Below are 82718 nucleotides of genomic sequence, written 5' to 3'. Positions count from 1 at the left end.
ACTTAGGTTTAAGGCGGTTGAATTTCATTTTTCAAGTATATGTATATCAAGGCTTCTGTTCTTTTATTGCGTATGTCGCAATAGTCATTTTGGGCTTTTTCTAAAAAACAATGTTTTACTTGCTGGAAAATGAGCTGGAAAGATTGATATGTAACTTTATTTTGGGAACTTAGGTTTAAGGCGGTTGAATTTCATTTTTCAAGTATATGTATATCAAGGCTTCTGTTCTTTTATTGCGTATGTCGCAATAGTCATTTTGGGCTTTTTTCTAAAAAATAATGTTTCACTTGCTCGAAAATGAGCTGGAAAGATTGATATGTAACTTTATTTTAGAAATTTAATGTTAAGGCAGTTTAATTTTATTTTTCAAGTCTAGATATATCATGGTTTATGTTCTTTTATTGCGTATGCCGCAATAGTTATTTTTGGCTTTTTTCTAAAAAATAATGTTTTACTTACTCGGAAATGAGCTGGAAAGATTGATATCTAAATATCAACCCTCATTAAAATAGGCACTTACACAACCGGAAAAAAGTTCTTCTCTCTCCAGAGACAATCTCTCAAATTTCCCCTAGCTCAGGTGTTCCCTGTTCCCTCATAAGCCAGATTTGTGGGTATTCAACTAGACATAACAAAACTTGATTTGTTGAATTTTAATATTAACTAGATTTGATTTGAAAAGGTAAATCTAGATATATCTAAAAACGTAAGCATTTCCTGCGGAATGCTGCGCAAACAGCCGTCAGCTATTAGCTATCAGCTATTAATTTTGAGGAAGATAAAAGCAACCTTTGAAATTGAGGAAAGAATAAAAATTACTGTTCAATAATTGATAATTGATAATGGATAATTGATAATTACCTCTCCCTAAAAGGAAGAGGATTGAATAAAAGGAAAAAATTTATTTTTTTTCCCTTGAAAGGGGAGGCTTTAAACCTGAATTATTTAATTATTTAATTATTTAATTATTAATTATTCGGTAAAGTCCCCTGACTAAACCTTAGAAGTAATTAGGGTTTGCGTATGGAAAGTCTTTTTGCTGGGGTAGGAGACAGAAGAAATGGTAATGAGCGAGGAGGTAGGAGTAAGAATTGTAACAGTGATTTTTCTGCCCAACTATGCGCCTAAAATACTAACTTTTTGAGCGTTTTAGACGTGATACCATACACTTTTTTCGAGCCCAAAAAGGCACTTGTCTTTATATGTCAATGCTTTTAGATTTAATTAGCCAGCCCTAATTACTTATTACTAATTGCTGATAGCTGACTGCTAATAGCTTAATGCTTACCTAAAAACTTTGTTCTTTTATTGCGAATAGGGCAATATAGCTCTTCCCAGAAAGCGTGAAGTATACTTTAAGTCTTGAGCTTATTTATTTATTCTTTTACTTAACTACTGTTGCTATATCTCAGTAGAGTCAGAAAAACTAATGAAAGTAAAAATACGGATACTAATTTCTCTATTCGTAAACATTTTCCTCCTATTCCTTCTTCTTTATTCTGGTTCTTTCTTCCCTCCTGACTCCTGACTCCTGACTCCTGACTCCTCCATTAAAAAACTGTAAATTTTTTGTGGTTCTAAATCCTGCATAACTGTCAATAATTCAGTCATTTTAAAACTCTGACGCTGGAGCTGTACTTGTAAAGTAGTCATAGGATCGGAACCAGAAGCGATGAGAAATTCCAACTTTGAAATATTCGGCCATTTACCTATTTCTGTTAATATTTTAGCGATCGCCTCCAAATAAGGATGATTTGATTGTTGATACCATTCAGATGTAATTAATGTTGCTTTTTCTAAACCAAAATTAACTATTAAAGGTGCTTGAGCAAAAACCGCCGTTGCCACTGCTCTAGTTTCTTCCCGCAACAGAAAATCATCTTCTTTGATTAAACTGCGTAATTTTTCCAAATATTCATAGCGCTGTTGAACCGGATTTTTCAGACTTGCAATATAAGAATTATCGGCAAATTTTCCTTCTGTGTTTTGATAATTCCAATTAATAGCAATTGTCACTAAATAACTGCGTAACAACATATGACCTAATTTTTGCGCCTTAGTCGCCAAATAAGCAGAATTATAATCTGTTGTTTCAATTAACAAAGGAACTCGATCTACTACTTCAATTCCATAACCATTTAAACCTGCTATTTTCCGGGGATTATTTGTAATTAAACAAATTTTCTTCACACCCAAATCATGTAATATTTGTGCTCCCACACCATAGTTGCGCAAATCTGCTGGAAACCCTAATCTTTCATTAGCTTCCACAGTATCTAATCCCATATCCTGTAATGAATAAGCTTTCATTTTATTAATTAAACCTATTCCCCTACCCTCTTGTCGCAAATAGACGACCACTCCCGCACCAGCATTTTCAATCATTTTCATCGCTGCTTGCAGTTGCATTCGACAGTCACAACGGAGAGAACCGAAAGCATCTCCAGTCAGACACTCAGAATGTACCCGCACCATGACATCTTTTTCCTGAAACTCTTCTGGGTTTCCTTTAACAATAGCTACATGTTCCGAGTTATTTTGAGTATTGCGGTAGGCATAAATTTGGAACTCACCAAATTGCGATGGTAACTTAGCAACAGCCTCTCGATAAACAAAGCGATCGTGTCTGATGCGATAACTGATAAGATCAGCAATACTGATCAATTTCAGATTATGAGTTTGAGCATATTCTATTAATTGAGGTAACCTTGCCATGGAACCGTCTGGGTTTTGAATTTCACAAATAACTCCCGCTGGATATAAACCTGCTAATCTAGCTAAGTCAACAGAAGCTTCTGTATGACCTGCTCGTTTTAATACTCCTCCTTCTTTAGCTCGAATGGGGAAGACATGACCGGGGCGACGTAAATCTTCCGGTTTGGTAGTAGGGTTAATGACAGCTTGAATAGTACGCGCTCGGTCTTCTGCTGAGATACCTGTAGAAACTCCCAACTGTGGGGAAGCATCAATACTAACAGTAAAAGCTGTTTGGTTACTGTCAGTATTTTTAGTAACCATAAGTGGAATATCTAATTCGTCAAGGCGATCGCCTGTCAATGACAGACAAATTAGACCTCTAGCTTCTACTGCCATAAAGTTAATCATGTCTGGAGTAGCAAATTGAGCTGCACAAATGACATCTCCTTCATTTTCTCGATGTTCGTCATCGACTACTACTACAGACTTACCTGCTTTAATATCTGCTAGTGCAGCATCAATGGAGTCAAATTGAAATTGTTGGTTTGGCTGTTTATTCACAGATAGCTTCCCTGATTTTGTCATTTTTTTCAAAATATGTTTAAAAGTATACAAAGATTATAACGATATACAAAGATTATAGGGTTTCCTAGGCTACGGAAGTATAGTAACAAGAATGAATAAATTAGATAGATAGTTGAGAATATACCTTACAGGAACTTGAAGACTCTATTAAGTAATAGAGTTTCAGATAGAAAATATCATACAATAATTGGAAGTAAATAATATGAAAGGTAGAATTTTTACAGAACAAGAACGTCAAATACTTGCAGATATTATCGTTCATCGTCGAACAGAATTTGGGGAAAACTTTATTAATGAAGAAATTCCCGATACAAAAATTGAGCAGTTACTTTTAGCTGCTTTACTTGGCCCTTCAGTTGGTTTTTCCCAACCTTGGGAATTTGTAATTATTCGTGACCCATTAATTAAAGCTAAAGTCAAGGCATCTTTTGAAAGAGAAAATGAAAAAGCCAAAGAAATCTTTAAAAATAGACCGTTATATAATCATTTTCAATTGGAAGGAATTACCACAACTCCTATTAACATTGCTGTTTTTTATAAACCTTCACTTACTCCTGTTATGGGTCAAACAAGTATGGAGAAAGTTGGACCGTACAGTGTTTGTCTGGCAATTCAAAATTTGTGGTTAATGGCTAGAGCGGAGAATATAGGTGTGGGTTGGGTAAGTATTTTAGATGAAAAAGAGGTGAAAATTATTCTCAATGCTCCTCCAGAAAATGAATTAATAGCGTATTTATGTTTAGGTTATGTCACAGAATTCACAGAACGTCCTTTGCTGGAAATTGTTAACTGGGAAAAGCGTAAATTAAAGGAGGCAGTGATTTATTATGACAGTTATTAAGTAAGCATTCAGCTGTCAGCTATCAGCTATTAATTTTGTCTTGGAATACGTTATTAAGGCTTATTAAGACTGGATATTTTTCACTTATAGAGGCGTTTTATATAACATCTCTATAAGTGGTTTATTTACCTTTAAATTACTGTAAATATAAATTTATTCTGTTATCTCTTCTGGAGAATCAAGAGTATTTTCAGATTCAATTTCTTCAGTAATTTATTGTAGAGAATTATCACTTTCAGGTGAAATAGACTCCACAACTACTTCAGGTTTTTGCTCCATAATTTGTTCTGATTCTGGAATAGTATCTTGTGGAAAATCTTCTACAACTTCAGGTATAGAAATAGTAGAATCATCACTTTCAGTGGGAATAGGTTCTACAACTTCTTCAGATTTTGACTCGGTAATTTGTGCTGATTCTGAAATAGTATCTTGTGGAAAATCTTCTACAACTTCAGGTATAGAAATAGTAGAATCATCACTTTCAGTGGGAATAGGTTCTACAACTTCTTCAGATTTTGACTCGGTAATTTGTGCTGATTCTGGAATAGTATCTTGTGGAAAATCTTCTACAACTTCAGGTATAGAAATAGTAGAATCATCACTTTCAGTGGGAATAGGTTCTACAACTTCTTCAGATTTTGACTCGGTAATTTGTGCTGATTCTGGAATAGTATCTTGTGGAAAATCTTCTACAACTTCAGGTATAGAAATAGTAGAATTATCACTTTCAGTGGGAATAGGTTCTACAACTTCTTCAGATTTTGACTCGGTAATTTGTGCTGATTCTGGAATAGTATCTTGTGGAAAATCTTCTACAACTTCAGGTATAGAAATAGTAGAATTATCACTTTCAGTGGGAATAGGTTCTACAACTTCTTCAGATTTTGACTCGGTAATTTGTGCTGATTCTGGAATAGTATCTTGTGGAAAATCTTCTACAACTTCAGGTATAGAAGTAGAAGGAGTTTCTACTGATTCATTACTTTCTTCTACATTTGGGGTAAAAGTAGGAGTTTCTTGCGGAGGCAGTTTTTCTACTGGTTCTGGTGTTGGTGTTTCTTCTACTATTTCTGGTAAACTGGGAGGCTCATTTTCCTGAAGTGAATCTTGAACTTCAGATTTTTCTGACGGATTGAAATTTTCTTCTACATTTGGTGTTTCTATTGTGTCTAGAGTTGCTGCTTTCTGTTTTTCGGTAGCTTTATTCAGAAAACTTTTAAATCTATCTCTAACACTATTCACAAATTCACCTATTTTTTCTTTTGTTGTTGGTGGTTCGTTTGCTTCGGTAGTTTCTATTTTTGAGGTTGCTTCTTCAGTAAAAGTTTCCTCAATTTCTGACTCAGTAGCAGTAATATCCTCAATTTCTGGTGCAATTAATGTTTCCTCTACTTCAATTTCTTCTGACTCAGTAGCAGTAATATCCTCAATTTCTGGTGCAATTAATGTTTCCTCTACTTCAATTTCTTCTGACTCAGTAGTAGGAATTTCCTCAATTTCTGGTGCAATTAATGTTTCCTCTACTTCAATTTCTTCTGACTCAGTAGCAGTAATATCCTCTATTTTCGGTGCAATTAATGTTTCCTCTACTTCAATTTCTTCTGACTCAGTAGTAGTAATATCCTCTATTTTCGGTGCAATTAATGTTTCCTCTACTTCAATTTCTTCTGACTCAGTAGTAGGAATTTCCTCTATTTCTAATTCTGGAGTTACTCCTGGTTGGGTTTCCTGATAAATGTATTCTGGGTCAACTATACTATATGCTTCCTTCAGTGAAATTTCTCCGGCGATGATTTTGCTGAGAGTATCTTGTCCACCTGGTTCGTAGGTAATTAAGGCAATAGTGCTATTATAAATCTCATTGAGAGCATTACCCTCATCATCAATATATTCTAACTTGATCCAATTTTTTCCTGGATGAAACCCTTGTAAATATATTGACTGCCATTGATCGGTAATAAAACTGGTTCCGTTAACCGTAACACGAATACGCCAATCAACTATTTCATCTTCAGGATCTTCTTGTGCTACTAAGTGCGACGGTGCATTGGTAAGATAATAGTCAAGCAAAATGGGTTCCGCACCATAGTCACCCAAGGGACTATTGTAAGTTAATAGTGGTAAACTTGGAGCAGGATTATTATTCGTGGTTTTAGTAAAAATATGAAAAGTTGTTTGAGCATAAGCACCTTCATTCTTAAAACTTTCATCCCACGGACGACAAGCAAAAACTCTGATAGTATGAGTACCAGCTTCTAAGTCTGATAAAATCAGGGATTGATTGAGGTCATAGATTTTTTTATAAGGTTTGTTGTCTAAAATTACTTCTACATAAGGTCCTAAATCTAATTCTGACTTGAATGTAGGTAGGTCTTTCACCTGGAATTGTACTGTAATAGTATTGTCTTCAAATATTTGGTCTGGTTGAGGACTTTGTATTGTAACTTGTGGTTTGTAAATGTCGATCGCTTGACGTAGTTGTTGAATTATTTCTGGTGGCGAAACTTCCAATATTTTAGAGCTAGAAGTCGTTACAGGTTTTTCCTCGCTAAGTTGAGGTCGCTCAGAGAAGCGATCGCTACAACTGACTAAACCGGAAGTTAAAACTACTACTATTAGAAGTGTTAATAATTTTCTTAGATATAGCAAGTCTAGATGATTTGTCAAAAATCCAAAAATAGACTCTTTGTCTAAAATTCTGATCTTTGTTTCCTGTTTCCTATCTTGATGTCCTAATAGGTGCATCTTTTGGCGATACCTCGTACCGATTTTAGTGCGCATTCCTTGGCGGGTGAAACATCCGCATAGTCCCACTCTTGTTGCCTTGTGCGAGGATATTTTCTGTAAAACCAAAATAAGACTGCCGTATATTCTGGGCAAGTTTATATTAAACACGGACTATACTCCTATACATTGAGAGTTGACATTGATATTTGTTTTCTCAGTTTTTCTGTTGTTTATGATGATTTTCTCACTAAAATCAATATTTTTGCTATTGATGGGAATTAACTATATTTTTTCGTTTTTCGATAATGAGACAAACATTTGTAGAGCTTATCAAAATGTAAAAAAGTCCTTATGGTCTAGTTGTCTAGTCAAATTTAAAGTTTTCAAAGAATAGTTAACTTTGAGAATTGTAAACTTTCTCATAATAAGTCTTGACTTTTTTTATATGCTGTGAAAGTAAGCAAAAATACTCAATTAAGTTATGTTAAAAATAAGTTATAGCGCTACGCATTAAGGTGTTTGAGATTTCTAAACCCTGTTAGCGGAGCTTTCCGGCAGGAAAAACCCTTTAATAGTTTACTATTCCCGATTCCCGATTCCCGATTCAAGTAGCGCTATAAATTTGAGAATTGTAAACTTTCTCATAATAAGTCTTGACTTTTTTTTCTTACTGTGAGAATGGCAACAATAGCTGATTAAGTTGTTCTAAAGAAATTTTAATAATTGTAAACAAACAACTTATACTCGTTAAGCAAGTCTATAATCTCCTAAAGAACTTTCATTTACATTCAGACCGATAAAATCGAATCTATTGTATTTGAAAGAATTTAGCCAAAGTCTTATATACTTTTGGCATAACCTAAAGAGTGTGGTGTTGCATTCCTGCAAAAGACAGCTAAAATCTGTAAATTTGCAAAAGATATTGATAATTCGTTACAAATGTTATCAATGTTGACAACATCAATAGTTCAGTTCAGTTTCTTTCAGAGGGGAGAGTCTTCATGACCATAAGTCCTCCAGAGCGCGAGGCAAAGGTAAAAGTAACCGTAGATAAGGACCCTGTACCCACCTCATTTGAAAAGTGGGGCAAACCAGGTCACTTTGATCGAACTTTAGCCAAAGGACCAAAAACAACTACTTGGATTTGGAACCTACACGCTGACGCTCATGACTTTGATAGTCATACCAGCGATTTAGAAGACGTATCGCGCAAAATCTTTAGCGCACACTTTGGCCATCTGGCCGTAATATTTATCTGGTTGAGTGGCGCATATTTTCATGGCGCTAAGTTTTCCAACTATGAGGCTTGGCTAACAGATCCCATCGGGATTAAGCCAAGTGCTCAAGTCGTATGGCCAATATTTGGCCAAGAAATTTTAAATGGTGACGTTGGTGGTGGTTTCCACGGAATTCAAATCACCTCTGGACTATTCCAGTTATGGCGTGCTTCCGGCATAACTAATGAGTTCCAACTATATTGCACAGCGATCGGTGCCTTGGTAATGGCTGCCTTGATGCTGTTTGCTGGTTGGTTCCATTATCACAAGAAAGCTCCTAAGTTGGAATGGTTCCAAAATGTGGAATCAATGATGAACCACCACTTAGCAGGCTTACTGGGTCTAGGTTGCTTGTCTTGGGCTGGCCACCAGATTCACGTTTCCCTGCCAATTAACAAGCTGTTAGATTCTGGGGTAGCACCACAGGATATTCCTCTACCTCACGAGTTCATCTTAGACAGAAGCTTGATGGCAGAGTTATACCCTAGTTTTGCTAAAGGTCTCACTCCATTCTTTACATTAAATTGGGGCGAATACGCTGACTTCTTGACCTTCAAAGGTGGTTTAAACCCTGTGACAGGTGGCTTGTGGTTATCTGACACAGCTCACCATCACTTGGCATTAGCAGTATTATTCATTGTTGCTGGCCATATGTACCGGACAAACTGGGGCATTGGTCACAGCATGAAGGAAATTCTTGAGACTCACAAAGGCCCCTTAACCGGAGAAGGTCACAAAGGTCTCTATGAAATTCTGACAACCTCTTGGCACGCTCAATTGGCAATTAATTTGGCAATGATGGGCTCCCTAAGCATCATCGTGGCGCATCATATGTATGCAATGCCACCATATCCCTATATTGCTACTGACTACCCAACTCAGTTATCTCTGTTCACACACCATATGTGGATTGGTGGATTCCTGATTGTGGGAGCAGGAGCTCATGCTGCTATCTTTATGGTTCGGGATTACGATCCAGCCAAGAACGTTAATAACCTCTTGGACCGCGTAATTCGTCACCGGGATGCGATTATCTCCCACTTAAACTGGGTATGTATATTCTTAGGCTTCCACAGTTTCGGCTTGTACGTTCACAACGATACTATGCGTGCCTTGGGTCGTCCCCAGGATATGTTCTCTGACACTGGGATTCAACTACAGCCAATCTTTGCTCAGTGGGTACAAAATCTCCATACTTTGGCTCCTGGCAATACCGCCCCTAATGCTTTAGCATCTGTTAGCCCAGCTTTCGGTGGTGATGTTGTAGCAGTAGGTGGCAAAGTAGCAATGATGCCAATAGCTTTGGGTACGGCAGACTTTATGGTTCACCATATCCATGCTTTCACCATCCACGTTACAGCTTTAATTCTTCTCAAAGGCGTACTTTATGCCCGTAACTCTCGTCTAATTCCGGATAAGAGTGAACTAGGTTTCCGGTTCCCTTGTGATGGTCCGGGTCGTGGTGGTACTTGCCAAGTTTCTGGTTGGGACCATGTGTTCTTAGGTCTGTTCTGGATGTACAACTCCCTATCAATTGTGATTTTCCACTTTAGCTGGAAGATGCAGTCAGATGTTTGGGGAACAGTATACCCAGACGGTACAGTAGACCATATTACTTATGGCAACTTTGCACAAAGTGCAATTACTATTAACGGTTGGTTGCGTGACTTCCTGTGGGCGCAAGCTTCTCAGGTACTCACATCCTACGGTTCAGCTCTGTCTGCCTACGGTTTGTTGTTCTTAGGGGCACACTTTGTTTGGGCATTTAGCTTAATGTTCTTGTTCAGTGGTCGTGGCTACTGGCAAGAGTTGATCGAGTCTATCGTTTGGGCTCATAATAAGTTAAAGGTTGCTCCAGCAATTCAGCCACGCGCTCTAAGCATCGTTCAAGGTCGGGCAGTGGGGGTAGCTCACTATCTCCTGGGCGGAATTGTCACAACCTGGGCATTCTTCCTGGCTCGAATAATTTCAGTAGGATAAGAATGCAATAGCGTTTTAAGATTCTTGCTTGGGGATTGAATTATCCTCAATCCCCAATATCAATCTAAAGATTCTTCAGATACACGCGAGACATTAAATAAAATATTTATGGCCACAAAATTCCCAAAATTTAGCCAAGACCTGGCACAAGATCCAACCACCCGTAGGATATGGTACGGGATAGCTACAGCTCATGACTTTGAGACCCATGATGGTATGACTGAGGAAAATCTTTACCAAAAGATTTTTGCCTCCCACTTCGGCCATCTAGCAATCATTTTCCTCTGGACATCCGGTAGCTTATTCCACGTTGCCTGGCAAGGAAACTTTGAACAGTGGATTAAAGATCCTCTAAATATACGTCCAATCGCCCATGCGATTTGGGACCCTCAATTTGGTCAACCTGCAGTAGATGCTTTCACTCAAGCAGGTGCTTCTAACCCAGTAAACATAGCATACTCTGGTGTTTACCACTGGTGGTACACCATCGGCATGAGAACAAATGGAGACCTATATCAGGGTTCTATCTTCCTCCTGATCTTGGCATCCATCATGCTGTTCGCTGGTTGGTTACACCTCCAGCCCAAGTTCCGTCCTAGTCTCGCTTGGTTCAAAAATGCTGAGTCCCGCTTAAATCACCATTTAGCTGGTCTGTTCGGTGTTAGTTCCTTGGCTTGGACTGGTCACTTGGTTCACGTTGCAATTCCAGAATCTCGCGGACAGCACGTTGGTTGGGATAACTTCCTGACAACTATGCCTCACCCAGCAGGTTTAGCTCCCTTCTTCACAGGAAACTGGGGCGTTTATGCTCAGAATCCTGATACTGCTAGCCATGTGTTTGGTACTTCAGAAGGTGCAGGAACTGCAATTTTGACTTTCTTGGGTGGTTTCCATCCTCAAACTGAGTCCCTGTGGTTGACTGACATGGCTCATCACCACTTAGCGATCGCAGTATTATTCATCGTTGCTGGTCATATGTACCGGACTAACTTTGGTATTGGTCACAGCATCAAAGAAATGCTTGACTCCAAAGCTGGTTTGGTAGGTGGTAAGAGTGAAGGTCAATTCAACCTGCCTCACCAAGGGTTGTATGAAACTCTCAACAACTCTCTACACTTCCAGTTAGCTTTAGCATTAGCTTCTCTGGGTGTAATTACTTCCTTGGTAGCACAGCATATGTATGCTTTGCCTCCTTATGCTTTTATTGCCAGGGATTATACCACAATGGCAGCACTTTACACCCACCACCAGTATATTGCTGGTTTCATTATGGTAGGTGCATTTGCTCACGGTGCAATTTTCCTAGTACGAGATTACGATGCCGAGCAGAACAAAGGCAACGTGCTGGATCGTGTATTGCAGCACAAAGAGGCAATCATCTCTCACTTGAGCTGGGTCTCTCTATTCTTGGGCTTCCACACTCTCGGTCTTTATGTCCACAATGATGTAGTGGTTGCTTTTGGTACTCCTGAAAAGCAAATCTTGATCGAGCCTGTATTCGCTCAGTTCGTTCAAGCTGCTTCAGGGAAAGCTTTATACGGCATGGATGTGCTGTTGTCTAATTCAGACAGCATCGCAGCTACAGCTTGGCCTAACTACGGTAACGTTTGGCTACCAGGCTGGTTAGATGCTATTAACAGTGGTACTAACTCTCTATTCTTAACCATCGGTCCTGGCGATTTCTTGGTACACCATGCGATCGCTCTAGGTTTGCATACCACCACTTTGATTTTAGTCAAAGGTGCTTTGGATGCTCGTGGTTCTAAATTAATGCCAGACAAGAAAGACTTTGGTTACGCATTCCCTTGCGATGGCCCTGGTCGTGGTGGTACTTGCGATATCTCTGCTTGGGACTCCTTCTACCTCTCTATGTTCTGGATGTTAAACACCATTGCGTGGCTAACGTTCTACTGGCACTGGAAACACCTAGCTGTTTGGCAAGGTAACGTTGCTCAATTCAACGAATCTTCTACATACTTAATGGGTTGGTTCCGTGATTATCTGTGGTTGAACTCTTCCCAGTTAATTAACGGTTATAATCCTTATGAAACTAATAACCTGTCTGTTTGGGCTTGGATGTTCCTCTTCGGACACCTAGTTTGGGCAACTGGTTTCATGTTCCTCATCTCTTGGCGTGGTTACTGGCAAGAGCTAATTGAAACTATTGTTTGGGCACATGAGCGTACTCCTCTAGCTAACCTAGTTCGCTGGAAAGATAAGCCTGTTGCTCTTTCTATCGTTCAAGCTCGTGTGGTAGGTTTAGCTCACTTCACAGTAGGCTTTGTCCTCACCTACGCTGCCTTTGTGATAGCCTCTACTGCTGGTAAGTTTGGTTAATTTCTTGAGATTAGCAGCAAACCTAGTTTAGTAGGTTAATTAAATTCAACCTCCTGCCTTTGGTAGGGGGTTTTTTTTGTGGAAAATATTAGGACTGGGAGAATAGGGCACACAGGGATTTGGCCACGGATGTAAAGATTAACTGATGGGATGAGTTGATAGTCTTAGGTTTTACAGTTTAAGCCAGGGACAGCTATCAATCTTGCGATCGCCTTGCCAATATTTTGAATCTGTTCAATTTGTCCGGGAGTAGGTCCGAAACTAAGGCGGTTAATTAAGTATAAAATTTTTATACTCGTTCCTTGCGATCGCTGTTGACTTAATTAAATTCAAAAAAAATAAATGGTTAACAAACGCAAATCACTTCCACCTTCTCTAACAATAAAACTAGGAAAATGGGTTTGGACAAATCTCTGGCAAATAATGATGTCAAAACTTGCCCCACGCAATAATTCAGGAGAATATATTCGCCCTGCTAGTCTATTTAGAGAAACAGTAGGGATACAAGCAGAAAACAAATATCAACCAGCTACTAAACGCTATCGTCTATTTGTAGGGTTGGGTTGTCCCTGGGCACATCGAACTCTGGTGGTTCGATCGCTCAAAGGTTTGGAAGATGCTATTCCAGTAACTATTGTTTCTCCAGCAGGCGATCGAGGTATTTGGGTATTGGAAGAGGAACAGGAAGGATGTTTTACTCTACCGGAATTATATAATTTAGCACAGCCTGGTTATAATGGACGTGCCACTGTACCTGTGCTATGGGATGAGCAGACAAAAACTATTGTGAATAATGAGAGTGCAGATATTATTGTGATGCTCAATGCTGAATTTGATCGGTTTGCCAAAAATCCTCATCTTGACCTTTATCCAGAACAATTAAAAACCAAAATAGACGAGTGGAATGACAAAATTTACCACACAGTTAATAATGGAGTGTATCGTTGTGGGTTTGCCCAAACTCAGGAAGCTTATGAAAAAGCTTGTAAGGAACTATTTACTACTTTAGATGAAATTGACAATACACTTTCTGGCAGTAAGTATCTTTGTGGTGAGACAGTAACATTAACAGATGTACGTTTGTTTACTACATTATTCCGGTTTGATGTTGTTTATTATGGTCTATTTAAGTGTAACTTGCGGCGAATTCAGGACTATCAATATTTAAGTGCTTATCTACGAAATTTATATCAACTTCCTGGCATAGCAAATACTTGTAATTTAGAAGCAGTTAAACGAGATTATTATGGTAATCTTTTTCCTCTTAATCCTGGTGGGATTATTCCTCTAGGTCCAGATTTTAACAATTAATAATTAATAATTAATAATTAACAATTACCTCTCCTTCAAATTTTCCCCTGTTTACTTATCTCTGTAGGGACGTTGCATACAACGTCCCTACCTACTTCCCCTTCTGGGAGCAGGGCTGTTTCAAAGTATTGTAGATTAACGATGAGCGAGAGAACGGGAGATGAGGGAGTCTTGGAAGCTGTGAAATTTACCAAAATTTGCTGATTTTTCAGCCAATAAGCGTCCCTTTTGCTCTGACTAAAATGGTGAAAAGTCAACTTAATATCATAAATTAAAAGCCTCCATCCCCGTGTCTCCGTGTCACCGCGTCCCCGTGTCTATCGAGTTAGTCCATAGGGTGACTGTGGCCTTTGCTCAGAGAAGATTATTTCCTTATGCTAAGGTCTAATCGTGTTTACTTTTAAGTTTTTTAGTAAAGTAAGAAACGACTTTGAAATTCACTAGCAGGAGTCGAACTTTGCACAACGAAAGTCTGTCAGAAAATTTATCATTAGTCCAAGAAACTGTTGCGGATGACATTCCTGAAGCAGTACGAGACCCTCAAAAGGATGAAGAAATTATTCCAGCTCAGTCTCAAAGCAAAAAATGGATGTGGGGTTGGATAGGAATAGTTGTAGTTGTGGGAGCAGTTAGTCTGGGATTACAACTTCAATCTAATCTCAATCAAGTTAATGCTTCATCAACTCAAACTGAAGTTGATAATGCAAATACTGTAGCTACATCTTCTGTGAATGAAACTCCGATAAATGAACTAAAAAAAGATACTTTATTAGATTTTCCTTACTCGCAAGTATCAGAAATGGAATTAGAGTATATAACTTCTGATAGTGAGATTAGATTGCAAATAAATGCAGTGAAAAAATTTAAAAAAATGCTTTATGCTGCTAGAAATGATGGTATTAATTTAGTGGCTTTGAGAGGGTTTCAGTCTAAGTATGAATTAAAAGATTGGGCGAGCAATACTAATAATATTGAAGATAATTATACAAATAATGCCAATCAAATTTCACCTTTAAGTTATGGGGAATATGTAACAGGTTATGCTGTTGATATTGGAGATGGTAATGCACCAGCAACTAACCAAAATGTTGAATTTGAAAAGACAGCAGCTTTTCAATGGCTACAAAATTATGCTGCTTATTTTAGCTTTGAAATGATACCTGCTGATGATGAAAAAGATATTGGTTATGAACCTTGGCATTGGCGTTATGTAGGCGATCGCCATAGTCTAGAGACTTTTTATAAAAATCAACCTAATATAGTTTCTGAAGAGTCAGAATTAATTTTAGAAGATACTGAATTGATTGAAGAAGGAAGAAGCAAGAAGGAAGAAGAAATAGATGGAGACTCAAATATGAATCAATTGTAAAAACCGTTTATACGGCGGGGTATTAAACCCAAAAGAAAAAGATAACGAATAATTATTATTGTTTTGGTTGTTAAATACTTGGTAAACTGCTTTGCTAAAGTTAATTGTGAATAGGAGTCAGGGTCGTAGTTGAATAGGGGATGTACAGGAGCTAAAATGATTGAGAAAAATTGAAAATATCAGTTGCTTATCAAATATTGATAATTTAATTGAGTAATCATCAATGGATTGTATTTTTGCAGGGGATTTATCGAAATGGAAAAAATTAATAAAGTGGCAATTGTGGGTGGAACTCACGGTAATGAGTTTACAGGTATATATCTTGTTAAAAAGTTTGAAAAATTTCCTGACTTGATTAGTAGAACTAATTTTGAAACTCAAATATTATTTGCTAATCCTCAAGCATTTGAACTGGTGAGAAGATACGTTGATACTGACTTAAATCGTTGCTTTAAACTCCAGGATTTAGAAAATCAAAACAAGACTAACTATGAAGAAACTAGAGCAAAATTTATTAATCAAATGCTAGGACCAAAAGGGAACCCTAAGTTTGATTTTATCTTGGATTTGCATACCACCACTGCTAATATGGGATTAACAATAGTTTTAGCGAATAATCATCCCTTTAACCTCAAAACTGCTGCTTATTTAAGTTCAGTTGAACCAGATGTTAGAGTTTATAGCTGGATTAATCCAGGAGAAGAAAATGCTTTTGTAAATTCTATTTGTGAATTAAGTTTTGGTATTGAAGTAGGTCCCATAGCTCAAGGTACTCTCAAAGCAGATTTATTTCAGAAAACAGAAAAATTAGTTCAGGCAAGTTTAGATTTTATAGAAAATTTCAATGAAGGTAAATTGAATCTAATTAATCAGGATATTATAGTCTATAAACATCTAAAAGTTGTAGATTATCCTAAGACTGAAGATGGAGAAATAACAGCAATGATTCATCCTGAGTTACAAGGGAGAGATTATGAACAATTAACTCCAGGTGAGCCAATTTTTTTAACCTTTGATGGCGAAACAATTTACTATGAAGAAGAAATTCCTACATGGCCAGTTTTTATTAATGAGGCGGCTTACTATGAAAAGGGAATTGCTATGTGTTTGACAAAAAAAGAGAGAATTACATTTTAATTTCATCATCAAACACGCATTTGAATCAGTTATCAGTTATAAGTAAGTGGCTCAGATATGAAAGTATTACTAATTAAATTAATTAAAGGCTACAAAATTTTCATTTCACCAATGTTACCTCCATCCTGTCGTTTTCAACCTACTTGCTCAGAATATGCGATGGAAGCGATAGAAAGATTTGGGATTTTTAAAGGCGGTAGAATGGCAATTATGCGAATTTTACGTTGTCATCCTTTTCATCCTGGTGGTTATGACCCAGTTCCTCCAAGGGAGTGTGAGGACTGTGGGGAGTAGGGGAGTGGGGGAGATTAGATACTGAAGTAATTATAGAATAAACAGCCTCTTATACCAATTTGAAAAAAGAATGTTACGAATAATAAGTGCGATAAAAAGATTTTACAGTAAATGTTCCTTTGACAAAAAAGATAATTTACACCCTAAAAATCGTATTAAAGCCATTCATTATGACTCCTGACTCCTGACTCCTGACTCCTGACTCCTGACTCCTAATAAATAGCCTAGCTATTTGTAGCAAACATTTATCAAATTGGTATTAGACATCTCCTGCAAAAGAGGGAGGAGTTGAAATCTCCTTTTAGTTCTGGAATGCTCTGCAAACGAGGGAGTCTCAAAAAAAATCTACCGATCGCTGACTGCAGACTGCTTCTTTAACCAACCACCCCAAGGACTAACTTCAAGTACCCCTGTCGGTGTCATCACCACCCGGAATATTGCAAAAGACTGTTTCTGACTCGTAACTTCAGAATTAGCACTATTTAACAACTTGGGTAAAGGTGTGTGTTTACTATAATATTGTGCAGGTTCATTCATCGGTTCTAAGCTAGCGATCGCTCCATCCCCATTAACTTTTACCTCAAACACTAAATCTTCATACCATACTGGAGTCTGTTGCCAACTTTGGTCAATTTGGTCATATAACTTTTGGTTTAACTCTTCTAACTCAGCTATATCAGTAATCTCTGAAACAGAAATTATATCTGCTTCCTCTTTCACAATAGATGGGGGAGTTGTATTCTGTAAATCGTTACTACTAAAGTCAGATACAGACCACAGTTTGATAGTTCTATCAGCACTCCCACTGGCAAGAGTTTGTCCATCAGGATTAAACTTTACCGACCAAACAGCTTTAGAATGATCTGTAAATGTTTCTAATAATTTTTCTGTATCTACCTCCCACAAATGAATATTTTTGTCATAACTGCTGCTAGCAAGAGTTTTGCTATCGGGACTAAAAGCAACAGACAAAACTGCTTTGTCGTGTCCTTCTAGAGTGCATTGTAGTTGACCAGTGTCCATCTGCCATAACTTAACTTTTCGGTCTTGACTACCGCTAGCAAGAATTTTACCATCGGGACTAAAAGCGATCGCCCAAATTGTGTTTGTATGTGCTGCCAAGGAGTGGAGTTGTTTACCTGTATTCAATTGCCAGGTTTTGATTTGACCATTTTTACCTCCACTAGCAAGCATCTCTCCATCCTTGCTCAAAACTAGAGATGTGACAGGAGCTGAATGTTGAAAACGACCCTCAACAGAACCAGTGTTAAGATTCCAAATTTTGATCGTGCCATCATAACTACCACTAGCAAGAGTTGTTCCATCAGAACTTATAGCTATAGCTTTCACATCATCGGTATGACCTTTGAGAGTCTGGATAAGAGTTCCATTTGCAATATTCCAAAGTTTAATGCGGTTATCCCAACTACCACTGGCAAGAATTTTACCATCTGGACTCATCGCAAGAGATTCGATCGCATCTGCGTGAGCATTGATAGTATGTAGCAATTTACCATTGCTTAAATTCCAAATTTTGATCGTGCCATCATAACTACTACTGGCAAGAGTTTTTCCATCAGAACTTATAGCAACTGCATACACCCATCCTTTATGTCCTGAAAGGGTTAGAGAGGGTAAAGTTCTTTGTTCAGATGGTCGGACAAAGTTTGTGGTTGATATGGATAGCGATCGCCAAGACCACAGTCCACCAATAGTTGCTAAAGTAGTTGCTGCTATCACTGTAGAATATTTTCGACACTTGGGTTGAGCTAGCATAAATTTTAATCCTACCATTGATGATTACTTGTTGAAAAAATTTCAAATTACTGTTTATTTTTGACTTAATTTACACCCTTATATCTGATTTGTAAACTGAGTTGAAACTCCTTTCTAGTATGGGTTTGCCGAAAATTATGTCCTGGGAGCTTAGATAGTTTCAAACCCTTACACTGTAAAGTATTTATCCTCTTAATATTTACTTGATAAATCAGCTCTTAGTTTTTGTCAGTTTTTTTCTACGCTCTATACATCTTCTAACAATAAATAAAACTGTTATAGTTGTTATGCCAATCATTCCTAATGGGGTGAGGTAGCTCCAATGACCCCACATTTTGTCTATGACGTGCCAGACTAAGAGGAACATTGCTAGATATGTTAGTTCATGTAATTTCTTCCAATTTTTTTTCATTCTTTTGATACTCCAATCATTGGAAGTAATTGTTAGTAGTGTGAAAATAATGAAAGTTACGACTCCTTGTATATATATCCAATAAGTTTGGATGTCAAAAAAATCAAAGTTTCTCTTGCTCACTAGCAACATTCCATGACCAAAAGCAAATAGAAAAGCAATTACACCTATTTGACGACGATACTTCAGCAATATTTTAGGAAATTCTGTTTTTTTTGTGCTCGGAAACACAATTCTCAAAATGCTTGGTAGTAAGGTAATTACATAACATACTAATGCTAATAAACCTAAGTAGTTAGCTACTGGTGCTGTATCCATAATAGTCTCTCCTTTAGTTACTAAATTTTATTTACAGTAAATTCCAAGTATATGAAGTACAGAGATTAACAATTAAATGAATGCAAGTGCGACCATCTTGCCCGCGATGAGTGTACCTCACGCTTAGTGGAATCTGCTGTAAGTGAGATTTTTTTGCTCAGTTATAGAAATATTTACAGCAGTTATTTTTCTCTAGTAAAGATAATTTTTATATCATTTTTTAGAAATGATCTTCGTAGAATTACCAGGCTAAATGATTACACCCAATCTAAGAGATATTCCTGAGAAAAATATTGAAAATTAGATTTTTTTTAATTCTAGTTATTAATTGCTCAATTCAAGCAGAAAAAGCAACTACTAACATTTTGAATATTTTGAAATTGATTACCCACGATAATATATTCAAAATATAAAACATCTATTCCGGATAATTAATTACGATCAAATTAGAGTTCTAAATCTCTTTAAAATATGAGTCATAATACTCAGGCGTTAAGTTTATTTTTTCACTGATTAATGTGATCAAGCCTCATTATTTTTATTGGTAATTATGAAATATAGGATCTGAAATTATAGTTATGTATTCAGAAGAATCTTTCATAAATTATTTACCTAAAATCATCGGTATTTTCATGATTTTTGTGAGTTAATCTTTGAATTGAAGAGTAATTATGTAGAAGTAGTAATATTTGTCTGTACATACTTTTCATAGTCTGGTGAGAAACTGCAAACATTGCTACTTGTATACTACTATCAGACCGCTTTGGGGTGTACTATTAATTTGTGCCATTTTCTAGCTCCTAATAATGTTCAGCTTAGAGTTTTTCTTGTTGTCTAAGACGATATATTTCTGAGTTTTCAAGGGTTATGCAAGTTGTGAAACTGGCAACAAATAATTTTAACGAAAGCTATATTTATACACCATTGCTGATTCATCCGGAAAAATAATCTGGGCTTTGTCATGGCCATCAATATCAAGCAACTATGTTGATTTACGTGGTAAAGGTCGAGTTTGGGATAATGGTCTTAGATATGAGTGGATTAACGGCCGTCATGGTGATTGGGGAGATAGTCATGGTGTTAGTGTTGTTAATGTAAATCCCCTAGTCGCATTATTTTATATATAAAATTTGAATACAAAAAAACTAATCCATGAAAAATATAATTATCAACTCTAAACCAGATAAAGTCAGACATATTCCTATCACTTCAATGCAAAAATATTTAGTGAAGGAATATTACTTAATACCCGGTTACGAAAAGTTTCGCGAAAATCACAAAAATGTAATTGCTCAGTTAGAAACTATCCTAGAAGAAAAAGTGGATAATTTTGACAGCAGCATTTCAACAATTAAAAATTACCTCTATTTAAAATAAGAAGATTGACTAAAATATTTTTTTTATCCTTGTATTATACTATTTTCAAAAAAGAATGTTACGCATAATTTGAGTAATTAGGGCTTGCTGATTAAATATAAAAGCATTGACATATAAAGACAAGTGCCTTTTTGGGAACGAAAAAAGTGCGCCTGTTTCAGTCTAAAACGCTCAAAAAGTTAGTATTTTAGGCGCATAGTTGGGCAGAAAAATCATTCTTACAAAACGCCCGCTCCTACTTCCTCGCTCCCGATCCATTTCTCCCCTCCTGGGAGGGGGAGGGGCGAGGGGTGGGTTGTCTCCTGTCTCCTGTCTCCTACCCCTACTAAAATACTTTTTCAGCAAACCCTAATTAAAATACTTTTTTGGAGATGTATTTGTGACTAAAAAGATAAGTTTTGACCTAAAAAATTATATCGAAGTCATTCATTCTGACTCCTGACTCCTGACTCCTAAAAAATAGCCTAGCTATTTGTAGCAAATATTTATCAAACTGGTATTACAACAGTCCTTAGCCTAGTGAAATAGAGGCTTTAAAATTTAATTATTGGTAATTTTTAGATCGTATATTCAGGAAAACCAATAAAAATTTTGTATATTATCTTTTTCTTTATCTTTTGATTTTGGGTTTAATACCCCGCCGTCTACAAGGTTTTGGCAATTGGTTAGGGTTATAAGACACGAAATGGCAGGTCGAAGACTATCCCCATCGACCTTTTCTTCCTTCCTTCTTCCTTCTTCAAGTGCTGAAAACTCACCGTCATTCGTACTGTCTACAATTGGTTAGTGTTTGTAGACACAGAGCTACTTCTTTTAGTAGGAAAGCCCACTTTTTCCAACTTCTTTTTTCTTCAATACAAGACCAATATTCTGATTCAACCATTACTATCAATTCAAAATTTACTACTAACTTCAGCAAACCTAGAACAATTAAAAGCATCTAATAATCGAGCGGATTTATTATTCCAAATCAAATCAGCTATTAATAGCGCTGTGACAGGTGTTAATAAAATTCCATTCCGATAATGCCCAGTAGCAATGGTCAAATTATCATAATTACTTGTTCCTAATATTGGCATTTCATCAGGAGTATTAGGACGAAAACCCCACCACAATTCTAATATTTTGTAATTTTTTAAACTCGGATATAACCGAATAGCATTTCCTAATAATTCTTGAATTCCTGCTGCTGTATTTCCCTCTGAAAATCCGACATTTTCATTTGTTGCACCTATAACTATTCTTCCATCTTGGCGCGGCACAATATAACTTTCTGTGCCAAATAAAACTTGCTGTAAAGGTAGATTTTCTCTAGCTATATCTGAGGGAATTTTTAACGACAACATTTGCCCCTTTCTAGGAAATACAGGAATTGGTAATAACTCCTGAGACCATGCACCTGTAGCTAATACATAATGTTCCGCTTGTAATTCACCTATTGATGTTTTGATGCTTTGAATTTTACCTTTTTGACGAATTATTTCTATAACAATTCCTTCAAGAATATCAATTTTTAACTCTTTAGCTGCTGCAATAGTTGACTCGTACAAATAACGATTATCTACTTGCCCATCTTCAGGGTAAGACCAACCCCCAATTACCTCTAGACCTAATCCTGGTTGATATTGATGGATTTCTGCTTGATTTAACCATTGATAATTTAGGTTTTGTAAAGCATAATTTTCCCTGTCTTTTTCTGCATAAACTGGGGCTAAAATTCCACAAGGCCAATAGCCAGTTTTTATACCACTAATTGATTCTATTTTTTTTACCCATTCTGGATATAATGCCCGACTTTTTAAACATAAATCTAACATTTTACCAGGGGGAATAGCTTCTGCTTGAGGAGCTAACATTCCAGCAGCAGCATTTGTCGCTGTTTGCTGAAAATCACGGCTAATAACTGTTACTTTTGCCCCTCGTAATGTTAGTTCTATTGCTATTGATAGACCAATAATACCGCCACCAATAATTAGGATATTGCTTGATTGATTCATTTTCTAGGTGTTGCTGAATTAGTGTATTTAATTACTTAGGAATCAGGAGTCAGGAGTCAGGAGTCAGGAGGGAAGAAAGAAGAAGAAAGAGGAATGGAAGGAGAAAGTTTTTTGTTTGCTGGCGTACAACTTTCCTATCTCCTGCGGAGAAGCTACACTAACGTAATGCTACGCCAAACGTTAACGCTAGGCGACATAAAACGCGTCAGCGGAACGTAGTTTTATCCCTAATTATCCGGACATGATATCATACTTCAAATAACCAATGCCATTTTCTCAATAAGGATAAATAAGGAGTAGTGAAGAAGGATGCGATAAGATTTTTTTACTGATAACTGAAATGACATGAATGTATGGATAATTATTGGCAACATTTTTTTAATTCTGTACTTTGATTATATTCAAAGATATAACAGTCGCCACTATAGTTAGAACATCGGATAATTATGATGATTTATTACGCGAGCAAGATGCTCGCACTAATTATCAAACATTAACCTAGCGGTTGCTATAAATAATATTTTTTCTATGTTTTTATTATCAGAGAATAATCCCAAATCATTTGTAAAAAACCAAAAAATAGCTCAAAAGTCTAAAACTTTTATTCCTAATATGTCCGTTTTTGGCAGATGTTTTCAGTAATTTTTTCAAGGTATATTCTATCCTTCAGGAGTCCAAACAATTTCTGAACCTTGCCCCCAAAAACCATTATATTTAGTTACTTTTATATCTCCTAAAACTTGTACTTGACAAGACAAACGTTTACAAGAATTAGGAGAATGAGGAGGCATAGAAAGTCTGGCTTTTTCTCGCCATTGAGATGGAGAAACTTCTCCTTCTATTACCACTGCACAAGTGCCACAAGTACCAATACTACGACAGTTAATAATTGAAGCATTGCCATTATAGACATCAATACCATTTTTTAGTAAAACCTGACGCAAATTTGCACCACGATCGCAAGTTATAGTTTTACCTTGAGCCTGAATCTTAACCATAACAAATTATTTCTTGAAGAAGGAGACAGGAGACAGGAGACAGGAGACAGGAGGAAAATTACATGGGGATTCTAACCCCAAGTAATTTTGAACACCGTGTAGACGGTGGGGTATTAAACCCACAAAGAAAATGATAATCTTGACCTATATTAGTTATCTATGTTAGCAGTTAAAAGTTAAAAGATAAAGTAAAAAATTAGTGAAAAAGTAGGATTAATTATAAAGTTTAAATTAAGTTGAAAAATTATCTGAATTTCTAAGACCCCTAGTAATAATGAAAAAACTCTGGATCTACGATACAACTCTACGCGACGGTGCCCAACGAGAAGGACTATCCTTATCCCTAGAAGACAAACTACGCATCGCGCACCAACTCGACAGCTTGGGGATTCCTTTTATTGAAGGAGGTTGGCCAGGTGCGAATCCTAAAGACGTACAATTTTTCTGGCAACTAAAAGAACAACCTCTCACTCAAGCAGAGGTAGTCGCATTTTGTTCAACTCGTCGTCCCGGAAAACAAGCAGCTTCTGATACCACTCTGCAACCCATTTTATCTGCTGGTACGCGGTGGGTGACAATTTTTGGCAAATCTTGGGATTTGCACGTTGTTGAGGGGCTAAAAACTACTCTGGAAGAGAATTTGGCAATGATTGCAGATACGATTTATTACCTCCGTAGTCAAGGTCGTCAGGTCATCTATGATGCGGAACATTGGTTTGATGGTTACAAAAATAATCCTGACTATGCTTTGCAAACCTTAGCTGCTGCAACTAATGCTGGTGCGGAATGGTTAGTTCTCTGTGATACCAATGGTGGTACTCTTCCCCACGAAATTACTCAGATAGTAGCAGATGTTTCCCATGCTTTGCCCACTGCAAAATTAGGCATTCACACTCATAATGATTCAGGTACTGCTGTTGCTAATGCTTTATCTGCTGTCAGAGAAGGAGCGAAGATGATACAAGGAACTATCAATGGTTATGGGGAACGTTGCGGTAATGCTAACCTTTGTACTTTGATTCCTAATTTACAAATCAAGTTGGGTTATGATTGCATTCAGGCGCAACAACTGGAAAAACTGACTCAGACCAGTCGCTTTATTAGTGAAGTTGTGAATCTTGCTCCTGATGACCACGCGCCGTTTGTGGGTTTGTCTGCTTTTGCTCATAAGGGTGGTATTCATGTGTCGGCAGTGGAACGCAACCCACTAACTTATGAACATATTCAACCGCAACAGATAGGGAATAGTCGTCGCATTGTGATTTCTGACCAAGCAGGTTTGAGTAATGTGTTGGCAAAGGCAAAAAGTTTTGGTATTGAGCTAGAGCGTCAAAACCCTGCTTGTCGGCAAATTCTGGATAGTTTAAAAGAGTTAGAAAATGAGGGATATCAGTTTGAGGGAGCAGAAGCTAGTTTTGAGTTATTGATGCGAAAAGCTTTGAAGCAAAGGCAGCATTTCTTTGAAATTAAGGGTTTTCAGGTTCACTTGGATAAGGATGGTGAAAAAGTTAGTAATTCTCTGGCGACGGTGAAAGTTACTGTTAATGGTCAGGATATTTTGGAAGCTGCTGAAGGAAATGGTCCGGTTTCAGCTTTAGATGCTGCTTTGCGGAAAGCTTTAGAAAATTTTTATCCAGCGATCGCTAATTTTTATTTGACTGATTATAAAGTGAGAATTTTGGATGGTGGTGCAGGTACTTCTGCTAAAACTAGGGTGTTAATTGAGTCTAGTAATGGTCAGCAACGGTGGACGACTCTTGGGGTTTCTTTTAATATTTTGGATGCTTCTTATCAGGCGGTTGTTGAAAGTTTAGAGTATGGTTTGATGTTGGAAAGTCAATCTCAAGAAACTGCATTAGGTGTGGTTTTGTAGTAGCAGAAGGAAGAGGGAAGAGGGAAGAAGGAAGAGGAAAGAGGGAATAAGGAAAAATCTTACTTTGTCTGAGTTTTAAGCTTTTGACCTGTCCTAACCTTTCCTTCGACTGCTATAACTCAGACCTACCACCTAAATAAGTGCGTGTTCCTGCAAAACCTCCAAAGGTACTACTTCTAATGCTTTTTGATGAGTTCCTGACAAAACTACTGGTGGTGCAACTCCAGAATCTAGAGCTTCTTTCCAACGAGACGCACACAAACACCAGCGATCGCCAGGTTTTAAACCAGGAAAAGAATATTCTGGTCTAGGTGTACTCAAATCATTACCACGACGCTTAGTAAATTCCAAAAATTCTGCTGTCACTGCTGCACAAATAACGTGGGAACCAAAATCTGATGGTCCAGTCTGACAAAACCCATCCCGATAAAATCCAGTCATGGGAGAAGTACAGCAAACTTCTAGCTTTTCACCTAATACATTTAGTGATTCTATCATTTTAAAATAGTTCCCCTTAATTTAGTTCAGTTTTTCAGTTTACCAGAGAGATTCACTTTAGTACTTTGGAAGAGAGGGAGTAGGGAGTAGGGATTAGGGAGTAAGGGGAAAGAATTGATAATTTCTGTGCGATAATTAATTTGATTTTTTATGATCACCAGATGTCTATTAAATAGGGTGTTTTGATGGGCGATCGCTACTTTTTTGTCCTGTTCAATAGATATCTCCGGAAAAGAGGGAGTAGGGGGAAAGAATTGATAATTTCTGTGCGATAGTTGATTTGATTTTTGGCGTTGGTAATTTGAGGCATGATATCATGTCCGGATCAGAGCGCGATAGAAGTCCATGACCTTTACGCGACCAAAAAACTTTCTCCTTCTATTCCTCTTTCTTCTCTCCTGACTCCTGACTCCTGTTCCCCTCCTGGGAGGGGGAGGGGCGAGGGGTGGGTTGACTCCTAAGTAATTAAGATTAATATCATACACGCGCTTTACCAACGCTAATTTTTTATTATCGGAGATTCCTAATGAGGCACACCTATCTTTGATTTCTATTCTATTCCCTATTCCCTGTTCCCTAAAAAAAACGAATTTTGTACCTCACTCTTTTTGGGAATTGCTATAGCTCAAGTCTGATTATTGATTTGCTACTTGAGTTTCAACTTTCTCAAGTATTTTTGCACCTATAGCTTCTGGAACACGAGTATACTCAAGAGTATTGTTCAAGTTTTGACCTTCCTGTAAAACCCAATTGACCATTTTCTTAACTGCAGTTGCTTGATCTGAAGTCTCATAATTTTCCTTAACTAATAACCAGGTCACTCCAACTATGGGGTATCCATCATCAGGGTTAGCTTCGTTAGCAGGGGTAAAGTCTTGATAAAATCTCAGTCCGGATAATGCAATATTCGCCTCTTCGAGAGTAGGTTCGACAAACCGACCCTGTAGGTTCTCCAGCATTGCTGTTGACAGGTTGTTTTGACGAGCAAAACTGTCCTGTACATAACCGATCGCCCCTTCAGTTTCTTTCACTAAAGCAGCTACTCCATCATTTTTGTCACCTTTGAGGGGATTTTTTGGCCAATCAGGTTTTCTGGATGCACCCACTTCTCGACTAAATGTTGGACTTGCAGCACTCAGATGCCTGGAGAAAATGAAAGTTGTACCACTACCATCAGCTCGTACTACAGTTTTAATAGGTAAGTCAGGTAGGTCAACTCCTGGGTTGTCTTGAGCAATTCGGCGATCGTTCCATTTAGTAATTTTACCTGCAAAAATATCTGGCAATACCAACTGAGATAGTTTGAGTTCAGTAACTCCTGGCAAATTATAAACTACTGCTACAGCACCTCCTGCGGTAGGTACCATAACTACTCCTTTTGGCATTTGTTCTATTTCTGCTGCAACTGGTGGCGCATCTGTACCTGCAAAGTCAACGGTATCTGAAATAAAACTCTCAATACCTTTGCCACTACCCACAGAATTGTAATTTACTGTAATTCCTGTATCTTCTTTTAATTTTTGAAAGTAACGCTCATACAAAGGAGCGGGGAATGATGCTCCTGCACCTTCAATAGTTTGGGCGATGACTTCACCAACAGTGCCAAGTGAAAGAGTAACTGCTGCAACTGTAACTGTTAGAGCATGGTGCCAAATAGTTTTTAATAAAACCATATATGAGCCTCCAGAAAAATCTAATTATTTATAAGTCTCTAGTTTATTAATATCTCTAGATAATAACGAGGATAGAAGTTTGAATACAATAGACTTTATTTATCTTACTAAATCTTTATATTACTATATATTAATATTTTTACATAGACACCATAGACGATAATTTAATTAGATAATATTGTCAAGATTTTGCCAAAATTTTAATCTCTTGTTAACCTTAGTCAAAAACTTTTATTCTGTACTCTCTATTACCTGACTAAAAAATATTTTAGCCTGAAACTAATAGACATGTCCAAAAATCAAAAATAAAATCAATTATTATCCATAAATTATCAATTATTTCTCCCTATTTCCTATTCCCTGACTTCTGCCAGAAGTCTAATAGTTCTCCAAATCAACATCTTCATCATCTAAACTGTAGTTATTATTATAGTTCAAGATATTAGGATATATCGACAAAATATGAACAGTCAATATATATTTATGTTGGTTGGATTTTTATTAGCATCATATTCGATTGTAGCTAACGATGCTATACAAACCCTTGGCACATTTTTAAGTTCTAATTCTCAGCGCCCTTGGTGGGTATTATGGCTGTTTATTTGCTCCGTTTTGTTAGTAGTTTTTTTCTATGGCTGGATTACTAATGATGGAGATGTAGCTTATGGGCGTTTGGCAGAATTTCCTTTTCCTGAAAATTTTAGTTGGATTTATATAGTTCCTCCTTTCGTACTTCTATTTTTAACAAATTGGGGAATTCCTGTTAGTACCACTTTTCTAATTATCACAGTTTTTGCTCCTAGCAATCTCATCAGTATGCTGACTAAATCATTTTTTGGCTATGGGTTAGCTTTTGTCACAGCTATACTTATTTATAAATTCATCACTAAAGCTTTAGAAGAGAAATTTCTAAGTACAGCAGACAAAGAAGCACCAATTTATTGGGTGATTTTGCAGTGGGTATCAACAGCATTTTTGTGGAGTCAATGGTTAATTCAAGACTTGGCAAATATCTTTGCATACTTGCCACGAAATCTTGATGCTTCAATGCTATTTTTTTCCATGTTTGTGATGTTAATTTTACACGCAATTATCTTTTACAGAAATGGTGGTGCAATTCAACATATAGTTACCAGTAAAACTAATACTCAAGATATTCGTTCGGCAACAATTGTAGATTTGATTTATGGATTAATCTTATTATTATTTAAAGAATGGAGCAAAATGCCGATGAGTACAACTTGGGTATTTATCGGTCTTTTAGCTGGAAGAGAAATAGCAATAGCTCACAATTTCCAAAACCGCGAAATGAAGGATGTAGGTAAGATTATTTTTAGTGACGCTTTAAAAGCTTTTGCTGGTTTAGCGGTTAGTATTGTTATTGCCTTTGGACTTCCTTTTCTAGAAAAAATGATTAGCAATTAAGTTATGGCAGGGAACAGGGAATAAGGAATAGGGAATAGCGGTTCGACCCCCCAGGTTGTGGCAAGAAGTCGGAACGAAGTGCCACCAGGTTGCGCCTGAGTCGGAAGTTTTGCTAGCAAAATAATCTCAAATTTCCTGCCAAAACTTTGTTGAAGAAGGAGACAGGAGACAGGAGACAGGAGACAGGAGGAAAATTACATGGGGATTCGCTCCCCCAAGTAATGCGTGAACACCCTGTAGACGGTGGGGTATTAAACCCACAAAGAAAATGATAAACTATCCAAATGTGAAATCATCAGCGTCACACACCGAAAATTAAAATCTAGATGGTGCGTTAATGAAATGTAACGCACCCTACTGGACTTACTGACTCCTCAGAAATAATACCATTTCTCAAAAACTTTTCTACATTTTGTTGAGTAGGGGACCCACCCCTAACCCCTCCCAGGAGGGGAAATAGGGGAGTGGGGGAGAAGCAAACATAAGAATAATTAGGAGGTATTCGGAAAAATTGTCCCAAGATTGTTCTGCTAAAGCGGAGATTTGCGTCATAAATGGCCATTCGCCCCTACAGGTTTTTGTTTATGACGTGAGGTCATCAACCTGAAAAGCGCTGTATAGCATTCTAAGCAAAGATTAGGACATATTAAAAGCTTAAAACTCAGATAACGCAAGATTTTTCCTTCTTGCTTCTTGCTTGTTACTTCCTTCTTCTGTTATAAACCAAAAATAGCCGTGAGGAGTGAAATAGATGAACAGACCTGAAGATAAAGATGCCTTATATATATTAAAAGAAACAAGTCGTACTTTCTATATTCCTATTAGTCAATTACCATCTGGGCTAAAAGAGGCAGTTACATCGGCCTATCTTTGTATGCGTGCCATTGATGAAATTGAGGATCATCCAGATTTAGATAGCTTCACGAAGGCAAAATTGTTGCGAAAGATTAGTTTACTTTTACAAGAAGGAGTTAACCATTCAAGTTTCCCGAACTTTTCCGCAAAGTTAGACTTGAATATGACTAACCTACCAGAAGTAACAAAAAGAGTAGGAGAATGGGCAATACTGGCTTCAGATACAATAGCACCCAGGATCTGGGATGTAACAGCAGCAATGGCAGACCGGATGGCTTATTGGGCTGAAAATAATTGGGCAATTCACACTGAATCAGATTTGGATCGTTACACTTTTAGTGTGGCAGGTGCAGTAGGTTTATTACTTTCCGATTTATGGAGTTGGTATGATAATACTAATACTAATCGTACTCAGGCAATTGGATTTGGCCGTGGTCTACAGGCAGTAAATATTCTTCGTAACCATTCAGAAGATTTAGTTAGGGGCGTAGATTTTTTTCCTAACGGTTGGGTTGCCAAGGATATGCAAGCTTATGCTCAACGTAATCTATTATTAGCTGATTCTTATACTAACTCTCTTCCTTCAGGACCTGCTCGAAATTTTTGCCAAATTCCTCTGACTCTTGCTCATGCTACTCTGGATATTTTAACTATGGGGCAAGAAAAGCTGAGTCGTTCGGAAGTGATGGAATTAATTTATCGTTGCAATAATTCTGCTTAATATTCTTGAGTGTCTTATGATTGCTCAATTCCAGCCAATTAAATATCGATATTAGATAATTTGGATACAAATTCCATGAGAGTTTAGTAGTATCTATAAAAATATAGTTAAGTGCTAGACAGTACAAACTTCTGGGAAAAATTATTACTAGCTAAAGCTTTCGGCGCTCTCAAGGTGACAAACCATATTATATATTATAGAAAGTTTATTTGCTGCAAGCCCTTTTCAGTAACACTTTCAGCTTTGAGATTACAGTACTTTGCGCGGATGGTGAGGTATACTTGAAGACTAATCTCTCTTCCCTATTTACTAAGGAATGAGGATTTATTAACTTCCAAATTTCCTGCACAGAAGCATTTGAGTACCATACTCCTAGCCAAAAACTGTGGATCTTATTTAATTCTCATTTCTAAGGCAATAAAACTTTGTATCTAACTAACTCTGAAACTCCTGTAAGTAATATTTTTAGAATAACTTTGTAGTCTTTAGTCTGTAAGGTAGGATTGCTCAATTCCAACCAATTAAATATTGATCTTAGATAATTTGGATACAACTTCCATGGGAGTTTAGTAGTATCTATAAAAAATAGTTAAGTGCTAGAGAGTACAAACTTCTGGGAAAAATCATTACTAGCTAAAGCTTTCGGCGCTCTCAAGGTGACAAACCATATTATAGAAAGTTTATTTGCTGCAAGCCTTTTTCAGTAACACTTTCAGCCTTGAGATTACAGTACTTTGCGCGGATGGTGAGGTATACTTGAAGACTAATCTCTCTTCTCTATTTACTAAGGTAATAAAACTTTGTATCTCTACTAACTCCGAAACTGCTGTAAGTAATATTTTTAGGTAGTTGTGTAGAAGTAGTGATTTGTGCATTTTTACTCCTTACTGTGAAAGGATTTTACTTATAAATATCACTACATCTACAGGACTACCTATTTTTAGAAGAACTTTGTACTCTTCAGTTAACTGCTAAAACTCAAAAAAATATCTCGAGAAAAAAAAATTAGCGATGCTAAGTAACATTTCTGAAATCAAAATTCATCGAGTACGAATGGCAGTTGCCTTGGGTTGGTGTGTACTAATTTTTTCACTATTCTACGATCCAATATCCAGTAAGCTAACAGAACCTTCCAATGCATTAAGTCCGTTCAAAATCAATCCAGAAAACTGCGTCCTGCTACAAGGAAAATGTATTGAAGAGATACCCTATGCGATGGGAGCTCCTCTTTTTTGGGGTCTGATCGTGCCCTGTGGTGTCCTGATTTTATTTGTGTTCGGACACGAATTTTGGCGCCGAATTTGTCCTCTCTCCTTTATTTCGCAAATTCCTCGTGCATTAGGATTGGAACGTAAACGCAAGCGCGTCAGTGGAACAGGGAAAGTGCGTAAGGAATTGGTCAAAGTTGCCAGAAATTCATGGCTAGCTCAGAATCATCTTTGCCTACAATTTGGTCTTTTATATGTAGGAGTCTGTGCCCGTATTGTGTTTGTCAACTCTAATCGTTTGGCATTAGGCTTGTTTCTAACCTTTACCATTATCGCAGCACTAACGGTTGGTTTTCTCTATGGAGGTAAGAGTTGGTGTCAGTATATTTGCCCAATGGCTCCCGTACAAAAGATTTATGGACAACCAAGAGGAATATTCAACAGTACAGCTCACAAAGGCGATCGCAAACCCGTCACCCAATCTATGTGTCGTACAGTAACTCAAGAGGGTAAAGAATTGAGTGCTTGTGTTGCCTGTACAACCAAGTGTATTGATATAGATGCTGAATCTGCCTATTGGGATGAGATCGAGAGCTATAAGCAGCAATGGCTCTACTATGGCTATATTGGCCTTACAGTTGGGTATTTTGTTTATTACTATCTTTATGCTGGGAACTGGGATTATCTTATATCGGGAGTCTGGTCTCATGAAGAAAGTCAACTGGCAGATATACTCAAACCTGGGTATTATTTATTAGGTGAGCCTATAGACTTTCCTAAATTACTAGCAGTACCCGTCACTATTGGTCTATTTATCTTTGGTGCTATAGGTATTGGTTGTGCCTTGGAAGATCTTTATAAAGCCTATCATAAGCGCCATCACAAACATACTGACTCCCGAGTCATTCGACATCAAATGTTTACGTTGTGTACGTTTTTCATTTTTAATTTTTTCTTTATTTTTTCAGCGCGCGGTTATGTTAAGATGTTACCATCACCTCTGCCTAGTCTTTTCCCGGTTTTTATAATGGTATCTAGTAGTTTGTGGCTTTATAGAACTTGGCGGCGCACTCCAAGTAGTTATCAACGGGAAAGTCTTGCCACTCGATTGCAAAAGCAGCTCAAAAAGCTGAATTTAGATACTGCGAAGTTTTTGGATGGACGATCTATTGACGATCTTAATGCGGATGAAGTCTATGTTCTTGCTAAAGTTCTGCCTGATTTTTCCCAAGAAAAACGTCTGCAAACTTATAAAGCGATGCTGCGAGATGCCATTGATGAGGGTTATGTAGACCCTGCTAATACTCTGGAAAACTTCAAGCAAATGCGGCAAGAACTGGGTATTTCTGATAAAGATCACGATACCATCTTAGTGGAAATAGGCCAAGAATATCCCGAGCTATTCGATCCTCGTAAGCCACACAATAGAGAAAACTCTCTGCGGTTGGAGAGCTATCGAGAAACTCTTCTGGAAATTATCTTACATTCTGGGAAAACTCACCCAGATCGAAACTGGGTTTCTGATTTGATGAAAGCATTCTCTGAGCAAACATCCAATGAAGTGTTAGAAGACCTTTTGAAAAGTTTATCCCCAGAAGATCGCAAGCTAGTTCAAGAACTTCGCCAAGAATATAGCATTACTAAAGATGACGAAGCAGATGCTCTTAAACACACTGACTCCTATCAGTTGTGGAAGACGATCGCTGAAAGTCTTGGTTTCGTAGAACACATTATTTCTGTAGAAGAAGAGCAACTCTACAGAGTTTTCCAATATATTGATACAGATAGGTCAGGATATATAAGTTTAGATGAGTTACAAACTTATATTCGTAGTATCGATACCCATATTAATGATGTTCAAATTGAGAATATGATGAAAACTGCAGACACAAGTGGTGATGATCTAATCAGTTACGAGGAGTTTCAAGCAGTCTTTAAATCCTTGAGATCTCAGACAATCTGAGACAAATAGTATCTAATTGTGTAAATCAATTTCCGAAACTGCTGTAAAATTATGTCAATAAAAATGTTGGGTTAAGCATTAGCATAACCCAACTCCTTGTTCTCAGAAATTATACGTTGATCGGAACCTTATCTTGAGATTAATTATTGCTGTAAGCAAATTCTGGAAGTTGCTCTTTAGCAGCTCCAGCAGATGTAACTTTTACCTCTCCATTTTCATCTAAATCTACATAAACATTTTCACCATTCTGAATTTGACCAGCTAATAATGCTTCTGCCAAAGCATCCTCTAACAAATGCATAATTGCGCGACGCAGCGGTCTGGCACCATAACTAGGATCAAATCCATCCTTAATCAAGCGCTCCTTAAAGCTGTCACTGAGTGTCAGAGTCATATTTCGTTCGCCCAAACGACTGAATACTTCTCGCAGCATAATTTCTGCAATTTCTTTCACCTCATCCTTATTCAACTGACGGAAGACAATAATTTCATCCAGTCGGTTGAGAAATTCTGGGCGGAAATACTGCTTGAGTTCCTCATTGACTAAATTGCGGATACGGTTATATTGAGCTTCTTCTTTATCCTCAGCAAACTCAAAACCTAAACCACCGCCACCTTTCTCGATGACCTTAGAACCAATATTAGAAGTCATAATGATTAAGGTATTTTTAAAGCTGACTACCCGTCCTTTAGCATCAGTGAGACGACCATCCTCCAAGACTTGCAACAAGAGATTAAATACATCTGGATGAGCTTTTTCAATCTCATCAAATAGTACCACGGTATAAGGGCGACGACGAACTGCTTCTGTAAGTTGGCCACCTTCGTCATAACCAACAAATCCTGGAGGTGAACCAATTAATTTAGAAACTGTATGACGTTCCATGTATTCTGACATATCTAGTCGAATCATGGCTTCCTCAGAACCAAAGAAATAAGCAGCTAAGGCTTTTGTTAGTTCTGTCTTACCAACACCAGTTGGACCGGAGAAGATGAAACTAGCAATGGGTCGGTTGGGGTTCTTCAGACCAACACGAGCACGACGCAAAGCACGAGATACTGCTTTAACAGCATCTTCTTGACCAATGAGACGTTGGTGCAGAGTGTCTTCCATGTGTAGTAGTTTCTCAGATTCAGATTCTGTCAACTTACTCACAGGTACTCCAGTCCAAGATGCCACAATATGAGCAATATCGTCTTCTGTCACCACAGGAGTAACTTTGGCTGTTTCTTCTTGTTTATCGGTATCGCTCTGTTCAATTTGTGCTTGAATTTCTAGTTCGCGATCGCGCAATTGACTAGCTTGCTCAAAGTCTTGTGCGCGAATAGCTTCTTCTTTATCTTTTGTCACTTTTGAGATTTCTCGCCTCATATCTTTCAACTCTGGTGAAAGCATAGAGTTTTTGACCCTAACACGAGACCCTGCTTCGTCTATCAAATCAATTGCTTTGTCTGGTAAGAAGCGATCGCTAATATATTGGTCTGATAGTTTAGCTGCTGCGGTCAAAGCTTCATCAGAAATTATCAACTTGTGGTGTTGTTCGTAAGCAGAACGTACCCCATAAAGAATTTCAATTGTTTCCTCCACAGTAGGTTCGCCCACTTTCACAGGTTGGAAACGACGTTCGAGAGCAGCATCCCGTTCAATATGCTTGCGATATTCATCCAGAGTAGTTGCCCCAATACATTGTACCTCGCCTCTGGCCAAAGCAGGTTTGAGAATATTAGCAGCATCCATACTACCTTCTATGGCACCAGCACCCACAACAGTATGAATTTCATCAATTACTAGGATAATATTGCCATTAGAGCGGACTTCATCCATAATCTTTTTCAGTCGTTCCTCAAATTCTCCTCGGAACCTGGTACCAGCAATTAAGGAACCGATATTTAGACTCACCACCTGTTTATTTTGTAGAAGATCCGGAACATCTTGGTTAACGATACGTTGAGCTAATCCCTCAGCGATCGCTGTTTTTCCGACCCCTGGTTCGCCAAGAAGGACAGGATTATTTTTTGTCCTCCGGCCTAAAATTTGAATCATCCGTTCAATTTCTTTTTCCCGGCCCACGACTGGGTCGATTTTACCCTCTGCTGCTAATTTCGTCAGGTCTGTACCAAATTCTTCTAGAGTTACAGCTTTCTTATTGCCAGAATTAGAGCTTCCAGGAGAAACTGCAGCAACTTCTCCAAGGGAGCGAATTATCTGAGTCCGAATTTTGCTTCTATCAACTCCCAAATTCTCCAATACTTTAGCCGCGACTCCTTCAGAATCTTGGAGCAATGCCAGTAGCAAATGTTCTGTACCGATATAGTTATGGTCTAGTTTTCTTGCTTCTTCTAAGGATACTTCCAACATCCGTTTTACCCTGGGAGTAAAAGGAATTTCTGCCGGAGTAAACCCAGACCCACGGCCAATTATTTGTTCGACTTCGTTCCGAGCATCTTTGAGATTTACATCATATTCTTTGAGAACTTTAGCCGCAATACCTGTACCTTCACTAATCAAACCCAGGAGGATTTGTTCTGTGCCCACAAAGTTATGTCCAAGGCGACGGGCTTCTTCCTGGGCCAACATGATCACTTTAATTGATTGTTCTGTAAAGCGTTCAAACATGGTTACTTTTCCTTACATATTATAGTTACAGGGGATATGTCCCTCCTGTAGTTTAATTGTTACCTAGTTTTAAACCACAATTAGGCCATAAATAGAAACTAATGTAAATTTTTGTTTACTGTAACTAATTTAGCGTCGTAAAAGTAGGAGTGCCTAGTGAGGAGAGCCGTAACCGAAAATTAACTGAGGATCAAGAGGCCAAAAGTAGCTAGTCTTTTTTTGAAATATTTTCTTAATAGTACCACTTGGGAAAAAAGTTGACACACATTGACATAATATCTGGCGTTCAGGTATGCAGGTATAGAGATTCTCCTGAAACTAGGATTCTTGGTTCACAGAAAAATTGTATCCTTTGAAATCTCGTATAATATTATCCTTTTCTCAAGCCGTTATAGGGACATTCCATGGAACATCCCTAAATTTTTATCTACAGGACTTACGCAAAAGACGAATTTTTGATTTTTTAATATTAATTTAACTACATAATAATCATTGATTATTTACTGGAAAAATTAAAATATTTAATTTGCACAAATACTGAAAATTTTTAGCAGTTTAAAGTTATGTTAATTTATAATTAGACTAACCAAAAAATCCCTGAAAACAGACAGCATTTCCTATCAACACATTACCTTGCTTAACTTGAAAACAAATATTTTCAGGAAACTTTTCTATAGCATTTTGCCAACGCACCAAAGCCAAATTCCAATCTGCCAAACTATGAGTTAATCTCGCATAACCCTCATAACCTTGAGGTTGATTTGGAAACTTTTCTATTAACCTTTTAAAAACTGCCTCAGCCTCATCAAACCGAGATAAATTTATCAACATATTACCTTTTTGAACTTGGAAAACGATATTTTCAGGAAACTTTTCTATAGCATTTTGCCAACGCACCAAAGCCAAATTCCAATTTCCCCAACTATGAGCAACTCTGGCATAATCCTCATAACCTTTTGGTAACTATGGATAATTTTTTTTAGTTGTTGAAATACCCTTTATGCTTCCTCAAATTTACTTAAAGTAATTAAATTATTGCCACAAGTACGATAAATAGGCATCGGTTGTTGGGGGTTAATAGTTAATGAATCAAATTACTATTTCTCCATACGCAATAGTCAATAAAATTCGATATACTCAACTGAAACTTAACAAATAAATAGAATTAGCAAACTTATTCCCACTCGATAATTTAAGGATTCAAAAAATCTAAATGATTCCCATGTTTTGCCCGTAAAGAAGCGGTAGAACCTTGCAACTCTAACTTACCATTATTCAATAAAACAATCCATTCAGCCCGACTAATTACCTTTGGTCTATGACTAATAAAAATTGTTGTTTTACCCCGTCGATGCAACAATAAATTCTCCAAAACTTCCGCCTCACTCACAGGGTCTAAACCAGAAGTTGATTCATCCAAAATTAATACAGCAGGGTCATTAACCATAGCTCTTGCTATTGCCAAACGTTGCCTTTGTCCGCCAGAAATATTTGCTCCAAATTCTCCTAAAACTGTTTGATACTTATCAGGTAAACGACTAATAAATTCATTTGCTCCAGAAATTTGACACGCTTTAACGATTTGTTCAAAAGTTACTCCAGGCACTGCTAGTTGAAAATTTTCAATAATCGAACGACTCCAAAAATGAGCATCTTGAGGAACTAATACTACCTGTTTTCTAAAAGAATCTATATCTAAATCTTGCAGATTATAAATCCCAACCTGAATATTACCAGACTGCACCGGATACAAACCAGCAATTAATTTTGCCAAGGTACTTTTACCACAACCAGATTCACCAATTAAAGCGATAGATTTACCACCAGTAAATTTCACAGAAAAATTTTCTAATAAATCAATTCTACCAGCGTAGTGAAAACTAATATTGGAACAAATAATATCGGCTTTAGGACTAATTTTCGCATCGGGTTTTTGATGATTTTTATCTACTTCTGGTGGATAATCAATTACTTCAGAAAGTCGTTTCGTAGCAGTCTGAACTCTGGTCAATTCATCCATCAATCCTACCAAAGTAGTAACCAAAGTTGACACATATTGATTCATAGTAATAAAAGCCAATAATTGACCAATACTTAATTGTTCGGCGATGACTAAATTACTGCCAAACCATAATAGAAAAATATTCGCAATATTACTAACTAAACCTGAAAAAGTATCATTCACAATCCCAATTTGAGTAGTTCTAAAACTCAAGTTAGCCAACTTACCAAACCTGCCTTGAAATTCCTCCCAAAATTGAGGAGAGCTGGAGGTAGTTTTCAGAGTCATTGCTCCCTTGAAAGTCTCTACTAAGACACCCTGATTTTCTGCCTCCAAAGCAAATAAACTTCTAGTTTTTTGCTGCAATATCGGCAATAAAGCAATAGTTGATAAAGTCATAATTACCGCCATAAAAACAGCAACTATACTCAGGGAAAAACTGTAAATACACATCACAGTCAAAGAAACCAAAGCAATAAAAAATTGACTGGGCAAACTGACAATTACTTGAGAAACCAACTGATTAATTTCTTTAATATCCGTCAACCTACTAACAATTTCACCACTGCGTCTCGTCTCATAATACTTCAATGGTAAACTCAAAATTTTTCGCCCAAATTCCATCACCAACCCCAATTCCAAACGTTGGGCAAAATGAGCAATCATATTAGATTGAACTAATTCCAAACAACTGCTAAAAACATTCATCACAATCACAGCAATTACCACACTGGTAAGTAACTGAAAATCTCCCCTAACTAGCACATCATCAGTCAGAATTTGTACCAAAAAAGGAGAAGCAATAGAAAGCAAACCCAAGACAATATTCAGCAGAAAAACTTGAATAATAATTTGCCGATAATACCAAACTCGTCTGAGCAATCTGCTAATATTACTGACTTTTTCATCAGCTTCAGAAAAGAAGCGTTTTGCATCTGGTTCTACTAATAAACAAACCCAATCTCCCCAGGCTTCAGCTAATTCTTTTTTTGATAAAAAACGAACTCCAAGAGCGGGGTCAGCAATAATATATTTATCTCCTTGTTTGCCATACAAAACCACCCAATGATAGCCTTGCCAATGAATAATTGCGGGTAAAGGGGCACTTTCAATTTGGTCTAAAATTCCTGGATTTGCTTTGACAGACCTAGCATTAAAACCAATACTATCTGCACCTTGTTTTAAACCTAATAATGTAGTTCCTTGTTGATTAGTACCGATAGTTTCTCTAATACGATTTATTGTTAAATTACGACCATGATATTTAGCAATAGAAGCCAAACAAGCTGCCCCACAATCTTCTTCACTTTGCTGTAGAATTAACGGATATTTATTAACATTATTTATTTCGCGATCGCTAGATGCTTTTGGTAATATTGGTACTGGTACTATATCTAACATAATAATTTGAATTTTTAAATTAAAAATAACGTAAGCATTCAGCGGTCAGCTATTAGCTATCAGCTTTATTAGTTTTAAGGGAGCAAAAAGTAATTGAGAGACTTCAAATAATTAAAAGTATGGGTAAAAGTCCATTAGTCAACCTTAATAGTCTATCAAACCACATAGTTCATTAAAAAGCTGTTTGCGTAGCATTCCGCAGGAAATGCTTACAAAATAACTATACTGATGATTTATTTCACCCCAAATAACTACTTCTGTTGACTAGGGAGTAAATCAGAAAAAAACACCCATAAAATTATGGATGCCTCATTTAATTAAATATCAATCTAAAGTTATAATTTCACCATTACTGAATAATTAATAATTAAATAATTCTGGTTGGTAATTATCAATTATCAATTATCCATTATCAATTAATGAAATAGCTTTTAGTAGCAGCCACGACCACGATATCCACCATAACCATAGCCATAGCTACTACGACGGTAACCATAGCTTACAGAGCGACTGTATCCATATCCATCATTGTAGTAGCGAGGGCGACCGTAGCCATAATATACAGAGCGACCGCGACCGTAACCATCACAACCACAACCACCATTAATAGTAGCAGATTCTTCAGTGGAAATATCGGAAAATAGTTCGTTGTTTTGAGTGTCTTGCATGATTTTTTTTCTCAGAGTTAATTAGATCGACAAGCTAGTATAAATTTATGTTCATTTATTTAACTATCTTGTGATGTATAGTCTATTCTTCTTGAAGTGAAATGCAGCTTCAGGATACTTTTTTAATTTCTGTATATTAGTTTTTGTTGGACTACAGTTTGTTTGCTATTGTAGGTGAGAAAATAATCCTAAAATTAAAATAAATAAAATTTTGTAAATTTTCTGGATAACAATGTTGGAATCAATAAATTCAATTACTAAGCCATAGAAGTAGGTTGGGTTGAGGAACGTTAGCGGAGCTTATCCGTTAGGATAAACCCAACATAATGTGTTTTTGTAGGATTTCACTTTTTTGTACTCAACCTACTTGTTATCTTATTATCTTGATTTTTGTAGGATTTCACTCCGTTCTACCTAACCTACTTGCTTGTTATCTTATTATCTTGGTTTTTGTTGGGTTGCGCTGCCGCTTAACCCAACCTACAATTTATTCTCTACCAATATTGCTGTCAAAAGTAAGTCTTTCTGAAGAACCCCACATTTTGTCATAAATTCCCGCTTTTACATAACGATGAAAACTAGAATATTCCCAATTTTTCGGAGCAGTTACTAATCCATGATGTACTGGATTATAATGAATATATTCTATATGATTAGCAAAATCTAAATATCCTTGAATTTGATGCTCCCAAAACCTGCGTTGCCAAACAGCTTTTTCTCCTTTATATTGTCGAGATGTTGAAATTTTTCCCTGATATTGAGAATGGTATTGACGACTAAAATAACTTTTAATTAACCGCCAACGAATCGAAAAATTTGCATCATTTTTAGGTAATGTCCAAAGAGAATGAATATGGTCTGGCAAGATGACAATAGCATCTATTTTAAATGGATGTTTTTGCATAACATATCGAAAAGCTTTTCGTAGTAAATCTATATTTTCAGGTTCGCACAAAATTTTCTGGCGGTTGTATGTCACTACTGTGAAAAAATAAGTTGCCCCTGGTGTTTTTGCCCGACGATATTCCATAAAGTTTTGTAGTTTTGTAGGTTGGGTTGAGGTCACGAAACCCAACATTATCTTGGTTTGTGTTGGGTTTATCTTACGGATAAGCTCCGTTAACATTTCATTCTACCCAACCTACTTCTTATTTTATAACCTATTATGTTGGGTTGATACTGCGGATAAGCTCCGCTAACACTCCGTTCTACCCAACCTACTTGTTACTACTCACACCTTCAATTTCCTCATCCGCTACATCATATAACTCCCTCAATTTCTGCAACTTCTCTTCATCTGTTTGCCAAAAACCGCGTCCGTTCGCTTCCAACATCCGCCCAATAATATTCCGAAATGCTTCCGGGTTTGCCTCCCGTAATTTACGCGCCATCTCTGCATCCAAAGCATAAGTCTCGGCAGCACCGTCATAAACCCAATTATCAGCAAAATTAGCTGTACCGCCCCAACCTATCAAGGCGGTCATCCGTTGGGAAATCTCGTAAGCTCCTCCACTACCTTGATTTGCCATTGCTTCTGCCCACTTTGGATTCAATAATTTTGTGCGATATTCCATCCGCAACAAGTCTTCTAATTTTCGGGGGGTGGTATCTTTGGAGAAACTTTCGACGAAACTCGCACTTACTTTTTTACCCCGTTGTTTTTCTGCTGCTAATTTTAATCCACCAGTATTAGCATAATATTCCTGAATATCTGTCAAACCATACTCCACCGAATCAATTTCTTGTACGATGCGATCGCAACCTTTCAACAATTCCTGCAAAATTTCTGGGCGTGCCTCTCCTTTATCTTTGCGTCCGTAACTGAAGACATTTCGCCCTTGCCAAGTATCGCCTAACTCATCCGCTGACTCCCAGTTACTATCCACAACTCTGTCATTCACCAAGGAACCAAAATCACCAGCAGGATTAGAAAATAACCGCGCCGAAATATTTTCTACACCTTGCGCTTGCAATGCTAAAGCGTGTTTGCGGATAAAATTTTGTTCTACGGGTTCGTCTGCGGTTGCTGCTCGTTGGAATAGATCGTCTAATAATTCAATAATATTGACAAAACTATCCCGGAAAATTCCTGATAAATTTCCTAAAATATCGATGCGGGGATGACCAACTTCAGCTAAAGTCTTTAATTCATAACGAACGATGCGACCCGTACCTTCTTTTACTGGTTCAGCACCTACTAATTCTAATAAAATTCCGATTGATTCACCACGGGTTTTAATAGCATCTAAACCCCATAACATTACTGCTACAGTTTCGGGATAATTATTATTTTCTTCGAGATGTTGATTAATAATTTTATTGGCAATTTCTCGTCCTCTTTCATAAGCAGCAGGAGAAGGCATTCGATAGGGGTCTAAAGCATGAATATTTCGACCAGTTGGCAAAACTCCCGGACCATCTCGTAATAAATCTCCTCCTGGGGCAGCAGGAATATATTCTCCATTTAATCCACGCAAAAGATTAGTCAATTCATCAGTATTTTGCATTAACAAATCCCCAATATTTACCACACTTTGCTTAACATCATTATCCGAGTCTAGCTCTCCGATTTTTTTACCAAAATAAGCCTCCAAATAAGATTTTAATTCCTCCTCGTTTGGCACTTCTCCCAAAGTATGTAAACCAGAAGAAAATAATCTTTGTTCTACAACCTGCAAATATTCGTAAATTTCCACAAAATAGGGATTAATCACATCTTCACTAAACATTCGCACATTTTCCGCAGTAAATTCAATCCCTAAATTTTTGCCATACTCAAACGGACAATCTGAATTTAAACCAGTATCAAAAATCTTCTTAAAAATCGATTCCCGCAACCCCGAATTTTTCTGGGGTTCTTCCCGATATTCAGAAATTAACTCTCGCAAACTCACCAATTCTTTATATAAACCAGCCCGACCATAAGGAGGAATGTTATGAGAAATTAACACCCCATAACCCCGACGTTTTGCCAACATAGATTCTGAAGGATTATTAGCAGCATATATATATAGATGTGGCATATTTCCTAATAGAATATCTGACCAAGAATAGCCAGTATTTCCCAAAGGTGAACCGGGCAACCATTCCACAGTTCCGTGCATTCCAAAATGAACAATTGCATCAGCTTGGAATTCATTTTGGAGCCATTTATAAAAAGCTGCATATTGGGGATGGGGTGTTAAATCTCTTTCAAACATTAGGCGCATTGGGTCGCCAGAAATTCCCAGGGGTGGTTGTACGCCGAGCCAAATATTTCCTAATTGAATTCCGCCAATATGGAAATTTTCACCATCGGTTTTTATGCCTGTGCGGGTGAGATTTCCCCATTGTTTTTCGATGCGAGTTGTTGATAGATACCCTAACCATTTTTCGAGACTTTTAATATTAACTTGGTTGTTATCCTCCCTCGTTCCCCCCTTTGAAAGGGGGGAGGTAGGAGTAGTGTTTTGCTTTTTGGAAAGGGGGGAGGAATAGGAAGAATAAATTTCGTCTGCTTCTTTAATTTGACGAATAAGTTCTTCCCCATCTTCGGGAATTTCCCCAACGTTGTAACCTTGCTCTTTCAGAGCGTGGAGGAATTTGAGGAGCGATCGCGGCACATTTAATAAAGCTGCTGTACCTGTGGCACCATAACCGGGAGGAAAACCATAGAGAATAACAGCTATTTTTCTTTCTGCGGGAGGTGTATGACGTAGTTTTATCCAATTTTTGACTCTACCCGTGAGACGTTTCACTCTTTCGGGAATTAAATAAATATCTTCTCCCACTAAACCACCCAGGGGAACGGGGTCGATCGCTCCATCTAATTCTGGCAGTGCATATAAAACCACACTTTGCAAACCGCCCACACCTTGCCGCGTCCAAGAATGGATGTCTTGAATGAGTAGAGGTGCTGCCACAAAATAAGGGACATTTTTGGCAGTGAGAATACGTTGAGAAACTTCCACCTGTCGTCCTGCTTCCATAGAACCCGCAGGACCACCTACCAACGGAAAACCAATAGTTGAAACCACTGCATCAACTTCCACTGCTTCGGGAGAAAGCGAAAGTATTGGTTTAGTGACATTATACTTCTGACTTCTAACTTCCAACTTTTGACTTTCATCTAACTTTTGATCTTTGACTTTTAACTTTTGACTTTCAACAGAATCATACTTTTGACTTTTGACTTTTGACTTTTGAATTTCATAACTTTTGACTTTTGACTTTTGAATTTCATCTAACTTTTGACTTTTGACTTTTGACTTTTGAATTTTATCAAACTTCTGACTTCTGACTTCTAACTTCTGACTTTCAAAAGCGCTGGTCATCCAGTCTCTGACGGCGACATGACCTTCAACTCCGTTAATAAATACAGGTAGAGGTGTCAAACCTGCTTCTTCAAATTTGCGGATAAGTTGAGGAATGTATCGTTGTTTGGTAATGACGTGTTTGCGGTAGAGCAAAATTCCAACAACTGGAGTCGGAGAAGTTTGTTTTTGTTGGCGATACCATTCCAGATATTTTCGCGGAGACTCAAAATAACCCTGGTAGTCTGGATGTAGCAAACCCATATTCGGAGTTTCCACTGGTGGGGGTATTTCCCCAACTTTTAAATCTAAATATTTTTCTGCCAACACCCAACACATCGCAGCCACATTTTCTGTACCACCTGCATTCCAATAAGCGTAAATTATCAACCAGTTACGCAGGTCTTGCACTTTTTTCACTGGTACAAATTTGAGTAATTTCGGACCTGTTTTCAGGAAACTGATATAACCCGCAAGTTTGTCTTCCTCTCTCCCGCTGGAAAATTTGCTGAGAATAAATTTGACTGGTTTTGGCATTCCTTTCGGTTGGTCGCCGATCATAAATTTCCCCAATTTTGTTAATGCCATCAATTCCAATGCTGACTCAAAAACAAGACGAATAGGAATATTTTGTACTCTTTCCCGCAACCACAAAACTTGATCGTAGTCGAAAAGGAGACTGCCGAAAAACACATCAGCATTTTCTAAGGCAGTCGCGACAGTTTCCGGTTCTTGGGAAAGAGCGCGATCGCTAAATACTTGGATATCTAAATCTGGACATTGGGAAGTTGCCAGTTGAGCTGCTTGACGGTATAAACCTGCGTTAAAAGATTCAAAACCAGCGATTAAGACAATGCGTTTCATGGCCTAATTTTAATAAAAGTTACTATACTATTAGGGTAACGAAAAAAGACTAATTATTAGACTTGTCACTTTATAAGGTAAAGTATAGAGTTAGTAGAAGCGATCCCTAAAATATTAACTAAATCCTAGCTAATAGTAATATCAAATCCTGTAGCATCGATGTTATTCAGTATTAAAGAATTGTAGGGGCGAATGGCCATATGGCCTGACGGCTTTTTTCCTCTATTAAGCGACAAGTCTAATAAAAATGTTCTATTGAAGCGATCCTGAATTTACCGAATAATTAAGGTAAAAATCCTCTCCTTTAAAGGAGAAACAAGCGGTCGTTCGCGACAGCGGAACGGAGTTCTCTCTTCGCAGCTTCCCGTAGGGTGGGATGGCGTACTTCGGAGCGGCTCTGTCACTCTTCGGGTCTCCTCGCTGGCCTCCAATCGACCAAGAGAAGAAAAAATTTTCATAATTAGTCAATCCTCTTCTTTTCAAGGAGAGGTAATTATTAATTATTAATTATTAATTATTAATTGTTGAAACCTACCACCTAAGTCTCTAGGGCGAGCAAATATTTACCCACCCTACAACTTTTTAAGAAACCTTAAACCGCATCTGAATCATCCTCCAAATTTCTCCAATCCACAATACAATAGAAGTACCTCCAATAATTACCAACCAATCTCTTAAAGATAAAGGAACTGTTCTAAATACAGCTCCACCAAATTGCACCATCAAAATTTGTCCTACAAAAATAAATGCTGCGATCGCGATAAAACTGCCATTTTTACTAATATTAGAAAATGCAGATTCTTTTAAACCAAAACATTTGGCATTAAACATATTCCAAAACTGCAACATCACAAATGTGGTGAAAAATAGAGATAATTCATAAGGAGTTACTACTCTATCTTTCTGGATATAAAGTAAGAATGCGACGAAAAATACTAGGAATACTGCAGCTACCGAAAAAATACTCACCATCATTGGTTTGGAAATAATAAAATCTTGGGAATTTCTAGGTGTATTTTCCATCACTTTTGGATTGGGGGGTTCCGTTGCTAAAGCTAAAGCAGCAAAAGTATCCATAATTAAATTCACCCACAATAGTTGAATTACCGTAAACGGTAAATTAATCCCAATAAACGGACCCAACAAAGCTATTCCACAAGCAGCAACATTTATTGTTAACTGGAAGAGGATAAACTTTTGAATATTTTGGTAAAGCGACCGCCCCCACATCACGGCATTTTCGATACTGGCAAAAGAGTCGTTCAAAATAATGATATCGCTTGCTTCTTTTGCAACAGAAGTACCGCTACCCATGGACAAACCTACCTGCGCTTGATTCAAAGCAGGTGCATCATTAGTACCATCACCCGTAACTGCCACAACTTCCCCGCTAGTTTGTAATAACTGGACAATACGTTGCTTATCCTGGGGACGCGCTCTAGCAATCACTTTAACTTTTTTCAGTTGTGCCAAAACTACTTCATCGTCCAGGGAACGTAGTTTACCACCAGTAATACAATAATCATTAGGATCGTCCTGACTTATAATACCGATTTCGCGAGCTATTTCAACAGCAGTCAGACGACTATCCCCAGTAATCATCTTGACTTTTACCCCAGCTTTTTGACAGATTTTAACTGCATTTGGCACCTCTTCTCGGACTGGATCGGCGATCGCCACAAAACCCAACCAAATCAAATCGTGATATTGTTCGAGTTCTTTTCCTTGTTGATAGTCTTGAGGGTCTCGAATATAGGCAAATCCCAAAGTACGTCTACCAATAGTTTCATACTGATTTAATTCTGCTGCAATGGATACTCTTGTAGAATCTGCAAAAGGTTTGACTCCCTCCGCAGTCATAATTTGATGACAACTCGCTAGCAGCAATTCTGGCGCACCTTTAATATGGAGTATTTTGTCCCCTGTTATGGAGGAATTTCCCATAGTTGCCATGTACTTTCTGTCTGCTGAAAAAGTTAACTGACTAACAATATCAAAATCATCTCGTTTATCAATGTAGTCAATATTATTTTCCTCCAACCACAATAGCAAAGCACCTTCTGTATGGTCTCCCAGAGGAATAGATTCTTCACCTTTTTTGTATTCTAAGTTGGCCGTACTATTGCTACAAATTGCTTCTACTATAATGTTGTCAGCATTGAGAGTCTTGTCGTCGAAGCTAGGAAAATTCACATCACTGACCTGCATTTTGTTTTCGGTCAAAGTACCTGTTTTATCAGAACAAATGACCGTTGTAGCGCCAATGGTTTCACAAGCGTGCATCCTGCGGACCAGATTATTTTGTTGAGTCATTTTCTGCATACTGTAAGCTAGACTGAGAGTGACGCTCAGTGCTAGTCCTTCGGGTACTGCCACAACTATAACTGCAACTGCAATCATAAAGTAGGTGAGGAATTTAACAGCGACATCTGCAGATATCCAGTCAGTGGGAGAAGTGGGAACCCATTCTAAATAGTAACCGACCCCGATACCGATGCCAGATATTGCCAGAGCGAGCAAAATATTTTTTACCCATGCTATCCCGCTATCATTTTCCAGCCATTCTGGTAGTTCAATTTCTTTGCCTATTGATTCCAATCCATCTACGATTATTGGCAACCAGACTCTAGTCAGGGCAACAGTTAAACTAACGGTCAGGACACTGATAATGTACCATTGTCCGGAGGTGAGGTCGAGTTCTCCTGTAAAGATACCCCGTGCTACTAAGGCGATATCAATTAACACTGCTATGACTAAACCGAGAATCCCAATGAGATTACTAAGACGTTCGAGTTGTAGATTTAGAGGCGTTTCTACATCCGTAATATCTAGAACGCATCTAGCAGTTTTACCAATTTCTGTCTCATCGCCAACCGCTATGATTTCGATTACTCCATGTCCATCATTGACTACAGTATCTCGCAATACTTTGTTTGGCGGATAAGCGCAACCACTATTACCGTTAGAAGATAAGTTTACATCTGCTACTTTGGCAACAGGTATCGCTTCTCCCGTCAAACTAGCTTCATTAACTTGTAGAGAAACTGCTTCTAATACTTGACCATCTGCTGCTATTTCATCTCCTGTTTCTATCAGTACAATATCGCCTACTACTAAGTCTTTTTTGGGAACGGTTGTAACTTTATTATCTCTAATTACTGCAATAGGAATTTCATCATTTACTTGATTGAGAATATCGAATTCTTTACTTGCTTTATACTCATTTAAAAAAGCCACAGAGGTAGCCAGAATTATGGCAGCAATAATGCCTAAACCTTCTACATAATTACCTTCAAAAATTCCAACAGTAATGGCAATAACGGCAGCGATTATTAGAATCCTAATTACTGGGTCGTCGAACTTTTCTAACCATAATTTCCACCAAGGCGATCGCTTGGGTGGCGTTAATAAGTTAGACCCGTATTTTTGCCTATTTGTCTCTACTTCAGCCTGTGTGAGTCCTCTATAGCGACTTTGTTTTTGGCGTGGTTCTTGAGTGGTTTTCATTAATTAATCTCCTTGCCAAAGTTTACTTTGGTGAGTCTCGTTATAATTTTAGTATTTTATTGTTTTATGTCTTAACTTTATTAATATATCTTAAATTCGTAATTTTGTCTAGAAGTGTTTATAATTAGGAAAACTACTTGTTTTTTTTATGTTGTTTTTCATCAAAATATTTAATTTATCGTCAAATTATGCTACATTTTAGATGTAAAAATACCGCTTATTTTGTTTGATAAAATGTTGATTGAACGCCTCAATAAAACAAATTGGAAAACACCACCAAAACTTATTTCTTTATTTTCAGGTTGTGGAGGAATGGATTTACCATTTCATTACGCAGGATTTGAGGTTGTTTGGGCAATTGATTCTAATTTTTATGCTTGTCAAACTTTTAAAAGAAATATTGCTGATGTTGTTGAGCATAATCAAATTGAAAATATAGATATTAATGCAGTTCCAGAGGCAGATTTAATTACGGGAGGGTTTCCTTGTCAAGATTTTTCAATGATCTGGAAACGTCCTGGTTTAGAGGGTACGAGAGGCAATTTATATACCTACTTCTTAGAATTTGTTAAACAGAAACAACCAAAGGCATTTATAGCAGAAAATGTCAAAGGTTTATTAAGTGCGAATAAATATCAAGCAATTCAACGGATAATATCAGATTTTGAAAGTATATCTCCAGGTTATTTAGTAAAGCCTAAATTATACAAATTTGCTGATTACGGAGTACCTCAGTTTCGGGAAAGAGTAATTTTAGTAGGGATTAGAATGGATACAGGTTTTAATTTTATTCATCCTCAACCAGAATATGGTCTTGGTCGTAAATATCCTTATAAAACTGCTGGTGAAGCACTTAAAAATGTAGAAAAAGTTCCGGATAATAATGAACATCAAAAAATTCAACCTCGAACAATTGAAATATTGAAAAGGATAAAAGCAGGAGGTAATTTTAGAGATATTCCTAAAGATAGTCCCTATTATGTAAAAGGGATGATTAGTCATGTTTATCGACGAATTCATCCAGACAAACCTGCTGCGACAATTATTGCTGGTGGGGGTGGTGGAACATGGGGTTATCATTATCCCGAACCAAGGTCTTTAACAAATAGAGAAAGAGCAAGGTTGCAAACATTTCCTGATGATTTTATTTTTGCAGGTTCTTTTACTGAAATTAGGCGACAAATTGGTAATGCTGTACCTCCAGATGGAATTGTTTCTATTGTTGAATCTTTGATTCCATTATTTAAAGATGATTATCAGAAAATCGATTTATATAGTCTCAGTAAACATTTACAAGGTATGTCAATCAAAGATAGATTAAAATTCGCAGAATTAGAATCAGATGAACAACCAATACAGTTAAGTTTACTCTAATTTTTGAGATTAATTTTATGGCTATTTATACTAATAATTCAGAATTTGGAGGTGCTTTTGGTGATAGAGTGAGTATTCTTTTAAAGGAAGCTAATTCTGTTACTATTGAATCTGGCTATACCTCAGCAGTTATCTTACAGCAAGATCAAGAATATATCGCTAAAATTGTTAACGATGGTGGTAATTTTACATTGTTAGTTGGCATGGGAATGTTTGAAGGATTAAGTCGGCATACCTATAATAAATTAGGTGAATTAAATAGTTTTATATTATCTGCAAATCCTGAATGTGGAGGTGTTAGATTTGTCTGGAATCCACCACCATTTCACGGCAATATTTATAGAATAAAATATCAAAATGAATTGCTTTACTTTGCAGGGTCTTCAAATTTTTCTAAAAGAGGATTATTTGAGAATTTAGAATTTACTTGTAAAATTACAGACCTCCCTACTATCAATCAAACAGAAGCCTATATTAATTGGCTACTTACTGATAATATATCGGTAAATTTTGACAAGTGTGAATCATTTCCGATTGTTAAATCTGTCAAAGCTAACCGAAAAAAGATTAACTTTCAGAAAGTAGAAACTAAACCAATTATTAATTCTAAAGTTCCTTATGTGGATATATCTTTGGCTAGAGTCGATCGGCAACAACGGTCAAACTTAAATGCTTTTTTTGGCAAAGGAAGATGGAATAGAAAAACAGGTATTGTGATTCCTAGAGACTGGTTTGAAGTAGAAATTATTGTCGATATAGCTACAACTAAAAATCCTATTTATCCCAAAGGTGATTTTATTGCTTACACTGATGATGGTTTAGTATTTCCTTGTCGTACCCAAGGTGATTATCATAAAAATCTGAGGTCAAGAGATGACTTAAAAGTTTTAGGTCATTGGATAAAAGGTAAACTACAACAAAAAGGAGTTTTAGAGCTATTTGAACCAGTCACAAGTCAGACATTAGAAGAGTATGGAAAAAACTACATTCGGATGTATAAATTATCTGATTCAGACTACTACTTAGAATTTTAAGTAATAGCAATGCAAGTAGCTAATATTATCTTGAATTTTACTATCACCGTTAATTTCACAGATAAACCCGCCCCGACTAAATCTCTAAATAAAAAAACAACCACAATGAAACATATCATCACACTAACAATCATACTAACAACATTTACCCTGGTTAGTTGCAATAAAATACCATCTCTGAACAAACAATCATCACAACCAGAACAACCAACTTTTATTGCCAGAAAATCAGATACTCCTTTAAATCCTTTTGCTTTAACTAGATTAGCAAAACAAACGGTGGTAGAGATTGTAAGTGAGAGTTATTTGACCGCATTAATCTACCTACTTTGTGTCTGACAACTCTGGAGTGAGTGTCCTGACTCTTGCTCCTACCTTGCCACTATCAATCACTCAAGGAAAAGCTGATGCGTTTTAATTACAGAAAAATTGTTATTGTACTGACTATTATACTTACAGTAGTAATAATTATTGGTAGTTTATATGTTCTGCAAAAAATTTCAGTAGCCTATGGAATTATAAGTCTAAGACCTACTTCTCTGTTTACTAAAGCTTATGTGCGATGTAGACTCCCCCAAATAATATCTTTCATGCAATTGATAGAATCTTTTTTCCAGCCTTTATTCATTGCCACTTTAGTTGAAGTTATTTTAATTTTAGTCTTAATGATAAGCAATATTATATCCAAGTGTCAGGCTATGATGGGTGCTACAATTCTCTGTTTTTTGTATCTAATTTTAATTATTTATTATGAAATGACATTTTTTTATTGTATTCATGGTGCTGAAGTAATAATCTCACCCAGCCAACGGCTAATAGTTTTCTGTCCGTCGGGAAAATATTTTTTAGCTTTTGACAGCCATTTTTCCAGTTTAAATAATCCCCCTAACCAATTATCTCCATTCTCGAAAATTTCGCTAATTTTCTCTTTTAATTCATGTAAAGGATACCGAAAAAGCTATATCAGACTATAAAAAAGTCGCCGACTTATACAAACAACAAGAAAATCAAAAGTGGTATAAAGACTCTCTATATCGACTCAAAAAATTACGAGGATATTAGTATTTGTAGGTTTGATCGAGTGTAAATGTTGAACATTGCCAAAAGCGATCGCTTGTAAACTTATCCCATCGCAGGCATACTTAAACCCTTCAAAGTCTGTTTTTTTTCTTCCTCACTCAAACCTTTACCCTGCACTAAAACTCCAAAATTTCCCAACCCCATTGGGTCTATTAATGAATGTAATACTTCCCTACGCCGCAAAACTTCCTGAATAGAAAACCCTTGATTATTTGATAATTCATTTAATCTATCTCCTAAACCTAACGCCATTAAAAATAAAGCCTGTTGAGTAAAACCAATATTTTCCAATCCTGACAAAATTCCCTGTTTTTCCAATGCGGTAAAATCCACATGAGCCGTAATATCTTGTCGCCCAATATTCCAATATAAGTCATTATTTCGATGATGTTCATAATAACATTGTAGAGTTCCTTGTCTGCGAGTCGGATTATAATAACGTGGTGCTTGATAACCATAATCAATAGTTAACAAATATCCTTTTTGTAGTTTAGAAGCAACAGTGTTTATCCAATCTAAAGCTTGTAAATTAACCTCCGTTTGATAACCTTCTACATCTGGAAATGATAGTAAATCTATACCCACTAAATTAAAATATTCAGCAATTCTAGGAGTAGAAGTTTCACCACTTATTTCTATAAATTTTCCATCTGAGTCAGAGCTTACATAAACTTCTCGAATTTCCCGATCTTCTATGATAATTTTATGTACTGGAAAAGCATCCACTAATTCATTAGAAAATAAACACCCCGTAATTGAACTATGAGAAATTTCATCCCAATCACACCACCTCACTTTATATGAGTGTAACCTTTCTTTTTGTTCTTCTTTTAAAACTTCTGACTTTTCGATAATCAGATATTTTATTGTTTGGAAAAAATCTAAATGATTTTGCTTTAAATATTCTAAAACTTGCTCTGCTAAAATTCCCTGACCAGCACCCATTTCTACAAGAGTAAAATTATAAGGTTGATTGAGAATATTCCACATTTGCATCAATTGTTCTGCCAATAATTCTCCAAAATCTGCACCCCAATGAGAAGATGTTAAAAAATCTCCTTGTTTACCAATATTCACAGGATGACTTGCATAATAACCATATTGGGGATGGTACAAAACTAAATCCATATATTGGGCAAAAGTAATCCGTTTTTTTGGAGATTCATAAATGCTTTGATGGATAATTTTGCACAAATTTTCGTTACTGTTGTTGATAGTTATTTGTAGTTGATTCATAAATTTAAGGAAGAAGGAAGAAGTAAGAAGGAAGAAGTAAGAAGTAACAAAAAAAAAGTAGATAAGTCTATAGTACAATACAATTCAGTTAAGGATTTTTTTTGCCAGTTCCGTAATCTCAAGAGCTACTCTAATGGTTCCATACCTTATAAGACTGATGTGCCTTACTAATATGAAATACCCTTAATGTACCTTACTAATATGAAATAGGCTATATCATCTTTCCCTTCTTCCTTCTTCCTTCCTCCTTCTTCCTTCTTCAAAATTATTCCTGAACCTTCTCCTCAGTTAATTTTATTCTTGGCATAGGAATTAACATAGAAACTTGCTGCCGATATTCCCGATATAAATTCCCATAAATAGAAATCATGTCTACTTCTTCTAATTTAATTCCCACTAACATATAAATTGTTGTACCCAGGGCAAAAATCAAATGAGAAAATGTCATAGTTGGAGCTGCCCAAAAAGCAATAACAAAACCCAAAATAATCGGGTGGCGAATATATTTGTAAAACCCTGGAGTTCTAAATCCTAAATATTCATATTCCTGACTGCGCAAATATAAATATACTTGTCGCAAACCAAATAAATCAAAATGGTTAATCATAAAAGTGCTGAGGAAGACAATTAACCACCCCAAAGCAAAAATGCCATAAATAATATTAGAATCAATCGGACTTTGTATATTCCAAATAATTCCACCAAGAGAATGCCATTGCCAAAATAACAGTAATAATGCCAGACTTGCCATTAAAACATAAGTGCTACGTTCAATCGGATGTGGAATAATTTTCGTCCACCATTTCTTGAAACTTTGACGTGCCATAAGACTATGTTGAATAGCAAACAAACCGAGTAATAAAATATCAATTAATATCCCGTTAATCAGAGAACCATCAAAATCGGAATCTAGTGTTTTTGGTACTATTAAGTTGCCGACAAAACCAATGCTGTACAGAATAGTTATCATTGATATTAAATAACAAACTACACCATAGATAAATGCTAGTATTCTACTCATATTTATCTGATAAAATATCCATTACTTTATAGAAATAAATGAAATTATTTTTTACTCTAGTATTTCACGAAAATCTTCTAAGTATTTTTCATATACTTTAGTCTTAAAACAAACAAGAACAACCTTTTCAATAGATTTACTTTCCAATAAAAATTGCATAACTTCAGTTATAGCTATTCTTGCTGCTACTTCCACCGGAAAAAATAAACCACCAGTAGCAATAGCAGGAAAAGCAATTGTTTTTATAGCATATTTTTCTGCTAAAGCTAAACTATTTTCATAACATCTCATCAGTGTATTCTTCTCTCCGAAAACTCCAGCTCGCCATCTAGCTGCAACTGGCTGTAAAAACTGAAAGAGGCTAAAACTAGCTCCAAAGGAAATTATTATTATTATTCCCTTCAATTCTAGTTTTAACCTCTTTATTTAAGACTCAGCAATAGTACAATTAGCGTTTGATATTCCCTAAACTCCAAAAATGCTAGGTATAAGAAACTGGTGCAAGCAATTATTAATTATTAATTATTAATTATTAATTATTAATTACCTAACACCTTCTTCATCCCATTAACTGAGGTTCCAAAAGTCGAGTTAGACAAGTTTTTTGGTAACTGGTCATAAAAGTATCTAATGTCCGTAAAAAATCTTCCCGTACCTGGAAATGATCCACTCGATTCACTACTTGGCCATTTTCAAATAAAATCAGGGTAGGCAAAGTTCTGAGTTGATATTTACTAGCAAGCTTTAAACTTTCGTCAGCATTCACCCCCACCAGCTTTAAGTGGCCATTCCATTCAGACTGAAATTGAATTAATTGGGGGACAATCATTTTACATAGGCCACACCACGGTGCCCAAAAATTTACTAAAACCGGGTTAGAGGCATCTAACACCTCTTTTTTAAAAGTTTTTTCGTTAATTGACAAAAGCATGGCTTCTCGATCTGAGTTAATTAAATTTTTTATATCCTGGGATCATGCTACCAGTCTACGCTCCCAGTTGCACGGATTAGTAGTGGATGAGCTTGCCAAAGTAAGAAGATAAAAACAGCTACTCCCACATAGGCCCATCGGAGAAACTCCTGTAACTGTAGAGTTTGACGTCCTTGGATAATAGCGACAAAAGGTATAACCGATGTGCGAAACTTTAACTTTTCAAAAGATTCACCAAAACGCTGTTGAAGTCGTCGATCCCCATGCCATACACCAAACAAATGATGGAGTATGAGGCCAAAAGATGTTACTAAGGTAAAACTTGTCCCTAACCAAAGAGTATGGGCAATACACCAAATTACTTGGCCGACCATTTGAGGATGGCGGGTAATCCGAATAATCCCTGTTTCATAGAGATGGACTTGGGGTTTTTGAATTGCAGCAATTTCTAAAAGATTGAATGTAGAGGGATAGAGAAAAATAAATGAAATTGCTGATAGTATCCAGACTATAGGCTTAACTATTGGGACACCTTGCAGTTGCCATAACTGCAACCCATCGTAACGGTGGTTGAAAAAGTAAATAATCAGAATTACTGCTAGTGGTAGACTGACCAGAGCAAATAAGATGCGATAGGGTCTAGGACCAATTTTGGTTTCGGCCCACGGTCGGAGGGCTGCCAAACCACTATGGGCGATTGCAAAACTTAGCAGTAACCCCAACATAATTAAATGGCTAGGGGTTAACCAATCATTAGACATGGGTATTATGGGACATTGATAATAAAAGTTAACTTTTGGAGGAATCCTCCAGCAGTATGCTGAAGGGACGTAATGCCAACCCCTTGAGTGGGGAAGGAAATGCGGTGAGTGTAGAGTTTGATTTTCCCAATAAATTATTGATTCCCTAGCTGAGGAATTTGGAAATCAAAGGTCTTCAACTCTCAACCTCTGTCTTAAGGACTTTTGTCCCTGATTCAGTTTAATCTAAACAGGACAATCAGAGCTTGATTAACTAACAAGATTGAAGATATGGAGCATGGAGTTAACGAAGTCAGAAGTCAGAAGTATATTTTTGTAACGGAGATTTGAGCTTCGCTCCAAAAATATTTCGCCTTAAAAGGCGGGTTTACGCGACCCAATTATTTTGATAATTTTAATTTCTTCCTGATTTAATCAAATAAGTAACTTAAATGCCAACCAATTTAAGACAGAAAAACACTGTAAATTCAAACTTGTTAAAACTTTTCCACTCTCTACTTGCTCTGGAAAGACCTACCGAGTCAAATCAAATACCATTAAGCAATTTGCCCATTTGCTAACTCTTTGGGCGTTAACTTCCTCAATTTCTTTTTCCTTTAACAATATGTCTGAGCTTCCTTTCACCCTAGACCAATTACGCATTCTCAAGGCGATCGCTGCTGAAGGTAGTTTTAAACGAGCTGCCGATAGTTTGTTTGTTTCTCAACCAGCGGTTAGTTTACAGGTACAAAATTTAGAGCGACAGTTGAATGTACCTTTATTCGACCGGGGTGGCCGCCGGGCACAATTAACTGAAGCTGGTCATTTGCTACTTACTTATGGTGAGAAGATATTATCTTTGTGTCAAGAGACTTGCCGAGCTATTGAGGATTTACAAAACCTTCAGGGTGGTACTTTAATTGTTGGTGCTTCTCAAACTACTGGTACTTATTTACTACCCCGAATGATTGGGATGTTTAGGCAAAAATATCCTGATGTAGCTGTGCAGTTACATGTTCATTCTACTCGTCGTACTGCTTGGAGTGTTGCTAATGGACAAATAGATTTAGCTATTGTTGGGGGTGAAGTTCCTCCAGAGTTACAAGAGTCTTTGGAAGTTATACCTTATGCTGAAGATGAGTTGGCTTTAATTTTGCCTGTTTCTCATTCTTTGGCAGAAAAGGAGACTATTCAAAAGGATGATTTGTATCATTTAAATTTTATTACTCTAGATTCTCAATCTACTATTCGTAAGGTAATTGATCAGGTATTATCCCGTAGTGGTATTGATACTCGCCGTCTGAAAGTGGAGATGGAATTAAATTCAATTGAGGCAATTAAGAATGCTGTTCAATCTGGTTTGGGGGTAGCTTTTGTTTCTGTTTCAGCTATTGAGAAAGACTTACAAATTGGGGTTTTGACTACGGCTAAAATAGAGCAGATAGTTGTCAATAGAATATTATCGGTTATTTATAATCCTAATCGTTACCGCTCTAAAGCTGCCGAGGCTTTTAGTAAGGAAATTTTACCTTTGTTTTCTAGTCTCAATTTTAATCCAGATAAGATTAAACCTTTATCTAAAGAAATACAGCCTATAGAGATAGTAACAAATAATGTTAGTGAAACTTGAATATCGACTATTAATGGAGAATTTTTGAATCAATTATCAGTAATACAATTTTCCAAAAATAATATTATGAATAATTTGGGTGATTAAAAGATAGGTGCAGGAGATGTCCCTTTGACTAAAAAGATAATTTCCGACCTAAAAAATGATATCGAAGCTATTTATTCTGACTTTGTCCTCATAACTCCTAAGAAATAGTCTACCTAATTTGTAACAAATATTTATCAAACTGGTATAAGTGTTTCGGCATTTAAACTTTATCTCTCAATGGGCGGTTAAGGGAACACCAGAGATGAGAAAACTGTCTGAGGGAATATAGAATCTCAATGGGTATTAGTTGAGTTCCAGTTCAAATTTTCCTATCAACTGGAGTTACAAACAATTAACTGATAATTGAATAGTTGGCATCTTAAACCCAGGGTTAAAAATATAGATAACAAGTTCAGTTTATACTCATAGATTTATAATTTAATAATGAATATAAATTAACCAAGTTTATTATTTGAAAAACTCAATAAATATAGAAGAAGATTCAGCAAATTTTGCTCGCAATAAAGATTAATTGGCTCGAGTATATTTGATGTTTGCTAGAATAACAATTTTTTCACATTCTTAGAGCTGATTTATAAAGTAAATATTAAGAGGATAAATACTTTACATTGTAAGGGTTTGACACTATCTAAGCCCCAAGGGCATAACTTTTGAAAAACCCATGCTAGAAATGGAATTCAGCTCAGTTTACAAATAAGCTCTAAGATCGGAGACGAGAAAATGCCTAAATAAAAATGATAATCAAGGTCAAGATACAAACATGGATTCTATAAATTGATAGTGAAGCTGTTCAACCGGATTTGATATTAGACAAATTTTTGACATAATTAATAACTTCTGGAAAAAAAGTCAAAAAATCCGACTCAATTTCAGTATAATTTTTAATCAGTTCATTTCCAGCAGTAGCAAGATTATTTTCTCTCTTCAAACGTTTAGATAAACGGACAAAACTTAAGTTAATCCCTGATAAGTTTTTGTAGGAACTAAGCCAATTTTCAGATATAATTTTAGGTAATATTTTTTGTAATCTATCAGGTAAAATTTCCTGATTTTTTTGCAAAATAATATATATTTTTTGCACAAATACATCTAAGTTTTCATAGGCAAATAAGTTCCAGTGATTGGCTAAAAAATGGTCATAACAAATATCAATAATTATTCCTGCTAAACGTCTATGACTATTACTAATACGATTTTTACTTCTCAAATATATTGGATGAGTATCAGTAAAGCAATCAACTTGACGATGAGTTTTGATTCCTTGAATAATTTCATGGCTATAAATAGTTTCATATTGTTCTAGATACCCTTTGACAAAATCACCTAATAAATTTCCTATTTGTGATTCGGGAGTATTTTTCGCTAAAAATAAATGAGCTAGATAGTTCATAAGTAGATAGTTATATCATTTTCAAGTAAAGTACATAGCAGTTATAGCAGAAGGAAGAAAGAAAAAGTAATAAGGAAGAAGAAAAAATCTGGCGTTGTCTAAGTTTTAAGCTTTTGATATGTCCTAATATGAAATACCAAAATTTTTGCTACAAATACGCACGGCTGTTTCAAGGAGTCAGTCCTCAGTCCTAAGTAGGAATAGCCTACATATCATTTATTAGACTCAAACTCTGTTTTTAGTCAAATCAATATTTCTGGGTAAAGTTTTTTAACTAGCTAAATTATTCGTAGCATTCTTTTTTATCTTTCATATAACCTTTCCTTCAACTACTATATATTTTGATTTTATATAAAATCTCTATTGGAATTCAAGAATAGATCACAGTAATAGGAGTTTCAGACTTTATTCTCTATTTTTTGTTTTTGACAAATCCTGTACATCAAGAGTGTATAAATATCAATATTAATTAATATTAGAAATCTCTATCAACTAAGAAAGAGGAAACAGATAACAGGAATAAATAATTGACAATTTATAAATAAGAATTGCTTTGATTTTTGATTTTTGGAGAAGTCTATTGCCTAGATTTTATGATTAAATTTTGAAATACTTCCAATCATATCTATGTTAAAGCAAAGTTAAACTGCTCAGGATAATTTATACAAAAACCAATATCTATTGAAATAAGTTAGAAATGACGATTGACGTTATTAGCTAACAGCTTATACAATAAATCAAAATTATGATGATTAAACTACCCTAGATTTTTCCGAAGCTCTTTCATAAATTAAGTGGATTTTGTAGCATGGCAAACACTCTAGAATCTATTATTAATCTACCGAAGCTAAATTCTGAATCTACCCTCAGAGAATTACCACTGACTGATTTTCAAGTAAGTCCGATGACTTCCCTAGAATTAGTTGAATATCAGTTTAATCAACAACCTGACTTATCTGGAGTTATAGTTGCTTCCGATGAAAAGTTTTTTGGCATGATTTCTCGACGCTACTTTCATGAACAAATGAGTTCTCGTTATGGAAGAGAACTATTTATCAAACGTCCTATTCAATATTTTTTAAAAGCTACTCCAACTAAATATTTAGATAACTGTTTGGTATTACTTTCTGAAGAAAAAATTAATTTAGCTGTACAAATAGCACTAAACCGTTCTGAAGAAACTGTATATGAACCACTAGTAATTCAATTCGTAAACAAAAAAAATCCTAATTGTTATATTTATTTTTTACTTAATTTTCAAACTTTAATCCTGGCTCAATCTCATCTACTTAGAGAAGTCAATAATGAGTTATCTCGCCAGAAAAGTTCTGCTAAAAATTATTTGATTCAGCTCAAACATAAACAGCAAAAACTCCAACAACATACGGCAGAATTACAAACGCAAAAACAAGAAATTTTAGCTAGACACAAGTTATTAGAAATACAGCAAAATGACTTAATTAGTCAATCACAACAAATTCATAACCTTAACCGCAGACTAAAAGAAATTACTGGTTTTATTTCTCAGGAAGGAAAAAAAGCATTTTATGCAACATTTGAAGGAGTACAAAAAATCAACAAAAATATGAATGAAATTGTCAATATTGGTCACTTGTTCACCAATGAACTTAAACTAATTAACTCTGCATCCCATCAAATTGAAACAATTAGTAAGCAAGCAAAACATTTGGCAATACAAGCTGCTATTGTTGCTGGTCATTCAAATTCTCAACTTAGTGGTTTCAGTCATATTACTAACGAGATTGGAAAATTGGTGAATGAAACTTCACAAGCAGGTCGTCAAATGAATTTAGTAGCTAATAACTTAATGAGGAAAATTTCTGAACTTAACAATTTAGCTGAAACTGGTAAGCAAACCGCTCAGTCTCTAGTAGAAAATAATCAACGTTCTGAGATAACATTAGATGAGTTAGAAAAATTAATTCAACAACCAAACTTGGATCGAGCAGCAGTAAATTCCTCTGCTGTTACACAAGGTAGCAAAATTACTGATATTTCTCAAGAAAATCTGTATCAAGATAAAAATATAGTCAATAACTATCAAGAAAAGTTTGAGGAAAAAAATACAGATATTTCTGAATTGCAAATGCAAATATTGAATAATAAAAAAGATCAAGAAAAATTGATACAATAAATTCGTTCTACTTTAAATAAAAAAAAATTGATATTTAGTTAGATTGAGTTGACAAAAAAATAACTAACTTGATAGAAGATGTAGCCAGTTTAAGTGAATCTTCAACAATTAATAATTAATAATTACTTCTCCTGAAAATAATAGCATTGGTGAAAAGTATTTTTTTCTTTATTTCTTTTTCAATGATATCAAATACGTTTGATTGGATATAAAAAAATTATCGAATCGTCATAACTAATAAATCTTTGTGATTCTCTCTCCTTCTGACTCCTAAAGACTTAACTAATCTATAACTGTTTAACCGGATTTGATATGAAAAGGTTTTCTACCTTAATTATTCGGTAAAAAAAATCTCAAATTCTACCCCTGTTTATTTATTTGAAATTTTCTAGAATAACTAAAGTATAACTTCTATAGTTAATGAACAAGATGCAAATTATCATTTTCTTTGTGGGTTTAATACCCCACCGTCTACACGGTGTTCAAAATTACTTGGGGTGAGAATCCCCATGTAATTTTCCTCCTGTCTCCTGTCTCCTGTCTCCTGTCTCCTTCTTCAATGTTACTCCAAATCACTTTCTTTATCAAGATGTACAACTATATCATCTTAAACTTCGAGGTATTAGTAATCAAGCTACTGGATATTTATATTGCAAAAATAATGAAACTATTAGTAGAGCTACCTCTATGGATAAAATTCAGTTAGAAGGACTTTGTAAGATTAAACAAGTTATTGCTCTACGGCAGCGAGCAGTTATAGATATTGCACCTATTCTAGAAGCACATAACTGGGAAATAATCCCTATTTCAGAAGATCAAACTAATAACTAATAGATACATTATTTCATTTTCCTTTTCCCTGTATCCAATCATTAATCATTTGAGGACAACTAGCTAAAGACTCTGCTAAGGATGCAAATTCGACCAAAGGTAAAGGACGATTAAATACATAACCTTGAAGTTCATCGCACTGATTTTTAACTAAAAAAGCCAATTCTTCTTCAGTCTCAACTCCTTCAGCAATAACTCGTATATTTAATTTGTGAGCCATAGAAATAATTGCTGATACGATAATTTGGTTACCAGGATTACTGTTGATTTTACTAATAAAATTTTGATTGATTTTTATACCATCAATGGGGAATTTTTGTAGATAAGTTAAGGAAGAATAACCCGTACCGAAATCATCTATATAAATTTGAATGCCTAAACTTTTTAAACCATGTAAACTTCGTATAGCCTTTGTTTCATTTGTAATCAAAATACTTTCATTAAAATCTAACTCGACGTAATTAGGAGCTAGACCGCTATTTAAAAGAACTTTAACTAATTTTTGACGTAAATCTAATTTATTTAACTGGCGATCAGATATGTTGACTCCTACTCGTATTTTTCCTAACCCAATATCCTGCAAAGCTTTAACATTTTCACAAGCAGTCTTCAACACAAATTCACCTATTGGTTCAATTAATCCTGTTTCTTCTGCTAGGGGTAAAAATTGTCTTGGTAATATTATAGACCCATCAGATTTTTGCCAGCGTAGTAGAGCTTCTGCACCTACAATTTGGCCTGTTTTTAAATTAATTATTGGTTGATAGTAAATCTTAAATTGTTTACTTGATAGTGCCGAATGTAAATCATTCTCTAACTGCAAAGTATGGCTGTTTTGATCTTTACCTACTTCATTATCAAAAAAATATTGATTATTGCCCTTTCTTCTGGCATACTCCATGGCTTTTCTAGCTTTTAAAAGTAATTGCCCCAGTTGTCTTCCATCAATAGGATAAAGAGCAATTCCAGCATTAGCACTAATCAAAAACTTTTGCTGTTTTAACACATAAGGTTCGACAAATTGCTGTATAATATTTTGAATTATACCTGTAATTTCTATCTTCTGATGAAGTGATTCTAGGATAATCACTAATTCATCTGTATTTAAGCGAGTTATCACGCTATTTTTACCAATAAATTTATTGATTCTTTTAGCTATATTTGTAACCAATAAATCACTCCAATCATATCCTAAGTCATCAATGCGCTTAAAGCGATTTATGCCTAAACAAATCACAGGAATAGTTAGTATAATTTTTTTTTCTTTTACATAATCTTGTGTTTTTAAATTTGCGATATTACTAATAATTTGATCGAATTTATCTGATAATAAAAGCCGATTACTTAAAATACTTGGATTTTCTTGATTAGTTAACTTATTAAGTTTATCTTTTACCGTTTCAATTTGCTGAACATACCGCGACTCTATATCTTGTTCGCCTTGATATTTCTGAAGGGCAATCTCAATTGTAGTTTTTAATGATTGAGGTTTAAACGGCTTCACTAGATATCCATAAGGTTCGGTTAACTTTGCCCGCCCTAATGTATTATCATCTGCATAAGCAGTCATATAAACAACAGGTATTTTTAATTGAGAGCGAATATACCCAGCAGCTTCAATACCATCTATATCTCCTTGAAGCATGATATCCATTAGTACTAAATTAGGATGTTTTTTTCTTGCAGTTTGAATAGCTTCTTCGCCAGAGTCTACAATTCCAAGTACTTCATATCCTAATTTCTTAAGATTTCTAGTAATATTTTCTGCGACAATAAGTTCATCTTCTATAATTAAAATTTTTGTAGGATATGTGGGAGTTTTAACAGAATATTCAGTGATATCCATCGAATTTTACCTGCATAAGTTGGATAATTTGATTGTATATACAATTATAATAATTCTCAAACTTTATGTGACAAAAATGACATTTAAAAATTATCCTTAATAGCAGATAATTAGATCCTAAACACTATCTATATATATCATTTTTTTTCTTGATTTACTCTTGACTTTTGCTTCTTTTTTATCTTTAAATATGGCATTATTTTATATAATTGATATTATAGTACTAATCTAATAGTAATTTTATCAGAAAAAGTCAAGTTATATGATGTCCGTTTAAGAGTGGCCTGAAAAAAACCATCCTCTACCTTCAACAACAAATCTTTCTATTCTCCCTGCTCACTTATTTATAAGTATTCAACCGAAAATGATACAATTCGTAAATACTATTTCTTTGAAACTTAGAATTTGAGAGGTTTTCTGTTCCCTACCTCCACCATAAATTATTATATATAATACCAATTCCCAAAAACAAAAATAATAGTATACTTCCTCAAGACTTTAGTTATTAAGCAATAAGTAAAGTTCAGCAATGTTTTTAACGATTCTAGTAGACAACCAACTTAGTTTTGACAAGCTGTGTAAATTTTGATAGAATAACATAATACCTAGTATTTTCTCTTTTGGTATAAGACTAGTAGATATTGAAGTGAATAAAGCTTAGGCTTGTCACTATTCATCATTTTTTTTACTTTCTTCAAAAGTTATTAATTACTTCCATTAATTCTTGCGGTCGATCAACTAAAGCATCTGGCTGATAATCGGATAATACTTCTCTAGAATTAAATCCCCAAGTCACCGCTATTACTTTAACCTTAGCTTTTTTGGAAGCACTAATATCTCTAACCTCATCTCCGATATAAACGATCTCTTCTGGTTGAATATTCTCCACTTTTAGATATTTTTTAATCACCTTATCTTTGCCAAAAAGTGTTGAGGCTGAAATTATAAAATCAAAGATTAATAAATCATATTTTTGCAAGACAAACTCTACATTTTTCTGACTATTAGAAGTAATTATTCCCAGTTGATAACCCTGCTGTTTCAGTTCTAATAAAATTTCTTGAATACCAGAAAACAAGCTGACATTCTTAATTTCTTTTTGAAATTCTGCTCTAATTCTTCTCAATAAAAAAGGAACTTTAAAAATAGATATTCCTGACTGATTAATCACTTGTAGAGGGCTTAATTTTTCTATTTCTGGAATTTCTTCCTTCTTAGCTTGTTTATATCCAAATTCAACTGATAAATGATTTGTAATTGCAAAAATCAGATCAAAAGTATCTGCTAATGTACCATCAAAATCAAAAATAACTATTTTTATCATTATTATATAACAATTGCTAATTGCTTTCTGATTCTATCATTAACTATTACTCGAAAATGTCAATCAATCAACCTAATCTATGGCAGTGGATAACTTTGACTTTGACTTCATTAAAGATTAGCACAAGCATTTCGTCGTAGCATTTCTGGCTTAATACGTCGTAGTGCGGAAGCTGGAAACTGCTTATCCCAATCTTGTTGAGATATCTCTGCTAGTTCTGTTAACTTAGGAGTTACATTACCAGGATAAGGTTGAAAATCATCAATATTTGTCTTTTGAGCAAATCGTTCATTCCAAGGACAAACATCCTGACAAATATCACAACCCGCGACCCACCCTTTTAAATTTGATTTAATATATTCAGGTAGTTCAGGATTTCTATTTTCTATTGTGTGATAAGCAATACAAAAATTTGCATCAACAACAAAAGGTTCTACGATCGCATTAGTCGGACAAGCTTCCAGACAACGAGTGCAACTACCACAATGTTGAGCATGAGGGCGATCGCTTGTCAACTCTAGGTTAGTTAACACTTCCCCCAAAAATACCCATGAACCGTATTCTCTAGTAATTAGATTACCATTTTTTGCTATCCAACCCAAACCTGCTTGTTGTGCCAATGGCTTTTCTGGCACTGGACCTGTATCTGCATAATACCTGGTTAAAATTTCCTTTTCTTGCTCCTGCAACCAGTTACTCAGAGCTTTTAACTTTTGGTGCATGACTTTATGATAATCCCTACCCCACCCATAACGAGAAATTTTACCTATTTCAGAATTTTCAGAATGTTGATGTAGCGTGTAATAGTTGAGCGCAACACAAATAATAGATTCAACCTCTGGCATCACTAGCTTCAAATTTTGACGTTTGGGGTTAGCCATCCATCTTAAGTCTGCTTGATAACCTTTGTTCAACCATGCCTGCAATCTTTCTGTGTCTGAACCTAACTCATTTACTGAAGCTATACCAACCTTGTGAAATCCTACTTCTAAGGCTTTCTGTTTGATTTGACTAATGCTAAGTGCAGATTTCATCGATACTAGCTAGATTTGTAAAATTTGTATTAATTTATAATATTTTAAATACCTTACATCATGTCCATTTAATTAGTTATAATAAAGTTCTTAGGTGGTAGGTGTAAATTCAAGTGAGAACACTGGAAACGGAGCATAAATTTGGGATATTCCTTCCAGAGCGCTTCAATAGAACATTTTTATGATACTTAATCATCCGAACATGGTATTAATTGGTAACACAGATTGGCAAAACTGTATAATAATTTACGATACAACCACCATTAATTTTGAATTATACTTTGTTTTGAAACTTTTCAACCTGTCAATTTTATTTGCACCTATTAACAAAAAGTTACATAATGCCAAGCAAGGAGGCAGAGATTTGCAAGGCCATTTGATTTGAGATTAGCTAACATAAATATAAATCTCTAAGTTGCAGACATGACATATACTGCTGAATCTACAATGAAAATTTTTATCTGTAGTAACCCTAAAACTGTTGTTGAAACTACAGCTCAGTTCAATACTCTTAGTATTGATGAGCAACTGGCATTACTATGGTACATCTACACCAAAATTAGAATTAGACGCTCTGTTACACCTACAACCCCCGGTGCAGCACGCCTACAGTTGGCTGAAGGTTTGCTAAATGAGATTAAATATATGTTTCACGAAGAACAATTAGGAGTCATCCGTGACTTAGCTGCTAGCAAAAATAACCCTATTTCTCGTGCTTATGGTATACTAACCCCTAATACTAAGCTAGCTTTCTGGTATCAACTAACAGAGTCCATTGAAGAAGGCGATATAGTTCCAATGCCTACTTTTCATCAGCTCTCGGTTTCTGGATCTCAAGTATTGACCTCTATAGAAGTATTAGATTTTGGTCAACAAATTACTGTATTACGCAACGTTGTAGCGAATATGGGTGTCGATCCTTTAGCTTAATTTTTGAGTAACATTCCCGAAACCTAATCTAATACCATATCTCAAAAAGTTTGCTATATATATTTGTAATGGGGAAATAGGGAGATAGAGAGATAGGGAGATGGTAATTAAATATAGCACTACTATTCAGAAAAGGTATAATATCATGTCTCTTTAAATACCCACAAATAACATTGATTAGGGGGCACCGGAGCAGTAGGGGGCAATTTGATAGATTCTCAAGATAATTTGAGAAGATCATTTTTACCCTTGTTTAATTAATGACACTTAATATAACGAAATACTTGCCGTAAAACTCTCTGATATTGGACAGTACAGAGCTAAACAATTACTGGTATTGAACAGCAAGTAGTTGCTCGCTACTTTTAAACTTTTAATAACGATAATTTTGAAAGTACAGCAGTCGCCATTACTGTATTTGACTTATGAAATAGCTGCAAACTTGGGAATATAAATAATCAAACTTTTTCCTTCTTCCTTCTGCGTTTGCAGCAAGTCTATTTACTGCTAATATCATGTTCCCCCTCCGGGGGAGCTACGCTAACGGATAATCAGTTATAAAAAAACTTCTGGCCTTGAAGCTTTCTTTCCCTACTGCCTTCCTTCCTCCAAAGTGTAAGTATTCAACCGAACATGATATAATGGCTCACTGAATGATCTTCAAGATCCTATTATTAGTAGGAATGCGATCGCTTCCTATCTTCAGGAAGAAGATTAAAGTTATAGCAGTCGGAGTAAAGTTTAGGAGATATCAAAAGCTTAAAACCCAGACAACACAAGGTTTTTCCTTCTTCCTTCTTCCTTCTTTCTTCTGCTATATACAAACTTATCCTTAAGCAGGAGTGAGCCAAGAGCTTAATGAAAACGACGTAGAAGTTTAAGTCAGGGAAACAAAACTTCTTGATTTTAGGTAAATGTAGCTGTTAGGTAAATGTAGCTGGGAAATTTATTTTGAACCGTCAGTAGGAGCGAATAATTGCTTTTAGTTTAAAGCTGTTAGCTTATCCACAACAGTTGTTAAAAAGCATTCAGCTTAAATTTATGCTGAAACCGAGGGAAATGCAATTTAAGAGGGGTTGAAATCCCTTTTAAATTATCCAGCATCTAACCTATAAGTCAGGGATTTTAACCCAAGCTGATAGCTGAAAGCTATTAGTCCAGAGCTAGTTAAATTTGTGTCCTCACACTAGATTTCATGTTAGATGATTAATTTCAAGCTGTAGTGGATACTTGCAATGAACGAGCTAACATTTGTTGTCCTAGTTCTATATGACTAGAAGCACACTTCCAGTCTGGATGACTTGTCATTAATAAACTTTCTAAAGTTTCTTTGTCAAATAGATGCCATACTAGCGATTTATTAAAATAGCATTCGACTGCATAGCAGTTTTGACTAATACAGTAAATATAACAAGTTTCGGAAGCTCTCTCAATTTTTATATGTGCCCCTGGTTCTAGGTCGCGAAATTGAAATATATTTTGTTTAAATTCATCTGTAGAAGACACTGTAAAACCGGGAATTACAGCCGTTAGTGCTTTTTCTCCATTGATATGAATCCAATAATTACGAGTAGGATCGATTCTTTCTAGCCAAGGAGATTCGTCATCTAGGCGATAACGAGGGGCTAAAGGAAAAAACATATTCATATAACAAACCTAATATATATATTTTAATGGTATCTAAATAAACCTTATTTTTATCTTGCGGTAGAGTATAGTTAGATGCAACCAAACTTAACAAAACTTATCAGGTTGATCATATATATATAATAGTTATCGCAATATTTTTTCAGTTGTGTAATACCAATTACATCAAATATTGCCACACTCAGGGAACAGGAAACAGAGAATAGGGAACAGAGTTAAGGATAAACGTATGAAAAAAGAGAAAAAAAACTTAAAACTTTACAATAATCAAAGTAAATAAATATTGATAACAGATTTGATTTTATAGAAGTACTTTGACTTATCTCCAAAAATTAATCTTGATCAAAGAAAAAGCCTGACAACTTCCGTCTATTTCGTTGCATTATTTAGCTTGTAATAATGAAGCAAGTGCTTTATTGTACTTTTTCTAGTATGTTAGCCTGTAATTTTAGGCAGTTTCTACCATCTATCTGCAATGTATAATCTACACGATCCATCAATCTATTCATAATCAACCATCCATAACCACTTTCTTGTTTAGCTTCTGGTGTTGGTGGGTTATACCCTCCTACACTATAACCTTTACCATAGTCCCAGATTTCCAAAGCAATACCACCGTCTTTGGCTTCTAAACGTATTAATACTGGTAAATTAGGTTGGTCTTTATGAGCATGACGAATCACATTGGAGTAAGCTTCTGCCAGTACCAAGCGTAAACGGTTGGATTGACGAGGCCAATCAATATGTTCTCCTAGCTCTACTTCTAAACTGCTCAATAACCAGTGCTCGACAATAGTTAAAAAGCGTAAGTCGCTTGGCACCTGAAGCTCGGTTTTCATAAATTCACAGAACCTCCAGAGATAGTATAGTTTGGTCATCTTCTTGAACTTGATTATTAGCTCGGATATAAGCTAATAAACTATTTAGGTCTATTTGGCTTTTGTGCTGTTTTAAAAGTTGCCATAAACCTTCTTGTTGCAGCATTACACGAGTTTGTTTTCCACTATCAGTAGCCTCTTGAACTACTGTAGCTTCAGTGATGCCATCACTTGTCAGTAGAAATACATCTCCTGAATTCAAGTCTATAGTACCTGCTTTTCCTTTCCATTTTGGCAATATTCCTAGGGGAATGCCACGGTCCTTGAGAAAATTTGGTTGCACTTGATTAGAATCCTGATTTTCTGTACTTAGCAGTGCAGTTTGAGACCAAACCAAGGGATATATATGACCAGCATTAGCATAAGCTAATAATCCAGTTTCTGGTGTATAACGAGCCAAAACCATTGTAATGAAGCAATTGTTACTAATAAGGTCGTCACAGAGACCAGTATTAAGATTTTCCATTATTTCGTAAGGGTCTGGGGGATTTTCTTGAGAAAGTTCTCGTCGCATCACAGACATAGCACTTGCCATGAATAAAGCAGCGGGTACTCCCTTACCAGAAACATCTCCCAGTGCCAACCAGATGTCACCTTGAGAATGGGTATAAACTTCAAAGAAATCTCCTCCTACTTCTCTGGCAGGATAGCAGCAAGCTTGTATCTTTAATGTGTCAAATTCTGGCCAACTTTGAGGTAATAGGTTACTCTGTATCTGGCGGGCGACCTCTAGCTCATTACGCATTTGTTCTGCAAGTTCCCTGGTGCGTTGATAGAGTTTAGCCTGAGATAATGCTAATGCTCCTTGCTCCAGGACACTTTCTATCAATTCTATATCTTCTGAAGACCAAAATTTACTGCTATCTTGTTGATCAAGAGCTAAAACTGCTAGTAAGTCTTGTTGATAAATCAGGGGGATTATTAATTTACAAATGTTTTTATCTGAACTTTCTTCTAATTTGGTTTGACGACTTATTGCTACTTCCAAAAATTGTTCTGGAGTGAAAGGGAAGTTGTTTTGAGTAATTTCAGGGTTTTGATAAGAAAATGATTCAGGCATTAAGCGATCGCCTTCTACTGGCCATAACTTACCTTCTGTTGCGTCAAAAGTCTGTCCCACTGTTTGAATGATTGTCGATAACATACTAGAGTAATCCAATGATTCTCTAATAGCACTCATTACTTCATTTAACATAGACTCTCGTCGCAAAGCACGAGTTAGAGCATTGGTGCGTTGCGTGACAATTTTGTAGGTTTCTGAAGCTTGTTGTACTACAGCTTTGAGTTCTTCAGGATTCCAAGGTTTTGTAATATATTTGAATACTTTTCCTGAGTTAATTGCTTCTACTAAGTCTTCTACATCTGTATAGCCTGTCAGTAGAATCCTAACTGTATTTGGATATTTTTCTAATGTTCTGCCTAAAAACTCTGTACCATTCATTTCTGGCATTCTCTGGTCAGAGATAATCAGTGCCATTTCTCCTTCATCTTCCAAAACTTTCATGGCACTGAAGGCACTATCTGCTTTATATACTTTAAATTCTCGCCGAAACGTCCTGTACAACAAATCTAGGTTGTCTGGTTCGTCATCGACTACCATCAATTTTAATTTCCCCTCTCCCCGACTCATGCTATGCCTTACTCCCAGACAATTTTTCAAATTTTATACTCTCCGGTTGGCCTTAATAGCTTCAATCTAATTTATTAATGTATATTTTTTAGAATAAATAGCCTTGAGTTAAATTTTATGAATTTGGGTTTCATTTTTTATCTAGCCATAAACTTCCAAGAAAAACTCATTTTGAGTATATTTTATACTTAAGTTCTAGATATAGATTCTTCCAATAAATGTCTCATTTACTAAATAATATTCAACAATAAATTTAATTATAATTCAGTTTTTTTTGTTAATTATTTATGGATTTTTATACTTAAGATTAACCAATTTTTTCTGCCAATCTAAGTTTAGCAGAACGTGCCCGTGGATTTAATGTTGTTTCACGATCTTGGGCTTGGATGGGCTTTTTTGTCAATACTTGCAAAACAGATGAACTTCTTAAACTATGTTTAACTAAACGATCTTCTAAACTATGAAAACTAATAATTCCAATTCTACCTCCTGGTTTGAGCCAATTAGGGGCATTCTCTAGAAAAGTTTCTAGGGCAGTAAGTTCTTGATTTACTTGTATTCTTAAAGCTTGAAAAACACGAGTGGCGGGGTGTATCCTACCATAACGGTATTTGCGAGGTACACAATGGGCGATCGCTTCTGCCAACTCGGTTGTTGTTTCAAAAGGACGATGTTCTACTATTCTTCTGGCAATACGTCGTGACAAACGCTCTTCCCCGTAGGTATAAAAAATATTTGCTAATTTGGTTTCTTCCCAAGAATTAACTATTTCGGCTGCGGTCAGAGATTGCTGTCGGTTCATCCGCATATCTAACTTAGCTTCATGCCGGAAACTGAACCCTCGTTCTGGGGTATCCAATTGCACCGAACTTACACCCAAATCCGCTATTATACCATCAAATTCAAGATTTTTTGGCTCATAATCAGCAAAATTTCCGTGCCAAAATTGAATATTGGAGTTTTCAAAGGCCAGTAAAGTTTGACAATAGGCGATCGCTTGCTCATCTTGGTCAATAGCTACTACTTTAACATTTGGGGCTGTAGCTAAAATTGACTGAGTATGGCCACCAAATCCTACTGTTGCATCTAAGTAAAGACCTCTTGGAGATATTGCCAAACCTTGAATTAACTCGGCACTGAGAACAGGTATATGGTTCATCAAGTTAGAAGTCTATTGGAAAAATTTACATTAGACTTGTTGGGAAATAATAACTGATACTGCTCAAAAGCTTAGAATATAATGCTTTAAGTGATTGAAGCATATCCATTTTAACTCATAAAGGTTTTAGTCGCTTTTTAGCTTAATTTCCAACAAGTATGTTCCGTTAGTTAAAACACTATATATAGTGTGGCACTATAGTTTTGAATTAATATATGTAGTCTCTGAACAGAAATTATATCTGCTTAAACTAACTAGCTATCCCTTTAACGAACTCAGAAGTCAGAAGTTAGATAGGCGAGAGCGTCGGATTGGTGACCTATAGAAGTTATTTTTGTAAGAGGGATGTTAAGACGCGCTCCAAAAATATTTCGCCTTAAAAGGCGGGGTTGCGTGACCCAATTATTTTGATAATTTAAGAGTAGTAACAGAATATAAATACAAGCAATAATAATAACATTTAGCCTAAACCCATTTACAGTCTAACAATATAATTGGGCTGAAATAAAAACAGGTCACTATTGGAGAATAGTCAACATGAGCAAAATTGAAACCAGAACCGAACCCATGGTCATTAACATGGGACCCCATCATCCCTCAATGCACGGGGTATTGCGGTTAATTGTCACCTTAGACGGAGAAGATGTAGTTGACTGTGAACCTGTGATTGGCTACTTACACAGGGGCATGGAAAAGATTGCCGAAAACCGCACTAATACAATGTTTGTCCCTTATGTTAGTCGTTGGGATTATGCTGCGGGAATGTTTAACGAGGCCGTAACGGTGAATGCTCCGGAACAATTGGCCGATATTGAAGTCCCCAAACGAGCTAGCTATATCCGGGTAATTATGCTGGAACTAAACCGGATTGCTAATCACCTCTTGTGGCTTGGCCCATTCTTGGCTGATGTTGGTGCCCAAACTCCTTTCTTCTATATTTTCCGGGAACGGGAAATGATTTATGACTTGTGGGAAGCTGCTACAGGTTATCGGATGGTGAATAATAACTACTTCCGTATTGGTGGGGTCGCTGCTGACTTACCTTATGGTTGGGTAGATAAGTGTGAAGACTTTTGCGATTACTTTATGCCAAAGGTTGATGAGTATGAACGCTTAATTACAAATAATCCTATTTTCCGTCGCAGGATTACGGGATTAGGTGTAATTAGTAGGGAAGAGGCGATTAACTGGGGGCTTTCTGGTCCAATGTTGCGTGCTTCAGGTGTTAAATGGGACTTACGGAAGGTTGACCACTATGAATGTTACGACGATTTCGACTGGGATGTTCATTGGGAAACTGATGGAGATTGTTTGGCCCGATATTTTGTGCGTATTCGGGAAATGCGGGAGTCGGTCAAGATTATTCGTCAAGCAATAAAGGGACTTCCTGGGGGACCTTATGAAAATCTGGAAGCAAAACGGATGGCTGGAGGGCCGAAGTCTGAGTGGAATGGTTTTGATTATCAATTTTTAGGTAAGAAAATACCTCCTACTTTTAAGATTCCTGAAGGTGAGCATTATGTTCGGATTGAAAGTGGTAAGGGAGAGATTGGGATTTATATTATTGGTGATAATAGTCCTTTCCCTTGGCGTTTTAAAATTCGGGCTGCTGATTTTGTGAATTTGCAGGTTTTTCCTCATATTTTGCAAGGTGCAAAAGTGGCAGATATTGTTGCTATTTTGGGTAGTATTGACATTATTATGGGGTCTGTAGATCGATAGTTAATTTATTTAAAATAAGGGAGTAGGGAATTTTTTCTTTATTCCCTTTTTTTTAGGTTTTAGGTGATAGGTTTTAGGTTTTAGGTTTTAGTGGTACTTATATGAAATATAAAAAAGAATGCTACGAATAATTTCCCTGGTTAAAAGACTTTACTTAGGAATGTCGATTTGACTAAAAACAGAGTTTTACTCTACTATAACGGCCGTTTGCTGGCGCACAACTATTGTTAACGTCCGTACAGGAGTCAGCAGAGTAGGTAGAAAGGAGTTTTTCGGTGATTAAATAGGAAGAAATGGGTATAATTTGCACTATTTTTTTTGCTGAAAATTTACCCAAAAAATTTGAATTTCATACCTCAAATCAGCAACGCCAAGGATTTATACCTTTTTGAGGCAAAACTCTCTGCTTGTATATATTTGAAGCTATTTTATGATTCTATTTTGTGTAAGTCTTATTAGTGACTCTTTGAAGTTAGGAGTGGTTTCGGCATCATCCCTAATGCGGACTTTACAGGGTGGGAAGAGTCTGAGTACGTTGTCGAATGAGACATAATTTTTTTTGTCAAGTTATAGCGCTGTGCGCAGGGAACAGGGAACAGGCAACAGGCAACAGGGGGAATAAAAAACCGATAATATAAGGCTTTTAGCTATTGGACACCTCTTGTAATTTGTAAATATCCCAGCGCACATTGCTATATAGTGCTGCCCACAGACAACAGGCAACAGCGGTGCGACCCCGCGACGACGCCAGTCGCAAGGGAATGCGCACCAAGAGAGGCAACAGGCAATAGGGGGAATAAATTGCCGATAATATAAGACTTTTAGTTATTGGACACCTCCTGCAATTTGTAAATATGCCAGCGCACATTGCTATAGAAAGAATTTCATTTTGATCGTACTAAATTTTACCGACAATTATATAGTTCATAACTATAATTAACTTTGGGTAAAATATCGGGATTCTCCCAACAGTTGAATTTCTCTAAATCATTTTCATTTACTTCTAAATTCACTGCCCATAAATCTAGAGGTATGGTTTTTTCTTTCAAGATTTGAGCAATTGTTGAATCTGGTAATAATGGTGATTTTTCTGTTTTTTTTGCCAGAATAAATTCTAAGGTTGGTGTTGGTAAATTAGTCTTTTTTTCGAGATGTTGAAAAGATAAACCAATAGCCATTAAAGCACGAATTTCTGAGTGAGTTTTATAACTCATGGCAATCAAGATTGGGGCTTGAGATTTTGTTTGAATGACTTGGGCTAATAAATCGGCTTGTCGTGATTTTTGATAGGCATAATTTGTAACTACGCTTAATGCTCCACATAATCCCATTATTAATATTATGACAACTACTTTTTTTCCTGTTGCTCTGAAAAAAGTCGGAATAATTTTAAACAGTTTGCTTCTTTGTTTTTTCTCTGCAATATTATTTTGCCAACAACTCGCCATAATTGACCCCAACAACAATAAAACTACAGGAAAATAAACAAAGCTATAACGAGCGACCAAAGATATATCTTTTCCTAAACCATAAATTACAAATAAAAATAGGAAGATGGCAAAGCCTAAAAACCATCCTAATATCTGAAGAGAAAGACCTGCTAATGGAGAGGCAATCTCTACTTTCCACCCTTGCCATAAACTAGGAAAAACCCAGACTAATACTAACAACATTGTCACGCCAGAAACAATGCTAATAAAAGTATTTGTTCCCTCCACTGGCAACATAAATATCATTGTTATTCCCCATACAAATAAACGCAGGATAGGTTGCCAGATTTCATCTAGGTCATAACTGGTATCGATCCAACTCGTCAAGTCATTGCCCGAAATACCTGTCACTGCTGGCAACCAGACTAAACAACCGAGCAAACTTCCCAACCCAACCGCATATATGCGCCACCAATAACGTTGATAAAATTGTTTGATATCCCTTAGCAAAAACCCACCCATAACTAAGCCTTCCGCAGCTAGGGTTAATGCAAAAAAGTAGTGGGTGGCGATGCCTAAACTATTAATTATTACCCACAAACATCCTAACCATAAAGGTAATATTTTTTGCTGCTGAATACAGCGTATTGCTTCGATGAGACAAGCTAGAGAAATGATTATCCAGAGGATAGTTAGGGTGTAATGACGTGCTTCTTGGGCAATGTAGATGCCGAAAGGAGACACCGCCATCAGTGCAGCAGCTATTTGCCCCACTATCTGAGAGCGAAAGGCAAAGCAACCAAGGGCAAATATTGCCGGAATAGCTAATACACCAAACAAAGCACTGAGCGATCGCCCTACTGCTAATGATACTATTTCTCCGTCTGAGGTAAATATTTTTAGCCAAAAATGAGTCAGCAGAAAATATAGAGGGGGATGAGTGCTTTCGGTCATTAGGTTGTGAATGACGTCGCTGTAGGGAGTTGTTGTGTCTAAGCGTAAAGGTGAGAGGAGTTGTTGCCAAGTGATGACTTTATCTAGGGGAATGTCAAGAAAGTTATGACCGAGACTGTAACCTAAAGTGGATATTTCTATAGAGTCAGCGGGTTTGTCTGCTGAAAAATTGTAGCGGAGAATAGTACCTATTAAAATTGAGATGCTTAGTAGGAAATAGTTGAAGTTATTTGTTTTTAGACTTTTTCTGGTGTTAATTACGATTGCCAATTTAGTAGTGACCTCTTAATCTATTTGATACAGAAGATTCCACCAGGCGTGAGGTACACCCATAGCGGGCAAGATGCTATAGCGGGCAAAATACCCGCACTGAGAACATTTAATTGTTAATATCTGTACTTTAGGCGTTGGTAATTAGTAAGATGATTTTCTAGCAGGGGTGATACTCATTACTTGCTCTGGTTAAAAATTTAGAGTGAGTCAGAAGGGGATTAGTCTGAAAGTTTCATTTCTTGATTTACCAACGCCGTACTTTATATACTTGGAATCTGCTGTATCTTTTTCATGTAACTTTTTGAATGTGAAAATTTTAATTATCGCCATATCATATAATTATTTTTGATTTTATATTATATCATGTCTGGATAATTAGTTATAAAAAAACTTTCTCCTTCTCGTCTTCTTTCTTCTCTTTCTTCTTCTTTCTTCCCTCCTGACTCCTATACTTTGACAATCCGACACCTACCCTACCTAACTCATTGATCGTTTATTTATAACTGTTCAACGGGACATGATATTACTCATCAGGGTGTTTATAGACAATAACAATAGTTTAATTATAGAATGTATTCTGTGTTATCTTAGTTTTTGTTATCGCAACCAAGTATCTGCCCAAATCGCATCATCTTCTAATAGACATCTGGTAAAAATCAAAAATAAAATCAATTCTTATCCATAAATCATCAATTATTCCCCTCCTAGGAGGGGTTCGGGGTGGGTTACCTGTTGCCAGATGAGTTGTTGCCTGTTGCCTCTTTTCTGGAGATGTCTAATAATTCTGGTACTTGAATTGCTTGCTGACCTTTGTTTAAGGTATCGCAATTATAAAGAGTATCGCCAGCAAATAAGTTGAATCTTTGGTTTTCTGGCAATTTATAATTAGCTGTAGCAATCTCAATTGCTAAGTAAAATGAGTTTATTAGAACAACAAGAAGGTAAAGAAAATGCGGAATGTTAAAAGATTTCCCTTTGTTGAGCGTTGCTGAAATGTAATGGTAAGTAGCTGAAGGTAAAATTGAAAAACTTATGTTTTGCGTTGATACTTAATTTAAAAATCATTACCATTCAGAAACGCCTCATGTCCGTTGAATAGCGCGATCAAACTCCGTTCCTCTTTTCTACACAATGCTACGCAAACGCGATCAAAAACTTTCTTCTCCTCTCCCTTCTTCTTTCCTCCTGACTCCTGACTTCTCCAAAGTTATTTATAACTATTCAACCGGACATGATATAAATATTGTATTTCTGCTCAAGAAAGGTTTAAACTTAATTCAATGCCTTACCTTATAAATAGACAGAATGAAAAACATCAAACTTTTTTCCATGCTTCCCAAAGTTTTTGAGCAATTAGGTAAACTATTTAACAAAAGTTATATCAAACTAGGGGCGATATTAGCCCTGATTACTCTGATTGGTCTTTCGACTGTAAATCATCATGGGATATCGGTTGACGAGCATCTATATCTTAAAATTGTTCAATGGAATTGGGAATTCATTCAGGAAGGAAAAACAATACCATCAGATTTGAAATTTTATGGAATTGTTTTTGATAAGGTGGCTGAAATCATTTTTCAAGTTAAGCATTGGCTCGAAACTCATTTATTTTCTCGTCCTCCCTTAGAACCATACCTATCAGCAGTTGATTCAGAAATTCTGGTTCTCGATCGCTTTTTAACTAAGCACGTTTTTACCTTTTGTGTTTCTCTAATTAGCTACCTATCTGTCGCTGGAGGCATTACACTCCTTTATGGAAAAAAATGGGCTTGGTTAGCTCCTCTAATGCTCGCTCTTTTTCCGCGATTTTGGGGGCATAGTTTTTTTAATCCTAGAGATATTCCTTTTGCTGCTTTATTTAGCCTTTGTATTTATCTAGGAGCATATATTGTTGAAGAAATCAAACAAAACTCAAATTCACCATTTTTTTTGGGAATTCAGCGCACTAGCATTAGAGCGATCGGCTATGGTATTTTAGTAGGGTTGCTCAGTGGTATTCGGACTGGTGGGTTTATGATGTTGGGATTTGTAGGGTTGGTATCTTTAATATTAATTCCCCGAAACAATATAGGAAAATTTCTCAAATTTTACCTAGTTAATTATGTTTTAATGACGGTCAGTTGGGCGATCGCTCTTTTCTGTGTTACCCCCTCTTCTTGGTCAAACCCTTTTCGTTGGTTTTGGGATGCCATCAGCTATTTTTCCCAACATGAATGGCCTGGATCGGTTTTATTTAAAGGAGAATTTATTAAAGGTTCGGAACTACCCTGGGATTATCTTCCTACCTGGTTTCTGATTACGACTCCTTCAATATTTCTATTTTACTTTTTGTTAGGTTTAATCGGTCTAACTAGAAAATATCATCAATTTAGCGATCGCCAAAAAGCCTATATTCTTCTGGTGATTTTGCAAATCTTTCTGTTGCCGATGATTGCCATTATCAAAAGTTCTACTATTTATGATGGGTTAAGACACTTTTTGTTTGTAATTCCGGGAATGGCGATCGTCACAACGATTGGCTTCATTTGGAGCTACCAACAGATTTCTCAACCCAGGTTTAAGCGTTGGTTAGTAGGGGTCACTTTACTAGGAGTTCTGATTATTCTGTTTGATATGGTAACAATACATCCTTATGAGTATATTTATTTTAATCGAGTTTTTGGAGGATTACAAGCTGCCCATCGGCAATATGAAACTGATTATTGGGCATTAAGCATGAGAAATGGTATAGAATGGATTAATCAGAATGGTAAAAAGGGAGCGATCATAGCTGTTCCAAGATTGTGGAGTTTATACTCCGCAAAACCATTTGCGACATCTGATTTTACTGTCATCGATCAAAACGAGTTAAAAAAAATGAAATTAGAACAACCTGATTATTATTTATATTTTTATCGTTTCAAGTATGAAGAAAATTTTCCCAGTTGCGATCCTGTTTATTCTGTCACTCGTAAAGGTGTTCCTTTAACAACAGTCAAAGACTGTACAGCTAACACAGATGAATCATATTAAATACACAGAATGAAAAATATAAAACTTAATTTCAGCATTTTCCAGAGGTTTTGGGCAATTGGTAAACTATATTGGTGGGAATCTCCAGAGAAATGGCGAGCAATTGGTTTATTTATATTGCTGCTTTGTCTTCTCAGTTTAGATTCAACTATAGGACTTAATCAACTCAAACAACAAGGAGAATTAATCTCTGCTTTAGTTGATGGGGACTCTGAAAGATTCTGGAAATCTGCATTTTTCTATATTGGTGCTTCTATTGTGTTAGCTATTACTGTTGCTACTTGGCAGTATTTAGAAGATAAAATTCGTTTGTATTCCCGAGAGTGGTTAACTAAATTTTATTTAGATAAGTATTTCCAAAATGATTGCTTCTATAAAATCAATACCCTCTATCGAGAAATTGATAACCCCGATCAGCGAATTGCAGAAGATATTGCATCATTTTGTCATCGTTCTGTAACTCTATTTAGGCAGTTTGCCTTAGCAATTTTTAACTTGTTTGCATTTGGAATTCTACTTTGGGAAAAATCAAAATTATTGGTTCTGATTTTAGTCATATATTCTGTAGGAGGTATGCTAATTACAACTATAGGTTTTGGTAAAATTTTGATTCCAATTAAAAAAGAACAACTGAAACGAGAGGCAAATTTTCGATTTGGTTTAGTGAGAATTCGAGAGAATGCTGAATCAATTGCTTTTTATAATGGAGGCGATAGAGAATTTAGCTACATTAAGCAGGTATTTGCTCCGGTTTTAAGTATTTATAATAAAGTAATTACTTGGGAGAGAAACTTAGATATTTTTCAAAACATATATAATTATATTACCTGGATGTTACCCGCTTTAATTATTGGTCCGAGAATTTTGGCAGGGGAACCAGGGTTGGAAGTGGGAGCAATACAAGAAGCTAATGGAGCTTTTGGAAGGGTCTTTAGGTCTTTGAATATCATAGTTAGGATGTTTGAATTTCTCACCAGTTTTATCGCAGGAATTGAACGTTTAGAGAGTTTTGTTAAAGTTCTAGAAGAACCAAAAGCATCACCAGTCGAGGGTAGTACAACAATTGATACTGTTGAAGATTCCCGTTTAAGTTTACAGCATCTTACTTTGCAAACTCCAAACTATCAAAGAACTTTAGTTAAAAATGTATCTATAGAATTAAAACCGGGAGAAGGACTTTTAATTGTGGGGGTGAGTGGTAGTGGAAAGAGTTCTATTTTGCGAGCGATCGCTGGTTTGTGGAATTCTGGCACTGGGACAATTTACCGACCGAAACTAGAAGAGATTCTTTTTTTACCACAACATCCTTATATGATTTTAGGTTCCCTACGAGATCAACTGCTATATCCACGCACTGACTTAAATATCTCTGATGAAATAATTTATCGAGTGCTTAACCAAGTTAATTTGCCAAAATTAGCAGAAATATTCGGTGGTTTAGATACCGTTGAAGATTGGGAGAATATGTTGTCAATGGGAGAACAACAGCGGGTTGCTTTTGCTCGTTTGTTGTTGACTCAACCCCGTTATGCAATTTTAGACGAAGCAACGAGCGCTCTGGATGTGCAAAATGAACAAAGTCTTTACCAACATTTGCAAAGTTTATCGACTACTTATGTTAGTGTCGGACACCGACCAACTTTGTTACAATATCACCACCAAGTTTTGGAAGTTATGGGTGATGAAACTTGGCGAGTGACTTCTGCACAAGATTATAAGTTTATGCCAATTCATTAAAATAGGGAATAGGGAATAGGGAGTAGGGAGTAGGGAGTGTGGGGAGATGGGAAGTATGGGAAAAAATTAAAAAATGTGGTAGTGGTACATTGTAATGGTATAGGCAGTGGGAGCATCTTCCTCCCATTCTAAGTTTTCCTTATCTCCACCTACCATTACGCGAGCAGGACTACCAAAAATGGCGTTGGTAAAGCGCGTGTATGATATTAATCTTAATTACTTAGGAGTCAACCCACCCCTCGCCCCTCCCCCTCCCAGGAGGGGAACAGGAGTCAGGAGTCAGGAGGTAAGAAATAAGAAGAAAGAGGAATAGAAGGAGAAAGTTTTTCGGGAAGCGTAAAGGTCGCGGAGTTTTATAGCGCTCTTATCCGAAGATAATATCATACCTCAAATTACCAACGCCCCAAAAATATATATCTTCACCATTACTATGCAGGACTACCAGATTTTTTTATACCTAATTAAGCGGATTTGATATAATTGATAATTTATGGATAATAATTGATTTTATTTTTGATTTTTGGAGGTGTATATTAATATTTACAGCATTTTCCTAAAAATAGGGAGTAGGGAATAGGGTGTCGAAAAACAATTCGACCTCAGTAACTTGAGAAACGCTATATAATTAGAACTTACGCAATCAAACATAATTTAAGGGAAAAAAGATATGAA

58 protein-coding genes (1 of these 58 cut by a window edge) are annotated in these 82718 nt (G+C 36.2%); 26 read left to right on the top strand and 32 right to left on the bottom strand.

From position 1 onward, the window contains the following. Positions 1–1494 precede the first annotated feature (1494 nt). Positions 1495–3282, bottom strand: coding sequence for a bifunctional 3,4-dihydroxy-2-butanone-4-phosphate synthase/GTP cyclohydrolase II (gene ribBA, locus F6K06_RS03840; RefSeq protein WP_287308781.1), 1788 nt, complete (start codon positions 3280–3282; stop codon positions 1495–1497). A 202-nt stretch (positions 3283–3484) separates the two neighbouring features. Here ribBA and bluB point away from each other — a divergent pair, with 202 nt between their 5' ends. Next, the gene (gene bluB, locus F6K06_RS03835; RefSeq protein WP_287239221.1) at positions 3485–4123 is read left to right on the top strand and encodes a 5,6-dimethylbenzimidazole synthase; all 639 of its coding nucleotides are present in this window, start codon (positions 3485–3487) and stop codon (positions 4121–4123) included. 213 nt (positions 4124–4336) lie between these two features. Here the strand turns inward: bluB and F6K06_RS03830 are convergent, their stop codons facing one another. Next, on the bottom strand, positions 4337–6904 hold the full coding sequence (locus F6K06_RS03830) for a hypothetical protein (RefSeq protein WP_287239222.1): 2568 nt from the start codon (positions 6902–6904) through the stop codon (positions 4337–4339). 947 nt (positions 6905–7851) lie between these two features. Here F6K06_RS03830 and psaA point away from each other — a divergent pair. From psaA to yidD, 6 genes are all read left to right on the top strand, one after another. Further along, positions 7852–10107, top strand: a complete 2256-nt coding sequence (gene psaA, locus F6K06_RS03825) for a photosystem I core protein PsaA (protein ID WP_287239224.1) — start codon at positions 7852–7854, stop codon at positions 10105–10107. A 108-nt stretch (positions 10108–10215) separates the two neighbouring features. Next, complete coding sequence (gene psaB, locus F6K06_RS03820; protein ID WP_124144879.1) at positions 10216–12444, top strand: photosystem I core protein PsaB; 2229 nt, start codon at positions 10216–10218, stop codon at positions 12442–12444. 342 nt (positions 12445–12786) lie between these two features. Next, entirely contained in the window at positions 12787–13755 is a 969-nt protein-coding gene (locus tag F6K06_RS03815; RefSeq protein WP_124155054.1) for a glutathione S-transferase family protein, read from the top strand. 457 nt (positions 13756–14212) lie between these two features. Beyond that, positions 14213–15124, top strand: coding sequence for a D-alanyl-D-alanine carboxypeptidase family protein (locus F6K06_RS03810; protein WP_124144877.1), 912 nt, complete (start codon positions 14213–14215; stop codon positions 15122–15124). 255 nt (positions 15125–15379) lie between these two features. Beyond that, a complete protein-coding gene (locus tag F6K06_RS03805; RefSeq protein ID WP_124144876.1) occupies positions 15380–16261 on the top strand; it encodes an aspartoacylase in 882 nt (293 codons plus the stop codon). A 57-nt stretch (positions 16262–16318) separates the two neighbouring features. Further along, positions 16319–16555: a membrane protein insertion efficiency factor YidD gene (gene yidD / locus F6K06_RS03800; RefSeq protein ID WP_124144875.1), complete on the top strand. Its 237-nt coding sequence runs from the start codon at positions 16319–16321 to the stop codon at positions 16553–16555. Between the two features lie 345 nt (positions 16556–16900). On the opposite strand, the gene F6K06_RS03795 is transcribed toward yidD, so the two are convergent. Then, positions 16901–18331 (bottom strand): WD40 repeat domain-containing protein, encoded by a 1431-nt coding sequence (locus F6K06_RS03795; protein ID WP_287239229.1) that lies wholly within the window; start codon positions 18329–18331, stop codon positions 16901–16903. Between the two features lie 211 nt (positions 18332–18542). Further along, on the bottom strand, positions 18543–19061 hold the full coding sequence (locus F6K06_RS03790) for a ferric reductase-like transmembrane domain-containing protein (protein ID WP_124144873.1): 519 nt from the start codon (positions 19059–19061) through the stop codon (positions 18543–18545). A 956-nt stretch (positions 19062–20017) separates the two neighbouring features. Here F6K06_RS03790 and F6K06_RS03785 point away from each other — a divergent pair. Next, positions 20018–20188, top strand: a complete 171-nt coding sequence (locus F6K06_RS03785) for a hypothetical protein (RefSeq protein ID WP_161564509.1) — start codon at positions 20018–20020, stop codon at positions 20186–20188. Between the two features lie 25 nt (positions 20189–20213). After that, complete coding sequence (locus F6K06_RS03780) at positions 20214–20438, top strand: hypothetical protein (protein WP_124144872.1); 225 nt, start codon at positions 20214–20216, stop codon at positions 20436–20438. A gap of 171 nt (positions 20439–20609) precedes the next feature. Here the strand turns inward: F6K06_RS03780 and F6K06_RS03775 are convergent, their stop codons facing one another. The 3 genes from F6K06_RS03775 to F6K06_RS03765 form a co-directional block, all read right to left on the bottom strand. Beyond that, positions 20610–20783 carry a hypothetical protein gene (locus F6K06_RS03775; RefSeq protein ID WP_161565018.1) on the bottom strand — a complete coding sequence of 58 codons (174 nt, stop codon included), beginning with the start codon at positions 20781–20783 and terminating at the stop codon, positions 20610–20612. 548 nt (positions 20784–21331) lie between these two features. Continuing rightward, on the bottom strand, positions 21332–22435 hold the full coding sequence (gene thiO, locus F6K06_RS03770; protein ID WP_124144871.1) for a glycine oxidase ThiO: 1104 nt from the start codon (positions 22433–22435) through the stop codon (positions 21332–21334). A gap of 659 nt (positions 22436–23094) precedes the next feature. Continuing rightward, complete coding sequence (locus tag F6K06_RS03765) at positions 23095–23433, bottom strand: 2Fe-2S iron-sulfur cluster-binding protein (protein ID WP_124144870.1); 339 nt, start codon at positions 23431–23433, stop codon at positions 23095–23097. Between the two features lie 274 nt (positions 23434–23707). Between F6K06_RS03765 and cimA the strand changes: the two genes are divergently transcribed. Beyond that, positions 23708–25306, top strand: coding sequence for a citramalate synthase (gene cimA / locus F6K06_RS03760; protein ID WP_287239232.1), 1599 nt, complete (start codon positions 23708–23710; stop codon positions 25304–25306). Positions 25307–25438: 132 nt separating this feature from the next. Here cimA and F6K06_RS03755 read toward each other — a convergent pair whose 3' ends face one another. From F6K06_RS03755 to pstS, 3 genes are all read right to left on the bottom strand, one after another. After that, positions 25439–25804: a DUF2237 family protein gene (locus F6K06_RS03755; RefSeq protein ID WP_124146633.1), complete on the bottom strand. Its 366-nt coding sequence runs from the start codon at positions 25802–25804 to the stop codon at positions 25439–25441. A gap of 314 nt (positions 25805–26118) precedes the next feature. After that, positions 26119–26301, bottom strand: coding sequence for a hypothetical protein (locus tag F6K06_RS03750; RefSeq protein ID WP_124146632.1), 183 nt, complete (start codon positions 26299–26301; stop codon positions 26119–26121). Positions 26302–26439: 138 nt separating this feature from the next. Continuing rightward, positions 26440–27477, bottom strand: a complete 1038-nt coding sequence (gene pstS, locus F6K06_RS03745) for a phosphate ABC transporter substrate-binding protein PstS (protein ID WP_124146631.1) — start codon at positions 27475–27477, stop codon at positions 26440–26442. A 462-nt stretch (positions 27478–27939) separates the two neighbouring features. On the opposite strand from pstS, the gene F6K06_RS03740 reads away from it, so the two are divergent. From F6K06_RS03740 to F6K06_RS03725, 4 genes are all read left to right on the top strand, one after another. Next, positions 27940–28902, top strand: coding sequence for a hypothetical protein (locus tag F6K06_RS03740; protein WP_205127490.1), 963 nt, complete (start codon positions 27940–27942; stop codon positions 28900–28902). Between the two features lie 149 nt (positions 28903–29051). Then, the gene (locus tag F6K06_RS03735; protein WP_275670431.1) at positions 29052–29174 is read left to right on the top strand and encodes a hypothetical protein; all 123 of its coding nucleotides are present in this window, start codon (positions 29052–29054) and stop codon (positions 29172–29174) included. A 479-nt stretch (positions 29175–29653) separates the two neighbouring features. Then, positions 29654–30478 (top strand): squalene/phytoene synthase family protein, encoded by an 825-nt coding sequence (locus F6K06_RS03730; protein WP_124146630.1) that lies wholly within the window; start codon positions 29654–29656, stop codon positions 30476–30478. Between the two features lie 1011 nt (positions 30479–31489). Continuing rightward, a complete protein-coding gene (locus F6K06_RS03725) occupies positions 31490–33649 on the top strand; it encodes an EF-hand domain-containing protein (RefSeq protein WP_287239234.1) in 2160 nt (719 codons plus the stop codon). Between the two features lie 139 nt (positions 33650–33788). On the opposite strand, the gene F6K06_RS03720 is transcribed toward F6K06_RS03725, so the two are convergent. The 7 genes from F6K06_RS03720 to F6K06_RS03690 all read right to left on the bottom strand — a co-directional run bounded on the left by F6K06_RS03720 (position 33789) and on the right by F6K06_RS03690 (position 49000). Next, entirely contained in the window at positions 33789–36266 is a 2478-nt protein-coding gene (locus F6K06_RS03720) for an ATP-dependent Clp protease ATP-binding subunit (protein WP_287239236.1), read from the bottom strand. A gap of 582 nt (positions 36267–36848) precedes the next feature. Further along, a complete protein-coding gene (locus F6K06_RS03715; RefSeq protein WP_124146627.1) occupies positions 36849–37172 on the bottom strand; it encodes a M48 family metallopeptidase in 324 nt (107 codons plus the stop codon). Positions 37173–37458: 286 nt separating this feature from the next. Continuing rightward, a complete protein-coding gene (locus F6K06_RS03710; RefSeq protein WP_124146626.1) occupies positions 37459–39669 on the bottom strand; it encodes a peptidase domain-containing ABC transporter in 2211 nt (736 codons plus the stop codon). A gap of 431 nt (positions 39670–40100) precedes the next feature. Further along, complete coding sequence (locus F6K06_RS03705) at positions 40101–40337, bottom strand: hypothetical protein (RefSeq protein ID WP_124146625.1); 237 nt, start codon at positions 40335–40337, stop codon at positions 40101–40103. Between the two features lie 487 nt (positions 40338–40824). Next, complete coding sequence (locus F6K06_RS03700; protein ID WP_338043236.1) at positions 40825–41463, bottom strand: transposase; 639 nt, start codon at positions 41461–41463, stop codon at positions 40825–40827. Between the two features lie 91 nt (positions 41464–41554). After that, positions 41555–45493, bottom strand: coding sequence for a magnesium chelatase subunit H (gene bchH, locus F6K06_RS03695; protein WP_287239238.1), 3939 nt, complete (start codon positions 45491–45493; stop codon positions 41555–41557). A gap of 582 nt (positions 45494–46075) precedes the next feature. Beyond that, positions 46076–49000, bottom strand: a complete 2925-nt coding sequence (locus F6K06_RS03690) for a calcium-translocating P-type ATPase, PMCA-type (protein ID WP_287239239.1) — start codon at positions 48998–49000, stop codon at positions 46076–46078. Between the two features lie 234 nt (positions 49001–49234). Here F6K06_RS03690 and F6K06_RS03685 point away from each other — a divergent pair, with 234 nt between their 5' ends. Genes F6K06_RS03685 through F6K06_RS03675 form a run of 3 tightly spaced genes read left to right on the top strand, consistent with a single transcriptional unit; the run spans position 49235 to position 51747 of the window. Continuing rightward, positions 49235–50374: a DNA cytosine methyltransferase gene (locus F6K06_RS03685; protein ID WP_287239242.1), complete on the top strand. Its 1140-nt coding sequence runs from the start codon at positions 49235–49237 to the stop codon at positions 50372–50374. 17 nt (positions 50375–50391) lie between these two features. Beyond that, positions 50392–51408: a restriction endonuclease PLD domain-containing protein gene (locus F6K06_RS03680; RefSeq protein ID WP_287239244.1), complete on the top strand. Its 1017-nt coding sequence runs from the start codon at positions 50392–50394 to the stop codon at positions 51406–51408. A gap of 9 nt (positions 51409–51417) precedes the next feature. Beyond that, the gene (locus F6K06_RS03675; protein WP_124154503.1) at positions 51418–51747 is read left to right on the top strand and encodes a hypothetical protein; all 330 of its coding nucleotides are present in this window, start codon (positions 51418–51420) and stop codon (positions 51745–51747) included. 783 nt (positions 51748–52530) lie between these two features. Here F6K06_RS03675 and F6K06_RS03670 read toward each other — a convergent pair. From F6K06_RS03670 to F6K06_RS03650, 5 genes are all read right to left on the bottom strand, one after another. Beyond that, entirely contained in the window at positions 52531–53724 is a 1194-nt protein-coding gene (locus tag F6K06_RS03670; RefSeq protein WP_124154505.1) for a class I SAM-dependent methyltransferase, read from the bottom strand. A gap of 265 nt (positions 53725–53989) precedes the next feature. Further along, entirely contained in the window at positions 53990–54745 is a 756-nt protein-coding gene (gene mddA, locus F6K06_RS03665) for a methanethiol S-methyltransferase (protein WP_124154506.1), read from the bottom strand. Positions 54746–54796: 51 nt separating this feature from the next. After that, a complete protein-coding gene (locus F6K06_RS03660; protein ID WP_124154507.1) occupies positions 54797–55150 on the bottom strand; it encodes a macro domain-containing protein in 354 nt (117 codons plus the stop codon). Positions 55151–55304: 154 nt separating this feature from the next. Beyond that, on the bottom strand, positions 55305–55676 hold the full coding sequence (locus tag F6K06_RS03655) for a co-chaperone YbbN (protein ID WP_124146988.1): 372 nt from the start codon (positions 55674–55676) through the stop codon (positions 55305–55307). 47 nt (positions 55677–55723) lie between these two features. Continuing rightward, a complete protein-coding gene (locus F6K06_RS03650; RefSeq protein WP_124146989.1) occupies positions 55724–56437 on the bottom strand; it encodes an NnrU family protein in 714 nt (237 codons plus the stop codon). A gap of 604 nt (positions 56438–57041) precedes the next feature. Here F6K06_RS03650 and F6K06_RS03645 point away from each other — a divergent pair. Beyond that, positions 57042–58046: a LysR family transcriptional regulator gene (locus F6K06_RS03645; RefSeq protein ID WP_124146990.1), complete on the top strand. Its 1005-nt coding sequence runs from the start codon at positions 57042–57044 to the stop codon at positions 58044–58046. Between the two features lie 838 nt (positions 58047–58884). On the opposite strand, the gene F6K06_RS03640 is transcribed toward F6K06_RS03645, so the two are convergent. Then, on the bottom strand, positions 58885–59484 hold the full coding sequence (locus F6K06_RS03640) for an ACP phosphodiesterase (RefSeq protein WP_124146991.1): 600 nt from the start codon (positions 59482–59484) through the stop codon (positions 58885–58887). Positions 59485–60292: 808 nt separating this feature from the next. On the opposite strand from F6K06_RS03640, the gene F6K06_RS03635 reads away from it, so the two are divergent. After that, on the top strand, positions 60293–61639 hold the full coding sequence (locus F6K06_RS03635) for a hypothetical protein (RefSeq protein WP_124146992.1): 1347 nt from the start codon (positions 60293–60295) through the stop codon (positions 61637–61639). Between the two features lie 687 nt (positions 61640–62326). Further along, positions 62327–62470 carry a hypothetical protein gene (locus F6K06_RS03630; RefSeq protein ID WP_287239270.1) on the top strand — a complete coding sequence of 48 codons (144 nt, stop codon included), beginning with the start codon at positions 62327–62329 and terminating at the stop codon, positions 62468–62470. A gap of 13 nt (positions 62471–62483) precedes the next feature. On the opposite strand, the gene F6K06_RS03625 is transcribed toward F6K06_RS03630, so the two are convergent. The 3 genes from F6K06_RS03625 to queG all read right to left on the bottom strand — a co-directional run bounded on the left by F6K06_RS03625 (position 62484) and on the right by queG (position 66674). Beyond that, on the bottom strand, positions 62484–64316 hold the full coding sequence (locus tag F6K06_RS03625; protein WP_287239273.1) for an EAL domain-containing protein: 1833 nt from the start codon (positions 64314–64316) through the stop codon (positions 62484–62486). Positions 64317–65010: 694 nt separating this feature from the next. Beyond that, a complete protein-coding gene (locus tag F6K06_RS03620) occupies positions 65011–65640 on the bottom strand; it encodes an HAD-IA family hydrolase (RefSeq protein ID WP_124146995.1) in 630 nt (209 codons plus the stop codon). A 110-nt stretch (positions 65641–65750) separates the two neighbouring features. Further along, positions 65751–66674 (bottom strand): tRNA epoxyqueuosine(34) reductase QueG, encoded by a 924-nt coding sequence (gene queG / locus F6K06_RS03615; RefSeq protein WP_124146996.1) that lies wholly within the window; start codon positions 66672–66674, stop codon positions 65751–65753. A gap of 423 nt (positions 66675–67097) precedes the next feature. Here queG and F6K06_RS03610 point away from each other — a divergent pair, with 423 nt between their 5' ends. Further along, positions 67098–67604 carry an orange carotenoid protein N-terminal domain-containing protein gene (locus F6K06_RS03610; protein ID WP_124146997.1) on the top strand — a complete coding sequence of 169 codons (507 nt, stop codon included), beginning with the start codon at positions 67098–67100 and terminating at the stop codon, positions 67602–67604. Positions 67605–68816: 1212 nt separating this feature from the next. Here F6K06_RS03610 and F6K06_RS03605 read toward each other — a convergent pair. The 4 genes from F6K06_RS03605 to rsmH form a co-directional block, all read right to left on the bottom strand. Next, positions 68817–69251 carry a hypothetical protein gene (locus tag F6K06_RS03605; protein ID WP_124146998.1) on the bottom strand — a complete coding sequence of 145 codons (435 nt, stop codon included), beginning with the start codon at positions 69249–69251 and terminating at the stop codon, positions 68817–68819. 413 nt (positions 69252–69664) lie between these two features. After that, positions 69665–70090: an anti-sigma regulatory factor gene (locus tag F6K06_RS03600; protein ID WP_124146999.1), complete on the bottom strand. Its 426-nt coding sequence runs from the start codon at positions 70088–70090 to the stop codon at positions 69665–69667. 4 nt (positions 70091–70094) lie between these two features. Next, positions 70095–71759, bottom strand: coding sequence for a SpoIIE family protein phosphatase (locus F6K06_RS03595; protein ID WP_287239279.1), 1665 nt, complete (start codon positions 71757–71759; stop codon positions 70095–70097). 307 nt (positions 71760–72066) lie between these two features. Further along, a complete protein-coding gene (rsmH, locus tag F6K06_RS03590; RefSeq protein WP_124147000.1) occupies positions 72067–72918 on the bottom strand; it encodes a 16S rRNA (cytosine(1402)-N(4))-methyltransferase RsmH in 852 nt (283 codons plus the stop codon). Positions 72919–73455: 537 nt separating this feature from the next. Between rsmH and F6K06_RS03585 the strand changes: the two genes are divergently transcribed. Further along, complete coding sequence (locus tag F6K06_RS03585; RefSeq protein WP_124147001.1) at positions 73456–74640, top strand: NAD(P)H-quinone oxidoreductase subunit H; 1185 nt, start codon at positions 73456–73458, stop codon at positions 74638–74640. 905 nt (positions 74641–75545) lie between these two features. Here the strand turns inward: F6K06_RS03585 and F6K06_RS03580 are convergent. Both F6K06_RS03580 and F6K06_RS03575 read right to left on the bottom strand, forming a co-directional pair. After that, complete coding sequence (locus tag F6K06_RS03580) at positions 75546–77294, bottom strand: hypothetical protein (RefSeq protein WP_287239282.1); 1749 nt, start codon at positions 77292–77294, stop codon at positions 75546–75548. A gap of 728 nt (positions 77295–78022) precedes the next feature. Further along, a complete protein-coding gene (locus F6K06_RS03575; protein WP_161564683.1) occupies positions 78023–78175 on the bottom strand; it encodes a hypothetical protein in 153 nt (50 codons plus the stop codon). Between the two features lie 427 nt (positions 78176–78602). Between F6K06_RS03575 and F6K06_RS03570 the strand changes: the two genes are divergently transcribed. From F6K06_RS03570 to F6K06_RS03555, 4 genes are all read left to right on the top strand, one after another. After that, positions 78603–80309, top strand: coding sequence for a hypothetical protein (locus F6K06_RS03570; RefSeq protein WP_124147004.1), 1707 nt, complete (start codon positions 78603–78605; stop codon positions 80307–80309). 9 nt (positions 80310–80318) lie between these two features. Beyond that, the gene (locus tag F6K06_RS03565; RefSeq protein WP_287239284.1) at positions 80319–82046 is read left to right on the top strand and encodes an ABC transporter ATP-binding protein/permease; all 1728 of its coding nucleotides are present in this window, start codon (positions 80319–80321) and stop codon (positions 82044–82046) included. 106 nt (positions 82047–82152) lie between these two features. Continuing rightward, on the top strand, positions 82153–82359 hold the full coding sequence (locus F6K06_RS03560; protein WP_124147006.1) for a hypothetical protein: 207 nt from the start codon (positions 82153–82155) through the stop codon (positions 82357–82359). A gap of 354 nt (positions 82360–82713) precedes the next feature. Beyond that, a protein-coding gene (locus F6K06_RS03555) for an alpha/beta fold hydrolase (protein WP_124147007.1) crosses the window boundary here: on the top strand, positions 82714–82718 show its 5' portion. The gene runs 811 nt beyond the window's last position; 5 of the gene's 816 nt are visible here — the first part of the coding sequence; its start codon is at positions 82714–82716; the stop codon falls past the right edge of the window.

It is taken from the genome of Okeania sp. SIO1H4, from assembly GCF_010672695.1.
Classification (GTDB): domain Bacteria; phylum Cyanobacteriota; class Cyanobacteriia; order Cyanobacteriales; family Microcoleaceae; genus Okeania; species Okeania hirsuta.
This window is presented reverse-complemented; position numbering and strand designations above follow the sequence as displayed.

Excerpts from the sequence above, each read along its gene's own strand:
- ribBA (WP_287308781.1), bottom strand. The coding sequence starts at position 3,282 with ATGACAAAATCAGGGAAGCTATCTGTGAATAAACAGCCAAACCAACAA.
- bluB (WP_287239221.1), top strand. The coding sequence starts at position 3,485 with ATGAAAGGTAGAATTTTTACAGAACAAGAACGTCAAATACTTGCAGAT.
- F6K06_RS03830 (WP_287239222.1), bottom strand. The coding sequence starts at position 6,904 with ATGCGCACTAAAATCGGTACGAGGTATCGCCAAAAGATGCACCTATTA.
- psaA (WP_287239224.1), top strand. The coding sequence starts at position 7,852 with ATGACCATAAGTCCTCCAGAGCGCGAGGCAAAGGTAAAAGTAACCGTA.
- psaB (WP_124144879.1), top strand. The coding sequence starts at position 10,216 with ATGGCCACAAAATTCCCAAAATTTAGCCAAGACCTGGCACAAGATCCA.
- F6K06_RS03815 (WP_124155054.1), top strand. The coding sequence starts at position 12,787 with ATGGTTAACAAACGCAAATCACTTCCACCTTCTCTAACAATAAAACTA.
- F6K06_RS03805 (WP_124144876.1), top strand. The coding sequence starts at position 15,380 with ATGGAAAAAATTAATAAAGTGGCAATTGTGGGTGGAACTCACGGTAAT.
- yidD (WP_124144875.1), top strand. The coding sequence starts at position 16,319 with ATGAAAGTATTACTAATTAAATTAATTAAAGGCTACAAAATTTTCATT.
- F6K06_RS03795 (WP_287239229.1), bottom strand. The coding sequence starts at position 18,331 with ATGCTAGCTCAACCCAAGTGTCGAAAATATTCTACAGTGATAGCAGCA.
- F6K06_RS03790 (WP_124144873.1), bottom strand. The coding sequence starts at position 19,061 with ATGGATACAGCACCAGTAGCTAACTACTTAGGTTTATTAGCATTAGTA.
- F6K06_RS03780 (WP_124144872.1), top strand. The coding sequence starts at position 20,214 with ATGAAAAATATAATTATCAACTCTAAACCAGATAAAGTCAGACATATT.
- thiO (WP_124144871.1), bottom strand. The coding sequence starts at position 22,435 with ATGAATCAATCAAGCAATATCCTAATTATTGGTGGCGGTATTATTGGT.
- F6K06_RS03765 (WP_124144870.1), bottom strand. The coding sequence starts at position 23,433 with ATGGTTAAGATTCAGGCTCAAGGTAAAACTATAACTTGCGATCGTGGT.
- cimA (WP_287239232.1), top strand. The coding sequence starts at position 23,708 with ATGAAAAAACTCTGGATCTACGATACAACTCTACGCGACGGTGCCCAA.
- F6K06_RS03755 (WP_124146633.1), bottom strand. The coding sequence starts at position 25,804 with ATGATAGAATCACTAAATGTATTAGGTGAAAAGCTAGAAGTTTGCTGT.
- pstS (WP_124146631.1), bottom strand. The coding sequence starts at position 27,477 with ATGGTTTTATTAAAAACTATTTGGCACCATGCTCTAACAGTTACAGTT.
- F6K06_RS03740 (WP_205127490.1), top strand. The coding sequence starts at position 27,940 with ATGAACAGTCAATATATATTTATGTTGGTTGGATTTTTATTAGCATCA.
- F6K06_RS03730 (WP_124146630.1), top strand. The coding sequence starts at position 29,654 with ATGAACAGACCTGAAGATAAAGATGCCTTATATATATTAAAAGAAACA.
- F6K06_RS03725 (WP_287239234.1), top strand. The coding sequence starts at position 31,490 with ATGCTAAGTAACATTTCTGAAATCAAAATTCATCGAGTACGAATGGCA.
- F6K06_RS03720 (WP_287239236.1), bottom strand. The coding sequence starts at position 36,266 with ATGTTTGAACGCTTTACAGAACAATCAATTAAAGTGATCATGTTGGCC.
- F6K06_RS03710 (WP_124146626.1), bottom strand. The coding sequence starts at position 39,669 with ATGTTAGATATAGTACCAGTACCAATATTACCAAAAGCATCTAGCGAT.
- F6K06_RS03705 (WP_124146625.1), bottom strand. The coding sequence starts at position 40,337 with ATGCAAGACACTCAAAACAACGAACTATTTTCCGATATTTCCACTGAA.
- F6K06_RS03700 (WP_338043236.1), bottom strand. The coding sequence starts at position 41,463 with ATGTTAACGGAGCTTATCCGTAAGATAAACCCAACACAAACCAAGATA.
- bchH (WP_287239238.1), bottom strand. The coding sequence starts at position 45,493 with ATGAAACGCATTGTCTTAATCGCTGGTTTTGAATCTTTTAACGCAGGT.
- F6K06_RS03690 (WP_287239239.1), bottom strand. The coding sequence starts at position 49,000 with ATGAAAACCACTCAAGAACCACGCCAAAAACAAAGTCGCTATAGAGGA.
- F6K06_RS03685 (WP_287239242.1), top strand. The coding sequence starts at position 49,235 with ATGTTGATTGAACGCCTCAATAAAACAAATTGGAAAACACCACCAAAA.
- F6K06_RS03680 (WP_287239244.1), top strand. The coding sequence starts at position 50,392 with ATGGCTATTTATACTAATAATTCAGAATTTGGAGGTGCTTTTGGTGAT.
- F6K06_RS03675 (WP_124154503.1), top strand. The coding sequence starts at position 51,418 with ATGCAAGTAGCTAATATTATCTTGAATTTTACTATCACCGTTAATTTC.
- F6K06_RS03670 (WP_124154505.1), bottom strand. The coding sequence starts at position 53,724 with ATGAATCAACTACAAATAACTATCAACAACAGTAACGAAAATTTGTGC.
- mddA (WP_124154506.1), bottom strand. The coding sequence starts at position 54,745 with ATGAGTAGAATACTAGCATTTATCTATGGTGTAGTTTGTTATTTAATA.
- F6K06_RS03655 (WP_124146988.1), bottom strand. The coding sequence starts at position 55,676 with ATGCTTTTGTCAATTAACGAAAAAACTTTTAAAAAAGAGGTGTTAGAT.
- F6K06_RS03650 (WP_124146989.1), bottom strand. The coding sequence starts at position 56,437 with ATGTCTAATGATTGGTTAACCCCTAGCCATTTAATTATGTTGGGGTTA.
- F6K06_RS03645 (WP_124146990.1), top strand. The coding sequence starts at position 57,042 with ATGTCTGAGCTTCCTTTCACCCTAGACCAATTACGCATTCTCAAGGCG.
- F6K06_RS03640 (WP_124146991.1), bottom strand. The coding sequence starts at position 59,484 with ATGAACTATCTAGCTCATTTATTTTTAGCGAAAAATACTCCCGAATCA.
- F6K06_RS03635 (WP_124146992.1), top strand. The coding sequence starts at position 60,293 with ATGGCAAACACTCTAGAATCTATTATTAATCTACCGAAGCTAAATTCT.
- F6K06_RS03630 (WP_287239270.1), top strand. The coding sequence starts at position 62,327 with ATGGATAAAATTCAGTTAGAAGGACTTTGTAAGATTAAACAAGTTATT.
- F6K06_RS03625 (WP_287239273.1), bottom strand. The coding sequence starts at position 64,316 with ATGGATATCACTGAATATTCTGTTAAAACTCCCACATATCCTACAAAA.
- F6K06_RS03620 (WP_124146995.1), bottom strand. The coding sequence starts at position 65,640 with ATGATAAAAATAGTTATTTTTGATTTTGATGGTACATTAGCAGATACT.
- queG (WP_124146996.1), bottom strand. The coding sequence starts at position 66,674 with ATGAAATCTGCACTTAGCATTAGTCAAATCAAACAGAAAGCCTTAGAA.
- F6K06_RS03610 (WP_124146997.1), top strand. The coding sequence starts at position 67,098 with ATGACATATACTGCTGAATCTACAATGAAAATTTTTATCTGTAGTAAC.
- F6K06_RS03605 (WP_124146998.1), bottom strand. The coding sequence starts at position 69,251 with ATGAATATGTTTTTTCCTTTAGCCCCTCGTTATCGCCTAGATGACGAA.
- F6K06_RS03600 (WP_124146999.1), bottom strand. The coding sequence starts at position 70,090 with ATGAAAACCGAGCTTCAGGTGCCAAGCGACTTACGCTTTTTAACTATT.
- F6K06_RS03595 (WP_287239279.1), bottom strand. The coding sequence starts at position 71,759 with ATGAGTCGGGGAGAGGGGAAATTAAAATTGATGGTAGTCGATGACGAA.
- rsmH (WP_124147000.1), bottom strand. The coding sequence starts at position 72,918 with ATGAACCATATACCTGTTCTCAGTGCCGAGTTAATTCAAGGTTTGGCA.
- F6K06_RS03585 (WP_124147001.1), top strand. The coding sequence starts at position 73,456 with ATGAGCAAAATTGAAACCAGAACCGAACCCATGGTCATTAACATGGGA.
- F6K06_RS03570 (WP_124147004.1), top strand. The coding sequence starts at position 78,603 with ATGAAAAACATCAAACTTTTTTCCATGCTTCCCAAAGTTTTTGAGCAA.
- F6K06_RS03565 (WP_287239284.1), top strand. The coding sequence starts at position 80,319 with ATGAAAAATATAAAACTTAATTTCAGCATTTTCCAGAGGTTTTGGGCA.